The sequence below is a fragment of the Streptococcus mitis SK1080 genome (assembly GCF_000220085.1).
GTDB lineage: Bacteria > Bacillota > Bacilli > Lactobacillales > Streptococcaceae > Streptococcus > Streptococcus mitis_K.
This window is the reverse complement of sequence record NZ_AFQV01000006.1, coordinates 115343-230375: the sequence shown is the minus strand read 5'-3', so window position 1 is coordinate 230375 and position 115033 is coordinate 115343. Positions and strand designations below refer to the sequence as shown.

Sequence of the window (115033 nt, the reverse complement as noted above, 5' to 3'; positions counted from 1 at the left end):
TTAACTAAACAGTATCTAATTCCTTCAAATAATTTTCTATCTTCATCAACATTAAAGGATTGTTATAAATCTTACATAACTCTCTTGCTTCTATATAATAATTTTTGACTTGTTCTCTGTCTAGAAATTTGGCTCCAGCATTTCCTACAAGAATAAGTAGAGGAGCCAGTTGGTAGCTTGTCTGTCTTTGTTTACAGAGTTCAATCGTCTCAAGAGCTTCTTGGATAGCTTCGTTATATTTTTCCTTTGACACTAGGTAGTGAGCGTAGTTGTAACGAACTCTGATGTACCCAAATAAAAACTCTTGATGCTCAAAATTTTTTGTCTGATATAACTCCATCAAATGAGAGTAGTTTGCTTCATAATCTTCTTCACGACCAACAAGGGAATAGAAGTTAGACAGTGTGTTTAATACTTTTAAGTAAATCAGAGTAGTTGAGGAGACTTTTAATAATATATTTTCCAATGAAGAAATTGCCTCACACTTACTGTCATATTGATAGAAGTCAATAATAGCTTTAATCCATTCAAGGTAAGTTCGGTCTTCTAGTGTTAGAAAAGTACTTCGTTCAATCTCTATTCTATAAATATATTCCAAATCGTCATAATTTCTATCATCTAATAGGCGAGCAGATAATTGCTTGAAATTAGAGAGGTTAGATTTAATTTCAATTTGTTCATTAAAAAAATAATCTAATGGTACTTCAAGTCGTTGGGAGAGTTTGAACAAAAGGTCTGCGGAGGGAATGAAATGCCCTCTCTCAATTTTACTAATCTGGCTTTGTTCACAAATTCCTTCTGCAAGAGTTTGTTGGGAGAGTCTCAACTCTTTTCTTTTCAATCTGAATTTCTCTGCGAGTGTATTCATTAAAGATAATAATCCTTCCTATTTGCTTAATTTCATTATAAAATTTTTAGTTCAAAATAGCAAGTTAAAGAAATAAATAATTCCTCATGGTAATAATGAGAAAAAAAAGTTCAAAACATAATAAAAACAATTGACTAAATAAAATATATCTGTTAAAATAAAAACAAGGAAACAGAAAGGGGTTTCATTGCATGAGAAAAAAACGTGGAATTAAAAAAATAGTTATATTTGTATTACTAAGTGTTCTTGCATTTGGTAATACAATTCCCTATCAACAGTTTGTTCAGAAGAATAGACAATTGGAAGTTCGAGTACAATCACAAAAAAAATCGAATGGACTTGATGTTGGAAAGGCTGATTAAAGAATAATGGAATAGAATTAGTCTCTAGTATATTCGCTTTTATTATTCATTAAAAATGGTAGGGGTAAGTTTGAAAAAATAAAAGTTAGTTGATTGATTACTTCTCTAAATTTTGGGCACACTAAAAAGAGGTCTTGATACCCAACCTTTAAAATTCAAGCACCTTGAATCCGTGCTGTTGTGCAAAACGAACAGCATCTTGGACAGACATTGTCTGATCTGAATTTCTTATTTCTGTAAGACCTTGTAATCTTGGATTATAACTCTCCTGTTTTAGGAGTACATGGTAGATGGCAACCAATAATCTGCGACAAATAGCGATGATAGTTTTAACATACTTGGGGTGAGCCAAGCAAATGTTGCAGGATTTTTCAAGGATCAAGGATATTGAAGACAGGAATCCAATATTTACCGGTGGATTCCATACAGACATCAAAGCAAGAATAGTATTCTAGCCAATCTCGTAGCTGTACTAAACCATTTGTAAAAGTCGAGAAACGTTTACGATGGTAGGTTGTGATTCCTTGCTTGTCGGTGATGGCAATAACCGCTATAACAAAGGTTTTATGCACATCAATATCACAACAATTAGGATAAATAATTTTTAACACGAGAGTCTCCCTTCACCAAATTTGAGTCTGCCTATCCTTTCCTTTCACAAACGAGTTGTTTATTCAATTATAAGTTTACGTGCTCCTAGTCACAGTTCTTGTGCTTGATGGAAAGAATGGCACCTATAAAAATGCGAGATAGTGGCTATACCACTCACTTATTCACCTCCCCGTGATTTGTAGTAGTGATAGGCTTTCTGACTATTATTATAAAACAAAATAAAGAGCACAACACTTTTTCATTCTGTGTTGTGCCTTGAGTGAAATGAAAGGAATGAATTATAAAAATGAAGAAAACATTTTATCACAAATTCGGTATTTCAATTATTGCTAGTACTTTATTAGCAAGCCAGCTACCGGCAGTATCTGCTTTGACTGTTATTTCAAGTACAGGCGAGGAGTATGAGGTAAGTGAAACATTACAAGAGAGTCCAGGAAATAATAATTTTTCACTTCCGAATGTTTCACCAACTTATGGTCAATATTATACAAATCAGTCAGAAGCCATTATTGGTAACAATGATTTAATTAAGGTAAAAAATACTTTACAATATCCTTATTCTACATCAGCTTATGTAGAAGCAACATTTAAAAATATAGATTCAATAGTAATTAGTAGAGGAAGTGCTTCCTTTATCAAAGACAATGTTTTGATTACAGCAGCTCATGTCGTTTATGACCGTGAGTCTAAAACAGAAGCAACTGAAGTAAAGATTATGCCTGCAGCTACTCCAGATAGCAATCCATTTGGAGAAATAAAAGTCAAAGAAGTTCGTTATTTAAAAGAATTTAGAAATACTGATCCAGATGAGCTTACTACATATGACTTAGCAGTTTTAATTTTGGAAGAACCGATTGGTGCTCAATTAGGGACGTTAGGACTTCCAAATAATTTAGAAAATACTAAAAATCTAGATGTAACAATTACAGGATACCCTTCTTTTAATAAGCATATTAAGCAGATGTATACTGATACAAAAGCGGTACTTCAAGATACAAATGATTTTTTATTCTATCAAGTAGATACTTTACCTGGTGCTAGTGGTTCAGCAGTATATGATTCTAATAATAGGATTGTTGGAGTTCATACTAATGGGAGTAAGTCAGAACAGATGAATTATGCTGTTAAGTTAAATGAGAAGGCTCTATCTTTCATCTATTCTGTTATTCAAGGGCATTCAATTGATGGATGGAAGTTGATTAGTGATACTTGGTATTATTATAAGAACAGTAATAAACAAACAGGTTGGCAAAGTATAAATGGCAAATGGTATTATCTTGAAACCTCTGGTTCAATGTCCACAGGTTGGAAATATGTACGAGGAAGATGGTATTATTTCGATAAGACCAATGGTGATATGAAGACTGGATGGTATAAAGATGGTTCAACATGGTACTATCTAGATCCTACTAATGGAGATATGAAGACAGGTTGGATAAAAGTAGGAGAAAATTGGTATTATCTCAACTCCTCTGGAGCAATGGTTACAGGTAGCCAAACTATCGATGGTAAAGTTTATAATTTCGCCTCATCTGGTGAGTGGATTTAATATTAGAGGACATATAAATGAAACTTTTAAAAAAAACTATGCAAGTTGGACTAACAGCATTTTTCTTTGGTTTGCTAACTACAAATACTGTATTTGCGGATACCACAGGTGGTCAATTTGTTGATAAGGATAATAGAAAATATTATGTAAAAGATGATCATAAAGCAATCTATTGGCATAAAATAGACGGTAAAACTTACTATTTTGGTGATAAAGGAGAAATGGTAGTTGGATGGCAATACTTAGAAATTCCTGGAACAGGTTATCGTGATGATTTATTTGATAATCGTCCAGTCTTCGAAATTGGCCTTCAGGAGAAGTGGTACTATTTTGGACAAGATGGTGCTTTGCTAGAACAAACAGATAAACAAGTACTAGAGGCAAAAACGTCTGAAAATACAGGAAAAGTATACGGTGAACAATATCCTCTATCTGCTGAAAAGAGAACTTATTATTTTGATAATAATTATGCTGTAAAGACAGGCTGGATTTATGAAGACGGCAATTGGTATTATTTAAATAAGCTAGGAAATTTTGGCGATGATTCTTACAATCCACTACCAATTGGTGAAGTTGCTAAGGGTTGGACTCAAGATTTTCATGTTACTATTGACATTGATAGAAGCAAACCTGCTCCATGGTACTACTTGGATCCAAAAACTGGAATCATGCAAACTGGTTGGTATCAACTTGGCAATAAGTGGTACTACCTCCGTTCATCAGGCGCAATGGTAACTGGCTGGTATCAAGAAGGTACCACTTGGTATTATTTAGATCAGCCAAATGGCGATATGAAAACTGGTTGGCAAAACCTTGGTAACAAGTGGTACTATCTCCGTTCATCAGGAGCTATGGCAACTGGTTGGTATCAAGATGGTTCAACTTGGTACTACCTAAATGCAAGTAATGGAGATATGAAGACAGGCTGGTTCCAAGTCAATGGTAAATGGTACTATGCGTATGGTTCAGGTGCTCTAGCTGTTAATACCACAGTAGATGGTTACTACGTAAACTATAATGGTGAGTGGGTTAAGTAACGAATGCTAATCGTAACTGTAGTTGATACTTAACTTAGTAAAAGGGCTTTTTTCTACCATTTGTCAACTCTATCAATTTTTAAGAATTAAATGAGTCAAGACAGTAGCTATTCAGTATGTTTATCTACTGTAGTAAATTGAAGAAAAGCTAAGAACGAGAAAGGACGAAGTTAGTCCTTTCTTTTTTATGTGACTATACTTTCTATTCAAATGAGCTTTTAACCAATCTATTTAGTCAATCAACTCTTAAAACCAAAGAGCAATTTCTCGCTTAGCTGACTCTTCTGAATCTGAACCATGTACAACATTTTGAATAGCTTGGTTTTCACTAGCAGCTTTTGCAAAATCACCTCGAATCGTTCCTGGTAAAGCTTCTTCTGGACGAGTCGCACCCATCATAGTCCGCCAAGTTTCGATTACTTTGGGACCAGAAATGATACCTACAAGAACCGGTCCTGAAGTCATAAATTCACGAATCGGTGGGTAAAAACTTTGACCAACCAAGTCCTGATAGTGCTGATCAATCAACTCTTCTGAAACCTTTGTACGCAACTCCAATTTTTCAATTGTCAATCCACGTTGTTCGATGCGTTTCAACACCTCACCCACTAATCCTCTTTTTACACCGTCTGGTTTAATGATAAAAAATGTTTGTTCCATGCCCGTCTCCTTTGTCAGCTTCTTTCTTTTATTTTACCACATTTCATGGAAAAATGGAGAAAGTTTTCAGAAAAGAGAAAGAGAACCCGAAGGCTCTCTCATTCTCTCTTATTCTACTGTTTCTTCCACAGTTTCAACGGCAGTATCCACAACTACTTCTGTTGTTTCTTCATTTCCTTCTTCCTCTACTGGAGGATTAAGGTATTCTTCTTCGTTGATAGCATGTGGTTCAAGGTTACGGTAACGGGCCATACCAGTACCTGCTGGGATGATCTTACCAATGATAACATTTTCTTTAAGTCCAAGAAGATGGTCTTTCTTACCACGGATAGCTGCATCTGTAAGGACACGAGTTGTTTCCTGGAAGGAAGCCGCTGACAAGAAACTGTTGGTTTCAAGCGAGGCTTTGGTAATTCCCATAAGAACTGGGCGACCTGTCGCTGGAACTCCACCTGCGATAAGGACATCTTTGTTGGCATCTGTAAAGTCATTGATATCCATAAGGGTACCCATGAGAAGGTCTGTATCTCCTGGATCCATGACACGGACTTTACGGATCATTTGACGAACCATTACCTCGATGTGTTTGTCACCGATTTCTACCCCTTGGCTACGGTAAACTTTTTGTACTTCACCGAGAAGGTAAGTTTCAACTGACAAGACATCGCGGACTGCAAGGAGACGTTTTGGTTGGATAGAACCTTCTGTAAGAGCAGCACCACGCGCTACTTGGTCCCCAACTTCGACACGCATACGAGCGGTAAATGGAACAACATATTCCCCTTCGCCAGTTTCACCCTTAACAAAGACTTTCTTAGTACGGGTTGATGCATCTTCTTCGATAGCGGTAACTTGTCCTTTAACCTCTGTGATAACCGCTTCCCCTTTAGGATTACGGGCTTCAAAGATTTCTTGGACACGAGGAAGACCCTGAGTGATATCGGTATTTGAGGCAACCCCACCCGTGTGGAAGGTACGCATTGTAAGCTGTGTACCAGGTTCCCCGATAGATTGGGCAGCGATTGTACCAACTGCTTCACCAACTTCAACCGCATCACCAGTCGCCAAGTTGATACCGTAACAGTGACGGCAGACACCGTGACGAGTGTTACATGTAAATACAGAGCGGATAGTCACTTCTTCCACACCAGCATTGACAATTTCACGCGCTTTGTCTTCTGTAATCAACTCATTTGGACCGATAATCACTGCACCAGTTTCTGGATGTTTAACAGTTTTCTTAGTGTAACGACCATTGAGACGCTCTTCGAGTGACTCGATCATCTCTTTTCCTTCTGCGATAGAGCGGATCAAGAGGCCACGGTCTGTTCCACAGTCGTCTTCACGGATGATAACGTCTTGGGCAACGTCAACCAAACGACGAGTCAAGTAACCTGAGTCGGCTGTCTTAAGGGCCGTATCGGTCATACCTTTACGCGCACCGTGAGTTGAGAAGAACATTTCCAATACCGACAAACCTTCACGGAAGTTTGAAAGGATTGGCAATTCCATGATACGTCCGTTCGGAGCAGCCATCAGACCACGCATACCGGCAAGCTGTGAGAAGTTTGAGATATTACCACGGGCTCCAGAGTCCATCATCATAACGATTGGGTTCTTAGGATCTTGGTTGGCAATCAAACGTTTCTCTAGTTTTTCACGGGCAGCACGCCATTCTGCTGTAACAGCATTGTAACGCTCGTCGTCTGTGATCATACCACGACGGAATTGTTTGGTGATTTGTTCTACACGTTTGTGTGATTCTTCAATGATTTCAGCCTTGTCGTCAACGACTGGGATATCGGCAATACCCACTGTCAATCCTGCAAGAGTTGAGTGGTGGTAACCGAGGTTCTTCATGCGGTCAAGTAGGGCAGAAGTTTCTGTCGTACGGAAACGTTTGAAGATTTCAGCGATGATATTCCCAAGGTTTTTCTTCTTGAATGGAGGGTTAAGTTCAAGATTGCTGATAGCTTCCTTGATATCTCCACCAAGTGGCAAGAAGTATTTAGCTGGAACGCCTTCTGTCAAGTTGGCATTGTTTGGTTCTTGCAAGTATGGTAGACCCTCTGGCATGATGTCGTTGAAGAGAATTTTACCAACTGTTGTAAGCAAGACTTTATGTTTTTGCTCTTCTGTCCAAGGCTTGTTGAGGCTGTCTGTTGCGATACCAACACGTGAGTGGAGATGAACATAACCATTACGGTAAGCCATAACCGCTTCGTCACGGTCTTTGAAGACCATTCCTTCACCTTCACGACCAGCTTCTTCCATGGTCAAATAGTAGTTACCCAAAACCATGTCCTGAGATGGAGTAACAACTGGTTTACCGTCTTTCGGGTTCAAGATGTGCTCAGCAGCGAGCATGAGGATACGAGCTTCTGCTTGGGCTTCTTCTGAAAGCGGTACGTGGATGGCCATTTGGTCCCCGTCAAAGTCGGCATTGTAGGCTTCACAGACAAGTGGGTGCAAGCGAAGGGCCTTACCATCAATCAAGACTGGCTCGAAGGCTTGGATACCCAAACGGTGAAGGGTCGGTGCGCGGTTCAAAAGTACTGGGTGCTCTTTGATTACTTCTTCAAGAATATCCCAGATACGCTCATCTCCGCGTTCCACCAAGCGTTTAGCTGCTTTGACGTTTTGCACGATATCACGGGCAACGATTTCACGCATCACGAATGGCTTAAAGAGCTCTATCGCCATTTCACGTGGCACACCACATTGGTACATCTTAAGCGTTGGACCAACGGCAATAACGGAACGTCCTGAAAAGTCAACACGTTTACCGAGCAAGTTTTGACGGAAGCGTCCTTGTTTACCTTTAAGCATATGGCTCAATGATTTAAGAGGACGGCTACCTGGTCCTGTGATTGGACGACCACGACGACCATTGTCAATCAAAGCGTCAACCGCTTCTTGAAGCATACGCTTCTCATTTTGAACGATGATACCAGGCGCATTCAACTCAAGCAAACGAGCCAAACGGTTGTTACGGTTGATAACACGGCGGTAAAGGTCATTCAAGTCAGATGAGGCAAAACGGCCACCATCCAACTGCAACATTGGACGAAGATCTGGTGGGATAACCGGAAGGATGTTAAGAATCATCCATTCAGGTTTGTTTCCAGACTTGTAAAAGGCATCCAAAACATCCAAACGACGGATGGCTTTGACACGTTTTTGTCCAGTCGCTGTTTTCAACTCTTCTTTGAGTTCAGCAATTTCTTTTTCAAGATCTACTTGTTTTAAAAGGTCTTGGATAGCTTCGGCACCCATCTTGGCAACGAATGATCCATAACCATACTCACGCAAGCGCTCACGGTATTCGCGCTCTGTCATGATAGACTTGTGCTCAAGTGGTGTGTCCTTAGGATCAATCACCACATAAGCCGCAAAGTAGATAACTTCCTCGAGGGCACGAGGGCTCATATCAAGGGTCAAGCCCATACGGCTTGGAATCCCCTTGAAGTACCAGATGTGAGATACAGGAGCTTTCAATTCGATATGTCCCATACGCTCACGACGAACTTTTGTACGCGTTACTTCAACCCCACAGCGGTCACAAACAATTCCTCTGTAACGAATGCGTTTGTACTTACCACAAGCACATTCCCAGTCTTTTGTAGGTCCAAAGATAACTTCATCAAAGAGACCTTCACGTTCTGGTTTCAAGGTACGGTAATTGATTGTTTCAGGTTTTTTGACTTCTCCATAAGACCATGAACGGACTTTGCTTGGAGAAGCTAGGGTGATTTGCATACTTTTAAAACGATTTACATCAACCACTATTTCTTCCCTTTCTATTCTAAGTGAACTGCTTATTCTTGTTCAGCAGCTTCTTCTGTTGCTTCCGCTTTTGTTGCTTTCTCAGCTTCTTCAGCTTCAAAGGCTGCTTTAGCCTCTTGGGCTGCTTTTTCGCGGGCTTTTTCAAGGTCATCTACGTGGATGACATCTTCGTCCATTCCTTCATCCAAGTCGCGAAGTTCCACTTCTTGGTCATCTTCGTCTAGGACACGCATGTCAAGACCAAGAGATTGCAATTCTTTGACAAGAACTCGGAAGGATTCTGGAACACCTGGTTTTGGAATTGGTTTTCCTTTTGTAATAGCTTCATAAGCTTTCAAACGTCCGTTGATATCGTCAGACTTGTAAGTCAAGATTTCTTGAAGGACATTTGACGCACCGTAGGCTTCAAGAGCCCAAACCTCCATCTCACCGAAACGTTGTCCACCAAACTGAGCTTTACCTCCGAGTGGTTGTTGAGTAACGGTTGAGTATGGTCCGACTGAACGCGCGTGCAATTTATCATCAACCATGTGGTGGAGTTTGATCATGTACATGACACCAACTGACACACGGTTATCAAACGGTTCCCCAGTACGTCCATCGTAAAGGATTGTTTTGGCATCGCTATCCATACCAGCTTCTTTAACAGTTGACCAAAGATCTTCAGAACTTGCTCCGTCAAAGACTGGTGTTGCGATGTGAATACCAAGAGTACGAGCAGCCATACCAAGGTGGAGCTCCATAACCTGACCGATATTCATACGTGATGGCACCCCAAGTGGGTTCAACATGATGTCGACTGGAGTTCCGTCTGGAAGGTAAGGCATGTCTTCTACGGGAACGATACGAGAGACAACCCCTTTGTTTCCGTGACGTCCGGCCATCTTATCTCCGACCTTGATCTTACGTTTTTGAGCGATGTAGACGCGAACCAGCATATTAACACCTGATTGCAACTCATCTCCATTTGCACGTGTAAAGATCTTAACATCACGAACGACACCATCGGCACCGTGTGGTACACGAAGAGAAGTATCACGCACTTCACGAGATTTATCTCCGAAGATAGCGTGCAAGAGACGTTCTTCAGCTGAAAGGTCTTTCTCACCCTTAGGTGTTACTTTACCTACAAGGATATCACCTTCTTTAACCTCAGCACCGATACGGATAATACCCATTTCGTCAAGGTCTTTAAGGGCATCTTCACCAACGTTTGGAATTTCACGAGTAATTTCTTCAGGCCCAAGCTTTGTATCGCGTGTTTCTGATTCGTATTCTTCAAGGTGGACAGATGTGTAGACATCGTCTTTCACCAAGCGTTCGCTCATGATAACGGCATCCTCGAAGTTGTAACCTTCCCAAGTCATGTAGGCAACGATTGGGTTTTGTCCAAGCGCCATTTCTCCATTTTCCATAGAAGGGCCGTCAGCGATGAAATCGCCTTTTTCAACAACATCGCCAACTTTTACGAGAGTACGTTGGTTGTAGGCAGTACCTGAGTTTGAACGACGGAATTTTTGGATGTGGTAAACGTCCAATGAACCATCTTCACGACGAACTTCTACCTTGTCAGCATCTGCGTAAGTAACTTTACCATCATACTGAGCAATCACAGCCGCTCCAGAGTCGTGGGCTGCTTGGTATTCCATACCAGTACCAACGTAAGGTGCCTGAGGATTAATCAATGGCACAGCCTGACGTTGCATGTTGGCTCCCATAAGGGCACGGTTGGAGTCATCGTTTTCCAAGAAAGGAATACATGCTGTCGCAACGGCAACTACCTGTTTTGGTGATACGTCCATGTAGTCAACAACATTAGCTGGATACTCTTGGTTGACCCCTTGGTGACGTCCCATGACAACTTTTTCAGCAAATGTTCCATCTTCATTCAGACGAGAATTAGCCTGTGCTACAGTAAATTCATCTTCTTCATCGGCTGTCAACCAAACGATTTCGTTCGTGACAACACCTGTTTCACGGTCAACCTTACGGTATGGTGTTTGAACAAAACCATACTTGTTCAAGTGTCCATATGATGACAAGTTATTGATCAAACCGATGTTAGGTCCTTCAGGTGTCTCGATTGGACACATACGGCCGTAGTGAGTGTAGTGCACGTCACGTACTTCATATCCAGCACGGTCACGTGTCAAACCACCAGGTCCTAAGGCTGACAAACGGCGTTTGTGAGACAACTCAGAAAGTGGGTTGTGTTGGTCCATGAACTGTGACAACTGTGATGAACCAAAGAATTCTTTAACCGCAGCTGTTACAGGACGGATATTGATAATTTGTTGTGGTGTCAAGACTTCATTGTCCTGAACAGACATACGTTCACGGACATTACGTTCCATACGAGAAAGTCCAAGGCGTACTTGGTTGGCAAGCAATTCACCAACCGCACGGATACGACGGTTCCCAAGGTGATCGATATCATCAACACGGCCAAGCCCCTCAGCCAAGTTGAGGAAGTAGCTCATCTCAGCAAGGATATCTGCAGGAGTCACCGTACGAACCTTGTCATCTGGATTGGCATTACCGATGATTGTTACGACACGGTCTGGATCCGTTGGTGCAACAACCTTGAACTTTTGAAGAACAACTGGCTCAGTCACAACAGCTGCATCATTTGGAATGTAAACAATCTTGTTCAAATCACCATCCAAATGGCTTTCAATGCTTTCAATCACACTACGAGTCATGATTGTACCAGCTTCTACCAAGATTTCTCCAGTTTCAGGGTCTACCAATGGCTCCGCAATGGTTTGGTTGAGCAAACGTGTTTTAACATTGAGTTTTTTATTGATCTTGTAACGACCAACTGCTGCCAAGTCATAGCGACGTGGGTCAAAGAAACGAGCTACAAGCAAGCTACGTGAGCTTTCAGCAGTCTTAGGCTCACCTGGACGAAGACGTTCGTAAATTTCTTTCAAAGCTTCGTCGGTACGAGAGTCCATTGGATTCTTGTGGATATCTTTTTCAACAGTGTTGCGAACCAATTCGCTATCACCAAAAATATCAAAGATTTCATCATCACCTGAGAAACCAAGCGCACGAACCAAGGTTGTAAATGGAATCTTACGAGTACGGTCGATACGAGTGTAGGCGATGTCTTTTGAGTCGCTTTCAAGTTCCAACCAAGCTCCACGGTTAGGAATAACAGTTGAACCGTAGCCCACTTTACCGTTTTTGTCAACTTTGTCATTAAAGTAAACACCTGGTGAGCGGACCAACTGAGATACGATGATACGTTCACCACCATTGATGATGAAGGTACCCATTTCTGTCATGATTGGGAAATCACCAAAGAAAACTTCTTGGGTTTTGATTTCGCCTGTTTCTTTATTGATCAAGCGGAAGGTTACAAAAATTGGTGCTGAGTAGCTAGCATCGTGGATACGAGCTTCTTCTAGCGTGTATTTTGGTTCCTTGATTTCATATCCAACAAATTCCAACTCCATTGTGTCTGTGAAGTTTGAAATTGGCAATACATCTTCAAATACTTCCTTAAGACCGTGGTCTAGGAAATCTTTGAATGAGTCAGTTTGAATTTCAATCAAATTTGGTAAGTCAAGAACTTCTTTGATTCTTGAAAAACTACGACGGGTACGATGTTTCCCGTATTGAACGTCATGTCCTGCCAAGATGATTCTCCTTTGTAAATAAGTTCCAAGCCTTGTCAATTAGGCTTTTCTAATCGTCATATGGTTGTAAAACCCCTATCACCGTGTCCCCTTGACGAATTTTCAGAATCTTTAAGTCTTTGTTACAAGTACTCAAAATCCTGAAAAAAAGCACAAAAAGAGCAGCTAAATCTGACTTTTTCAGAAGATTTAACTGCTGTGAGCCTTGTCTGGACAATATTTCAGACAAAACCTACGACAAATGATTACTCATATTATACCCTATTTAGCTAGATTTTTCAAGGGATTCTGTAGATTTTTGCTAATTTTTTCCGTAGGGTAACTTCTCAAAGTAACTTCTACTTGACTTGCCGAAGTGGAAATTAGTCTAAAACGGATTTTTATGGTGGAATTAAGTATGAGACGTTTGAAAATGTTTTAATAGCAACAACGTACTATTCTAGTTTCAATACCCTATAGAAGTTACCCTTTTCATTCTCTCAAAAGCCAATCATAAAAGAGGAGAAATCGAAGTTTCTCCTCTTCACTGTTTACTATCGAATCAAGTAAATCAAATCGTTACTCATTCACAATTTTTTCATCAACTTTAGGGTTTAGAGTTGTTCCCCAATGTGTAATTGTACGCTGTTGTACTAGTGGTAAGTCTGTGCGGTTGTAAACTGTACGCCATGGTTCCCATACAAGACCCGTCTTTTCTTGAACCTTGATACGAAGATTACGGACATTTCCTCTAAATTGAATCTCTGTTTGGAAGCCTGAAGTTCTGTTTTTTCCGTTATCTTCCCATTGACGTGAACGGATTTCTGGATTTCCTTGTTCATCATATGTAATTTCATCCCAATAGATGTAGTAACGCGCAACATAAGCACCCTTATGATGAAGTTTCAAGAAGCCATTTTTGTAAGAAGTAACCTTCGTTTCGATATAGTCTGTACTATTTTGTAAAGTTGCTTGAGCATTATCTTTTAGGAAGGCAGTCTTATATGAGATTGGCACAGCTGGACTTTGAGCGCTAAAGTTAGCTCCTTCTCTGATGAGTTCCTTCAAGTTTTCGACTGTTCCTGTGACAACTTTGGCGGCACCGCTAGCATTACCTCCTACAATTACCGCTGTTACAGAAGTATTCTTCAATAGACGGCTCCATTCAGAATTTGGAGCAATTGTTGCGCCTTTGATAACCGCATTGATAGCTGCTTTTAATTCAGTAGACTTACTTGTTGACTCAAACTTAACATAGATTTGACGTCCGTAAGAAACGTTTGATACATATACAGGTGGAGTTTGTGAATCAACGCCTCTTTGTTTTAAATCTTCAGGTGTCACACTCTTGTCAAATACAGCTGCTGGATTAGTCGGTGCATCAAATGTCGCTGTATAGTAGATTTGTTTAAAGTTTACAACTTCAATTTGCTTTTCACCCTTTTGCACAGCCTCAAAGTCAATCTTGAGCGGTGCGCCTGCTTTTTCAAAGTCTGCACCAAATTTTGCTTTCAATTGATTCATGCTATAGGCTGTAGTTGATTCATACTGAACACGGGCAGGAACGGAATGGCTAGATGAGTAATTCTTTGTCCATCTTTCAACCAAGGTATTCATCGCAGACTGCATACCACTAGTTGTAGGATCTGCTTCAATTCGGCTGTCAGACTGAATCATACCAGGTAAATCGACGCTGACTGTCCCCTTTGCACGGGCAAGACTAATCAATTCTGGCTGATTTTCTAGCAGATTTTGGTTTGCCTTATACAAGCCACCTAGGAAGACATTTTGATTTCCATTGATGGAAACATCTGCTGTGCCTGTAGAGAGGGTTTTCTTGATTTTTTCTACAACGACAAACTCTCCATTTTGTTCCTTAGCACTTGTGTTGTAGCGATTTTCTAAGGTTTCTCCCTTGCGAGTTAAAATATCTAAAGGATTATAAGTTAAGCCAAAAAGGTAGTCTTTCAATGCTGATGTTTGATCTACTACTGGTGCAGTTCTATCCTGTCCAACTTGAGTTGTTGCTGAACGGAATACTTCCACTTCTGCCAAGCTCAATGGGGTATTTTTAGTTTTCAACTCCACTTTTACATAACGAGCGCCTTTGGCGGTGAAGAAAACTTCAAGTTCTGCCTTCCCATTCAAATTATCAAAGTGTTGACGAGCAACTTCTTGTTTTGCTTCATTTAACAAAACAACATCAAAATTAGAAAGACGATTAGCTACATTCCCATCTCCACGATTGTAAAGTTTAACTTTTCCAACATTCTCTGTTTTTCCAAGATCAACTTGCCACCAAGCATTGTCTTCAAAGTTTGTATGCGTTACAGAATGGTGCCCATAGTCACTATCAACATTACCATCCACTGCTCGTGTAGCAGCTCCTCCATAAGCAGTAGAACTTTGACTAGCTTGTTTTCCACGAGCAATGTTTTCTGTCTCAACTGGACGATTCCCTTGCTCTGTAGCCAAAGCTACTCCCTGAGCGTTCAATAAAAAGGCCGCAACAACAGCACTACACACACCGAGTCCACACTTTTTGACAAAGCGATGCAAACGTTTTTCTTGATTCATTCCTTATTCCTCCGTTTTTAAATGAATACGTTTTCCTATTTGTCTATAGTCTATCAAATTTCAAGTAAAAGTCAAGCACAAATCAGCAAAAAAGTCAAGAAAATAAGAAGAAAACGTTTGCTGAATTTTTCTGATATTTTCTTTAGATTTCCAGTAAATACTATAATTTGGAAACTAGATAAAACTTGAGAAGCGCTAGCTTTTTCTCTTCCTATTTATAGTTTCGCTAGATGAACTTTTTAAAGAAATATTAGAGATTAATTTCTGAATAAAAATAGCTGGGAACACATCATCTTCCTAATAATACGGCTTAGCTTATGTGACATTTTTATACTCTTCGAAAATCTCTTCAAACCACGTCAACGTCGCCTTGCCGTACTCAAGTACAGCCTGCGGCTAGTTTCCTAGTTTGCTCTTTGATTTTCATTGAGTATTATTTCCATTATTTATACTGATATATAAAATAATACGGAAAACTTCTCAAAAGTAAGAATTTCTTTGACAAACCAAAGAAAACGCTTGCATATTGTTTTACTACATGCTATACTGATATAGAAATTTATTGATTGGAGAATCATTATGAGAAAAACCCCAGCTCAAACTGAGAAAAAAATGGTCTACAGCATCCGTTCCCTCAAAAATGGAACTGGTTCTGTCCTTATCGGCGCAAGCCTTGTCTTGCTTGCCATGGCTACACCAACTATCTCAGCCAACGAAAGTACACCAACCACTAACGCAAGTAATAGTGAAACCACTACTGCCCTTGCCCAACCTCTTACTGATGCAACAAACATCGCTGGCAAGAACGAAAGCGATTTTTCTTCACCTAACAATGCAAACGCTTCCCTAGAGAAAAAAGAAGAAAAACCTGCAACAGAGCCATCAACTTCTGCTGCAACTCCCGCCGATTCAGCACCACAATCCGGACAAGATCGTTCAAATGAGCCAACTACTTCTACGAGTCCAGTAGCAACTGAAACTAAGGCAGAAGAGCCAATCGAAGACAACTACTTCCGTATCCATGTCAAAAAACTTCCTGAAGAAAACAAGGATGCTCAAGGACTTTGGACTTGGGATGATGTTGAAAAGCCTTCTGAAAACTGGCCTAACGGAGCCTTGTCCTTTAAGGATGCCAAAAAAGATGACTACGGCTATTACCTAGATGTCAAATTAAAGGGAGAACAAGCCAAGAAAATTAGCTTCCTCATCAACAATACAGCTGGAAAAAATCTAACCGGCGATAAATCTGTAGAAAAACTAGTTCCACAAATGAACGAGGCTTGGTTAGACCAAGATTACAAGGTTTTCTCTTACGAACCACAACCTGCAGGTACTGTTCGCGTCAACTATTACCGCACTGACGGCAACTATGACAAGAAATCTCTCTGGTACTGGGGAGATGTAAAAAATCCAAGTAGCGCTCAATGGCCTGACGGAACAGACTTTACAGCTACAGGCAAATATGGTCGCTATATCGACATTCCTCTTAAGGATGCCGCCAAAGAATTTGGATTTTTGCTATTAGATGAGAGCAAACAAGGAGACGACGTGAAAATCCGTAAAGAAGATTATAAATTTACAGATTTGAAAAATCATAGCCAAATTTTCCTAAAAGACGATGATGAATCGATTTACACAAATCCATACTATGTTCATGATATCCGTATGACAGGTGCTCAACACGTAGGAACTTCTAGCATTGAAAGTAGTTTTTCAACACTTGTCGGTGCTAAAAAAGAAGATATCCTCAAGCACTCCAACATCACTAATCACCTAGGAAACAAAGTAACTATTACCGATGTTGCAATCGATGAAGCTGGTAAGAAAGTGACCTACAGCGGAGATTTCTCTGACACAAAACATCCATATACTGTTAGCTACAATTCCGACCAATTCACTACCAAAACAAGCTGGCGCCTGAAAGATGAGACTTACAGTTATGATGGCAAACTTGGAGCTGACCTCAAAGAAGAAGGAAAACAGGTTGATTTGACCCTCTGGTCACCAAGTGCTGATAAGGTTTCTGTCGTTGTCTACGACAAGAATGACCCTGAAAAAGTGGTTGGAACTGTCGCTCTTGAAAAAGGGGAAAGAGGAACTTGGAAACAAACTCTAGATAGCACAAACAAACTCGGAATCACTGATTTCACTGGCTACTATTATCAATACCAAATCGAGCGTCAGGGTAAAACTGTTCTTGCACTCGATCCTTACGCTAAATCTCTCGCTGCTTGGAACAGCGATCTTGCAAAAACAGACGCTTCCCATAAAGTGGCTAAAGCTGCCTTTGTAAATCCAGCCAAACTAGGACCTCAAGACTTAACTTATGGTAAGATTCACAACTTCAAGACTCGTGAAGATGCCGTTATCTACGAAGCTCATGTGCGTGACTTCACTTCAGATCCCGCTATCGCAAAAGACTTGACCAAACCATTTGGTACCTTTGAAGCCTTTATCGAAAAACTAGACTACCTCAAAGACTTGGGTGTAACCCACATCCAGCTCCTTCCAGTCTTGTCTTACTACTTTGTCAATGAGTTGAAGAACCACGAACGCTTATCTGACTATGCTTCAAGCAACAGCAACTACAACTGGGGATATGACCCTCAAAACTACTTCTCCTTGACTGGTATGTACTCAAGCGATCCTAAGAATCCAGAAAAACGAATCGCAGAATTTAAAAACCTCATCAACGAAATCCACAAACGTGGCATGGGAGCTATCTTAGATGTCGTTTATAACCACACAGCCAAAGTCGATATCTTTGAAGATTTAGAGCCAAACTACTACCACTTTATGGATGCTGATGGCACACCTCGCACTAGCTTTGGTGGTGGACGTTTGGGGACAACTCACCATATGACCAAACGTCTCCTAGTTGACTCTATCAAATATCTAGTTGATACCTACAAAGTAGATGGATTCCGTTTCGATATGATGGGAGACCATGACGCCGCTTCTATCGAAGAAGCTTACAAGGCTGCACGCGCCCTCAATCCAAACCTCATCATGCTTGGTGAAGGTTGGAGAACCTATGCTGGTGATGAAAACATGCCTACTAGAGCTGCTGACCAAGATTGGATGAAACACACCGATACTGTAGCTGTCTTCTCAGATGACATCCGTAACAACCTCAAATCTGGTTATCCAAACGAAGGTCAACCTGCTTTTATCACAGGTGGCAAGCGTGATATCAACACTATCTTCAAAAATCTGATTGCTCAACCAACCAACTTTGAAGCAGACAGCCCTGGAGATGTCATCCAATACATCGCAGCCCATGACAACTTGACCCTCTTTGACATTATCGCTCAGTCTATTAAAAAAGACCCAAGCAAGGCTGAGAACTATGCTGAAATCCACCGTCGTTTGCGACTTGGAAATCTCATGGTCTTGACAGCTCAAGGAACTCCATTTATCCACTCTGGTCAAGAATACGGACGTACCAAACAATTCCGTGACCCAGCCTACAAGACTCCAGTAGCAGAGGACAAACAACCAAACAAATCTCACTTGTTGCGTGATAAGGATGGCAATCCATTTGACTATCCTTACTTCATCCATGATTCTTACGATTCTAGCGATGCAGTCAACAAGTTTGACTGGACTAAAGCTACAGATAGAAAAGCATATCCTGAAAATGTCAAGAGTCGTGACTATATGAAAGGGTTGATTGCCCTTCGTCAATCTACAGATGCCTTCCGACTTAAGAGTCTTCAAGATATCAAGGACCGTGTCCACCTCATCACTGTCCCAGGCCAAAATGGTGTGGAAAAAGAAGATGTAGTGATTGGCTACCAAATCACTGCTCCAAACGGAGATATCTACGCAGTCTTTGTCAATGCGGATGAAAAAGCTCGCGAATTTAATTTGGGAACTGCCTTTGCCCACCTCAGAAATGCTGAAGTTTTAGCCGATGAAAACCAAGCAGGACCAGTCGGAATTGCCAACCCGAAAGGACTTGAATGGACTGAAAAAGGCTTGAAATTAAACGCCCTTACTGCCACTGTTCTTCGAGTCTCTCAAAATGGAACTAGCCATGAGTCATCTGCAGAAGAGAAACCAGACTCAACCCCTTCCAAGCCTGAACATCAAAATGAAGCTTCTCACCCTGCACATCAAGATCCAGCTCCAAAAGCTAAACCTGATTCTACTAAACCATCTGCAACAGTAGCTGATGCAGAAAATAAACCTAGCCAAGCTACAACTGATTCACAAGCTGAACAACCACGTAAGGACAATAATACTCAATCACTTCCATCTACGCCTACTCAAACCATTGTCACTTCCTATACTCCAGCTTATACAAATAAGAAACCGGAAACTCCAAATCAGACAACTAAAGCTAGTTGGAAACAAGAAAATGGTATCTGGTATCTCCATAAAGCAGACGGTTCTCTAGCTACTGGTTGGGTGAAAGATGGAGATACTTGGTATTACCTAAAAGATGATGGCTCTATGGTTACTGGCTGGGTGAAAGATGGAGATACTTGGTACTTCCTAAATAGTAACGGTTCTATGTCAACCGGTTGGGTTAAGGATGGAGATACTTGGTACTATCTAGATCCATCAGGAGCTATGAAAGAAAATCAATGGTTTGAAGTTTCTGGCAAATGGTACTATGTTGATTCATCAGGTAAACTTGCAGTTAATACAAGAGTTGAAGGCTATTTGGTCAATGAAAACGGTGAATGGGTTAGCTAAAACTGCTACTGTATAACCTTTGCATAGCTAGATATAACTAAGCTCAACGATTACAAACTCCTGTTTGCAGGAATCAGCCTCCTTGTCCTTCTAGGTCTCGGATTCTTGCTAAAAAACAAAAAAGAGAACTAAACTAGCCCTCCTATAGAAAAATCCCCCGAGCCTCAATGATTGGGGGATTAATTTTTGTACAATATTTGTGGTTATAATACATTTGATTAGGATTTTTTATTTAGCCTCTTTCATGGCAAAATAAGCCCGTACTTTGGGTGCTACTTGCATTCCGAATAGTTCAATAGCTCTCAGAACTTGGTCATGAGGCATGGAACCAAGCGGTAGATGGAGCATGAAACGGTCCAAACCTAAATCCTCAATAATGCGAATCAATTTTTCGGCCACCTGATCTGGATTGCCCACAAACATGGCGCCATTTGGCCCAACTTGCTCCAAATATTGCTCATAACGCAATTCCTGCCAGTGCGGACGATCTTTAGAAATAGCATCCACCACTTGCTTGGTCGGATGGAAATAATCTTTCACCGCCTGCTCGCCATCTTCAGCAATCCAGCCCCAAGAATGGGCTCCAACCTTTAGTTCATGACTGGTATGACCCGCTTCGCTACCAATCTCACGATAAGCCTGAATCAATTTTTTAAAATAACGAGGATTGCCACCGATAATGGCATAGACAATCGGTATACCTGCCTGAGCAATCTTCACTGTTGATTCGACATGACCACCTGTCGCTATCCACAAGGGTAATTTGTCCTGAACTGGACGAGGATAAACTTCCTTGCCAGATATTGTTTGGCTCAAGCGACCTTGCCAGTTTAACTTGGTCTTTTCATTGACTAACTGGAGCAAGTCTAATTTCTCATCAAAAAGGGCTTCGTAGTCTGTCAAATCATAGCCAAACAGAGGAAATGATTCCGTGAAAGAACCCCTTCCAGCCATAATCTCCGCACGTCCATTTGATAAAGCATCGATAGTGGCATACTGTTGGAACAAACGAATAGGGTCCATGCTCGAGAGAATGCTGACTGCGCTGGTCAAACGGATTTTCTTGGTATTGACTGCACCTGCTGCCAGGACAATCTCTGGGGCTGATACCGCAAAATCCGCTCGATGGTGCTCGCCAATCCCATATACATCCAAACCAACCTTGTCAGCCAGTTCAATCTCTGCTACCAACTGACGAATGCGTTCGGCATGACTGTAAGTCTGTCCAGTCCCTTCAAGCTCCGTTGTTTCCCCAAATGTTGAAATTCCCAATTCTACCACAGTGATTCTCCTTGTCTATTTCGGTCCTTCATTTTGAAAAATTATTCTAACACGAATCTTGACTACAAGCAACCGATTTGCTCAAAAGAAAAAGCCTAGATAACTAGACTTTTTAGCTTATTCTACCGTTACTGACTTAGCAAGGTTACGTGGTTTATCCACATCAAGGCCACGGTGGAGTGTTGCAAAGTAAGCGACCAATTGCGTTGGCACAACCATTGAAATTGGTGAGAGGTAAGGGTGGACGGTCGTAAGAACGATGTCGTCTGTATCTTTGGCAACATTTTCTTCTGCGATAGTGAGAACCTTGGCACCACGGGCTGCGACCTCTTGGATATTTCCACGAGTATGGTTGGCAAGGACTGGATCTGACAAGAGCGCCAAGACAGGTGTTCCTTCTTCAATCAAGGCAATGGTTCCATGCTTGAGTTCTCCTGCAGCAAAGCCTTCACACTGGATGTAAGAAATCTCTTTGAGTTTGAGACTTGCTTCCATGGCTACATAGTAATCTTGACCACGTCCGATATAAAAGGCATTGCGAGTTGTTTCAAGAAGCTCACGAACCTTGGCTTCAATGGTTTCTTTCTCTGAAAGAGTTGATTCGATAGACTGGGCTACGATTGACAACTCATGAACCAAGTCAAAGGCTTGCGCTTTGGCATTTCCATTTGCTTCTCCGACTGCTTTTGCAAGGAAGGCAAGGGCTGCAATTTGCGCTGTATAAGCCTTGGTTGAGGCTACGGCAATTTCAGGTCCTGCATGAAGGAGCATAGTATGGTTGGCTTCACGAGAAAGAGTAGAGCCTGGTACGTTTGTCACTGTCAAGCTTGGGATTCCCATTTCATTAGCCTCAACCAAAACCTGACGGCTATCCGCTGTTTCACCAGACTGACTGATAAAGATGAAGAGTGGTTTCTTGCTGAGAAGTGGCATACCGTAACCCCACTCAGATGAAATTCCAAGTTCAACTGGTGTATCTGTCAATTCTTCCAACATTTTCTTAGAAGCAAATCCTGCGTGGTAAGATGTTCCAGCTGCAAGGATGTAGATACGGTCTGCGTCTTGAACAGCCTGGATGATAGCTGGGTCTACTACTACTTGACCAGCCTCATCTGTGTAGGCTTGGATTAGTTTACGCATAACAGTTGGTTGCTCGTCAATTTCCTTGAGCATGTAGTAAGGGTAAGTTCCTTTACCGATATCTGACAAGTCTAGCTCAGCAGTGTAGCTAGCACGCTCACGACTATTACCATCATAGTCTTGAACTTCCACGCTATCAGCCTTGACGATTACCAACTCTTGGTCATGAATTTCCATGTATTGGTTGGTTTCACGAATCATAGCCATAGCGTCTGAGCAGACCATGTTGTAGCCATCTCCAAGACCAATCAAGAGTGGTGATTTATTCTTAGCTACGTAGATAACTTCAGGATTTTCAGAGTCAATCAAGGCAAAGGCATAAGAACCACGGATGATGTGAAGAGCTTTTTTGAAGGCTTCAAGAACTGACAAGCCATCTTCTTCTGCAAATTTTCCAATCAAGTGAACGGCGATTTCCGTATCTGTTTGCCCTTTGAAGTGGTGACCTGCAAGGTATTCTTCCTTGATTTCAAGGTAGTTCTCAATGACCCCATTATGAACCAAGACAAAACGTTCTGTCTCAGAGCGGTGTGGGTGAGCATTGTCCTCAGTTGGTTTCCCGTGAGTTGCCCAACGAGTATGTCCGATCCCAGTTGTTCCCTCAACACCAGCTGTCTTGGCAGACAATTCTGCAATACGACCAACAGCCTTGACTAGATGGTTTTCAGCACCACCTAGGACAAAAATTCCCGCAGAATCATAGCCACGGTATTCGAGCTTTTCAAGCCCTTGAATCAAAATATCAGTTGCATTTATGTTTCCAACAACACCAACAATTCCACACATAGTATATACGACACAGACCAGCTGTGCTTTCTCCTTAAAATTGGTATAGTCTAATTCCTCTTTTATAGAATCAGCAAAAACAGTATATACTTGTTTCTTTCACTTGTCAAGAGTAAAAATTGGTATAGTTAAAATTAACTTTTTTGTAACCAAAAAACTCTGACCAATTAGGATAATCAGTCAGAGTCCTTTTTAAAATCCATTATTATCGCTTAATTCCTTGAACCAATGCCCTGATTTTTTCAGACGACGTTCTTGCGTTTCCAAGTCTAATTCGACCAAACCATAGCGATTTTTATAACTGTTGAGCCATGACCAGCAATCGATAAAGGTCCAAATCAAGTAGCCCTTACAGTTGGCTCCATCTTCAATGGCATGGTGCAGTTCACGAAGATGACCTTTTACAAAGTCAATACGGTAATCATCTTGAATCATTCCATCTTGACGGAATTTTTCTTCCCCTTCAACACCCATGCCATTCTCAGTCAGCATCCACTCGATATTGCCATAATTTTCCTTGATATTTTGGGCAATATCATAAATCCCTTGCTCATAAATCTCCCAGCCACGATGAGGATTGATTTTACGCCCAGGCATCACATAAGGCTCGTAAAAATGTTCGGGTAAGAGTGGACTCTCTGGATGCTTAGCAAATCGAGGTGCCATAACACGCAAAGGCTGATAGTAGTTGACACCAAGGAAATCCACTGTATTGTCACGAATGAGATCCAACTCCTCCTCTGTAGTATCAGGCAAGAGACCGTATTCATGCAAGATTTCTACCAACTCCTGTGGATAAGTCCCCAAAACGGACGGATCTAAGAAGGATTGGGCCTGAAAGAGATCCGCAATCCGAGCTGCTTTGACATCAGCAGGATGCTGGCTACGTGGATAAGCCGGTGTCAAGTTGAGGACAATCCCAATCTTGGAATCTGGCAAGAGTTCATGACAGGCCTTAACCGCCCGACTGCTAGCCAATTGTGTATGATAAGCTACTTTAATGGCTGCCTCTGCATCCACCTTATGTGGATAATGGGCATCGTAAAAATAGCCAAATTCTACAGGAACGATGGGCTCGTTAAAGGTAATCCATTGATCCACTAAATCTCCATAAGTCTCAAAACAAAAACGAGCATAGTCTTCATAGGCTGAGACAGTCGCCTTATTTTCCCAACCATCACCATCCTCTTGAAGGGCAAAAGGCAAATCAAAATGATAAAGATTGACTAAAAGACGAATCCCCTTAGCCTTAATAGCCTCAAAAACCTTACGATAGAAATCCACACCTTGAGGATTGACTTCCCCACGCCCTTGTGGAAAAATCCGTGACCACTGAATAGAAGTCCGAAAGGCCGTGTGACCAGTTTCTAATAGGAGGTCGATATCCTGTTCCCAGTTTTCATAAAAGGTTGATGTTTTATCTGGACCAATTCCATTATAGTAACGATTTGGCTCTACTTGGTACCAATAATCCCAGAGATTATCTCCCTTACCGTCACCAGCTACACGCCCTTCTGTCTGCGGCCCAGAAGTGGAGGATCCCCAGACAAAATCCTTTGGAAATCTTAGCATACATTTACCTCTTTATCTACTCATTTTTCCCATTATACAGAAAAAACAAGGTAAAAACTAGTTACATTTTTTCCTTGTTTTTCTTCTGATTATAGTTTTTATTTCTTGCTGAGGATTTCAAGCGTTTCAAGCACGTTATCGGCATGAACTTCGATGGTGTCACCAGTCGCTTTAATCTTAACTTCTACAATGCCATCGGCTGCTTTTTTACCAACAGTGATACGGATTGGCAACCCAATCAAGTCACTATCGCTGAATTTGACTCCGACACGTTCATTACGGTCGTCTGTCAAGACTTCGTAACCAGCTTCCATCAAGCTAGATTCAAGTTTTTCTGTCAAGGCTTGTGCTTCTTCGTCCTTGACATTGACAGTAATCAAGTGCACATCAAATGGTGCCAATTCTTTAGGGAAATTGATTCCCCATGCGTAACGGTATTCACCTTTTGGCGTTTTGTTAACAAAGAGGCGAGCGTGTTGCTCCATCACTGCTGAAAGGAGACGGCTGACACCGATACCGTAACATCCCATGATAATTGGCACAGCACGGCCATTTTCATCCAAAACATCTGCTCCCATGCTTGCCGAATAGCGAGTACCGAGTTTGAAGATGTGACCAATTTCGATACCACGCGCAAAGTTAAGGACACCTTGTCCGTCTGGAGAAATTTCACCCTCACGAACTTCACGGATATCCACATATTCCGCAGTAAAATCACGACCTGGATTCACACCAGTCAAGTGGTAGCCATCTTCGTTAGCACCGACAACTGCATTGCGAACATCTTGCACCTTACGATCTGCAATGATTTTAATATTCTCTGGCAAACCAACTGGGCCAAGTGAACCAAATCCTGCTTGAACAAGATTCGCCACTTCTTCTTCGCTAGCAACGTCAAAGAAATCTGCTCCCAAGTAGTTTTTCAACTTAACTTCGTTGAGTTGGTCATTTCCAACTAGAAGGGCCGCAACAAGCTCACCATCTGCCATGTAGAAGAGGGTTTTAATCGTTTGTTCTTCTGGAACATTGAGGAAGGCTGCAACTTCATCAATTGATTTAACATCTGGCGTTGCAACACGAGTCACTTCTTCTTCAGCGACAACACGGTTGCTTGGTTTGTACTCGTTTGTTGCCATTTCTAAGTTAGCTGCATAGCTAGACTCACTTGAGTAAGCAATGGTATCTTCACCAGAAACCATCCATTTGAGCAATTCTGCCTTGATTTCTTCTTGCACTTCTGCAGGAATTTCATCAAATGAGGCAACTGACTTGTCCAAGACAACCCAGCGGTCAAGGTCTGTACGAGCAGGTGTAATGGCCATAAATTCTTGGCTGTCCTTACCACCCATAGCTCCACCGTCACCAATAATAGCCTTGAAATCTAAGCCACTACGAGTGAAAATTCGCTCATAAGCAGCCTTATACTCATCGTAAACACTGTCCAAGCTATCATAGTTAGCGTGGAAACTGTAAGCATCCTTCATGATAAACTCACGTGTACGGAGAAGTCCATTACGTGGGCGTTTTTCATCACGATACTTAGGCTGGATTTGGTAAAGGTTAAGTGGCAATTGCTTGTAAGACTTAACAGAATCACGGACAATAGCTGTAAAGGTTTCTTCGTGAGTTGGGCCTAGGATAAAGTCTGATTTTTCACGGTTTTTTAGTTTGTAAAGGTCTTCACCATAGGTTTCGTAACGACCTGATTCGCGCCACAATTCTGCACTAAGAAGGGCTGGAGCCAACATCTCAACGGCACCAATCTTGTCGAATTCTTGACGCATGATATTTTTAGCTTTTTCAATCACACGGTTGGCAAGTGGTAGATAAGAATAAACACCTGCTGAGACTTGACGAACATAACCAGCTCGCAACATAAGAGCATGGCTGATAACTTGAGCATCGCTTGGCATTTCGCGAAGCGTTGGGATAGGCATTTTACTTTGTTTCATAATATTCCTCGATTATCTAAAAAAGAGTCGCATGATGTCATTCCAAGTCACAGCAATCATCAAGACAACCATGATGACCACTCCGGCCAAGGTGACATAGGTTTCAATTTCTTGTTTCAAAGGTTTGCGGCGGATGGCTTCTAGGATATTGAGCACAATCTTACCACCATCCAGAGCTGGAATCGGAATAAGATTAAAAATCCCGATATTGATGGAAATTATTGCCAAGAAGTACAAAACATTCTCAATTCCATTTTTAGCAGCATCACTACTTGCCTTAAAGATGGCAACAGGCCCACCTAGCTTGTTCAAATCTGGTTGGAAAATCAGATTTTTCAGAGCTGATAGAATTCGGAGGGCCGAGTCGGCTGCAGTTGTAAAACCACCTACAAACATGGATAGAAAATCTGACTTAATTCCCGGTTGAACACCTAGAAGGTAACGACCTTGACTTTCTTCCGGAGTAACAGTGACTTGTTTGTCACTACCCTTTTCAGAAATAGTCACATCCAAGGTCGGGGCCGTCTTATCTTTGGTTTCTGATTCCACAGCCTGAATCAAACTTTCCCAGTTGCTAATCTCATGTGAGCCGATCTTGGTAATCTGAGCCGTTTCTGGCACTCCTACCTTAGCCAAGGCCCCTTGAGGCATAACATGGAACTGGTTGGTATCAACATCTCTGACACCACCCTGCATAAAGATTAAAATCCAAAAAACAACAATACCTAAGATAAAGTTATTCATAGGTCCTGCAAAGTTGGTAATCAGTTTGCCCCAGATAGTTGCATTTTGATATTGAACATCTAAAGGTGCAATCCGAACCTCAGTACCATCTGCTTCCACAACCGTTGCATCGTGATCCACTGCAAATGTTTTTTCTTCTTCCAGAACCAAGCCCTTGATAAAGAGCTTATCTTCAAAGTCAAACTGGGTCACCTGCATAGGAAGAGCTGTTTGATCCAATTTTTTACCTGAGAGATTGATGCGTTTAACCTTACCATCATCAGTAAGCGTCAAACTGACAGGAGTTCCTGTCTTGATTTCAGTTGTATCATCACCCCAACCGGCCATGCGAACATAGCCACCCAGAGGCAAGATTCGGATGGTATAGGCCGTCCCATCCTTGCCAATATGAGCAAAGATTTTGGGCCCCATACCGATGGCAAATTCACGCACTAGAATCCCTGATTTCTTGGCAAAGTAGAAGTGCCCGAACTCGTGCACCACCACAATAATCCCGAAAACCAGAATAAAGGTTAAAATTCCGAGCATAGTCTTTCCTCCGTCTTTTGATTAAAAGAGTCCAAATAAGTGCATGATTGGAAATACAAGCAACATACTATCGAAACGATCCAAAACACCACCATGCCCAGGGATAAATTTCCCAGAATCTTTGACACCAAAGTGACGCTTAATCGAGCTTTCTAGTAAATCACCAAATTGTCCAGCGACACTAAAGAAAATAGCAAAGACTGACATCTTGTAAATTCCATACGGAAGAGCAACTGTACTGTCAACTATCATAAAGATGATGGTTACTAAAATAGCACCTAAAATACCACCCAAGGCACCCTCAAAGGTTTTATTTGGAGAAACGGTCGGAGCTAGTTTTCGTTTACCATAGTTCATCCCAACAAGATAGGCACCACTGTCAGTCGCCCAGACGATACATAAGGCTAATAGTGCCTTATCTAACCCTGCAATTCTAGCATCTAATAGAGCATTAAAACCAAAGCCTACATAGAAACTCATAGCAAGAGGGAAAACAGCGTCCTCAATCGTATAAGACTTGCTAAACACAGTCGTTCCTAACATGATTGAAATCAATACACTATAAGCAACCACATTCCCATCAACTGGCAAAAAAGTCAGGTAATTCTCCAAGGGAATGGTCAAGGCGAAGGTTGCAAAGAGGGTCAAGAGGCCCTCCATCGTCATGGTCTCTAGACCTCTCATCTTCAAAAGTTCATGCATGGCTAGCATGGCTATGATTCCAATTGCTATCTGAAGCAAGAGTCCCCCAATCATTAAAATCGGTAGGAAAATAGCCAGGGCAATCCCTGCAAACAAGGTTCTTTTCTGTAAATCCTGTGTCATATTTCCTCCTAAACTCCTCCAAATCGGCGATGACGACGATTGTAGGCAAGAATGGCTTCCTGCAAGGCCGCCTCGTCAAAATCAGGCCACAAGGTGTCCGTAAAATAGAGCTCACTATAGGCTCCCTGCCATGGAAGGAAATTGCTCAAACGCAATTCTCCACTAGTACGGATAATCAAGTCTGGGTCTCGTAAGTCCTTAGGCAAATGCTGGGTAAAAAGATAATTACCAATCAATTCCTCTGTGATGTCACCTGGGTTGATTTTGGCATCTAACACATCCTGAGAAATCAACTTAAGAGCCTGTGTAATCTCAGCACGTCCACCATAGTTGAGGGCAAAATTAAGAATCAAACCTGCGTTGTTCTTAGTCAATTCCTCAGCCTTGGTCAGAGCTTCAAAAGTCTGCTTAGGCAGGCGGTCTGTCTCCCCAATCATTTGAATCTTAACATTATTCGCATGCAGTTCCGGGACATAATTATCATAAAACTCTACTGGCAAGTTCATGATAAACTTAACTTCCTGATCTGGACGGGTCCAATTTTCCGTAGAAAAAGCATAAACTGTAATCACCTTGACACCCAGTTTGTTGGCTGCCTTGGTCACAGTTTGCAATGCTTCCATGCCCGCCTTGTGTCCGAAAACCCGCGGTTGCATACGTTTTTTAGCCCAACGGCCATTGCCATCCATGATGATGCCGATATGAGCAGGAACCTGTGTCGGAACCTCTACTTCCACAGCCTTATCTTTCTTAAAAAATCCAAACATGATCTTATTCCTATTCAAAAATCTATCGTTTCATTATACCATATTTCCCCATTTTCTTCTATCACTAAGCTATTTATACTCTTCGAAAATCTCTTCAAACCACGTCAGCTCTATCTGCAACCTCAAAACAGTGTTTTGAGCAACCTGCGGCTAGCTTCCTAGTTTGCTCTTTGATTTTCATTGAGTATTATTCTCAGGCACAAAGCCCATTGCCAAAAAAATAAGCCGCCTGATTTGGCGACTTTATTTTTTATAGGGAGATTATTATGAAAAAGTTTTAGGAGTTTAAGTTAAGGTCTTCTTAACTTATGGACTTAGTATACACTTCCTAGCTTAAAGTTTCCTTAAGTATTTTTAAAAATCAAATTTTTCCATTTCTCCTGCCAATTTTTCTTGGATAATCGTGTTTGATAGAGCTTCATTCGGTCTTCATTTTCTAAGAAATGAGGAGTTGGACGAACTTGAAAATTCAAAATATCCTCCAAACCGTATGGAGTAAAGAGTTCCAAAACGGATTCTTCATTCAAGCTCAGTCCAACTGCCGTACACCGTTCTGGATACTTACTCATAGCATCACAAGAGCTGCTATAGGGAGCAGTATGAGGGCTGTGCTGGTGCATATAGACCTGATTTTTCAATTCCCACTGGTACTGAGGAAAGCCCTCTCTCAGCTTTTTCTCTAGGGACAAGGTTTCCTCATAAGAAATATCTGGATCAAAGAAAATTACATCTACATCTGTTTCACAGTCAAAAGGTGATTTATCCGACAAGAAATTCCAGATGAAATTTCTGACAGAACCCGCTGCCAACCACGAGTCTTTTAAGCCAAGATCTCGGATGATAGTCAGAATAGCCATCATATCTGGATTTTTTCTAAAAGCCTCTAGAATTTCTTGCTTATTTTTCATTGTACTCATACCCCAAATGCTCATATGCCTTAGCAGTCGCCACCCGCCCAGACCGTGTCCGCATGATAAAACCTTTTTGAATCAAGTAGGGCTCATACATGTCTTCCACCGTCTCACGCTCCTCTGCTATGTTAACAGAAAGAGTTCCTAGACCAACAGGACCACCACCGTACATCTCAATCATGGTCCGAAGGATTTTTTGGTCCACATAATCCAAGCCTTCATGGTCAACATCCAGCATGGTCAAAGCCTTATCGGTAATAAGATCATCGATCACCCCATTCCCCATAATCTGGGCAAAATCGCGCACGCGCTTGAGGAGACGATTGGCAATACGAGGGGTCCCACGACTACGCAAGGCCAGCTCGGATGCTGCCTCATGAGTGATTTCCATCTCAAAAATATCTGCCGTCCGCTCGACAATTTCTGTCAAGTCAGCATGAGCATAATACTCCATATGACCTGTAATCCCAAAACGTGCCCGTAGTGGATTTGAGAGCATACCAGCCCGAGTCGTCGCACCAATCAAGGTAAAAGGTGGCAACTCCAAATGAACGCTGCGACTGCCTTCACCAGCACCAATCATGATATCAATGTAGAAGTCCTCCATGGCACTATAAAGCACCTCTTCCACTGACATGGGCAAGCGATGAATCTCATCAATAAAAAGGACATCCCCAGGCTCTAAGTCATTCAAAATCGCTACCAAATCACCAGCTTTTTCAATGACTGGACCCGAAGTCTGCTTGAGATTGACACCTAGTTCGTTGGCAATAACAAAAGCCATGGTCGTTTTTCCCAAGCCTGGAGGGCCAAATAAGAGCACATGATCCAGCGCTTCATCCCGCATCTTGGCAGCCTCGATAAAGATTTGGAGCTGGTCCTTGACCTTATCCTGCCCGATATATTCACGTAAATACTGAGGACGGAGCGTGCGTTCTACTAACTCCTCATCCCCCATTATCTCATTATCTAAAATTCTACTCATGGCTCTATTATATCAAAAAACAAAGCCACAAACAAAAAAGCCACCTGATTGGGTGACTCCTGAGTTTAGCACTTATGTGGTATAATATTATACGGCACTTCTACACCGCCTGCGAAAGGAGGTGAGATAGCCCATGATGGATACAATACTTAAAACTATCATCGGACCAATTGTGGTCGGTGTCGTCCTTCGATTAGTCGATAAATGGCTAAACAAGGACAAATAGTGTCAAAAAGACCCCAAGCTTATTTGGTCGTGAGCTTGGGGTCTTTTCTAGCCTATGATATAGACACAATACTTAATTCCTTTTTATTATCCCATAGTTCACAAAATTTGTCAAAGGTTTGTATCTTCATCAATTCAGTTTCTCCAACTTTAGAATCTGTCCAATAAAGTTTATAAGATTAAGTAAAAGTTATCGGAAAATGATGTTTAAAATAGTCCCCAAAAGCCTGAAATAGAGCCAAAAACTCCATCTTATTGGATGACTCCCGACTTTAGCACTTATGTGGTATAATATTATACGGCACTTCCACACCGCCTACGAAAGGAGGTGAGATAGCCCATGATGGAATTAGTACTCAAAACTATCATCGGACCAATTGTGGTCGGTGTCGTTCTTCGATTAGTCGATAAATGGCTAAACAAGGACAAATAGTGTCAAAAAAGACCTCAAGCTTATTTGGTCGTGAGCTTGGGGTCTTTTCTAGCCTATGATATAGAACTAGTACTCAATTCCTTTTTATTATCCCATAGTTCACACATTTTGTCAATGTTTTACATCATCTTTAACCGCCGTACAACAAGACTTTCAAGTTTAAGAGAAAGTTAGGGATTCTATCAATTTCATAGAAATTTTGATTTAGTAAACGAAGAGACAATCTTACATGTCACTTCTCATTTAATACGCCACTACTGGACAAGCAAAATCATTATTACAGTAGTTTCAGTCCTTCAATTAACAGTCACTTACAATCAAATTGAGTTTGAAGTAACTGAAGCGACAACAGACCTATTTCTTAGTCATATTCGCTAAAAAATCCCCGCCAAAATCTCAAAAAGTCCCCGCCAATTCCCCGACCAAAATCCGAAAAATACCGAAAAATATCGAAAAATGATTTTTAAAATAGTTCCCAAAAGCCTGAAATAGAGCCAAAAAACTCCACCTGATTGGGTGGAGTTAAGGGAGATTATTATGAAAAAGAAAAGTTTAGGATTTTATTAAATAAAGTTAGGAGGTCTTTATTTAATAACTATATGATACATGACGAAGCTTAAAACTAGCTTAACTTTTCGCAGATTCTACCACTTTTCAAAAAAATTTCTATTACCATCACCTCACCCCACAAAAAAGTCACCTGATTGGGTGACTTTATTAGGAGATTATGATGAAAAAAGTTTTAGGATTTCATTAAATAAAGTTAGGAGGTCTTTATTTAATGACTATATGATACTAGACCATCCTTAAACTTTGCTTAAGAAAAAACAAGTTTTGTTATTTTTCTCGATTCGTCCAAGTCATCCCTATACAATTATAGGTGGATAAGATTTCAAAGCCCATAAAACGATAAAATCCCAAGTTTTTTTCTGTCTCTTCTGTCACCAGCTGGACTTGATAGGTATCTTTGTAATCCTCTAAAGCCTCTTTCATTAGGGCACTACCAATTCCTTGGCGCTGATAGCTAGGTAAAACGATTAAATCCTGAACCAATACTGATGAGAATCCATCTCCAACCAAACGAATCAAGCCCACCACAGCATCGCCATCAAGCGCCAGATAAATTACTAATGAATGAGACAAGGCCTGCTCCAGCATCTGAGGTTGATTTGTATAATTTGTCCAACCGGCAGCCTGATAGAGATGCAAAACATCCTCTAGCTTGACAATTTCTTGCTTTTTAATAGTAATCATCTCAACACCTCTTAAAGCTCTCTCAAGCTCTTGTACTGCTGTCCATTTTTATCAAAGTTTTCAGGAGTCAGCCATGCTTCCAATCGAGCTTTGACTTGAAGCCAGTCCTTATCAATCATAGACAACCAATCTGTATCCCTCGTACGCCCCTTATAAACCACTGCCTGACGGAAGGTTCCTTCATAGGCAAATCCCAAACGCTCTGCAGCTCGTCTGGATGGCAGGTTAAGAGCATCGCATTTCCACTCATAGCGACGATAGTTAAGCTCCTCAAAGACATAGCAAGCCAAGAGATACTGGGCTTCTGTCCCTATCCGTGTCCCCCTGAGTTTTGGAGAAAAAGTGACAGCTCCCACTTCTATTACTCGGTTATTCTGGTCAATACGCATGAGAGAAAAAGTTCCTAAAGCCTTACTAGTTGCCTTGTCTATGATTGCATAGTAAAAACGGTCCTTACGAGCCAACATCTGATTTAAAAGGCTGACCAGTTCCTCCATGTCTGCTACTGGCTCCTGAAAGAGGTAGGTCCACATCTCCCGAGGCGTATCCGGACCATAAACAGCTAATAAATCCTCCGCGTGCTTTTCTACCGAGAGAGCCTCTATTCGAGCATAACGCCCTTCTAAGAAATCAATAGAAGGCAGTGCACCGGGCGTATAACCTTCCATTGACTCACCAATCATCTGACCATATTCGTTTACTGGCATTTTTCTTCTCCTTGTTTTACGCTGAAAATACTATATCACAAATTGTTCTCTTTGGAAACTGGCACTGTCTTCAAACTTCATCCTCAACACTATATTAGTGACCCGTTTTCTGTCTTTTATCCTCTAAGGCTTGATTAATTCGTTGGGTGAGTTTGTGAGTTTGCCAGATTTGATACAACCATATCAATCCATAAATTAACAAGAAAAAGAACCAAAGCAAGGGACTCCACAAGGCTGAACCCCAACCAAAAAATAGAGAGGTCAATACTAAAATAGTAGCTGTCACTAATAAATGAACTCCTACACGTATACTAAAAGCAAGAAACTCTAGCTTTTCAAGTATTAAAGTCAATACCCCCATAATTCCACCCATTAAAAACAGAGCTAGAATATTTTTTATCATTGGTTCAGGATAGGTAATACCTGGATAAAACTGAGTCAACACCATCATACTCAAATAAAAGAAGGAAGCCGTACGCATTCCCGATACAAAATAATCAATTAATCGTTTCATGATTTTCTCCTATAAACCTAGATAATTCATTAAGGACTTAACGTATTTCCGACTCACACTAGATTTGATGCCCCGAGTCATTTTAGCCATCATGTTCCCTGAAAAGCTATCCGATAATGACTCTAAATGGTCAATGTTTATAATTGAATGGCGTGATATCTGTATAAAGTTACGCCGATTAATCCGATTCTGAAAGTTTATCAATGTTTCCTTAGTTTTATAAATCCCATCTACCGTATAAATGGTTAACAAGTTCTTATCGATATCTGCTAGAATAAGATCCTCAATCTTCACCATGACCAGATGATCATCCGTTCGAATAGGAATGACCACCTGATTGGTCGTTGAAAATTGTTCTAAATACTCCATGACTTCCCTTGCTTGGTCGGTTAACTGAGCTGCCTGAATTACAATATGTGGGTCCTTTTCTGAAAACTCTGTCTTCATTTCAAAACGAATCTTCATTTTCTCTCCAATGTACTTTTATTTTCTCTTGCTAAATACTTTAACAAATAAAAGCCAAAGAAGAATAGCGACGAGACTGATAATAACCACTATAAAGTATGTCTCTTCCTTTGTCAATAGTTCTTGCCAGTTGATTTGGATTCCCATTTTTTCTTGAAATTCCTGTAACAATCTGCTATTTCCTGTAAATGTGATTTCTAATTGCTCTTTCATTAAAATTTGTCGGTAGAGAGAAGCAATATAAGTTGCAGGGGTACACTTCATGATAATCTGTGCAAAATCAGGTAAAACTCCAATAGGGACATAAGTTCCTACTAAAAATCCAGAAGCAGTTCCCACTATAGTTGCCAGTTTGCCAAGGCTATCTACAGATTGAAAACGATAAATCAAGAGAATATTTATCAAACTTGAAAGCAGACTACTTAACAACATAATCAAAGCAATTTCCGGTAAATGACTGATAACTGGACTTTCTTTAAAATAAAGCCCCATAACAGCAAACATAAACACCTGCATGACAAAAGAGATGGCAATACTACTGATTAGATAGGACACCTGTAAACCCCAGCTACCTAAATCTGTCAAGAAGAGATCTTGATCCACTTGATTTTCACGATCCTGTACCATTTGTGTAAGAGCCGTAAAACTGGTTGTAATCCCAGTCACAGCCAAGGTCCCACCCATCAGCCAGTTATTTAAAAGATTCGTATTATCAGGGAGTTGGGACCAAGCATCCGTCAAGTTCTTCTGCAAAAAAATGATATAAAGGAGGAAGGAAATCAATGCCCCCAATAATGAGAAAAATACTCCTGAACGATTACGAAAATATAAGATAAAATTCCGTTTCAATAAAGCTAACATTAGCGAACCTCTCTTCCTGTAAGTGCAATAAAGGCATCATCCATGGTACCTGGACGAAACTCAAAAGAATCAATTTCTTCTCGAACTTTTGCCAAATATTCAATGGCTTCTAGTGACGTTCTTGGATAAAAAAGATATTCCAACTCATTTTCTTCCTTTACTGTCATTCCAGTCTGTAGCAACTTTTCTAAATCCTTCATTTCTTTAAAACGAATTTTTAGAATATTAGATGCATACTGACTTTTAATAGCCGTCGCAGAACCTTGCGCAATCACTTTCCCATGATCAACAATATAAATCTGATCCGCATCATCCGCTTCATCCAGATAATGAGTCGTTAAGATAATAGTCAGCCCTTCATCTTTTTGTAGTCGAGACAGTAAATCCCAAATGGCTTTGCGAGTCTGAATATCTAGACCTGTCGTTGGTTCATCTAAGAAAAGAATATCTGGCTGTGAAAGAAGAGCACGCGCAATATCAACCCTACGTTTTTGCCCACCTGACAAAGTCCCATATAGTTGCTTCTGGAAAGCAGTCAAACCCAGTTGATGGATCAAATCATCCACACGACTTGCTGCAATCTCCTTATACTGTTGAGCACGAATCGTAATATTTTCCCTAACTGTCAACATCTCATCCAGTACACTAGCTTGAAAAACAACTCCTATTTTCGTATTTGGCGCATATCGAACCTGACCTTTTGTCGGCTTTTTCAACCCGATTAACATGGAAATGGTGGTTGATTTTCCTGCACCATTGGGACCCAAAATAGCATTAAAACTCCCTTTTTCAAACTCTAACTGAATATCGTCAACAGCCGTGTAATTGCCGTACCGTTTTGTTAAATGCTTAGCTTGTAAAATCATATTTAGTTCCTCCTATTTACCTCACTAGTTTAACAAAAAGAATGAAAGAAAAATCGACTTTTGAGATAAGTGGTTAAAATGAGATGTTAAGTGGTGAGATGATTAGGGTTAAGTTAAAGTAGAGAAGACTACAGCCATTTTTCTCCTACCGAATTGCTAAATGAAGCTTAAAAACACTTACAAGAACACATTATATTTTTAAATATGCGCTATAAAAGAGATGTTTTACCGCATCTGGCCGAAAAATTCAAGAATCGGTAGTATTATTCTCGCCAAATCAAACAATAAAAAATTAACTAGAAATCATGACACACAATCTCTTATAGCCAAATTTTTGACACCAAGTTGATTTATTAGGAAATAATAGATGAAAAGAATTTTCAATACAAGCAAAAAACAGCTCTTTTTATCCGAGAAGAGCTGTTCTATTTTATAAAAGAGAAAGTCACTAGTAACTCTTGTACTTCTCTCTACGTTTTTACTGTTTGAGTTCAAATTTCTCTTGTTTGAACAATTGCTTTTGTAGACTGGACTACCAACTAGAACTGTGTTTTTATCTTAGTTGAGACTATTATAGTACGGTTCAGCACTATCTACAAATTTTTCAGATGTGTATCAAAAAAATTTATCGTAGCAAACCAAGAGTCTACACTTTCTTTCATTAATAAGCGCCAATCTTTTCGATAACGATGATTCGGTTGATAAGCAACCGTCAACATATGCCCTGTTTCATGGTATTTTTTAAACAAAATAGATTCCCCTTTATAATGTGAAATAATACCATCTATCGCAGATGACGCATTCCATATTTCATCAACATCGCTTCCTAGTAATAATAAAGGAGAGGAAATTTTACTCACATCAATCTGGGCCCTACTATCTTCAGGAATATGTTTTCCAAAAAACTTGTTTAACAAATAATTTCCTAACTGAAATTTTTGATACGGAAGTTCTTTTTGCAAATATGTCCAAGAAGATGAATGAGAGTTGAGTTTTCCCTTTATTCCCTCAAATATTACATTTGAGGGAGAATTGAGTACCAAACATTGCACATCTTCCAAAATACTTTGTCCAGCCAGAACAAGCTCTGCTCCTTTAGAGCGACCATATATTCCTATTTTTGTATTATCAACTTGAGGATGATGATATAGAAAATCTTTCGCCTCCTCCAGACATTCTATTGGAATTCGTTCTAAATTTTGGGGTAATCCCTCTAAACCAAAATAAGCTATTGCAAGACAAATATAGCCTCTAGAAGATAAAAGTTGGGCAATATTCTGAGCTTTTTCAATTCTTCCCTCACTACCGCTAACAATAATCACGGCTGGCGCCCTTCTTAACTTTTCATCATAAAATAATCGACCTTGAAAATGCTTGTCATAGATATCTTGATATCTTACTCCCAGATTCATATAACGCCTTACGAAACTTTGCTCCGCGATCACATCTTTCCCCATCTTGATTTTAATTTCAACACCAAAACAATCTCGCAATGGAATTCTATCAAGAGAACTCGGTAATCTCCTTTTCCTATTCTTCAACGGTTTCGCATTAAAGAATAATCCCATTTCTGAAACCCCTTTATAAGATCCTGAAATAGATGTTGTCTGAGAGGTATCAATCATACCGTCCTGATCAGATAAAAAAATTGCGGTTGATTTCCATATAACATCATGATCTAAAAGCAAAGGAGCATTTATACAGTAATAATCAGACAGGTACATTTCTACACAATACATTGTCCTCGATTCTAAACCATTGATAGCAATATAAAAATATTCATCCGCTAAATTCGTTTGTGAAATCAGTTCTATGTTTACAGTCATACTTTCTCCTTTTTGTTAATTTACTTAACAATTATATTTAAAATTTACCGCGACTTTTACCACGGTAATTCTCCCCACACCTTTTCAATGTCATCCATCAATTTCACAACTGTTTGAAGTTCCCCCTCGCTATAGTTGTTTAAAACTGAAAAGATTGATTTTTCAATATATGCTTGTTGCTCCTTATGGATTTTAAAAACTTCGATGCCTTTTTCAGATAATCTCAAATATTTATTTTTCCCATTATTCGGATCAAAATCAAAAATAACTAAATTTTTTTGAATCAATCTTCTAACACTTTGAGTTATTGCACTTCTCGAAACTTCTAATAGTTCAGATAATTTTACTAGATTTAAGGGCTGATTTTTCCCAATCACAACAATCAAATGTACCTCATTCAACGTAATGGATTTGTCAACACCACTTTTATGTTGATTTTTTTTAACTTTTCAAACGCTAAAATAAACCTATTGAAACGATTATTAAATGCAATAAATTCTTTTTTATCCATAATCTCTCTTTCTTTTGTTAACCATGTTAACAAAATAGAAACTTCCTGTCAAATAAAAAATCCTCCAGATTCTACTCTGAAGGATTCCTATCTTATTTCACAACAATATTAACCAATTTAGTTGGCTTCAATAGTCCAGTGGACTATTGAAGGTGGCAGATAGAGCTAATAAACTCGTTATTTAACGACGATATTAACGAGTTTGTTAGGTACACTAATTACTTTCACGATGTCCTTACCGTCAATTTCTGCCTTGACTTTTTCATCAGCTAGAGCAATTTCTTGCAATTCTTCGCGTGATAGGTCTTTAGCGACCATGAGTTTGGCACGGACTTTACCTTTGATTTGGACGACGATTTCGATTTCGTCTTCAACCAATTTGCTTTCGTCCCATGTTGGCCAAGCCACGTAAGAGATTGACTCACCTGTTGCTGCAACTATTTGCCAGAGCTCTTCTGCCAAGTGAGGTGCAAATGGGGCAATCAATTGGATAAAGCCTTTGGCGTAGTCCACATAGAGCTTGTCTTCCTTGTTAGCAGCATTGACAAAGACCATAAGTTGAGCAATAGCTGTGTTGAATTTCAATGATTCGATTTGTTCTGTGACAGCTTTAACGGTTTCGTTATAAACCTTGTCGAGAGCACCATTGTTTTCCGCAACAATTTCCTTACTTGTAATCAAACGGTAAACACGGTCAAGGAACTTACGGCTTCCTTCCAGACCTTCTTCTGACCAAGCAATCGAAGCATCAAGTGGTCCCATAAACATTTCATAAACACGAAGGGTGTCGGCACCGTATTGTTCCACCACATCGTCTGGGTTAACAACGTTCTTAAGCGATTTAGACATCTTAGCTGGTGCTTGCTCCAACTCTTCTCCTGTTTCCACATGGAAGAAAGAACCGTCACGTTTTTCAACCTTGTCAGTCGCCACAAGAGCCCCACGGTGGTCACGGTAGCTTGTTCCCAAAATCATTCCTTGGTTAAAGAGTTTTTGGAATGGCTCTTTTGTTGGAACAACACCGAGGTCATAGAGGAATTTGTGCCAGAAACGAGCGTAAAGCAAGTGAAGAACGGCATGCTCTGCACCACCCACATAGATATCTACTGGCAACCATTGTTTGAGAAGATCCTCATCAGCCAATTTCTCAGTATTGTGTGGGTCAATATAGCGGAGGTAGTACCAGCTTGAACCTGCCCATTGTGGCATGGTGTTGGTTTCACGACGACCTTTGACACCATCTGCACGAGTCACTTCAAGCCAATCTGTCAAGTTAGCCAATGGACTTTCCCCTGTACCTGAAGGGCGGATATCCTTGGTTACAGGCAAAACAAGTGGCAATTCACTTTCAGGAACAGCTGTTGAAGTTCCATCTTCCCAATGAATGATTGGAATTGGCTCACCCCAGTAACGTTGACGGCTAAAGAGCCAGTCGCGGAGACGGTAGGTAACCTTCTCTTGTCCACAGCCTTTTTCTTCCAACCAAGCCACAATCTTGGCAATAGCGTCTTCTTTGTTGAGTCCATCTAGGAAGTCTGAATTGACATGAAGACCATCCTCTGTGTAGGCAGCTTCTGCTACATTTCCACCTTCAAGTACTTCTACGATTGGAAGGTCAAATTGTTTGGCAAATTCCCAGTCACGTTGGTCATGGGCAGGTACAGCCATAACGGCACCTGTTCCATAACTAGCAAGAACGTAATCCGCAATCCAGATTGGAATTTCCTTGCCATTGACAGGGTTGATGGCATAAGCACCAGTCCAAACACCAGTTTTTTCTTTGGCAAGGTCTGTACGAGCCAAGTCAGACTTAAGGCTAGCTTGGTGTTTGTAGTCTGCTACTGCCTCTGCTTGCTCTGTGCTTGTGATGGCATCTACTAGTTCATGCTCAGGAGCCAAAACAGTGAAAGTCGCACCGAAAAGGGTATCAGGACGAGTGGTAAAGACGGTGAATTCCTTGTCGGTTCCCTTAACTTTAAAAGTTACATTGGCACCAGTTGATTTCCCAATCCAGTTGCGTTGCATGTCCTTGATAGACTCTGGCCAATCAAGTTCATCTAAGTCATTGAGCAAGCGCTCTGCGTAGGCCGTAATTTTGAGCATCCATTGGCGCATTGGCTTGCGGACAACTGGATAGCCTCCACGCTCAGAAGTTCCGTCAGGAAGAACCTCTTCGTTGGCGATGGCTGTTCCCAATTCCTCAACCCAGTTTACTGGCACTTCCGCTTCATAGGCCAAGCCTTTTTCGTAAAGCTTGGTGAAGATCCACTGAGTCCATTTGTAGTAGTTTGGATCTGTTGTATTGACTTCACGATCCCAGTCATAAGAAAATCCAAGCGCATTGATTTGGCGTTTGAAGTTGGCAATGTTCTCAGCTGTAAATTCTGCTGGGTCATTACCAGTATCCATAGCGTATTGCTCTGCAGGCAAACCAAAAGCATCCCAACCCATTGGGTGAAGGACATTGTAGCCTTGCACACGTTTGTAACGGCTGAGGATATCCGTTGCTGTGTAACCTTCTGGGTGTCCTACGTGCAGACCTGCTCCAGATGGATAAGGGAACATATCAAGCGCATAAAACTTAGGTTTTGACGCATCTGTTCCAGTCTTAAATGTATGATGTTCTGCCCAGTAGCCCTGCCACTTAGGCTCAATTTCTTTATGATTGTAAAAACTCATGGTCTCTCTCCAATTTTGTGATGTTACTATTATACCATTTTTGAGGGAATTTGAAATGTGTTAAAAGAAAAAACTGTATACTGTATCTCATTAATTTTGATGACTATGGATTGCTCTATCACTCACTTTTTTATCTTATTGTTATGCGGGAAATCAAAGAGCACAACAAGAAGCTTATCTCTTATAACACAAAATACTAATTTTAGACCGAAGATACGACTGGAATGCTAATTAATGTATTTATAATAAATAGCCGACAACCTATGTCGCTTTTTGATTTATGAAGAACGTCGGATTCAATACGAGGATCAATAAAAGACTACCATTTGGAAAACAGTAGTCCTTATTGTTTATTTTGAATTTACATAGGCGTCTACAGCGATGATAGCTTGAGCAACATCTGAAGGCGAAATCTTAAACGGCATCTGATGGATTGTCTCACCCTCCATAGTTGCTTGTTTACCAACTTTTATTAAATCATCATATCCAACTTGATCTAAATGCATTTCTTTTAGAGTTGTTGGCATACCAATTTTTTTGTAAAACTCAATATACTTATCAAGTTCTTCTTTAGGTCTATTTTCTAATAAAAGTTGTACCAAAGTTCCATAAGCTACTTTTTCACCATGTGTTAAATGATGAATGTCACCTGTCAATGCAGTAAAACCATTATGAATCGCATGCGCCGCAGCTAATCCTCCACTTTCAAAACCTAGGCCACTCAATAAAGTATTAGCTTCAACAATATTTTCTAATGCTGGTGTCACCACTTTAGCTTCACAAGCTGCCATAGCCTGTAAACCATCTGCAAACAACGTTTCTTCACATTTCTTCGCAATTGCAACTCCAGCCAACGTTTGCTGTTGTCCCAACATAGTTTTTCCATTTGCCTGCATAACCGCACGCGCCTCAACCCAAGTTGCTAAACCATCTGCAATACCAGACGCTAATAAACGCTTAGGGGCTTGTGAAATAACTTTTGTATCAACCAAAACTAAATCTGGATTTTTAGAATAAAATAGATAATGATCAAATGCACCTTCATCTGTATAAATAACAGATAAAGCAGATGCAGGTGCGTCGGTCGATGCAATTGTTGGAGCAATAATAACAGGCTTTTCAATCAAATCTGCAATAGCTCTTGCGCTATCAATCGTCTTTCCCCCACCAAGACCGATAATACTATCACAATTTTCTTTCTCAGCCAAGGCAACAACTCGATTGATTTCATTGTCAGAAGCTTCACCATTAAATAGCGCCAGAACAATATGGAAACCATATCTATGTAGGTAATCTTCAAATCGTTTTCCAACAATATCATAAACCAACTGATCGCATAATAGAATCGGACGATTCCCCAAATCCAATATTGATTTGGCATTTTCGAACAAGGCATTTTCCCCTTGAATATATCTCGAAGGGCTAGCAAAAATTCTCATATGTATTTCCTCTCTATCTAAATGGAACGACCATTTTGAATAACAAACCAATCGTCAGAAAAATCATCAACCGCCTTTTGGATAGATGGCATGGCGAAAGCTGATTCAAAAACATCTGCTCCTGCTGTAACAGCATGCGCACCTGCAGCTAAAGCATTATTTACTTGTGCTACATTTTTAAAGGATGCAGCTAAAATCTTACTAGGAGAGTTCTGTCTATCAATAGCAAGAGCTAATTGACGAATGACAGAATTCGAATCAATGTTCAGATTTTCCATTCTATTATAATATGGAGCTAGGTAATCCGCTCCTGCTTCGATAGCTAATAATCCCTGAATAACTGTATAAATAGCTGTTGCAGTGATATGGTAGCCCTCTTTTTTTAGCACCTTTATTGCACGTAATCCAGCAGGAGTAACAGGTACTTTGATAAATATATCATCTCCTGCTTGTCTACGAATTTCATGAGCATCCTTTAAGATGCCTTCAAAATCTTGAGAAATCACCTGAACATGAATAGAGGGCGCAGAGCCAATCAATTCTCTCACATCTTTGATTCGTTCAAAAAAATTAATAGAACCCTCTCTTTTTGCAATAGTGGGATTTGAAGTTACCCCAGCTAGCGGTAAAATTTCAGACCATTTTTTAATCTCATCTAAATTTAATGTGTCAAGCATAAATTCCATAAAAAGAACCTCTTTATTTTACAATGTATGCTCAGTACGTCCTATAATATCATCTTGGGTTGCCTTAGAAAGAACATTGAAGAATGCAGAGTATCCTGCAACACGAACAATTAAATCTCTGTGTTTTTCAGGATGTTTCTGAGCGTCAATCAACGTCTCTCTGGAAACAACATTGTATTGAATATGGTACCCATGTAAACGATTAAAGAATGTTCGTAACAAAGCAATTAGTTTTAATTTATCTTCTTCTTTGGCTAACGTTTGAGGATTTACTTTCTGATTTAAGAGAACCCCACCTACGATTTCATCTGTTGGTAATTTTGAAACAGATTTTAAAACAGATGTAGGACCGTGTTGATCCATATTATGTGATGGTGAACAACCCTCTGCTAACGGTGTACCCGCGTTGCGTCCATCTGGAGTTGCTAATGTTCCACGTCCCTGTCCTACGTTGGCTGAGATAGAAGAGGTTCCTGAATAACGAATTCCTCCAATAGGGCCTCTTCCATAACGTGTATTAGGATATTTAGCAATTTCATCAACATAAATGTCATAAGCAGCAGTAACCAATTTGTCAGCATAATCATCATCATTACCGTACTTAGGTGCATCATGAATCAACATTTCTTGAATGACCTTACCTTCTTCTCCGGCATAATCTGTTTCCAGTGCATGCCAAAGCTGACTTGGGCTTATACGTTCTTCCTCAAATACCAATTTTTTAATTGCAGCTAATGAATCCGACAAATTTGCAATTCCAACTTGCAAACCTGATATATAATCATATACTGCTCCACCTTCTTTAAGGTGTTTTCCACGACCAATACAATCATCAGTCAATGCTGAACATAGAATATCAGGAACTTCTCGTTCCAATGATAAATCAATAGAATTTTCAACAATAACACTCATTCGTGTCAAATATCTTAGTGTTTTATCCCAAGCATTTTCTAATTCAGAAAAGTTCTTCATATCCTTAAAATGACCAAAGCTTGGTGCAAACCGTTTACCCGAAGCCGGATCAATTCCATCATTCATCGTGATAAGTAGAACCTTAGGGAAGTTCATATAACTCATACCTGTGCAACGATAGCCCCATTTCCCTGGAACTGCCGTTTCAACACATCCAATGGCACTGTAATCATAAGCATCATCTTCCAATACTCCTTTTGCAATAAAAGAAGGAATAATAATCTCATCATTATTAAATGCAGGCATACCAAAACCAAGTTTCATCACTTCAATACACTCATTCATGAAACGAGCATCTAAACCTGCATGGTAACGTACAGTTAGATTAGGTTGCGGTAGATGGGTTTGTGCAACTGATTTTAATACCAAATAAGATAATGGGTTAACAGCATCCTTCTTATCTCGAGTCTGTCCACCAATTGTAACATTTTGATATAAAGGACTTCCTGCTGAAGAAAATGTATGTGCTTGACTGCGAACCTTATTAATTGTAATTGTCTTAATCCAAAGATTTGTCAGACGTTCAACAATGCTATCTTCTGTTTCTTTACCACTTTCTAAATCAGCCTTCATATATGGATACATATATTGATCAAAACGACCATATGAAAGAGAGTGGCCATTAGATTCAATTTGTAAAATACATTGAATAAACCAAACTGATTGAATAGCTTCTGCAAAAGTAGTTGCCGGTTCATATGGGACTCGAGAGCAAATATCTGCAATCTCAAGTAATTCTTTCTTACGTTTAGGATTTGCATTTTCGGCTAAACTTTTAGCAAGATCAACAAAGCGATTTGCATATACTTTAATAGCATCGATTACGATAAATATAGAGTCGTAAAAATGATATTTATCAATACTTGCTGGATCTGTTAAATCTAGCGCTGCTTTCGCTTTACGAGCCCGCTCTTCAAAACCTCTTAAACCAAATTGCAACAGTTTCTGATAGTTAACTGCTAAGTGAGCATCTCCAGAATTCATCTTACCTTCCATACCGAAGAATCCTGTTTCCATATAAACAGACACTTCTTCAGGTAACAAGGCACCAGCTCTAGCACGTAAATTATTATTTTCCCAAAACGGAGCAATACTTCTAAGTTGTTCTTTTGTTTCTTCTGTAATATAGAAAACATCTCCATCACGCTTTTCAAAAAGATCCAACTCATTGAGAACAAATTCTAGCGTATATTCTGGAAAAATAGGAGCATCTTTATTGGAAGAAGCTTGATTTCCCGCAATCATAGATTCTTCTTCGATATAGATAGTCATATTTTCCAAAATTTCTTTGAGCATATAGGCGCGTTTTAGGACATTAGGTTGTTCCTTATATCGATCATAAGCGCGTGTTGCTAGAACTGCTCTCTCAGCATCAATATAAGGTTTTTTATTTAAAACATCTTCTCGATATTTGTTCATCCTTTCAGTAAGGCTTCCAAAATATTCTGTCTTGATTGTTGTTCTTGCTACTTCTGTATTTACCATCGTAAGCACCTTTCTTTCGAAAATATTTTTGTTTCTTTCGAAAATATAATACCTAATTTTTTAGAGAATTTCAAGCTTTTAACTAGAAAAACTTTAACTCCCTAATTTTTAGCACAAATGTGTGAGTTTAACAGTAACACACAAATGCCTCTAAGATTGTTTGATTTCATTTTGGTAAGCTAAACGATCTTGTATCTTAAAGAATGGAAAATAAACCACTGTAGACATCGCCAATACTAATAACTGAGTCACAACACCTTGCCATCCACCCACCAAAAATCCTGATAGAATAGCTGGTGTACTCCAAGGCAATGTTACCCCTGAGAATGGCTGCATGAAACCTGTTGCAATAGCTCCATATACTATCACAGCTGCAAGTACAGGAACAAGAATGAAAGGTACAAACATAACTGGATTCATGACAATCGGAAATCCAAATACAACTGGCTCATTTACGTTAAATATTGCTGGAAAAGCTGCAACTTTTCCTAACGCTTGGTATTGTTTTGATTTTGCTGCAAAAAGCATGGCAACTACAAGACCAAACGTAATCCCTGAACCTGATAGAATTAAAAATGAATCTAAAAATTGTTGAGTAACAATATGTGCACCATTTTCTAATGATAGATTACCAGAGGCTAACATAGCTTTATTAGCATCAAGATTAGATAAAAGCAGAGCTGTCACTACTCCATTTACTACCGATTGTCCATGGACACCAAACCACCATAAAAATGATATAAAGAATGCAATTCCAATCGCACCATACAAAGATCCAGTTAAACCTTGCAATGGAACTTGAATAACAGAATAAATCATTTCAATAAATGTTCCGCCATTAGTCAATGACTTCGCTAAAATATATACAATCATAGAAGATAAGAAAATTACAAATGCTGGAATCATTGCTTCAAACTGTTTGGCAATAGCTTGTGGAACTTGTTCTGGCATCTTAATAACAATTTTTCTCTTTATAAAGAAGGTATAAATACTTCCTACTACCAAACCTATAATGATAGCACCGATAATTCCTTGACCTCCAAACCAAACTTTACTAATAGCGTCCCCAATCGCCTCACCTTGTTTAGGGATATAAGATGATCTTAGCAAAATAAAGAAGGCAGATACAGAAAGAACCCCAGCTGGCAATGCCTCTACTCCGCTATTCTTAGCATAAGAATAGGCAATTGAAAAACAAGAAATTAGACCCATAATCGCAAAAGTTCCTGAATAGACTTGCATAAACGGCTCTGTCCAGTCTGCCCCAAATACACTAGCAATATTTTGATTCAATCCTTCAAAGGGTAATTGCCCCATAATTAAGAACAAACTCCCAACTACTGTTAATGGTAAAATAGCCAACATACCATCTTTTAGAGCTATAATACCACGCATATTCACAAATTTCATCATTGGTGCAATGATTTTCTGAACATCCATCTTTGCCATAATAAAACTCCTTTTCTTACCCACTAATCAAAGATAGGGCCAAATCTAATACTTTTTTCCCATCTAACATACCATAGTCCATCATCGGAATAACAGCTATCGGAACATCACACTTATCACAAATTTCTTTTGATTTATCTAATGTATAAGCAACTTGAGGCCCCAATAGTGCAACATCTAGATTTGGGGCATAATCCGCTAATTTAGACTGAGAAAACGCCTCTATTTCTGCATCAACTCCACTAGATTGCGCTGCAATTTTCATATTATTTACAAGCATACCAGTAGAAAAGCCTGCTGCACAAAACAAACCAATCTTCACCATTATATTTTCCTCCTCTATGTTAATACTCTAGTATTATTTTTTATGAAGTTCTTTTCTCAAACTAATAATTTCTTTGATTAAATTAATCTCCGTCATACTAGTCATGAGATGATCTTGTGAATGAACAAAGAGAGCTGTTATTTCTGTCTTTGTACCAGACGCTTCCTGTGCCAAGAATTTTGTTTGTAGATTATGGGCTTCTAATAAGGCTGCATCAGCTAACTGGATTTCTTCTTCACATCGTTCACATGTACCGTTTTTTATATAATCTAACGCTTTATAAATATGTTGTTTCGCATCGCCAGCATATAAAATTAAACCCATGATAATTTGATCTGGAACAATCATTTCCATAAATTCCTCCTCATTTCACTATGTAAAAAGCTTTTTTCATTTGAAATTTTAAAATTTTCTTTTGTAACTATAGAATACAACTACATAATAAACTTGTCAATCTAAAAACAACAAATAAACTATTTTTATTTATATAAGCACAAATGTGCAATCGACTAAAAAGAAAAACGATAAACTGAATCAGTCTATCATTTTCACTCACATAGAATCTCTCTAAAAGTCAGATCCCCATCTTCTTCCAAAACTTTTAAAATTGTATTTTTATCTGTAATCAAATGATTTACTAGATTAGCACGCAATACAGAAAGAATCGCAGATACTTTCGTATCACCGTAAGCAACAGCTAAACTTTGAGGAATATTTTTTAAATCTTCTAAAGAGATTGCTATCGTTCTTTCCTGTAAATTCTCATAAACTTCTTTACCTTTTGAATCAAAGAATCGACAACAAATTTCCCCTACAGTTTTAACTTTTGTCAATTCTTTAAAGTCATCCTCTGTAAGCATGTCTAACCATTGATGTTTTCCTTTATTACTAAAATCACCAATCCCAACCACAGCTATATCTAAATCTTTCCAACTATTTTTCAAATCTTCAAAATATCTTGATTGCAAAATGCCATCTGCTAACAATTTATTTTCTTGCACAATTGTTGCATTCATAAATGTACACTCTCCATGAAATTTTCGAGACATTTCATAAATCAGTGTATTCACATGGTATTTAGCGTGTATGTGACTAGGACCTCCTGCTAGAGGATGGAAGTGAACATTTCGGACACTTTTACTGTGGATTAAATCTACTAAATTACTTAAACTTTTCCCCCAAGAAAAGCCAATTTTCATATTATCATCAATTAAATTTCTAAGGACACCTGCTGCAACTTGAGAAATTCTTTCAGATAAAATTGTTGGATTATCATCAAATTCATTGGGAATAATCTCTAAACTTTCCAGACCATATTTTTCTTTTACATAATTTTCCAACTTAAACATATTGGTATCAAAATTCTCTATTTCAATTTTAACAATTCCTGCATTCCTTGCTTCTGTTAACATTCTACTAATAGAGGTTCTATAAATTCCTAATTTTGCTGCTATTTGTGACTGATTTAAGTTTTCAATATAATACAGATAAGCAATTTTAGAGAGCAGTTTATTCCTATCTTGATTCATACACTTAACCTCTTACGAAACTACCTTAACCATTATCCCAGCATTTTCTAATGTAGCTATATTTTGTTTAGAAAGTTTTTCATCTGTTATTACTTCATAGACTTGACTTAAAGCAAATCTTCTTACTGTACCCCTTTTATCAAATTTACTTGAGTCAGTTAGCACAATGACTTTATCCGACGCTGCTGAAATATATTGAACTACCTCACTGCGCATTAAATCTTTTCCTGTAAAGCCCATCTCTTTATCGTAGCCATCTGTCCCAACAAAAGCTTGACGCACATGAAAAGTCTGTATCATTTCTTTTAATAAAGGTCCTACGGTAACCTGTGAATCTTTCTGAAACTCTCCACCAAGAACAATAACACGACATGAATCATAACCTCTTACAAAATTTGCTATAAAAAATGAATTTGTTACAATAGTGACATTTCTTTTTTGCTTGCAAATTTCCTCAGCAAGTAAAGCACAGGTTGAACCAGATTCTATCATTATTGTTTCATTATCTGATACCAATTTTACTGCTTCTTGAACAATTTTTCTCTTAATTTCATAATTAATTGACAAGCGTACATTTAAGTCATCTCCACTATTTAACACAGCATATCCATGCTCTCTGTGTAATAAGCCTTTTGACTCTAATTTATCTAAATCTTTTCTAATCGTTACTTTCGATACATTTAATTTTTCCGATAATGTATTAACATCAATCTTTTCATATTCTGATACTAATTTAATAATTTGTTCCAATCTTTTCATTTTACACCTCCGTTTTATTCTACCAAAATAAAAAGCAAAAAACAACAAATTAAACTTTCGTTCGTAATTGTTTTTCTTTCGTTTTTGTGATAGGATAGAATTATAAAGAGGAGGAACTCTTATGGAAATATCTAAAGGAATTATTTTTAATATTCAACACTTTTCAATTCATGACGGTCCGGGTATTCGTACAACTGTTTTTTTAAAAGGATGTCCTCTGCGCTGTCCATGGTGTTCTAATCCTGAATCTCAAAGAATGAAACCTGAAAAAATGAAAGATGCTCAACGAGAAAAATTCACTTTAGTAGGTGAAGAAAAAACTGTAGAAGAAATTATTACAGAGGTATTAAAAGATAAAGAATTTTACGAAGAATCCGGTGGAGGTTTAACTTTATCAGGGGGTGAAATATTTGCTCAGTTTGAATTTGCTAAAGCCATCTTAAAGTCAGCTAAAGAACATCACATACACACTGCCATTGAAACTACTGCCTTTGTTGATCATGAAAAATTTATTGATTTAATCCAATATGTAGATTTTATCTACACCGACTTAAAACATTATAATTCTATAAAACATAAAAAAGTTACCGGGGTTTTTAATCAAATGATTATTAAAAACATTCATTATGCTTTTTCTCAAAAGAAAACTATCGTTTTAAGAATCCCAGTTATTCCTGATTTTAATAATAGTTTAGAGGATGCAGAAGAATTCGCTACTCTATTTAACTCATTAAATATCGACCAAGTTCAACTACTACCTTTTCATCAATTTGGTGAAAACAAATATCGTTTATTAAATCGGAAATATGAAATGGATGGAGTTGGCGCACTTCATCCTGAAGATCTCATTGATTATCAAAAGGTATTTCTGAACCATCATATTAATTGCTATTTCTAATCTAATACTCTTCGAAAATCAAATTCAAACCACGTCAGCTTCACCTTGCCGTACTCAAGTACAGCCTGCGGCTAGCTTCCTAGTTTGCTCTTTGATTTTCATTGAGTATAAGCATCTAAACATTCCTATTCTTCCTATAAAATCTATAATTTGTATGGGACGGTTTCAAAGCATTTTCGTTTTACATTAGAATAAACTAGAAAGCCGGACAAAAACTCAATTTCAGGAGAATATGAAGTAAATTTTCCCACAACAAAATGCATAATATCACGTATTGAAGAATCTTGATATTATGCGTTTTTTCTGATTATGTGACTATTAGTCCGTCTCGCTCCGTTAGGTGCAAGACAAAAAAAACACCCGCTATGCGGGTGCGCGTCGAAGGTTATACCAAAAAAACTCCGAACGCGATACAATAAAGGTGTTCAAGCCAATTGTAAAGCGAAAGGAGAAAAATATGGCACAAAAGGCTCATAGTTTATCGCACACAAAGTGGCACTGTTCTATCACATTGTGTTCACCCCTAAGTATAGACGAAAAGTAATCTATAATCAATATAGAAGTAGTTTAGGCGAAATATTTCATCGCTTGTGTAGTTATAAAGGAGTTGAAATTATCGAGGGTCACTTAATGCCAGACCATGTACACATGTTAGTAAGTATTCCACCAAGGATAAGTGTTTCGAGTTTCATGGGTTGTTTAAAAGGAAAAAGTGCACTCATGATGTTTGACAAACACGCCAATCTCAAGTACAAGTTTGGGAAACGGCATTTCTGGGCGGAAGGTTATTATGTCAGTACGGTGGGACTCAATGAAGCCACAATTAAGAAATATATTCAAGATTAAAGAAATTATCCAGTGGATGATTTCTTCACGAGTATGAAAATTTGAGAACGAATAAAGCATGATATAGCACTAGATAAATTGAGTGTAAAAGAATATGAGGATCCCTTTAGGGATAGTGGTAAGTAATACCAAAGCCTCTTTAGGAGGCAAGTGACGAGTCAAGAGCAATAAGGCTTGAACAAAGTGAAAGCCAGCGTCTTTAGGCGCTGGCTGGTAATTTGGGTTTATAGCCCTGGTACAAACCACCCGTTTGACGGGTGGTCATGATTTTAAAGACTTTTTCCCAACCTCTAGTTTGTTCTTTAACTTTCATTAAGTATAAAATCAACTTTTCTTATCAATTACTTGTCTTCTCCATCTTCTCCCGTCCTAACTCCCGGTCACTACGGTCACCGACAACTTCAACGCTAAACTGCCCGTCCTCATATTCAAGGATCGTCACGCTACCATTATCGAGACCATGCGGATGCATGCCATTAATCAGATAAACAATGGTTCCAATGGTCATTCCATGGCTCACGACAAGAGCATTGCCCCCACCTTGCTCTTCCATTTCTTTGGCAATCGCTTCAAAACCTTCCTTGATTCGACCACTGAGTTTTTCCCAGCCCTCAGCCCAACCAGCTGTATCAACCTCTACCAAACCCTCAGCCAGTTCAGCATAAGACAATTGGTGAACATGGTCCACATTAAAGATACGAGGAATAATGCCCATGAAAAGATCACCATCGTAGGCTCCGTCAAAGCTACCAAAACACCATTCTCTGATACGCTTGTCCATGCGATAAGGGATTTTCCCCTGCAAGCCAAGCTCGTCAAGGATAATTCCCATGGTCTGAATGGTGCGCCCTGAATCACTCGAATAAGCGCGCTCAAACTGCAGACCAGATTCTCGCAAACCGATTCCTAATTCTTGAATCCCTCGCTCACCTTCAGCTGTTAAGGGAGTGTCGCTCCAACCTTGCGCGCGACCAATCGTGTTAAACATAGTCTTGCCATGACGTACCAAATACAATCGTACTTTTACCATTTTCCGTCCTCCGTTTGCTTCTATTATATCATGGATGATAAAACAAAAGCCACCCATACAGGCGACTTTTGCAGGAGATTATTATGAAAAAGTTTAGGAGTTCTATTAAATAAAGATATTAGATGAAAATCAAATTCAAACTAAATCAGAGTTATCTGTTTCAAATAATATTAGGAGGTCTTTATTTAATGATTATAGTATACACATCTAACCTTAAATAGAACTTAAAATTTCTCCTATTTTCTTAATTTTTAAAACTATGAATTGGTGCTGGGATTTGTCCTCCACGAGAGATGAAATCAACAGACGAAGCCCCATTGACTTTCATAACTGGAGCTGTACCAAGAAGACCACCAAATTCAATCATATCGCCTTCTTTTCCTTTTGGAATGATACGAACAGCTGTTGTTTTCATGTTAATGACACCAATTGCAGCTTCATCTGCAATCATGGCCGCAATGGTTTCAGCAGGTGTATCCTCCGGAATGGCAATCATATCCAAACCAACGGAACAGATAGCCGTCATAGCTTCTAGTTTTTCCAAATTAAGAGAGCCATTTTGCACTGCAGCAATCATTCCTTCATCCTCGGAAACAGGGATAAAGGCACCAGACAAACCACCGACTTGGTTGCAAGCCATAACTCCGCCCTTCTTAACTTGGTCATTCAAGAGTGCCAAGGCAGCCGTCGTCCCGTGTGTCCCAACTGTTTCTAGCCCCATTTCTTCAAGGACACGTGCTACAGAATCTCCAACCGCAGGAGTTGGCGCCAAACTCAAGTCCACAATACCAAACTCCACACCCAGTCTCTCACTGACCATTTGACCAACCAATTGACCGATACGAGTGATTTTAAAGGCAGTTTTCTTAACTATTTCGGCTACTACATCAAAGCTCTGTCCACGAACTTTTTCCAAGGCACGTTTCACCACACCAGGACCGGAAACTCCGACATTGATGATAACATCTGCCTCCCCAACACCATGGAAGGCACCCGCCATAAATGGATTGTCCTCAACAGCATTAGCGAATACAACCAACTTAGCTGCCCCCATATCAGATAGAGTTGCCGTTTCCTTGATAACTCGTCCCATATCTGCCACAGCCGTCATATTGATACCAGACTTGGTTGAGCCGATATTGACTGACGAGCAGACCTTGTCCGTTTCAGCCAAAGCACGAGGAATAGAATTGATGAGAATCTCATCTCCCTTTTGATAACCTTTTTGTACTAAGGCAGAAAAACCACCAATAAAATCCACACCAATCTCTTTCGCAGCCTTATCAAGCGCTTTTGCCAGAATCACGTAGTCCGTCGCATCTGTCGCGGCCCCAATCAGAGAAATAGGAGTCACCGATACACGCTTATTAACGATAGGAATTCCCAACTCAGCTGCAATTTCATCGCCAACAGCCACTAAATTAGCTGCCTTGGTCGTAATCTTTTGATAAATTTTCTCCGCAGCACGATTGATATCTGGATCAATACAGTCTAATAGGGAAATCCCCATGGTAATAGTTCTGATATCGAAGTTCTGCTCCTCAATCATGGCGATGGTTTCAGTAACTTGTCTAATATCCATAATAACCTCCTAGATATTATACATAGCTTCGAAAATCGCTGCACTCTGAATATTGATTTTCACATTCAAAGTTTGCCCAAAGCTTTCAAATTCATTACGAAGATAAGTAAAATCTTGCTTTTTATCACTAGAGACAACAGCCATCATCGTGAAATATTCATCCAAGACAGTTTGAGAGATATCATCAATATTCAAACCCAATTCTGCAATTTTACCAGAAACACCTGCAACAATTCCAGATTTATCTTTACCAACAACAGTTATAATCGCTTTCATAAGCAAACTCCAATTCTTCTTAAAATAAGAAACCTGAACATTAAACAGGATTCTTTTCAAATAGTATAGCATAATTCTAATTAAAATACTCAAAAACGCCTGCTTACGAAGTTGTTCTTAAGAAAAAAACAATTTCGTAAACAAGCGTCTACTATCCCAACTTATGATGAGTGTTCCCGCTAGGACCGAAATCCTAGCGGTAGACCAGAGCTAGACTAAGAGCATAAGACTCCATCATCATAACACTCAACAAAATTGATGATTTTATACTAATTCGATAATCGCCATTGGCGCTGCATCACCACGACGTGGTTCAGTTTTAAGGATACGAGTGTATCCACCGTTACGTTCAGCATAACGAGGTGCGATTTCTGAGAACAATTTTTGAAGTGCTGTAGTAGAAGTGTACTTATCAGTTGCTTCATCATAGTTTTCAGATGCAATTTCATTACGTACGAAAGCAGCTGCTTGACGACGTGCATGCAAATCACCACGTTTACCTAGAGTAATCATTTTTTCAACAGTTTTACGGATTTCTTTAGCACGAGCTTCAGTTGTCACGATTGATTCGTTGATCAAAAGGTCAGTTGTCAAATCGCGAAGCATTGCTTTACGTTGTGAGCTAGTGCGTCCTAGTTTACGGTAAGCCATTTATTCCTCCTTTATTTATCTTTTAATCCAAGACCCAAATCAATGAGTTTGAGTTTCACTTCTTCCAAACTCTTGCGTCCAAGATTTCGTACTTTCATCATCTCTGCTTCAGATTTTTCTGTCAAATCATGCACAGTATTGATACCGGCACGTTTCAAACAGTTGTATGAACGCACAGACAAGTCCAGTTCCTCAATCGTACGATCCAAAATACGATCGTCAGATTCAGTATCAGCTTCTTTCATCACTTCAGTTGACTTAGCAATCTCAGTAAGATTTGTAAACAAATCAAGATGTTCTGTCAAAATACGTGCTGAAAGCCCTAAAGCATCTTCTGGAATAATTGTTCCATTTGTCAAGATTTCAAGGGTTAGTTTGTCAAATCCATCATTGCTACCTACACGAGCAGGTTCCACTTGATAGTTGACTTTTGTAACTGGTGTATAAATAGAATCTACAGCAAGTGTTCCAACTGGTGCATTATCCTTTTTATTTTCATCAGCAGGTACATATCCACGACCACTGTTAACAGTCATAGTCGCTTTTAGAGAAGAACCTTCACCGATTGTAAAGAGATAATGATCTGGATTTACAATTTCAATATCGCTATCTGTCAAAATGTCGCCAGCTGTTACTTCAGCAGGACCTTCAACATCTAGTTCGATGATTTTTTCGTCTTCAACGTACGATTTCACTGCAATTCCTTTAATGTTCAGAATGATTTGCATCACGTCTTCACGAACACCTGGAACTGTGTCAAACTCATGTAACACACCATCAATGTTGATAGATGTCACAGCTGCTCCTGGTAGAGAAGCTAGAAGTACACGACGAAGAGAGTTACCAAGAGTTGTACCGTAGCCACGTTCAAGTGGTTCGATTACAAACTTGCCATAATCTTTATTTTCATCAATTTTTGTTATATTTGGTTTTTCAAACTCGATCATTTAGTTACTCCCTCTTAAACGAAAAGCAGTGTAATGCGATGATTATACACGGCGACGTTTTGGAGGACGAGCACCATTGTGTGGCACTGGAGTCACATCACGAATTGCTGTTACTTCAAGACCAGCGGCAGCAAGCGCACGAATAGCTGACTCACGACCAGAACCTGGACCTTTTACAGTAACTTCAACTGATTTAAGACCGTGTTCTTGTGCAGATTTAGCAGCAGCTTCAGAAGCCATTTGAGCAGCGAATGGTGTAGATTTACGAGAACCTTTGAAACCAAGAGCACCAGCTGATGACCAAGCAATTGCATTACCATGCACATCAGTAATCATAACAATAGTGTTATTAAATGTAGCGTGAATATGAGCAATACCAGATTCGATATTCTTTTTCACACGACGTTTACGTGTTGGTTTAGCCAAGACTTTTACCTCCTATATTATTTTTTCTTACCAGCAATCGCAACAGCTTTACCTTTACGAGTGCGAGCGTTGTTTTTAGTGTTTTGTCCACGGACAGGAAGTCCACGACGGTGACGGATACCACGGTATGAACCGATTTCCATCAAACGTTTGATGTTCAAGTTTACTTCACGACGAAGGTCACCTTCAACTTTGATTGCATCCACTTCACGACGGATAGCATCTTCTTGATCTGATGTAAGATCACGTACACGAACATCTTCTGAGATTCCAGCAGCAGCTAAAATTTTCTTAGATGTTGCAAGTCCGATACCATAAACATAAGTCAATGAGATTACTACGCGTTTGTCATTTGGAATGTCAACTCCAGCAATACGAGCCATGTTTTCTCCTTTCTATCTTATCCTTGACGTTGTTTGTGTTTTGGATTTGCTGGGCAAATTACCATAACACGACCATTACGACGAATAACTTTACAGTATTCGCAAATTGGTTTGACCGATGGTCTTACTTTCATTTCTTATCCCTCCAAGTTTTTCGATTATTTAAAGCGGTAAGTGATACGTCCACGTGTCAAGTCATATGGACTCATTTCGACAGTAACACGATCTCCCGCTAAAATACGAATATAGTTTTTACGAATTTTACCAGAAACTGTTGCTAAAATCTGATGTCCATTTTCAAGTTCAACCGTAAACATTGCATTCGGCATTGTATCAACTACTTTGCCTTCAACTTCAATCACATCGTCTTTTGCCACGCAAAAGCACCTCCATAAATTTCGATTCGATGCCTCTAGACACAGAGACAACAATTATAAGTCAGACTATCTCAGTATAACATTTGTAGCGGATTTTTGCAAGTGTGAAAAACGCTTTATTTCAAATTTGTCAATACTTTTTCGATATCTGAGAAGACATCATTGATATCTTGATTACCTTCGATGTCATGAACCAAACCTTTGGCACGGTAATGAGCAATGATTGGTTCTCCTTGAGCAATATTCACATCCAAACGACGTTTTACTGTCTCAGGCTTATCATCTTCACGTTGGTAGTAATCTTCTTCTTTATAGTCAACTGGTGGGTTAAAGACCTTGTGGAAAGTTTCTCCAGTTACGCGGTGGATGATACGGCCACTCAAACGTTCCAAGAGGCTGTCAGGATTCACTTCAATATTGATAACACCTTCTAGTTCAATGCCAAGTTCAGCCAATGTTTTGTCCAAGGCATGGGCTTGTTCGATTGTACGTGGGTAACCATCCAACAAGAATCCTGTTTCTTTAATATCATCTTGTGAAAGACGTTCTTTTACGATTCCATTTGTAACTTCATCAGGAACCAATTCACCCTTGTCAATGTATGACTTAGCAAGAACACCCATTTCAGTTTGATTTGCCATAGCAGCGCGGAACATATCACCTGTTGAGATATGTGCAACATGGAATTGTTCTACGATTTTTGCTGCTTGAGTTCCCTTACCTGCACCAGGTAAGCCCATAATCAAAAGATTCATGATTTGATCTCCTTATTTTATTTTTAAATAGAAGCAAAAAGTCTTTTCACTCCTATTTAAAAACAAAATAGAAGAGGGGAGACCAAACTCTCACTAATGTTAGAGTTAAACCTCCACTCCCTCAGCATTTACTGACTCAGTAAATACTTTTATTCTGTTCTGTCCATGAAACCAACATACTTACGTTTCAATAGGTAACCTTCCAATTGTTTGATTCCTTCAATACCTGTAGAGATAATGATCAAAAGACTGGTTCCTCCAAAAGCAACTGCCTCTGAAAGTCCGAAAACATCTTTTGCTACGATCGGTAAAATAGAAATCACACCAAGGAAGAGGGAACCAACAGTTGCAAGACGACGAAGAAGTTTAGACATATATTCTTCTGTACCTTTACCAGGACGAACTCCGTGGATATAGGCACCGCTCTTTTGTAAGTTTTCTGCCGCTTTTTCAGGATTAATCTGTACAAACGTATAGAAGAATGTAAAGAGAATAATCAATAAAGCATACATGGCAATACCAGTTGGTGAAGTTGTTGCCAGCATTTCTTGTGCTACCCTTACCCAAGCCCAATCATGACCTGTAGCGCTCAAAAATTGAAGAATCGCCGCAGGCGCTGCAGTAATCGAACTTGCAAAGATAACAGGGATAACTCCAGCAGGGTTTACCTTCAATGGAAGGTAAGAGCTAGATGGAGCACCTTGTGCAACCTTAGTATATTGGATTGGAATTTTGTATTCTGCTTGTTGAACATAAGTTGTAAAGTAAATAATCAACAATACAGTAATAATCAAAATGATTACGAAAATGATAGATGAAGTGATACGGCTACTTGGGACGTTCACAAAGTAGTCTACATAGATGCCTTGAATCATCTCTGGAATTGAGGCAACAATCCCGGCAAAGATAATCATGGAAACACCATTTCCGTATCCCTTATCTGTAATTTGCTCACCCAACCAAGTGACAATCATACTACCAGCTGTTAAGATGATACCAATCGTCAGAAAAACTTGTGGAGTTAAAGCAGTTTTAATCAATTGAGCTCCAGCCAAGGTATTAAAACCAGCTGTAATCCCGATAGATTGCACAAAAGCGAGAACTAGAGCAATATAACGAGTAGCTTGATTCAATTTTCTTCGGCCTACTTCCCCTTGTTTTCCCCACTCTACAAACTTGGGTAAAATATCCATTTGCAAGAGTTGGACAACGATAGAAGCGGTGATATAGGGACTAACTCCTAGGGCAAAAATCGAAAAGTTTTTTAGGGCATTCCCCGACACCAAGCTCAACATGTTTAAGAAGGATAATCCACTTAAAGCATTCAAGCTATTGGCATTCACACCAGGAACTGTAATGCTAGTTCCGATACGAAAGACCAAAACGATAAAAATTGTAAATAAAATTTTTGATCGAACCTGCTTGACTTTAAGAGCTTCTCTTAATAATTTAAAAAACATAGGTCACCTCTCTTAGATGACTTCTACTGAACCACCTTTAGCAGTGATAGCTTCTTCAGCTGATTTAGAGAATTTAGCTGCTTTCACAGTCAATTTCTTAGTCAACTCACCGTTACCAAGAATTTTAATACCTGATTTTTCAGCTTTAACAATTCCTGCTTCGATAAGAACAACTGGAGTAACTTCAGCACCATCTTCAAAGACGTTCAATTGGTCAAGGTTCACAATTGCGTATTCTTTAGCGTTGATGTTAGTGAATCCACGTTTTGGAAGACGACGGAACAATGGAGTTTGTCCACCTTCAAAACCAAGGCGAACTCCGCCACCGCTACGAGCTTTTTGACCTTTTTGACCACGACCAGATGTTTTACCGTTACCTGATGAAGTACCACGACCAACGCGGTTACGTACTTTACGAGAACCTTCTGCAGGTTTCAATTCATGAAGTTTCATTTTTATTTTCTCCTCTTTTGTAAAATGCTAGCGCCGATAAGGGAGAAAAGGTTGTCTCCCCCATCAACTCGCCTATACGACGTCATCATAGATGACTATATCTAGTTTTAGGGGATGGTATACTGCACATCCCCTAAAAATTCATTAGTTTACTTCTTCAACTGTTACCAAGTGAGATACTGCTGTGATCATACCACGGATAGCAGCGTTATCTTCTTTAATAACAGAGCTGTTCAATTTGCCAAGTCCAAGTGCTACAACAGTTTTACGTTGTGATGGAATGCGTCCGATTGGAGACTTAGTCAAAGTAATTTTAATTTGAGCCATTTTATCCCCTTTCTTATGCCAAATCAGAAACTGAAATACCACGAAGGGCAGCAACTTCTTCAGCGCGTTTCAATTGTTTCAAACCTTCAACAGTTGCACGAACAATGTTGATTGGAGTGTTAGAACCAAGTGATTTAGATGTAATATCTGCCACACCTGCCAATTCCACAACGGCACGAACTGCACCACCAGCGGCAACTCCAGAACCTTCTACAGCAGGTTTCAACAATACTTTAGCTCCACCGAATTCTGAAAGAACTTCGTGTGGGATTGTTGTTCCAACCATAGGAACTTCGATCAAGTTTTTCTTAGCATCATCTACTGCTTTACGGATTGCTTCTGGAACTTCTTGAGCTTTACCAGTACCAAATCCTACGCGACCGTTGTGGTCACCAACAACAACAAGAGCTGCGAAACGAAGACGACGTCCACCTTTAACAACTTTTGTAACACGGTTGACAGCAACTACGCGTTCTTCTAATTCAACTGCATTGTCTTTAAATGCCATTTTCTAGTGTCCTCCTATTAGAATTTCAATCCGTTTTCACGAGCTGCATCAGCCAAAGCTTTCACACGTCCGTGATATAGATATCCACCGCGGTCGAACACCACTTCTGAAATACCTTTAGCGTTTGCACGTTCTGCAACGAGTTTACCGACAGCAACGGCTTGTTCAGTTTTAGTTCCTTTTGAAACTTCTTTGTCAAGAGTTGAAGCACTTGCGAGCGTTACACCCGCTACGTCATCAATCACTTGAGCGTAGATGCCTGTATTAGAACGGAATACGTTCAAACGTGGGCGATCAGCAGTTCCAGAGAGTTTTCCGCGAACGCGACGGTGGCGTTTTTGGCGGAGTTTGTTTTTATCTGGTTTTGAAATCACAGTTTTCACCTCTTTAGTTTTAAATCGTGTGCTATGCACAAAGTTGGAAAATAGGTTGGTGGTTGAGAATCAACCACTCAACATTATTTACCTGTTTTACCTTCTTTACGGCGAACGAATTCACCAACGTAACGGATACCTTTACCTTTATATGGTTCTGGTGAACGAAGGCTACGTACGTAAGCAGCTGTTTGACCAACTACTTCTTTTGAAATTCCGCTAACAACGATTGTTGTTGGGTTTGGAAGTTCAAAAGTAATTCCTTCTGGAGCTTCAACTTCGTCTGGATGAGATTTACCAACAGCCAAAACAAGTTTAGAGCCTTGAAGTTGTGCACGGTAACCAACCCCGCGCATTTCAAGTTCTTTCTTGAATCCTTCTGATACACCAACAACCATGTTGTTCAAAAGGGCACGAGTAGTTCCGTGGATAGTTTTCATTTCTTTTGAATCGTTTGGACGGTGAAGAGTTACTTCAGTACCTTCCACACGGATTTCAATATCTTTTGAGAACTCACGAGTAAGTTCTCCTTTAGGTCCTTTTACAGTTACAAGGTTGTCATTGTTAGTGAGTTCAACACCAGCAGGCAACACGATAACTTTATTACCAATACGTGACATGTTTATTTTCTCCTGTTAAATTGTCAGGCCATAACGACCAGTTTTCACGGGGTTCAGATACTTATTTAGCTCAAGAGCTGAACTGAACACGCTCTAACGAGCTTTGTATCTTGATTTGAGTTCGAGCTAAGAATTTGGTGAAAAAGATAAGTTTGTCTTGGAGCATCGCTCCTGCTACAAACTTCCTATTTTCACTGCATTCTTTTAACGCTCTCACATCATCAATTACCAAACGTAAGCGATAACCTCTCCACCAACATTCTTTTGGCGTGCTTCTTTATCAGTAAGCAAACCTTCAGAAGTTGAAAGGATAGCAATTCCAAGTCCGTTCAGAACTTTTGGAAGGTCTTCACGTTTTTTGTAGACACGAAGTCCTGGTTTAGAAACACGTTTCAAGTTAGTGATAACTTTTTCACCGTTTGGTCCGTATTTAAGGAATACACGGATGATGCCTTGTTTGTCATCTTCAATGATTTCAACGTTTTTTACAAAACCTTCGCGTTTAAGGATTTCAGCAATCCCTTTTTTGATGTTTGATGCAGGTACTTCAAGTACTTCGTGTTTTGCTTGGTTAGCGTTACGAATACGAGTTAGGAAGTCTGCGATTGGGTCAGTCATAACCATTTTGTTTTTCTCCTCTTACTAGTAGTTTGCAAGTTGCACTTGCTAGTTAATACATGATACAAAGAGCGTAACAGCAAGAGCAAAAATAGGCAATTTGATGCAGGAGCGATGCTCCAAAGAAAATTGGTCTTTTTTGCCAAAGCTGTAGCTCGTGTTCAAATTGGCAAGTCCAACTGAACCCGGGCTAAACTCTGTGTGAAAAAGATAAACTTTCCTAGAAACTTCAGTTTCTTCGACAAGTTTCCTATTTTCACTTGGAGTTTTGACGCCCTTGATATCTTAAATTACCAAGATGCTTTTGTTACACCAGGAATTTGTCCTTTGTAAGCTAATTCACGGAAGCAAACACGGCAAAGTTTAAATTTGCGGTAAACTGAATGTGGACGACCACATTTTTCACAACGAGTATAAGCTTGAGTAGAGAACTTCGCTGGACGTTTGTTCTTAGCAATCATTGATTTTTTAGCCATTAGATTTACCTCCTATATTATTTTGCAAAAGGCATTCCAAGGCCTGTAAGCAATGCACGTGACTCTTCGTCAGTGTTAGCAGTTGTTACGATAACGATGTCAAGACCACGAGTTTTGTCAACGTCATCGAAGTTGATTTCTGGGAAGATCAATTGTTCTTTCACACCAAGTGTGTAGTTTCCGCGTCCATCAAATGATTTTGTTGGAACACCGTGGAAGTCACGTACACGTGGAAGTGAAACTGAAACCAATTTATCCAAGAATTCGTACATACGTTCACCACGAAGGGTAACTTTTGCACCGATCGCAACACCTTCACGAAGACGGAAGCCGGCGATTGATTTTTTAGCTTTAGTGATAAGTGGTTTTTGACCTGAGATAAGTGCCAATTCTTCAGCAGCTTTTTCAAGGCTTTTAGCGTTTGATACAGCTTCACCAACACCCATGTTCAAAACGATCTTATCTACTTTAGGCACAGCCATCACTGATGAGTAGTTGAATTGTTCTGTCAAAGCAGGAACTACTTCATTAAGATATTTTTCTTTTAAACGATTTGCCATTATACTTCTCCTTTCCTTCGTGATTAATCAAGCACTTCGCCTGATTTTTTGTTGTAGCGAACTTTTTTACCGTCTACAAATTTGTAACCAACACGACCAGCTACACCATTTTTGTCCAAAACTTGAACGTTTGATACGTGAATAGCTGCTTCTTTCTCGATGATACCACCTTGAGGAAGCTCGTTAGTTGGACGTTGGTGTTTCTTAACGATGTTAACACCTTCAACGATAACTTTGTTTACTTTTGGAAGGGCAGTAAGGACAACAGCTTCTGTTCCCTTATCTTTACCAGCGATTACGCGAACTTTGTCGCCTTTTTTTACAAACATTAGGTTTCTCCTTGATTTTTCTTACGCCCATAAGGGCACCCTGGAGGTGAATCCAGGGGACTAGTTTGTTTCTAAAAATTAAAGTACTTCTGGAGCAAGTGACACGATCTTCATGAAGCCACCTTCACGCAATTCACGTGCAACTGGGCCAAAGATACGTGTTCCGCGAGGAGTTTTGTCTTCACGGATGATAACTGCTGCATTTTCGTCAAATTTGATGTATGAACCATCAGCACGACGAGCACCTGATTTAGTACGAACGATAACTGCTTTAACAACGTCACCTTTTTTAACCGCACCACCAGGAGTAGCTTGTTTTACAGATGCCACGATAACATCACCGATGTTTGCAAATTTACGTCCTGAACCACCAAGAACTTTGATAGTCAAGATTTCGCGCGCACCGCTGTTGTCTGCGACTTTCAAACGAGTTTCTGTTTGAATCATTTCAGTTTTCTCCTTTCAGGTTTGATTAGATGATGACCGCTTCTTCAACAACTTCTACAAGACGGAAACGTTTTGTAGCTGAAAGCGGACGAGTTTCCATGATACGTACGATATCGCCTTCTTTGGCAACATTGTTTTCATCATGAGCTTTGTATTTTTTAGAGTAGTTAATACGTTTACCATAGACTGGGTGGTTACGTTTTGTTTCAACTACAACTGTGATTGTCTTGTCCATTTTGTCAGATACAACACGTCCAACAAGAACTTTACGATTATTGCGTTCCATTGAAATTTCTCCTTCCCTAGTCTATTATTTCGCTTCAGATTGAACTGTTTTGATACGAGCGATTTGTTTTTTAACTTCTTTCAAGCGAGCTGTTTGTTCCAATTGACCAGTAGCAGCTTGGAAACGAAGTTCAAACAATTCTTTTTTCAATTCGTTTTCGCGCTTCGCGAGTTCTTCTTGAGAAAGACCACGAAGTTCTTTAACAAATTCTTTTACTTCATTAAGTTTCATGCCTTCTCCTTATTCTGCTTCACGTTTTACGAATTTACATTTAACTGGCAATTTGTGGCTAGCAAGACGAAGCGCTTCGCGAGCGATCTCTTCAGATACACCAGCGATTTCGAACATCACTTTACCACGTTTAACTGGTGCTACCCAACCTTCAGGTGCCCCTTTACCAGATCCCATACGCACACCGATAGCTTTAGCAGTGTATGATTTGTGTGGGAAGATTTTAATCCAAACTTTACCACCACGTTTCATGTAACGAGTCATGGCGATACGAGCAGCTTCGATTTGGCGGTTAGTGATCCAGTGGCTAGTTGTAGCTTGAAGACCGTATTCACCGAATGCTACTTCTTTTCCACCTTTTGCTTCACCGCGCATTTTTCCACGGAATTCACGACGGTGTTTAACACGTTTAGGTACTAACATTGGTTATTTACCTCCTTTAGTGTTTTTGCGAGCTGGAAGAACTTCACCACGGTAGATCCATACTTTAACACCAAGTTTACCGTATGTAGTATCTGCTTCTTCCCAAGCGTAATCGATATCTGCACGAAGTGTGTGAAGTGGAACAGTTCCTTCAGAGTATCCTTCAGCACGGGCGATATCTGCACCGTTCAAACGACCTGATACTTGAGTTTTGATTCCTTTAGCTCCAGCGCGCATTGCACGTTGGATTGCTTGTTTTTGTGCACGACGGAAAGCAACACGTTGCTCCAATTGACGAGCAATACCTTCACCTACAAGGTGAGCATCCAAATCAGGTTGTTTGATTTCGATGATGTTGATGTGTACTTGTTTTCCAGTCAATTTGTTAAGTTTTGCACGGAGTGCATCAACGTTTGCACCACCTTTACCGATAACCATACCTGGTTTAGCAGTGTGAAGTGAAACGTTAACTTTGTTTACTGCGCGTTCGATTTCGATAGTTGAAACTGCTGCGTCAGCAAGTTCTTTTTGAACGAATTTACGGATTGCAAGATCTTCATGAAGGTAATCCGCGTATTCTTTTTCAGCATACCATTTGGCATCCCAATCACGGATGATGCCGACACGCATACCAATTGGATGTACTTTTTGACCCACGATTTTACCTCCTTATTTTTCTGCAACAGCTACAGTGATGTGAGCTGTACGTTTATTGATTGGTGAAGCTGAACCTTTCGCACGTGGACGGAAACGTTTCATAGTTGGTCCTTCGTTTGCAAATGCTTCAGATACTACCAAGTTAGCTTTATCCAAACCAAAGTTGTTTTCAGCGTTAGCTACAGCTGAGTTCAAAACTTTCAAGATGATTTCAGCAGCTTTGTTTGGAGTGAATGTCAAGATTGCGATTGCATCGGCTACGCTTTTACCACGGATGTTATCAAGAACAAGACGTGATTTACGAGGTGAAACACGTACTGTACGAGCCATTGCTTTAGCTGAAGTAATTTCTGCCATTTATGTTCTCCTTATTTTCTACGTGTTTTCTTGTCGTCTGCAGCGTGACCTTTGTAAGTACGAGTTGGTGCAAATTCACCAAGTTTGTGACCTACCATGTCTTCTTGGATGTAAACAGGTACGTGTTTACGTCCGTCATAAACTGCAATAGTGTAACCAATGAAACTTGGGAAGATCGTTGAACGACGTGACCAAGTTTTAATAACTTTTTTCTTTTCGTCGTTAGCTTGAGCTTCAACTTTTTTCATCAAATGCTCATCGACGAAAGGTCCTTTTTTAAGACTGCGTCCCATTTTTATATTTTCTCCTTTAAATGTTGTACCACAGCGGCTTGCGCTCCTATGGAGCGCTACCGAGCTGGCGGATTTACTAGTTGCTTAAGCGACTAGTTTAATATTATTTCTCGTTGCGACGACGAACGATAAGTTTGTCAGATTTCGCTTTCTTGTTACGAGTTTTAAGACCAAGAGCAGGTTTGCCCCATGGAGTAGATGGTGCTTTACGACCAACTGGTGCTTTACCTTCACCACCACCGTGTGGGTGATCGTTAGGGTTCATTACAGAACCACGAACTGTTGGGCGGATACCTTTCCAACGGCTACGTCCTGCTTTACCAAGGTTTACAAGTCCATGTTGTTCGTTTCCGACAACACCAACTGTAGCACGGCAAGTTCCAAGAATCATACGAACTTCACCTGATTGAAGACGAACAAGAACGTATTTACCTTCTTGACCCAATACTTGAGCAGAAGCTCCAGCAGCACGTACCAATTCACCACCACGACCTGGTTTCAACTCAATGTTGTGGATCAAAGTACCAACTGGGATGTTAGCAAGTGGAAGAGCGTTTCCGACTTTGATATCTGCTTCTGGACCTGAAACGATACGTTGACCTACTTCAAGACCTTTTGGAGCGATGATGTATGCTTTCACACCGTCAGTGTAGTGTACAAGAGCGATGTTTGCAGAACGGTTTGGATCGTACTCGATTGTTTTAACAACTGCTTCAACGTTGTCTTTGTTACGTTTGAAGTCAACCAAACGGTAGAAACGTTTGTGTCCACCACCTTGGTGACGAACTGTGATACGACCGTTGTTGTTACGACCAGCCTTGCTCTTCAATGCAACAAGCAATGATTTTTCAGGAGTGCTTGTTGTGATTTCAGCGAAATCCAAAGAAGTCATATTACGGCGACCGTTTGTTGTTGGTTTATAAACACGAATTCCCACGATATTTCCTCCTTAGATTATTCAGCTTCAGCAGCAAACAACTCGATTGCTTTAGAATCAGCTGTAAGTGTGATGATAGCTTTTTTAGTTTTGTTAGTAAAACCAGTGTAACGTCCAACACGTTTAGCTTTTGGTTTTACGTTGATTGTGTTAACATTAGCAACTTTAACACCTTCGAAAGCAGCTTCAACAGCTTGCTTGATCAAAAGTTTGTGCGCACGAGTGTCAACTTCAAATACATATTTTCCTGCTTCAAGTTGAGCCATTGAGCTTTCAGTGATGACAGGTTTTTTGATAACATCATACAAATTCATTATGCAAGAACCTCCTCGATTTTAGAGATAGCTGCTTGTGTGACAAGAAGTTTGTCGCTATTTGCGATGTCAAGAACACTTGCAGTTGTAGCAGTTGCAACTTTCACGTTTGGAAGGTTACGAGCTGAAAGAGCTGCGAATTCATTTCCTTCTTCAAGGATAACAAGAACTTTAGAATCGATGCTCAATGCTGCAAGAACTTTTGCAAATTCAGCAGTTTTTGGAGCTGTAAATTCAAGAGAATCAACGGCTACAAATTTGTTTTCAGCAACTTTTTCAGAGTAAACTGATTTAAGAGCTAGGCGACGAACTTTTTGTGGAAGTTTGTAGCCGTATGAACGTGGAGTTGGTCCGAAGACAACACCACCACCACGCCATTGTGGTGAGCGGATAGAACCTTGACGAGCACGTCCAGTTCCTTTTTGACGCCATGGTTTGCGTCCACCACCTGATACTGCAGAGCGGTTTTTAACAGCGTGTGTTCCTTGACGAAGGCTTGCGCGTTGGCTGATGATTACATCAAACACAACTGATTCATTTGGTTCGATACCAAATACTGCATCGTTAAGAACAACTTCGCCCGCTTGTTTACCAGTTTGGTCGAATAATGTTACATTTGCCATTTTGACTGTATTCCCCTTTCCTTATTATTTACCAGCTTTAACTGCTGATTTGATAGTGATAAGAGATTTCTTAGCACCTGGTACGTTACCTTTGATAAGGATAACGTTCTTTTCTGGAACAACTTGTACAACTTCAAGGTTTTGAATTGTTACGCGGTCGCCACCCATACGTCCTGCAAGGTTTTTACCTTTGAATACGCGGTTAGGTGCAACAGGTCCCATAGAACCTGGACGACGGTGGTAACGAGAACCGTGAGCCATTGGTCCACGTGATTGTCCGTGGCGTTTGATAACACCTTGGAAACCTTTACCTTTAGAAGTACCAGTTACGTCAACAACGTCTCCAGCTGCGAATGTTTCAACTGTGATTTCAGCACCAACTTCCAAGCCTTCAACGTTTTTGAATTCACGAATGAAGCGCTTAGGAGCCGTGTTAGCTTTCGCTACATGTCCTTTAGCAGGTTTGTTGCTCAATACTTCGCGTTTGTCATCGAAACCAACTTGGATAGCGTTGTATCCGTCTGTTTCAACAGTTTTAACTTGAAGAACAACGTTTGGAGTTGCTTCAATAACTGTTACAGGGATCAATTCGCCAGCTTCAGTGAAGATTTGAGTCATTCCCACTTTTTTCCCTAAGATTCCTTTTGTCATGAGAAAATAGTTCCTTTTCTATATTTTTTATTCAAAAAGTTTTTAACGAGCGTTTTTTATGCTCAGGTCTAAGATACAAAGGGCGTCAAACTCAAAGTGAAAATAGGAAACTGACGCAGTGTCTAGCAGACACTAGGAAGTTTATCTTTTTCACACCGAGTTTAGCCCGTGTTCAATTATATTGAAACACCAGCCTCTGCTCTTTTATATTTTAGATTAAAGTTTGATTTCTACGTTTACACCACTTGGAAGATCCAATTTCATCAAAGCATCAACTGTTTTTTGAGTTGGGTTAACGATGTCGATCAAACGTTTGTGTGTACGCATTTCAAATTGTTCGCGAGAGTCTTTGTATTTGTGAGTCGCACGAATGATTGTGTAGAGGCTACGCTCAGTTGGAAGTGGGATTGGACCCGCAACTTGTGCACCTGTACGAGTAGCTGATTCTACGATTTTTGCAGCCGCTGTGTCAAGCGTACGGTGTTCGTAAGCTTTCAAACGGATACGGATTTTTTTGTTTGCCATCTTTTTCTCCTTTTCGTCTATTTAAGATAATAGGCTAGCTCCACAAGAAAACCGACGCGGTGTTGCGTGGCAATGCAACCGAGCGTGTCGCAACCTCTTGCATCAAAGCTAAGGCTGTAATTTACAGCACCATAATAGAATAACACAAAGCCCCTGCGATTGCAAGGGATTTGTTGCTGTTTTTTCGTTTTTTTACAATGAAACTGTTTTCTTTTTTATAGGTCATTTATTTAACTATTTTTTATAGAAGAAAGTTAGTCTCTCTTCACCTGTTCATAGCTTTCTTTTCCATCATTAAGCTTATCCCAAATCACTACTTGCCCACTTTTGAGGGATTTTTGCACATCGATAATTCGTTGATTGGAAGAACCTCGAAACTGGAGCATGAGATTTCTCTTAGTTCGGTCGTATCGTCCATCGACAAGAATGTCAATCAATGATAAGAGTTCCAGTTTATCTGGAGTTTCCAACATCATTTCTTCCCATGTATAGCCCGTCCAAGACCAGATGTCCTTGTCTGGCAATTCCTTCCGAATACGCTTAACGAGTGGCAAAAGAATGCCCGTATTGAGAAAAGGCTCCCCTCCCAGCAAGGTCAAGCCTTGAACATAGGGTTGGGCAAGGTCTGCCATAATCTGTTCTTCTAATTCTGCTGTGTAGGGAATTCCTGCATTGAAAGACCAAGTGGCAACATTATAACAACCCTCGCAGTGAAACATACAGCCTGATACATAGAGAGAGTTACGCACACCCTCTCCATCTACAAAGTTGAAGGCCTTGTAGTCAATGATACGACCTTGACTGAGTTCCTCGCTTTTCCATTCTTGTGGTTTTGGATTATTCATTCGCTACCTCTATCCAATAACGTTCGACTCCATTACGAACATCCTCAAGGAGCCCACCATTTGCTAAAATGACTGCTCTGCTAGCAGGATTATTCACGCTACAGGTCACAAGAGTTCTCTTGATGTTCTTTTCCTTAGCAACTTGCAAGCCCTGACGGAGAGTTTCCTTAGCATAACCTTTACCTCTTTCTGATGGACGAATGGAGTAGCCAATGTGGCCAGCATAATTCAGTAAACCCTCATTCAGTCTCAATCGCAGATTCAAAAATCCTAGAGCATGACCTACATCATCAAATGATACAAGTTGAATAGAAGGAACACGATTTTCAGGCAAGTTTATTCCCATCTCTTTTTGCATATTTGTTTCCAACCACTCTTCATACACAAAGTTCTCTGTATCCCAAAATCCACCATCATGGGCTGATTGGCTCTTTTCAAACTCTGCCATCATGTCTAAAACTGTTTCTTTATCTGATAATCTTGGTCTGCGTAATTCCATCCTTACCTCCCACTATGAGAAAAGCGAGAGCTGACTCTCACTTTTATTTTTTCTTATTCTTATTTAAAAATTGTTCTCTGAGGTTGAGCAAGCGTTCTTTTTTACCAGCTCCACCTTTAGAGTGTTTCTCGTGATAACGGGTCACTTGTGCGCGACCCTTATCGTCTAATTGATATTTCCCCATCTCATTTCTTTCTAATTTGTTACTTGATGGCCAGCTATTTTAATCGTTGAGCCATTCATATGTTTGACACGCGCAGCGATTTCCTTGTGACGTCCATTGACCATAGGTCTCGCTTGAGGATTGCCTAGATAGCCACAAGTCCGTTTAACAACGTCTACTGTTTTAGGGTCGCTATTGCCACAGTTAGGGCAAGCAAATCCTCTTTCAGTTGGTTCAAAATCCCCCTCAAAATCACACTTATAGCAACGGTCTATGGGAGTATTGGTCCCAAGATAGCCCACACGATCATAAGCATAATCCCAGACAGCTTCCAAGGCCTTTGGATTTTGCTGAAGGACTGGATACTCACAATAATGGATGAAACCACCTGACGCACCTGCTTCTGGATAGACTTTTTCAAAATCCAATTTTTCAAACGGTGTTGGATTTTTACGAACATCATAGTGGAAAGAGTTGGTGTAGTATTCCTTGTCTGTAATATCAGGAATAGAGCCAAACTTCTCTGTATCTAGTCGACAGAAACGGTCTGTCAAACTTTCAGACGGTGTTGAGTAAATAGAGAAATGATAACCGTATTGGTCTGACCACTCTTCTACACGGTGTTTCATATCGCGAATGATGTCTAGCGTGAATTCCTTAGCATCTGGATTACTTTCCCAGCTGTTACCAAAGAAAACAGTCGCTACTTCATACAAGCCGATATAGCCCAGCGAAACGGTCGCACGACGATTCTTAAAGAGCTGGTCAACACTTTCTTCTTTACCTAGACGATGGCCAAAAGCGCCGTACTGATAAAGGATAGGAGCATTGGCTGGCGTCGCCTCTTTCGTGCGTTCGACACGATAAACAAGAGCATCTTCTGCGATATTCATTCGCTCGTTGAAGATTTCCCAGAACTTATTCATATCACCTTCAGACTCGAGAGCAATACGAGGTAGGTTAACCGTCACAACACCCAGATTCATACGGCCTGAATTGACTTCTACACCATTTTCATCCTTCCATCCTTGAAGAAACGAACGGCAACCCATAGGAACTTTGAAAGAACCTGTCAACTCAACAATCTTATCATAGGACAAAACATCTGGGTACATCCGTTTGGTTGCACACTCTAGGGCCAATTGCTTGATGTCGTAGTTGGGTGTCCCTTCCTCTAAGTTAAGACCTCTTTTAAGCGTAAAGATGAGCTTAGGGAAGATGGCTGTGCGGTGTTCCGAACCAAGCCCATTGATACGAATGTTTAAAATTGCCTTTTGAATTTCTCGCTCAAATCGACTAGTTCCTAGACCAAAGCCTAGCGAAGTAAAAGGCGTTTGTCCATTTGAAGTGAAGAGAGTATTGATTTCATACTCGAGAGATTGCATGGCATCATAGATGTCTTTCTGCGTTTTCTTCCAAGCGTAATCTTCCCGTTTTTCAGGCAAGACCCATTCTTCTGCATCTTTGAGATGTTTTTGATAGTTCTTCTCTGCATAAGGCGCCAAAACTTCATCGATACGGTCAGCTGAACAGCCCCCGTACTGGCTAGAAGCAACGTTGGCGATGATTTGGGAAATCTGAGCTGTCGCAGTCTGGATAGACTTGGGACTTTCTACCTCTGCATTTCCAATCTTAAAACCATTTTCCAACATACCTTTAAAGTCAATCAAACAGCAGTTGGTCATAGGTGTATAGGGACTGTAGTCCAAATCGTGATAGTGGATATCCCCTTTTTGGTGGGCATTGGCTACGTGCTTAGGAAGCATTTGCAGTCCGATTGATTTCCCAACAATGCCTGCTGTCAAATCACGCTGGGTATTAAAGACATCACTGTCTTTATTAGCATTTTCATTGACAACTGCCTGGTCTTTGTTGAGAAGTTTATGGATACTAAAGTTAATATCTGTCGCTTTTGAGCGCTCAAAATCCCTTTGTGTCCGATAAGTAATATACTCCTCAGCCAGCGCATATTCTTTGGCTTCAAGCAGTTCATGTTCTACGATATTTTGAATTTCGTAAATCTTAACCCCCTTTGGAAAGCGACTATGAATTTCTGTGACAATTCGCTCGGTCAGAGCATTTAGGCGCTTTTCAACCAAGGGTGTCACATCCATAACCTTGTCAGCCGCCTTGTGGAGAGCCTTGTCAATCTTGTCCACATCAAATACAACACGTCTCCCATCTCGTTTCTCGACGAAGAGAGTTGGCAAAATTGTAATTTTTTCTTCTAGTGCAATCATATGCATGCTCTTTTCTAAAATGTTCTTTCTAAAAAGTATTATACCACTCTAAAAAGAAAAATCAATATCTTGTGTTAAAAATCCTAAAATTTTTAAAAATACACAAGATATTGATTTGGTTATTTGATTTTATAGACTTTAAACTCTGAGTAATCCGTCTTTACTTGTTGGTAATTTTCTTTCAAGATTGTTTCTACTTCAGACCAGACTGGCACTTTGTCATTTACCACAATCACCTTGGGTTGTTTTTCTTTCAAGTCATTAAGTAGCTTATTCCGGTTTTCCTCAGTTGCTGTATAGTGCATCGGGGACAAAATAGCCGATGGCGACAAACGCTCACTCTTACGATAAAGAGTTGCAGTATCATCCCATGCATAGATAGCATCTTCCGTACTTGTCTCCTCTTTCACCAAATCAGCAAGACGATCACGTTCTTGATAAGGTACCGGATAAAGGACAAACTTCATCAAAAAAGGAATAGACAAAAGATAGACAAGCCCTAAAACTGGCAGATATAGATTTCCTTTGAAGAAACGACTCCATAGACTAACTGGCGTTTCTCTTCGTCTTCGTCTAACACTACGCCCCCTCTGTTGACTCTTAATATTGGTTACCAATAAAAGTAGGAAAACAGGGAAGACGACCATCAAATAAGAAGCGTGCAGAGGCTCTTGTGAAAAGAAAAGCAAAATCAAACCTAAAATTGTCACAAGACTTGCAGGAACCGAAATGACGTATAGTTTAGAGGGCTTGGATTGAAAGAGACCTAAAAAGATACAAACCACAAATCCCAAACCAAGGGACAACAAGCTATAAAAAGCCATATTCTCTAAAATTTTAGAAGTGAAATCAAAGCGAATACTGTCAATAGGATAACGAATACCACTAATGGCATCCCCAAAACTTCCTGTTGCAACACTATAGTAGGCAGTTGGGTAAAAGACCAGTGAAAAACCTAAAGCCACTGCAAGAAACTGATAAAACCCATGCGCAAAGCGTCTATGCCCAAGGTTAAAGACCAACAAGCCTAAACTCACTACAGCAATAAACAGGAACGATGACAAGGGAGCAAAGAAAAATCCGCCTGCCAAAGCCAGCCCAATCCGTACAAATCCCTTGTCATGGCTTGGATTGCTTAGGTAAGCCGCAACTAAACTAAAGGCCGCGAATAAGAAGGGAAGCGCTAAAAGAGTCGCATAACCTCCACCAAACGCAAGACCTGTAACTAGCATATAAAAAATAGTCACCAGTTGTCCAGCTTGGTCTCCTTGCTCTGTCAAGGTGTCCGCTGATCTAAAAAGGAAAAATCCTCCTGCTACCAAGGCTAACCACTCAAAGATGGCAAAGAAAAATCCGCCCTGAGTCACGTAAGTCAGCAAATAATAAAGCAAGCCTTGACTTCCATAATAGTCGCTGTAAATCTTCCCTGTCTGATGAAGCGCCCAACCTGCATAAAAATCCTGCACTTCCTGTGCACTCATTAAATCGAGTAATAGCGGTACTCCTAGAGTTATCCCCGTTACAAGCGTACTCCATAGTAAAATTTTCACCAAAGGAAGACGACTTGATTCACGATGATGCGATTCTTGTTCGATTTGGTATTCTAGAGGTTCACGATTCTCCTGATGAACTTCTTCTACTCTACCATACACACTCATATCGTTTCTCCTATTCAATTTATCTGTCTTAGTATATCAAAAAGTCCTAGGATTGTCAGCTTGCGATGGCTGTTTGAGTGATTTTTTGTATAGTTTCACAAAGGTTTCAATTTCCCGAAAGCGGTGTAAATGTGTCTGTTTAAATGTTATGATATAATCCAATTCTTTCTGAGTCAGCATCGTCCCTCCCTATATCTTTCTATTCGTAAAAAGCAAGAAAAAGAGGACTCGGTCATTTCCTAAGTCCTAGATTTCTTATAAGATAGGGGCGAATAACTGGGCGATTTCTTTTACAAGCTTTTGATACCAGCTCGTTTTGATAGAATGAGGATAGACTTCCTGAGAATCTGCAAATATATTTTGAAAATCTCGGGCGATTTCCATTATAGAAGGAGTTTTATAGAGTAAAACTGCATTTTCATAATGGTGTACCAAGCTCCGGTAGTCGAGATTGATTGTCCCCACCACCGCAAAATCTTCGTCTACCAACATCTGCTTACTATGAATAAAACCTGGGCTATACTCATAAATTCGAACCCCAGCAGAAAGAAGGTCTGGATAAGCCCCTCTTGTGACTAACTGAATGAACTTCTTATCTGGTATGTAAGGGGTGATAATTCGAACATCGACCCCTCTCATAGCTGCATTTTTGATTGTCTCCGTTAAATCATAATCTATGATCAAATAAGGTGTCGTAATATAGACCGATTCCGTTGCTTGATTGATCAAACTCTGATAAACCTTTTTCCCTACCTGCGTTCGAAAAATTGGCTTGGGTCCACTTCCGTATGGAATGGTTAATCCGTCACTTGGAATAGAATGATTTTCTAAATGATATTGATCAAAATCACTAATCTCTCCTCGATTGATGTACCAAGTGGTCAAAAATAAGCGTGTCAGGGCTTTTACTGCTAGTCCGTCCAAGCGAATTCCACTATCCTTCCAATAACCAAATCTCTCGACGTGGTTAATGTACTCATCTGCCAGATTGACCCCACCAGTATAGGCTATCTGACCATCAACAATCAATATTTTTCTATGATCTCTGTTATTATAGGCCACTGTCAAACGAGGAATAACTTTATTGAATTTATGGGCCTCGATGCCCAGCTGACGAAGTCGATGTGCATAATCTCCTGTTAAAGTAGCCATACAGCCAATATCATCATAGAGCAGTTTAACTTCAATGCCTTGAGCGACCTTTTGCTCCAAGATTTCTAGAATACGATTCCACATCAAACCTTCTTCTATAATGTAATATTCCAAGAAGATAAATTTCTCAGCCTTTTTGAGATCTTCTACCATCTTTTTCCACATAGCTTCTCCGTTAGGAAAAAATGTAGAGGCAGTTTGATCATAGATATCGGCATTGGTATCCATACTCAATAAGGACTTGATGACGCCATATGCCGCCTTATCACTTTCTTTTAATTCCTCTTTTAGTAACTGGCTATTTGCTTCTTGGAAATGCATGGAGCCTAGCTTCTTCAGTTGTTTGATTTCTTTTTTGGACAATCGCCTTTCACCAAACATCAGATAGAGCAAGGGGCCAAATACTGGCACAAAGGCTACTAATAACCAGGTTACCTTATTCTCAGGAGTCGTATTACGGTTGACTATCGAAATGATTGTGATGATACTCAGTAGAATGAGGACAGTAATCCATAAAATGGGGGCCATGCGCCCTAAATAAAGAAAGAGACCAAAAACCAGACAAAGTTCAAGTAGCATAATCGAAAGACTAAAGCCATACTTGGACATCAATAATTGAAATTTTCTATATTTCATATCCCCTCCTTGATATTTTGAACACTAAAAACAGGTAATTGATACTAGTATAACTCAGGTATTCGGTAGAAGGCAAGTATTTATGATTATTTTCTAAGCAAAAGTAAAAAGGCTGAAAAATCCAGCCCTTCCTACTTGCATAGTCTTATTTAGTTAAAACGATTTGGTCCGATGGGTCTCTATCCATATCGTCTACGACGATTTGATTACCGTTTACAGTGTAAATTTTGACATCATCGCCAATAATCATGCGTTGATTTGCTGCATCAAATGTGACCTGTTTGACTTTCTGATCCCCGTCAGATTCGAGCTCAGTCCATGTACCAGTCGTTCCAGTGACCACTAAAGTGATACGGTCTCCGTCATCTTGGCCTGTATAAGTCCCATCAATATTAATTTGTTGAGCCTCGGGCGCATTTTGTGAAGAAATTATCGCTACCTGGTTTGAATTTTCTGCCGAAGATGAAGCAGCAGGTTGTGATTGCTGAGTTTGTTGAGTTTGTGCTTGAGCTGCTGGTTGTTGAACCTATTGAGCTCTTTGTGAACAAGCAACTAGCAAAGATACACTCGCTAAAGAAACAATAGAAAGTGCTGCTGTTTTGAATGTCATAATAAATGTCCTTTCTCTTGCCATGCTAGAGAAATAGATTTTTCCTTAGCCAGCAATTCATCTAGTATAACAAGTTCAAAAAATGTGGTCAATTTATCTGCTCACGGTCCAGCAGGTAGCCCCGTACTTCTGAGATAAAATAGAGAGACCCTGTAATGAATAACAAGTCTTGGGCATCTGCTCTTTCTTCGAAACTGCTGATAAATTCGCAATAAGAAGGAATTACATCGTAACCTGTTATATCTGTCTCATCTAAAGAACCCTGATAATCAAAGCCAGTTACCTTGAGTTCCACCTGAGGCAAATTCTCAGTCAGATAAGCCAACATCCCTTGATAATCCTTCCGCTTCAAGGCTCCAAAGAGGATTTGAGGACGATAACCTTCCTGCTCTTTTTCTTTGATAAACTCAACCAAGCGAGTCGAGGCAGGGAGGTTATGAGCACCGTCCAAATAAATCTGAGGGCGAATACGCTCTAAACGACCAGCCCAATGGGTCTTCTCCAAAGCCTGTCTTACAACCTGCTCATCAATAGATTCCTTTCCTTCCCTCATAAAGAGAAGAAAAGTTTGCAACGCCAAGGCCGCATTTTCCTGCTGATAAGCTCCTTCTAAACCTATTTTCAACTGTGAAAGGTTAGCCATAGAGCTCGAAAAATCGCCATTCAGCATTGAAAATTCCTGGCCTGCCTGATAAAGGTCAACAGCTAAAGATTCGGCTTTTTTCTGACAGACAAGTCTAGCTTCTGGAGGCAATTTCGCAATCACTGCCTTTTTACCAGCCTTGAAAATACCAGCTTTCTGCTCTGCGATTGCTTCTAGACTATCGCCCAAAGTTTCTTGATGATCGAACCCGATGGAGGTGATGACAGCAAGCTCTCCAGTTACCACATTGGTCGTGTCAAGTAAGCCACCAATTCCCACTTCTAGTAAAACCAAATCCACTTCTTGCTCCCTAAAATAGAGAAAAGCAAGCAAGGTCAGCAACTCAAAAAAAGACAACTGGTCATGAGTTTGCAGAAGCGTTTTCTCCATCTCCTTGACCTGATTAGCCAAACGGATGAAGTCTGCATCAGCTATTGGTTGCCCGTTAATGCAGATTCGATCATTGATAGAGACGATATGAGGGGAAGTAAAAGTCGCAACTTTTTTGCCATGTCCCATAAATAACTCCCTCATAAAAGCAATGGTAGATCCTTTCCCATTAGTCCCTGTTACGTGGATAATAGGGTAAGACTGCTCGGGATTTCCTAACAAATCCACCGCTTGCTGCATTCGGCCCAAACCTGATCGAAAATTCAAACCAATCCGACTATGGAGCCACTCTTCTACTTCAAACATATACATCTCCTTAATTACAGGTTCAATCAACTGCCTCAATAAAGTCTCATAACTAACAAAAAATGAGGTCAGGATTTTCGTCCCGACCTCTTACCTGGTTAGCTAATAACTAGCAACTATGAATATTAACGTGGGGTAAAAACGTCCCCCGGACGTTCCAACTCTTCCCGATTTCTGGGAGTTGGGCTGATACAGTCTCCCAGACTTACTTACGGTCTTTATTTTTAGCGTAAGGGTAAAAATGTTCACTGAACATTTTTACTCCTCCATAAAACTATTGAAGACTTCTTCAATCATGTTCCATTCGTCTTCTGAGTCTTCTGGGATTGGTTGCAATTCGCCTTCTGTTCCATCTTCGTTTTCGATGAATGAGTAAGCTTGAATTTCAACTTGTCCGTCTTCGTCTTCTTCTGCGTTAACTGGTACTAGAAGAACATAGTTTTTACCAAATTCTTCTTTTCCGTCAATGGTCAAAAGGATTTCAAACAAGGTTTCGTTTCCTTGCTCATCTACTAGTGTGATTAGTTCACGTTCTTCGTGTTCGTGGTTATGATCGTGTGACATAGCCTCTCCTTATATTAAAATTTTCTATCTAAATAATTTTGTAAAATCAGCTGAGCTGCTAACTTATCAATGACTTTCTTTCGCTTATTGCGACTGATATCTGCTTGTTCAATCAACATGCGCTCAGCAGCCACTGTTGTCAAGCGTTCATCTTGATAGTCTACTGGTAAACCAAAAAGCTCTTCTAGCTTTGCTCCGTATGCTTGACTAGCTTCCACGCGCGGTCCGCTTGTATTGTTCATGTTTTTAGGCAAGCCCACTACAAATCGTTCCACCTTATAAGTATCAACCAACTCCTTAACGCGATCAAAACCAAATTGGCCTTGCTCCTCATTGATTTGGATGATTTCAAGCCCTTGAGCTGTAAAACCGAGCGGATCGCTAATGGCTACCCCTACCGTTTTTGAACCGACGTCCAATCCCATAATTCTCATAGGTTATAGATCGACTCCTTGTCCTTTAAGGTAGTAGCGGACCAATTCCTCAACGATTTCATCACGCTCATACTTACGGATTTGATTTCGTGCATTATTATAACGAGGAACGTAGGCAGGGTCTCCACTCAATACGTAACCTACGATTTGGTTAATTGGGTTGTAGCCCTTATCGTTCAACGAAGCATAGACATCAGTCAAAGTTTCGCTAATTTCTTTTTTATTGGAATCGTCCAATTTAAAACGTACTGTTTCTTCAGTAAATCCCATTCTAACACCCTCTTTCCTTAGAATAGTACCATTATAGCATAATTCCTTACGTTCTACAATTCAGGCAGTCTATTTATTTGGATTTTCTATTGTTCTGTCGCGCCATTTGCCAATCTGTCTGAAATATATTTGCTTGGTTCATTCTTCAAAAGATTTTCTAAGCCAATATTCTTCAAATATTCTAACTGAGAAGCCTTCTTGACATCCAGAACTTGAAAATCAAAACTAGTCGTTGTTTGAAGTTCTGTTGCACTCAATAGTTTAGTTTCAAGCTTAAATCCTGCTAATTTACGAGCTGCTATGATGGCCTCATCCTTCTCCTCTGCCTCGAGAAGAGCTTTTTGGGTTTCTTCCACTCCATGTTGGTCGATATAAGTCTTCAACTCATCAGAAACTGGACGTTTTTGTTGAATCGTTAAACTCAAAAAAGTCTTGTCCTTGTATGTAATGGTTTGGGTTTGCTGGCCGCCATCATCTGACTTGGGCAAGACCAAAGTCTTGGTGACAACTGTATTCTTCTCAGCATTTTCAATAACTGGCAATGCCGACTGAAGCGTATCCTTTTCTGTTTTTGTAGCTGGTCCAGTTTCTTTTTTCTGTCCGCAACCAACCAGAACAAAAAGGAAAGCTAGGCTAACAAGAACTATTTTTTTCATTTCTTTCTTCTTTCTTTTTGAAATTAAAATAGAATAAGACTGGGAATTGCTCCCAGCCTTGATGTTTATAGAGCTGCACGCAAACGTGCTTCTGCATTTTCTACATTACGGACAGAGCGTGGTAGGAAGGCACGAATATCGTCTTCCTTGTAGCCAACTTGCAGGCGTTTTTCATCTACAAGGATTGGGCTCTTTAAAATTCTCGGTGTTTCCATAATCAGATTGAGGACTTCGTTGACACTCAAATCTTCAATATCCACTCCAAGGGCTTTGGCATAGCGATTTTTAGACGAAACGATGCTGGCTATTCCGTTATCTGTTTTGGTTAGAATGTCCAGTAATTCTTCTCTCGTAATTCCTTCTTTACCAAGGTTTTGTTCTTTATAACTTAACTGGTGGGCATTGAGCCAGGTTTTTGCTTTTTTACAGCTAGTACAACTTGAGACTGTATAAATTTTAATCATGTACCTACCCCTTTCGCTACATGTTACTATCAGTTTAGTCTATTATACCATAAAAAACATCCGACTTGCGACCTATTTTTAAATTTTTTTGACTTTTTTCGTCATTTTCGTACTTTTTTCTTGACAAATAACTAAATAACTATCAACTCTTTTGGAGCAAGGGTCAATAATTCACAACCTGTCTCTGTAATCAGAATGTCATCCTCGATACGAACGCCATATTTGCCTTCGATATAGATACCTGGCTCATCTGTCAATGCCATACCTGCCTTAATTGTCTCAGTAGATGTTTGGCTAAAGTATGGTTCCTCATGAATATCCAGCCCAATACCATGTCCGATACCGTGGGTAAAGTAGTCGCCATAGCCTGCCTCTATGATAATATCACGAGGAATTTTGTCAAAGTCACGGAAACCTAATCCTGCCTTAGCCTGATCAATCAAGGCTTGGTTAGCTTTTAGAACTGTATTGTAAATCTCTGCTTGCTCGTCGCTGACATGCCCTAGATAGATAGTCCGTGTCATATCACTGACATAGTGGTCGTAGAGGCATCCAAAGTCCATGGTGATAGCCTCTCCTAGTTGTACTGGTTTATGCATAGGATGGGCATGAGGTTTGGAAGAGTTGATACCGCTAGCTAGGATAGTGTCAAAAGACAAGCCAGATGCTCCCAACTCACGCATGCGGAAGTCAAGGAAGTTGGCAATCTCAATTTCAGTTTTTCCTGGCTTAATAAAGTCAAGCGCGTCGCGGAAAGCTTGGTCTGAAATAGAACAAGCCTTGCGAATAGCTGCAATCTCCGCTTCATCCTTAATCATTCGAAGACCTTCAACAAACTGAGTTTGTGGAAGCAAGTCCAAACCTGCAAAAGCTGCCTGCATACGGTGATAATAAGAGACTGAGATCTCATCTTCAAAACCGATACGAGACAAGCCCATGTCCTTGACAATTCCTGCAATGACAGCCAATTCATCACGATCTGCCACAATCTCAAAGCCACTGGTTTCTTGCTTAGCTGCAATGATATAGCGAGAGTCTGTCACCAAGACCTGACGGTCACGGCTGATAAAGACTGTTCCGTTTGAGCCCCAAAAACCAGTAAGGTAATAGACGTTTTTAAGGTTATTGATGATGATGCCATCTAGTTCTTTTTCTTGCATTTTAGCTAGAAATGCTTGTACACGTTTATTCATGATGTAACTTTCCTTTCAAATAATGTCCTGTGTAGCTGGCTTCATTGACCGCTACTTCTTCTGGAGTTCCTGTTGCGATGATGGTTCCACCACCGACACCGCCCTCAGGTCCCAAGTCAATAATATGGTCTGCCGTCTTAATGACATCCAGATTGTGCTCGATAACAAGGACTGTATTGCCATCGTCTACAAAGCGAGCCAAGACTTTAAGCAAGCGAGCGATATCCTCGGTATGAAGACCTGTCGTCGGCTCATCCAGAATGTAGAATGACTTACCTGTCGAGCGTTTGTGGAGTTCACTAGCCAGCTTCATACGCTGAGCTTCTCCTCCAGAAAGGGTAGTAGCTGGTTGTCCTAGTGTCACATAGCCTAGCCCCACATCCTTGATGGTCTGAAGTTTGCGTTGAATCTTTGGAATGTGTTGGAAGAACTCTACCGCGTCGTTGACGGTCATATCCAAGACCTGCGAGATATTTTTTTCCTTGTAGTGAACTTCTAGGGTTTCACTATTGTAGCGGGTCCCGTGGCAGACTTCACAAGCCACGTAAACATCTGGCAAGAAGTGCATCTCAATCTTGATAATCCCGTCACCTGAGCAGGCTTCACAGCGACCACCCTTGACATTGAAACTGAAACGCCCCTTCTTATAGCCTCGAATCTTGGCTTCATTAGTCTGAGCAAAGATGTCACGTATATCGTCAAAGACTCCCGTATAGGTAGCTGGGTTGGACCTCGGCGTCCGTCCAATTGGACTCTGGTCAATGTCAATCAAGCGGTCTACATGCTCAATCCCTGTGATGGTCTTGAATTTACCAGGCTTGTCTGAATTACGGTTGAGCTTCTGGGCAATAGCTTTTTTGAGAATGCTGTTGATGAGGGTCGATTTCCCTGAGCCAGATACCCCTGTAACGGCGATGAATTTTCCTAGTGGAAAGCGAGCTGTGACATTTTGCAGGTTGTTCTCACACGCTCCTGTCACCTCGATAAAACGACCATTTCCGACACGGCGCTCTTCTGGCACTGGAATGGCACGTTTGCCTGACAAGTACTGACCTGTGATAGACTTGCTGTTACGAGCCACTTGCTTGGGTGTTCCTGCAGCAACAATCTCCCCACCAAAAACACCGGCACCGGGACCAACGTCAATCAGATAATCCGCTTCGCGCATGGTATCTTCGTCATGTTCCACCACAATGAGTGTATTACCCAAGTCACGCATCTTTTTGAGACTGGCAATCAGACGGTCATTATCCCTCTGGTGAAGACCGATTGACGGCTCATCCAATATATAGAGGACTCCTGATAGGTTAGAACCAATCTGGGTTGCCAAACGAATACGCTGGCTCTCCCCACCTGAAAGGGTTCCTGCTGAACGAGACAGGGTCAGATAGTTAAGACCCACGTTATTAAGGAAGGTCAAACGGTCCTTGATTTCCTTGAGAATGGGACGAGCAATAATCGCTTCATTTTCAGATAAGATCAGCTGGCTCACCAAGTCCAAGTGGTCTGCGATAGACAGATCTGAAATTTCTCCGATATGTGGTCCTTGCTCGCCACCCACACGGACAGACAAGGCCTGGTCATTGAGACGGTAACCACGACAAGTTCCGCAGGTCAACTCATTCATGTAGAGGCGCATCTGGGTGCGAGTGTAGTCGCTGTTTGTCTCGTGATAACGACGCTTGATATTATTGACAACTCCTTCAAACGGAATGTCGATATCACGCACGCCACCAAATTCATTCTCATAGTGGAAATGGAATTCCTTGCCATCAGACCCATAGAGAATCAAGTTCTTATCTTCTTCTGACAAGTCCTCAAAAGGCTTATCCATATCCACTCCAAAGGCTGTCATGGCCTGCTCTAGCATGTTTGGATAGTAGTTAGACGAGATAGGATTCCAAGGTGCTAGCGATCCCTCACGTAAGGTTTTGCTGGCATCTGGCACTACCAAATCAGTATCCACCTCCAGCTTGATGCCCAAGCCGTCACACTCACTACAAGAACCAAAAGGAGCATTGAAAGAGAAGAGACGAGGCTCTAACTCTGGGACAGTAAAACCACAAACTGGACAGGCATAATGCTCAGAGAAGAGCAACTCAGAATCGTCCATAGTGTCGATAATGACATAACCTTCTGCAATACGAAGGGCAGCCTCAATGGAATCAAAGAGACGACTACGGATACCCTCCTTGATGACAATACGGTCAACCACGACATCAATATTGTGTTGCTTGCTCTTAGACAACTCTGGCACTTCGGTCACATCATAGACTTCCCCATCCACACGGACACGAACATAACCATCTTTCTGAACCTTCTCGATAACACTCTTATGTTGGCCTTTTTTCTTGCGGATGACAGGGGCTAAAATCTGCAAGCGCTGGCGTTCAGGTAACTCCAAAACCTTATCAACGATTTGCTCCACAGAAGAAGCCTTGATAGCCCCATGCCCGTTGATACAGTAAGGCGTCCCCACACGCGCATAGAGGAGACGCAGATAGTCATTGATTTCAGTCGTTGTTCCCACCGTCGAGCGAGGATTTTTACTAGTCGTTTTCTGGTCGATGGAAATAGCTGGGCTGAGACCATCAATGGCATCTACATCGGGCTTCTCCATATTTCCCAAGAATTGCCGAGCGTATGCTGACAAACTCTCCACATAGCGACGTTGTCCCTCCGCATAGAGGGTATCAAAGGCCAGACTGGATTTCCCTGAACCTGACAAGCCTGTCACAACAACCAGCTTGTCTCGCGGAATCTCCACATCAATATTTTTTAAATTATGGGCACGCGCCCCATGAATGACAATTTTATCTTGCATCTTTGTTCTTTCTAGTCCATTATTGCTTACCATTATACCAAAAAAAGTGAGATTCTATTACCCAAAAGGCTGAATTTGTAGTATAATAAAAAACTTCTTATTTTATGTTTCCTTAGGGCTTCCTAACCCTTATATCACGCGCTTTTGAACAAAAAATACTAACATTACTTTTTACTACTTGCTCCCCCAAAGTACGCAAAAAGGGGAGCAAAAAAGCCCCACAAAAGGGCTAAGATTTAACGAGTTCAGCAGGCAAGAAACTAGCACGTTCAAACGTGCTTTTTTATTGCTGGTTGCTGATAGGTATATTATACCATGAAGCGCGTGGTTTATATGATTATGACCTCACAAAAGCCCCCTGATTCGTTTCTGAGGGCTTCTAGTTTGTCCGTGGTGTTTTTTAGTTGTCCAGTACGAAACAAAGCAAAATAGGGGGCGAATATGAAGCCTCAGCCTACATTTGCCTACTTATATGCTTCTAGCTCTCCGTTCTGGTGGATTCTCGCAAAGTTTAAAACAGCTATCTGTTTATATCGGTGGTAGCTAGTGGATTTTGTCCCAGCAATTTCTAAACATTCGCTTACTGTTTTCTTCCTCATGTAGCAATAATGGATAATAAAGTATTTTCTGGCTCGCTTGTTCTCTATGCCATTGATGTCTTGGGCGAATATTTCCAACCCCTCACGGATTGCTTTTTCATGCTTGCTAGTCAAATTCCACTGATCAGGTAAGACAAGTTTCCAAGCCTCTTCATCTATTGTAACTTGGTTTTCACTCCCTGCCATCCTCTGGAATCTCAGAAAGTAAGTCATCCGCTCTCTGACGTTCATCATCGTTTTAAACTTATCCAGTTCCATTAGTTCGCTCCTTTATTGTGGTGGTATATCCCAAACAATACAATTTCCTACTGTGGTCTCTATGTAATTACAAGCCTCTTTCTCACTCTTAAAGGTCGTTACTACTTCTTTATTGCCTTTCCCATATTCTGGAACTCTTACTTCATATTCCCCATTCTCAAGAAAGGTCAGCCATACAATCGGCGTTATATCTTTAATAGTGTGTTCTTCCAATTTTTGCAGTCTTATCTTTAAACTTCTAACCATTCCCCTACCTCGTGTGTCATTCTGTCTAACTTATCTAAAAAAGGGGATTGCTCCCCCTCGTAAGATTTTATTGTGCTTCCATATTCTCATCTAGAAAATCTGAGTTTAAGAATAAAATCAATCCATCTACTCGTTGTTTTACAAATTTATCATCATCCATCAAGCGCTGGTAATTGATTTCATCAACCCCACGGCTAAACTTAGCCAACAAATCTTTAGTACGCTCACGGTTATCAATTGGAATATATTGGGCGATTTCAGCATTTTTAGGATTTCCATCTCCCCAGATATCCCCCACGGTACTTCTAATAAGTGACAAAGCTGTCCAATCATCCTTGTAGTGGTCTATCAACGCCTTAGCAGTTGAAACTTCTAGCGCTTCTTTTTCCAATAGCTTTAAAGTATTTTGTAGAGCCACTTGATAGCCGTAGTCAGTTAATTTTTTAACTTCATCCTCAGCACGTTTACGTTCTACTTTTTCTAATAAACCATCTGATAATGCTTTCAACTCATTGTAGTAAGCCCCGTACCAATTTTCCCACTTATATTTCAATTCTTCTAACTCATACGTCTTACCGTCTATGCTCAAATAATTGTTATTACGAATTTCGTCCATTTTCCCAGAAAGGTTATAAATAGCCCCTTTTAGTGATTCTGTTTTGGCCAATACTGTGCTTTTCTTCATCTATTCAGCTCCTTCTACTTACTTATATAGCACCATTACACCAGTGATTGCTTCTGTGTTGTTAGTAGCCTCTGAATATTTCACGTCTACCACTTGGACAGTTGCCATGAAGTCGTTGATTTCTTTTTCAAAGTCTTCTAGTGTAGTAGAGTTCCAGCGGTAATAATAAAATAATTTAATTTTCATAGTTCCATTCCTCGTTCTAATTTTTCTATCCGTGTTTGCAAGTCTTCTAATTCCATGCCACGGTATGCCATTTCTAATATTGTTTTAGCTGCCTGTACTCTTGCGTAGGGGCTTTTTTCTGGATCATCTGCCACCTCATACAAGACCTCAACAGCACGCCCACTGGCCTGTAATAATAGGCTTGTCGTTCGTCCTATCATGTCTTGTCTTAGCTTTTGATATTCGCTGAAAAAATTCCTATCTTTAAGATACCTATACGCCGTATTTTTGGCGATTCCAGATTTTTCAATAGCTTTTGTAATGCTTGGTTCACTAATCAAAGCCATCAAAAAGTATTCTTGTTTTGGTTTTAATTTTGCAATAGCTTTCTACCTCCTGTTAGTTTAAATGCTCACATCATCGATAAAGAAAATAGGATTGATATATTGCGCTTTATACTCTTCTGTAAGCCTAGCAATGTATTCATCGCATTCTGTTGAATCCTTAAAATCCCCACTATTGATAAACACAACCTTTTCACGATTTTTATTCTTTTGAATTCCTTCAAGACGTTTTACTTTACTTCCTAAACTCATATCCATTCTCCTTCCGCCAAAACAAAAAAGGACACCGAAAAGCCATTTAGCTTATTCAGTGCCCTCGGTTGTTCCGATAGACTCTATTTCTTTGTTTCAGTTCGCACCAAGTGGGAAAATCTACCATCTTGAAAATGCAAGGTCACACTCCCAAAAGTTGGGGGGGATTCTACTTCTATTCTACCACTTTTTTGGTATAAAATAAACCCTTTTTGTAGCAATCCATGAAAATCATCCATAGTTTTTACCCCTCTGTTTGCTTACAGCCTTTGAAGCTCTCACAAATACGTTTAAAGATATAGTTTAGTTTCTTATCCTCCACATACTCGGCGACAAGCGTGCCTTTGTTCTTATAAGTCAATGAGATTGCAGGTTGGTAATATGTTCCTGCCATATATCCCAGTAGTGCGTGACCTGCTACCATAGCAGTATCTAGGTCTTTAAATTCGTAAGTGAAAGTAAATGTTTTTACTTTATCTGAAAATGTTTTTAATGTCATGTTGTCTTTCTCCGTTTTTTATACTCTGATAGTCAATCCCCACAAGTTTTTTACGTTCATCGTGGATAATATATCCCTGTTGTATGGCTATAATTACAAAATGTTTTAGTAGTTGGTCTTCATGCTTCAAAGTCTGAATAAGCTCACTGTTTTTAAAAGTTTCCCAGTCAGAAATATAAGAAGCAGATTCTCCATCTTGTGGTGAAAGAAGATCCAACTTTCTTTCCTCCATCTTCTCGTATATCCTTTTTGTGCTATGCCTTAATCGTGGAGTTTTAGACAGTAATTCCCTAGATGGATTTCCAAAGTTCATACCTTGCCATGTACAGGTTAGCTTATCGAATACTAGATATTTTCTTGCTTTATCAAAAATATACCTCATCGGTTCGTTATCACCAGTCCACTTAATAACTTCTCCAATATTTTCCATGTAGGGCATTGTCTTGAATGCTAAAAAGTGCTTATCCTGGATAACTCGTTTTTTTAATCTCTTCTTTACCACCAGTTACCTACTCCATTTTTTTACAAGTTACACCCGCGCACCGTGGAAGTGTTGAAGGACAGGGTTACAGGGGGCGTAGCTCAATCGCCCCTGTTCCTGTACCTGTTCTTACTTCCACAATTCACGGACACTTGGACAAACTAGAATTGACGCTAGGCTATTCTAGTCATGTCCCTGATTTTGTCCCTGTTTACATTGTAAAATTTTACAACGCTTTACAAGTCTTTACATATTCCAATAAACCCCATAAAACCAATGCTTTAAAGGTATTATTTATTAGTTTACAAATGTAAAAAAACGCTATTTTACATCTTTTACACCGAGTTGTAAAGACTTGTAAATTTTACGTTTGTAAAGGTGTAAAATCTTGTAAAATTTTTACACTTTTTTTACAACTTTTTACAACTCTTTACATTGTAAAATTTACAAGTCTTTACACATTTTGAATTGCTAGTGAGCGGGGTTTTCTTGTATCAATCCATCTATAACCACTATGTTATTATCGGATTCATCAATCAATTTATCTAAGGTGGGTCTGCTGATTTTGGCAAAACGAGAAAGTTCTGACTTATTGGGTAATCTATTATTTACCTGTTCAAAGTCTGCTATCATAGATTTTAATTTATTCGTCGCTCTTTCTCTAATTTCTTCATTAGCCCACACCTTTTCTTTAATATCCTTTGGTAATGGTATTCCTGGTTCATGGTAAGCTAATATTTTCTCCTTATCGTTTATCAACTGTGGATAGTAGAAAAGAAAATTTTTCTCCCCGTCATAATCAACTTCCGAGGTGACCGCTTCAAGTCTCCAATAAGTTCGTGTTTTTAATGGCAAATCTATGTTATCAAAATTTTGTAGAATTTCTTGCGTTTGTTCAGTAGGTAAATGTTCCAGCGCTACCTCTATATGGTTTCGTAAATCCTCGCTTGTTGCTCTCTTGTTTTTGAAATTGATATAGTCATTTGTTACATTTAGCTGAAAATATCTTTTATTGTGCGTAGTCATTACATTCTTGGCCAAATCCCAGACAGCTTCTAATCTCTCTAGGCGTAACAATTCGGGATCTAATTCCATCTTGAAAAATTCTAACAAGCTATCGCAATGAGCTAGAGACTCTGACCACTGCGCAAAGTCTGAACTTTCCGTAGTCCCTTTCGGTCTATCTCTATGACTTTGTGTATAGATCAGGCCACCGCCTACGTGTTGGTTAATCTGTTGTAAATAATCCCCTAAGGAGCCCCCAAACTGTAGTAATTTTAAATTATCAATACTATCAATAATAACCACTTGAAAAACATTGTTTGGTACTTTATCTTTTACAACCTTGGCCAAATCTTCTAAGGCCGTTGACTTTGGAAGAGTTAAGATAGAAATATTGTCAAGATCTTTTTGCTCAACTTCTAAAAGTTGGGCAATCTGCATGAACTTACTAAAACAGTCGTTTTCTTTATGATTCGTATTGATATACAAGACGTTGAAAGCTCTTTTGCTCTTCCACTCTAACCAATTACTCCCCTGAGCTAAAGATAGGGCTAGAGAAATAACTACACTAGTCTTTAAGGATCTTCTTGGTGCCGTTATGCCCAATACTTGCCCGCGTCTCAACAATCCTGTCAAAATGCTAGCAGATGGCCCTATTGTCTCAGCAGGAACTTGTCCAAGTTTTTTTATTTCTGTCATTAGTTATCCTTTCTGGCTTTTCAATCGTTTCTTTTTCAGTTTCTTTAATTGTTGTAACTCTTTACGTTGCTCAAGAGTTAGTTGTCTATTTTTCCAAGTGTAGCCGTTGGTAGTCCGAACGGATCTTCTCTGTCCTGGGAATCTTTCAAAGCTAGCCATTCTCCACCCCCATAAACTTCATCAAGTCAGAAATTCTATAATAGATTTTCCTAGTATCTTCTAGTGGCGGCTGATACCGTCTTAGCCCTGCTTTTTCCCATTTTTGGAGTGTCATATATTTTATATCTAACTCGTCCATGACTTCCTGGGCTGATATTAAGCCTGTCAGTCGTGGTTTGACTGTATCACGCGCTTCCAGATATCTTTCCACTACCTCTAGAATGCCATGCGCTAGGTCTTGCTCGCTTTCTCGGCTTAGGCTAAACATATCCGCCCACCTCCTTCAAGGTTTCTTTGTAACTCTCTAAATCAGCATTTAAAAGGACAGTTAGGCGTTTCTGTTCTTCCTGTACTTGGTTATAGAATGCCTTTGCTCCGTCCAGTAGCTCCTCTTTGTTAGCAGGGATAAAATATCCTCTAAATGTTCCGTGTCGAACCCCAACAATAGGAACGCTATGGCGCGTGATTAGACGGCTGATAATATCTTGCACGGTTCTTTCTGTTAGCTTGGTTGTCAGGCTGATTTCCGCCCCTGTTATGGAGTTCTCAGCCCCTACCTTGATTAGTCTTAATACTCGTTTGTCATTCTCTGATAGACTCATTCAGTTCCTCCGTAAACTCTTACCCCTGCAAGCTGAATATAGCGCCCATAATCAGGTTTTAAATCCTCGCTAGGTGTTTCTATCGTCTGTTTACTTTCTCGCTCAAATTGGGCGCTTTTTTTGCGATCTCGGTGGTTTAAATAAAGCAGTAAGCCAATCAACACCACCATGAAGATAACTGCTTGTGTATCGGTCAAATCTAATTCATTCATGTCATACCCTCGCTTTGTAATTCTTGATATATTCCACTTGATCAGTTCGCTCCATCTTCAAAAACTCGTCCACCTCTTCGGTACTTACCTTTCTATCTACAAAATCAGCAATAAACTGGAAGAGGTTGGGGCGTTTCTCCTTGATTTCAGCCATTACTTCATCAAATTCTGCTTGTGTCATGTTGTCTAAATCTAGTGTCATTGCATTGCCTCCAGCTCTTTAGCGTCGTCATTGTTCAAAAGCAAAAAGGCTATTTCATTTAGACGATCGTATAGCTTTTCATTCTGGGCGTATGCTGTATCAGTGTATTTTTTAGCAAGCCATAAGAACGTGGTTGTATCATTCTGTAGTGCAAACTCAAGCCCTTCAAGAGCTAGGTTATTCATTTCTAAAACATTCATGATGTCGGTTAATTCGTTCCCTAATTCTGTTAGCTTCTTAGCCGATAATAGAACTTGCTGGCTTGATATTGCTTTTTTTGTTGTCATGTTTTTTACCTTTTTTCTATCTTTTTATACTTGCCACGATGGCTTTTAATGCTTTTTTTCTTGCCTACAGCCTCACGCTCAAAAGTTTGCCGACCGAGAGCGTGGGGCTTTTTTGAGTTGTTTCTTATACAGGATATCCTCACACTCAGACTCGCCAAATTGAAAGCGTGAGAAAGTACCAGTTTCAAGAGTTGGCGCTCTCCGTATGGTCAAATTGCCCTAAATATGCTATAATCTAGGTATAAATCTTTACTAAAACCTCTTTGATAATAGCTTGCCTGCTTTTTGTTAAATTCGTTTTAGTGTTAGTGTGAAAGGCTCTGCGGTGTGGTTATTGCTAAGCCTTTTTTATTGCTCTCACGCGCTTCTTTGGCGTGTTTTTTTATTTCTGAATGCCATAGCTTTGATTTCTTAATAGCTCCTTTCTATTCTGGCTGGAAATTTCTTCCGAGTAGTTCAATCCCCAGTGGTAAAGCTCCACTTAAGAAATCTGTAAATGTAGTGTAGTATTGCGATAAGTTTGCTCCTTTCTAGCTATAAAATAGTTCATCTATGGTTATATCTGATTTGATTTCTGCAACCATTGACTTAATCGCTAGGCGTTCTTTGTCATTGAATGGCGTTTTACCTAATTCTTTGTTGTTGTATGACTGCAAAGAAATTTTTAGATTGTCCGCCATTTGTTGCTGAGTTAGTCCTAACATAACCCGATAGCCTCGTAGTTTGCTCATAGGTTTCCCCCTTTCTAAAAAATCCCCCCTCCATGAATAGATTGAAAGTGTGAAAGGTTGGAGAGGGAAAAATTGATATAGTTTTCTATATCCTGATTTTTATTATATATAGTTTTTTATTACTTGTCAACAATATTTTTAAAAAATATATAGTTTTCTTTGATTTTTTAAAATCTCTTGTGTATAATCAACTATGAAAGGTAACGAAAATTATGAATAGATTGAAAGAATTGCGAAAAGAAAAAGGTCTGACTCAAGAAGAGTTATCCAATGAAATAGGTACTACTAAACTAACTATTTCAAATTGGGAAAACGAAAAGCACTCTATTGGATCCGAAAAGGCTAAACTGCTAGCCGACTTATTCAATGTATCCGTTGGATACTTGTTAGGGCACAGTGAGTATAGAGACAGCCAAGAAGCAAGTTATCAACTTTACCAAAAGGATCCCGATGATCCAAATAACCATGTAAAGGCTAGGGTTTATTCTATTCTTGGAGATGATTTAATGAAGGTGCTGGAAGAGCGATATATAACTGGTCATGATGAGCCTGATTATTCTAATCTTACTTCATTCTTATCTGCAGTAAATCAGCTTTCATATACAGATGAAGAAGAGTTATTACTAAATTATGGAATACTCCCTAAGGAAGATAAAAAGATAATAAAGAATCTGGTTTCTGATATGGCTGAAAAAGTAAAAATGGCTATTAAGATTAAGGAGGAACAAAAGAAAGAGAAAGAAAAAGAACCATGGAGGAAAGGATTCTAAACCCACGCGCCACAATGTTCAACAATCCTGAAGCGCGTGGAATTTACTTAGAAAATAAAAATTAGTTGATTTAACAACGTTTTTAGCCTACTTGGAATTTACTTGGAAAATAAAAATTATGGAAAATAGAGATTCAGAAAAATTATTAAAGTTATTAACTAAAAATGAAGATGAAATTATTGAATATAAAGTAAATAATAATGATCATGAACGTATAGGTAAATATATATCGGCTTTGGCCAATTCATCAGCAATTTTAAATCGACAATTTTCGTACCTAATTTGGGGCATTGATGATGATTCAAAAGAGATTGTTGGCACAAAGTTCTACCCAAAAACTGAAAAACATGGTGGAGAACCATTTATTACTTGGTTAGAAAGAATGCTAGACCCTCGTATTACAATTCGGTTTGAAGAATACGATATTGATCAAAATCATGTTGTCGTTCTAGTTATCCATATGAATGCTGGTAGACCTGTTGCTTTTGGAGGTAATCGATATATCAGAAGCGGATCATCTTTAAAAAATTTAAAGGATTATCCTGAAAAAGAAAGAGAGTTGTGGAAATCCTTTGAGGCACGATCATTTGAAAAAGAATATGCAAAAACTGCATGTACATTTGATGAAATCAAAGAATTACTTGATGTTAATTCTTATTTGAAAATGTTAGGCCACTTTGTCGGTTCAACTGACGAAGAAATTATTACTCATATGATAAACGACGGTATTGTAGAACCTTCTGGGAAAACCTTTAATTTGACCAATATGGGGGCATTTACTTTCGCAAAAAATCTTAAAAACTTTGAAAATCTATCATCACATGCTTTAAGAGTAATCAGATATAATGGTAATAATAAACTCAGTGCAGTAGCCGATAATACAGCGAGTAAAGGAGTTGCTGTTGGTTTTGATGGTTTGCTAAAATTTATCAATAGTCATTTGCCTAGAAAACCTGAGACATTAAAAGAAAACGGACAAATAACCTCTGATACGGATTATCCCCCTCTTGTTATACGTGAGATTGTTGCAAATCAAATAGTGCATCAGGATTTTTCTGTAAAAGGGAGCTCACCAATAATTGAAATCTTTGATAATAGAGTAGTATTTACAAATCCTGGTTCCCCTCTTAATCGTCCAGAAAGATTGCTTGACATGCCTCCATACTCTCGAAATGAAGATTTAGCTAATCTATTTCGAAAGATGCATCTGGTAGAATCGCGTGGTAGCGGTATAGACAAGATTATATTGACTCTTGAATTAAATCACTTACCTGCTCCCGATATCACTGCAAAAGATAATTATACTGTCGTTACTTTACATCAACGACGAACAATCCAAGAAATGGGTAACAGAGAAAAAATAAATGCTATTTATTATCATTCCGCCATACTCTACATTGAAGATGATTATATGACAAATAGCACACTTAGAGAAAGATTTGGATTGACAAATAAACAATCATCCGTTGCCTCTAAACTCATTTCTCTTGCATTAGAAAATAATAAAATAAAAATCTATGATGAAAATGCTGGTAAAAAGAATATGCAATATATCCCTTACTGGGGCATTGGTTACAATGAATAATCTTAGCCAATCTCCCGAAAACCAATTAAAATAGGGGCAAACTATAAAGCCCTAGCATGATATAAAACCTTTTTGATAATGGCTTGCCTGCTGATGTATTTTAGAAAGGTTTATCATCATGAAAATAACTGAAGTTATAAAAAAAGACGGTAGTAAAGTCTATCGTGCTAATGTATATCTAGGAGTTGACCAGGTAACAGGAAAGAAAGTTAAAACTAAGGTAACGGGGCGGACACAAAAGGAAGTTAAGCAGAAAGCTACTCAAGAAAAAATTGCTTTTCAGAAAGCAGGATCTACTAGACAAAAGGCTAGCACCATAAAAAACTATCAAGAATTAGCCAATCTCTGGTTAGAAAGTTATAAGAATACGGTTAAGCCAAACACTCAAGGCAATGTTAGAAAGTTAATTGATAATCATATATTGCCTATCTTTGGGGCTTACAAGCTCGATAAGCTCACTACTCCACTTATCCAGTCCATTATCAACGAACTTGCTGACAAGACTAATAGAGGGGAAAAAGGGGCTTTTCTACATTATGACAAGATACACGCTTTAAACAAACGTATCTTACAGTATGGCGTAACCATGCAAGCGATACCGTCCAATCCTGCGCGTGATGTTGTTTTACCTCGTAACACTCAGAAAGCAAAGCGCCAAAAGGTAAAACACTTCGAAAATCAAGAAATAAAAAAGTTTCTTGGTTATCTCGATAATTTAGATAGCGATAGATATCGTTACTACTATGAGACAACGCTCTATAAGTTCCTATTGGCTACTGGTTGCCGTATCAATGAAGCTTTAGCTCTTTCCTGGTCTGATATAGATTTAGATAATGCCGTGGTACATGTTACCAAAACACTAAATCGTGATTTAGAAATTAATAGCCCAAAATCTAAGGCTAGTTATCGGGATATAGATATAGATCAAGCGACTGTTAGCATGCTGAAGCAGTACAAACTACGCCAAACTAAAGAGGCTTGGAAGATAGGGCAACGTGAAAGTGTAGTATTTTCTGATTTCATTCATGAGTATCCTAGCAGTTCAAGACTTAAAAGAAGATTGCAAACACATTTTAAGCGTGCTGACGTTCCTAACATTGGCTTTCACGGATTCCGTCACACTCACGCTAGTCTCTTGCTTAACTCTGGAATACCATACAAGGAACTCCAGTACCGCCTAGGTCATTCCACTTTATCAATGACCATGGATATATATAGCCACCTCTCAAAAGAGAACGCAAAAAAAGCAGTATCATTCTACGAAACTGCACTAAAAGCACTATAGGGGGAGCAAAAAGGGGAGCAAATTTAAAAATCAACATTTCAAGACAAAGTAAAAATCCAATAGCAACAGGATTTTTGTTAGATTTATTTTGAAAAAGGCCGATTTTGTAGTATAATAGTACGGTGTGAAAAAATCTGAAAAATGAGAAAGGATAAGGGATATGAAACAAGTTTTTCTCTCTACAACAACTGAATTTAAAGAGATCGATACGCTTGAACCGGGTACTTGGATCAATCTCGTTAATCCGACTCAAAATGAATCACTCGAAATCGCTAACGCCTTCGATATTGATATTGCCGACCTTCGTGCACCACTCGATGCGGAAGAAATGTCTCGTATTACCATTGAAGACGAGTACACCCTAATTATCGTAGACGTGCCGGTCACAGAAGAAAGAAATAATCGCACCTACTACGTAACCATCCCGCTTGGTATTATCATCACAGAGGAAACCATTATCACTACGTGTTTGGAACCACTACCGGTTCTTGATGTCTTTATCAACCGTCGATTGCGTAATTTCTATACTTTCATGCGTTCGCGTTTTATCTTCCAGATTCTCTATCGCAATGCAGAGCTTTACCTAACAGCCCTTCGTTCGATTGACCGTAAGAGTGAACAAATTGAAAGTCAACTGCATCAATCAACTCGTAATGAAGAATTGATTGAGCTCATGGAATTGGAAAAAACCATTGTCTATTTCAAGGCTTCCCTCAAAACAAATGAGCGTGTGATTAAGAAATTGACCAGCTCAACCAGCAATATCAAGAAATACCTTGAGGACGAAGACCTGCTTGAAGATACCCTGATTGAAACCCAACAGGCCATCGAGATGGCAGACATTTATGGAAACGTCTTGCATTCTATGACAGAGACCTTCGCCTCTATCATTTCCAACAACCAGAACAACATCATGAAAACCTTGGCCCTTGTGACCATCGTCATGTCCATCCCAACCATGGTCTTTTCTGCCTACGGGATGAACTTTAAGGATAATGAAATCCCCCTAAACGGCGAGCCGAATGCCTTCTGGTTAATCGTCTTTATCGCCTTTGCTATGAGTGTCTCGCTCACTCTCTATCTCATCCATAAAAAATGGTTCTAAGAGGAGTTCCTATGTCTCAGATTGATCTACAAAAATTAACTAAGAAAAACCAAGAATTTGTCCACATCGCTACCCAACAATTCATCAAAGATGGAAAAACAGATGCTGAAATCAAGGCTATTTTTGAGGAAGTTATTCCCCAAATCCTTGAAGAGCAAGCCAAGGGTACGACTGCTCGTTCCCTCTATGGCGCACCAACTCATTGGGCTCATAGTTTCACTGTCAAGGAACAATATGAAAAAGAGCATCCAAAAGAAAATGATGATCCAAAACTCATGATTATGGACTCAGCTCTTTTCATCACTAGCCTCTTTGCCCTCGTCAGCGCCCTCACAACTTTCTTTGCGGCAGATCAAGCTTTCGGCTATGGATTGATTACCCTCCTCTTAGTTGGACTGGTTGGTGGATTTGCCTTCTACTTGATGTACTACTTTGTTTACCAATATTATGGACCAGATATGGACCGCAGTCAACGTCCACCTTTCTGGAAATCTGTACTAGTTATCCTAGCTTCTATGTTCCTTTGGCTACTTGTCTTCTTTGCAACAAGCTTCCTACCAGCTAGCTTTAACCCAGTACTTGCTCCATTGCCACTAGCTATTATCGGAGCAGTTCTCCTAGCCCTTCGCTTCTACCTCAAGAAACGCTTGAACATTCGCAGCGCAAGTGCAGGACCAACACGCTATTAAGAAGAATGATAAAAGCAACTGCAGATGCGGTTGCTTTTTCACGGCTCTTTCTTGATTTAAAAGCATTCTTCTGAAATCCCACATAGCTCTATCTAATCTTTTGTGATAAAATAGGCTCAATCTATTTCTAGGAGGATAAAATATGATTTCTACTATTGGTATTGTTAGTTTATCTAGTGGCATTATCGGAGAGGACTTTATCAAACACGAAGTGGACTTGGGTGCCCAACGTCTCAAGGACCTGGGACTCAATCCTATCTTTTTGCCCCATTCGTTAAAAGGCTTAGACTTTATCAAGGACCATCCCAAAGCACGTGCAGAAGATTTGATTCATGCCTTTTCTGACGATAGCATCGATATGATCCTATGTGCCATTGGTGGAGACGATACCTATCGCTTGCTACCTTATCTTTTTGAAAATGACCAACTCAAAAAGGTTATCAAACAAAAAATTTTTCTTGGCTTCTCGGATACAACCATGAACCATCTCATGTTGCATAAACTAGGAATCAAGACTTTTTATGGTCAATCCTTTTTAGCTGACATTTGTGAATTAGACAAGGAGATGTTGCCCTATAGCCTTCACTACTTCAAAGAATTGATTGAGACGGGAAGAATCTCAGAAATTCGCCCTAGCAATGTTTGGTATGAGGAAAGAACTGACTTCAGTCCCAAGGCTCTGGGAACATCTCGTGTCAGTTATGCCAATACCGGTTTTGAGTTGTTGCAAGGAAATACCCAATTCGAGGGGAAAATCCTCGGCGGTTGCCTCGAATCCCTCTACGATATCTTTGACAATTCTCGATACGCAGATAGCACAGAGCTCTGCCAAAAATACAAACTTTTCCCTGACTTGTCAGACTGGGAAGGAAAGATCCTCTTGCTAGAGACAAGCGAAGAAAAGCCTGAACCAGAAGACTTCAAAAAGATGTTGCGGACTTTAAAGGACACTGGCATATTCGCGGTCATCAATGGACTCTTGGTCGGAAAACCTATGGATGAAACTTTCTATGACGACTATAAAGAGGCACTATTGGATATTATTGACAGCAATATCCCGATTATCTATAATCTGAATGTCGGCCACGCAACTCCAAGAGCCATTGTTCCCTTCGGAGTCCACGCCTATGTAGATGCACAGGAGCGAGTCATTCGCTTTGACTATAACAAAAAATAAATAGTTTCTCTATTTTTGTGCTTTTGTATTCGTTTTCGTTACAATTTGTATCTGAATTTATTGCATTTCGCTAATTTCTATGTTATCCTTTTGAAGGAGGTGTATATGACAAAACAAAAAATTAATCGAATCGTAGGTTCTATTGGTGCCTTTATTGGAATTATAGTATTTATTGCCTACATACCTCAAATTATCGCTAATTTACAGGGAAATAAAGCTCAACCATTTCAACCTTTATCAGCTGCTATATCTTGCTTAATCTGGGTTATTTATGGATGGACAAAGGAACCTAAGAAGGATTGGATACTAATCATTCCAAATTCAGCTGGTGTTATTTTAGGTGGAATCACTTTTTTGACTTCACTCTAACAAATCTAATAGTATATATAAAAAGCTGGGAAAAATTTCTCAGCTTTTTTCTATATTCTCAAATATTCTAGTTACCTATACTCACTAATTGCTGCTTTTCCACTCACAATCGTTCTCATGGTCATCAACCAGGCCTGCTGCTTGTAAAAAAGACAAGACGGCGACTGGGCCTGTGAACTTGAAGCCTCGTTTTTTGAGATCTTTGGCTAATTTCTCAGACAAGGGTGTTTTAGCTGGGGCTTGGCGGTAATCGGGAACATCATTGACGATCGTTTTCCCCTCAACAAAGGACCAAAGATAGGCATCAAAAGAGCCATATTCTTCCTGTAGTCGTAAAAATGCTTGGGCGTTAGCGCGTGTAGCAAAAATCTTGGCTCTATTTCGGATGATGGCTGGATTATCCAGCAAGGCTTCCAATTCGGTGTCGGTCATCTCTGCGACCGCTTGAATTTGATAGCCATGAAAGGCTTCTCGGAAAGCTTGGCGTTTGTTTAGTACCGTTTCCCAAGACAGACCAGCCTGATAGGTTTCCATACACAACAACTCAAACAATGCTTGGTCATCATAGAGAGGCTGCCCCCACTCCTCATCATGATAGGCAATGTAGAGCTGATTGGTCATCTTGACCCACGAACAACGTTTTGTCATGTTCTGCTCCTATTTGACCAACATTTTAAGGGCCGACTTGATATAGTTCTCAGCTGTATCTGTCGTTCCTTCAAAGAATTTCTTGATTTTCTTGAGCTCGGTTGCCTTGTAGCCCAGAGCCAACATGGCTTCCATGGCTTCTTCTAATTCTTGGTTTTCAGCGCTAGCTTGCACTGCGACCTTGGCAGGAAGGTCATCTCCTGCAACTACTACCTTGCCTTCCAAGTCTAGCACCATCTGCTGGGCTGTTTTCTTACCAATTTTAGGGAACTTGGTCAAGTAGGTGATGTTCTTGGTTTCGATGGCTTGAACCAAGCCAGCATTGTCATCAGCAGCGATAATAGCAAGAGCTGATACAGGACCAATCCCAGATACCGAAATCAGACTGAGAAAGAGCTTTTTCTCATCTTCTGAGCGAAATCCATAAAGCAGATGGGCATCCTCACGCACAACCTGATGCACATAAATTTGAGCCTCTTGATTGATCTGTCCCGAGTAAGCATAGGGATTGGCCACATGCAGGATATAACCGATACCGTTGGTTTCAAGAACAATGTATTTAGCAGTAATTTTGGTAATGATTCCTTTTAAATATTCGTACATAGTTTTCCTTTTAGTTTAATATTTCCCCAACTCACGAAGACTGGTGTGATTTTCCTGAATGCGTCGGAACATCTTTTCCATATCCGACTTGGTGAAGTGCACCAAAACAGGACGTCCGTGGGGACAGTTATAGGGATTGTCACATTGAGAAAGCTGATAGAGGAGTTGCCTAGCTGAGTGGTCATCGATACGGTGATTGGCCTTAATAGACCGTTTGCAGGACATCATGATAGCCAGCTCTGCTCGGTATTTCTTGATAGAAACTTCCTTGGTCAAAAGGAGCATGTCGCACATTTCATAGATGCCTGATTCAATCTCTTCTTCTGCCATCCAAATAGGATGTTCACGTAAAATAAATTGATTTTCCCCGTACTCTGCTAGAAAGACACCCACTTCCTCTAAGAGAGGCATTCTTTCCTTGAGACGAAGGGCATCATCCGCTGGAAATTCAAAGATATAGGGCACTAGGAGTTGCTGTTGACTTTGGTCAACATTACCAATGCTTTCACGATACTCCTCGTACTTGACCCGTTCCTGAGCCGCATGTTGGTCTATGATGTACAGCCCATCTCGCCCTTGGGCAAAGAGATAGGTTCCATGCATTTGCCCGAAAAATTCCAACTCTGGAAAGCTTGAAGATTCTTCTCGCTCCAGCTTGTCATAAGCCTTATCCAGACTGGTTAAATCTAGCTCTGGGTGATCTAGCTGGTCGTAGTTAGCAGGCTTTCTCTCTGCAAAATGCAGTTTTGCTGGCTTGGTCAGCTGATCCAAGGTTTCCTTGGCAAAGAGGGTTAGAGCCTGTCCTTCATCAGTCAATTCTACCTGATAATCAGCCACCTCAGCTTGACTAGGTCTTGTCGGCTCAGTTTTCTCATAGTAGAGCGTATTTTCTTTGAGTGGGAGAATAGTTTGCTCCACCTTCTCACGATTGCGCACAGTCGATTTGGCAAGATTTTCTAAGGCATCTGGTATCAAGGTTTGTTCCTTGAGACTATTGGAAATAGCTTCTGAAACCAGGGTCATCAGTTCTTTTTCCTTGGAAATCCGCACCTCTTGCTTGGTTGGATGCACATTGACATCCGCTAGATAAGGGTCAATATGAATGTGAATGACAGCTAGTGGAAAACGGCCTACCATGAGCTTACTTCCGTAACCATCTAAAATAGCACGATTGAGTAAAAAGTTCTTGATATAACGGCCATTGATGAAGAGACTGATATAGTTGCGATTAGCCCGAGTCAACTCAGGCAAGGACACAAAACCTGAAATTTCGAAATCTAGGTCAGAATTTTCAATTTCAATCATCTTCTTAGCACTCGCCAAACCGTAAATCCCTGCGATAGCTTGGCGCAATTGACCTGTTCCCGCTGTTCGCGTCATTTCCTTGCCATCACTAATCAAGCTAAAGGAAATCTCAGGATGGGCCAAGCCCAAACGGTTGACAATATCAATGATATGAGACAGCTCTGCTTGCTGGCTCTTCATATACTTGAGGCGGGCAGGCGTGTTGAAAAAGAGGTCCTCCACACAAACCTTAGTCCCCACAGGACTAGTCGCTGGGATGACTTCTTCAACTTCACCCCCACGCGCAACGAGCTTAGTCCCATGACTCGCACCATCCACTGCTGTCAACAGAGTCAGTACACTGACAGACGCGATAGAAGGCAAGGCTTCACCACGAAAACCAAGCGTCCGAATCCGAAAAAGATCTGCCTGATTTTTTATCTTACTGGTCGCATGACGACGCAGGGCCAATTCCACCTCATCGTGGGCAATTCCATGACCATTATCTGTGATTTGAATCTTCTTGAGACCAGCTTCCTCAATCTCAATGATAATCTGACTAGAGCCCGCGTCAATGGCGTTTTCTACCAGCTCCTTAACAACGCTAGCTGGACGCTCGATAACCTCTCCAGCTGCAATCTGGTTTGCCAGCACCTCTGGCAATTCAATAATATGAGACATCTTTCAGCCCCTTTCTGTATCTGTTTTCCTAGAAATTGATTAGTGCTATTATACCATATTTCAGATAGGACAGAAAAGCAAGCACCACATAGGAGCCAAATCCCTCCACATAGACAAAGTCCCTTGCAAGGGGCTGAAAAATAGTGTTTAATAAAGGTGTACAAGAAGTGATCACAATTTTGTATGAAAAACAAGGAGAGAAATTTATGAAAGTAGAACTACAGATTAGTGAGACTTACGAAGAGGAAAAGTTGATTGTTCAAGCACCTCAGCCCACAGATAAAGTCCAGAAAGTCATCGAGTTTGCAGAAAATCTTGACCGAAAAGAAAAAATCAAAGGAAAAATCGATGATCAGGTCTATCTCGTTGAGATTGGTAAGATACAACGCTTCTATATCGAGAATCGGAAGGTTCTAGCAGAAACGGCGAGTCAGACCTACAACATTGATTTACGGCTCTATCAAGTCCTTGAACTCCTGCCAACCAATTTTATCCAAATTTCCCAATCAGAAATCATCAATATCGACTCCATCTCCCATCTCAAGCTTACGCCCAACGGCCTGGTAGAAATTTTCTTGAAAAACGAAAGCTTCACCTACTCTTCACGCCGTTATCTAAAAACCATCAAGGAGAAATTAGAACTATGAAAAAACAAATCTTCCACGACGCAGCTACTGGTGTCCTCATCGGCCTCATCCTCTCTATCATCTTTTCACTCATTTATGCACCGAGTACTTATGCCCCACTGAATCCCTACTCTCTCATCGGCCAAGTGATGGCTCAGCATCAGGTTCACGGTGCCCTGGTCTTGCTCTACTGTACACTTATTTGGGCAGCTATCGGTATGCTCTTCAACTTTGGCAACCGCTTATTCAGCCGTGACTGGAGCATGCTTCGTGCCACTCTGACTCATTTCTTCCTTATGCTGGCTGGCTTTGTCCCACTAGCAACTCTGGCAGGTTGGTTTCCTTTTCACTGGATCTTCTATCTCCAACTCATTATCGAGTTTGCGATTGTCTATCTCATTATCTGGGCTATTCTCTATAAAAGAGAGGCTAAAAAAGTAGATCACATCAATCAACTCTTAGAGCATAGAAAGTAAGAAACTCATAATAAGCGAATCCGAGAAAGAAACTTCTCGGTTTTGCTTTACCCTGCTGTACCTTGCTATCATAGCAGTTATTTTCAGATCTTCTTTGTAAATTTTCTGTAATTTTCTATCTTTTTTCAAAATATTCTTGCATTTTCCCAAAGTTTTTTGTAGAATATAGATTACATATCCAGATTATTCTGAAAATTCAAAAAGGAGCATCTATCATGTCGCAAGCTATTTCGTTAAATCAATCAACCTGGACAAGTAAACTAAAAGCAATGGGGCCTGGAATCCTAATGGCTTCTGCCGCTGTTGGCGGTTCTCACATTGTATCTTCTACTCAAGCTGGTGGTTCTTACGGGTGGTCTCTACTTCTCTTGGTCATCTTAGCCAATGTCTTTAAATATCCATTTTTCCGTTTTGGTGCTGAATACACCGCTGATACTGGAAAGACTTTGGTTGAAGGTTATGCCGAAAAAGGAAAACTCTATCTCTGGATTTTCTTTATCCTCAATATCTTTTCGGCTATGGTCAACACAGCTGGTGTCGCCATCCTGTGCTCAGCTATCATCGCCAGTGCCTTTCCAATGATTGGACTTAGCATCACTCAGTGGTCCCTCATTCTCGTTGCAATCATTTGGGCTATGCTACTCTTCGGAGGCTACAAACTCTTAGACGGCATGGCAAAATGGATCATGTCAGCTTTGACCATTGCAACTGTTCTTGCAGTTATCATCGCGGCGATCAAGCATCCAGAATACAGCTCTGATTTTGTCGAAAAAACACCTTGGCAAATGGCAGCTCTACCTTTCATCGTTTCCCTCTTAGGGTGGATGCCGGCTCCTATTGAAATTTCAGCTATCAATTCACTTTGGTCTGCTGAAAAGAAAAAGACCGTCAACTTTAACACAGAGGACGCTCTATTTGACTTTAACGTTGGTTACATTGGAACAGCTATCCTAGCTGTGTTCTTTGTAGCACTGGGAGCACTGATTCAGTATCCTACAGGGCAAGCAGTTGAAGCTGCTTCAGCCAAATACATCTCTCAATTCGTGGGCATGTATGCCTCTGTTCTTGGCGAATGGTCCCGTTACTTGATTACCTTTATTGCCTTCCTGTGTATCTTTGGAACAGTTATTACTGTTATCGATGGCTATTCTCGTGTCAATCAGGAATCTCTCCGACTGCTAATCAGTCAAAAAGAAGACAATCGTAAATCTTTGAACATCTGGATGACCATCACTGCTATCATCGGTATCGTCATTATCAAGTTCTTCGCTGGTCAGGTTTCAACCATGCTCCGCTTTGCTATGATTGGTTCTTTCCTGACAACACCATTCTTCGCTCTTTTAAACTACGCCTTGGTAACGCGTGAAAACAAAAATCTTCCTTCTTGGCTCAAACACCTTGCCATTGCAGGATTGATTTTCCTCTTTGGCTTCGCCATCTTCTTTATCTACGCACTCGCAATCGGAAAAGCAGGATAATCGACAAAGCGCGAGATGAAGATAAGGTTTCATTTCAAGAGAAAATTCAGCAAATATTTCTATGATAAAAAGCATAAGAACAAGGTTTTGAAGACCTGAACTTATGCTTTTTTACGTTCTCAAAGACTGCTTATACTCAAAAAGCAGTTAGCAAATCCCAACTGCCTCTTATAACTACCTTAATTCTCTCTTTCCAACTCATACAAATCTGCGATAATAGCTGCGACATGTTTGATATCTCCCAGCATACCTCGCATTTCAAAATCAGCCAAGACAGGGAAACCAAAACGTTGACTGTATTGCTTGGCTGTCAGGCAGTATTGGTTATTAAAGTTACGATTTCCTGAACCAACCACACCAAAACACTTACTAGCATTGTCACCATAGGCGATAAAATCCCCAACGGGTGTCGTCAAAATCTCAACATCTCCGTTATCAACGCCATTCCCACCTTCGAGATAGGTCGGCAAAAAAGCGACATAGGGATGGTCCATTTCATAGAAATCTTGGCCTTCCTTGACCAAATCCTTGATATGAATCTTTTGAACCTCAATTCCCTCGTACTGGGACAAGAGATAGTCTTTCAAGCGCGTCACAAAACTTTCAGTGTTGCCACTCAAACTAATATAAACTAAAGAAATTGTCTTCATATGTACCTCCATGATTTTATTTTTAATCGAAAAAGAACTACCAAGATTGTAACTTGATAGCTCTTTTTTGTCAATACTTAAGCAACTTCTTCTGTTTCCTCTTCTGCCAAGGCTTTCTGTTGTCGCCACATCTTATAGAAGACAAGGGCTAGGAAGAGAATATTGATGACGATATAGAAAATGCTGACAGCTTTTGAACCAATACTCATTGTCAAACGCATAGTCTCATCTTGAACCAACTGCACAGCGTCCTGTAAACCAACATAGCCATAAATCGAACCGATAATAGCTAACAAAACATAGCCAACATAAGTATAGTTTGCATATTGCAAATTCTTACGAATAAGGAAGACAATCGCTACTACAACTAAAATAGCAGATAGCACAATCAAAGCAACATTAAAAATAGAATGAGATATTTCTGCCACTCTATAGCTATAATTAATGCTATCTTCTACCTGCTGAGCACTGACCCCTGCAACCTGTTTCTGAGCGGCAGCGGAACGAAGGACTTCTTTGCTAGGTATGGGACCCAACATTCCAAACAGAGATGAAACTGAAATAAGAGCAGACAAGATTAGCAAGACCCATAGATAAATCGGTTTCTTTTTCATGATAGAACCTCCTGATGTTATTATTGATATTATAGCACCTTTTGTAAGGGAATACAAGTCTTATAGTATAGTTTCTACCTGTTTTCGGTAGGCTTTGGGAGACTTTCCGCACAATTTTCGAAACACTTTATAGAAATATCCAAGGTTACTGTAACCAACAGCATAACAAATATCTTCGATACTGTCACTGGTTGAAAGCAAGAGCTGCTGGGCGGCCTTAATACGTTGTTTGTTTAGTAACTCTGCGAAACTTGACTTGATACCTTCAAATTCCGAAATACCTGACTATTAACATCTTATAAACTACTAATTAACTTCGATGCTGTGTCCCATTTACAATCCCATCAAACCGTGGTACAATGAGAATTGTGAGAAAATTATCAGGAGACAATTCATGAAAAAATCTATCTTAACTACACTGCTCTTTGCAGTTCTTTACTTCCTCTGCATGGGGATTGGTGTCCTTTTGGGCAATATCTTTGACCAAACTGGAAACATGTTTTATGCGCCTGCCTTTACTGCCCTTGTCGGCGGTAGCGCCTATATGATTCTGGTCGCAAAAGTTCCGCGTTTTGGAGCCATTACCACTATCGGCCTTGTTATCGCTCTCTTTTTCTTGGGAACTAAACACGGTGCCGGTGCCTTTCTTCCTGGAATTATCTGTGGCCTGCTAGCAGATGGAGTAGCTAACCTCGGAAAATACAAGGACCAAACTAAGAATTTCCTTTCTTTCATACTCTTTGCCTTTAGCACATCAGGACCAATTCTACTCATGTGGATTACGCCCAAAGCCTATATGGCTACCCTTCTTGCAAGAGGAAAATCACAAGAATATATCGACCGTATCATGGTCGCACCAAACCCTGGAACCGTCCTTCTATTTATCACAAGCATTGTCATCGGAGCCCTAGTGGGTGCCTTGATTGGGCAAGCCTTGAGTAAAAAATTTGCACAGAAAATCTGATTACTAAAAAAGAGCCAGGCGGCTCTTTTTTATTTATGGCTCAAGACTTAGTCAAGAAGTCTCCCAAGAATTGATACTCTTCGAAAATCTCTTCAAACCACGTCAACGTCGCCTTGCCGTAGGTATATGTAACTGACTTCGTCAGTCTTATCTCCAACCTCGAAACAGTGTTTTGAGCAACCTGCGGCTAGTTTCCTACTTTGCTCTTTGATTTTCATTGAGTATGAATTTAAAGATAATCAAAATGATAATGATGGTTGCCAAGATAGTTTTATCGTGATTGTAGCGGTTAAATCCATAAGCGATGGCTACGTTACCAATACCGCCAGCTCCAACCGCTCCGGCCATAGCTGTTTCACCAACAAGGGAAATCAAGGTCACAGTCGTCACACGGATCAAATCTGGAAGACCTTCTAGTAAGCCTGATTTTCCTAGGTTAAAATTTTTGACCCGAAAAACTTCTTTTTTCTAGTGATAAAATCAACCCTATCACACTCACTACCAAAAACACACACCAACAAAGCCTGATATCTTGTAAAGCTAAGAAGGAAAATACAGACATCCCCAAGGGTAATGTTAGGGAAAAAATCATACTCAAGAGATTATTACTTCTAGCTAATACATCCGCGCTCAAATTAGACAATAACAGAGTATCTAATTTAGGCATTGATTTCGACATCAAATACATGACAAAGGCTAAGCAAACAACACCTACTAGAGGAGAAAAATCTAAAATATTAGCAGTAGCAAGCAAGACAAACAGACTTGCATTGAGCGATAGCAAACTTGAAAAAGACAATTTACCAAAATAATCATGGGGAGTTAAGCTACCAAGAATAGCTCCTCCCAAGCTAACACATTCGATTAAAAATAGGACCTGAGCATAGCTGAGATGATAGATAGTATGGTCCAATAAGTAAAAGTGATAAATACCTCCAACAGCTCCTCCTAAAGTATTCATTACCAAAATGACAAGAATCATTTTAAGCAATGATTGACTTTCTCTCTGTCTAAAAATATCATCCATGTCCGCATAGATTGCCTTAACTTGTTGAAGTAAACTAATCGACTTATCCTCTACACTTACAGACAAATGCGTCAATTCTCTTCTATTTTTGAACAAAATGAGAGAAGATAGTAAAAAGAAGCCAGCATTCACAATTGCAACAAAAGAAAAATTTTGGTGGCTTGTTGTGAGTAACCACACTCCTAAGGCTTGACCTCCTAGATTTGATAAATAGGAAACAAACTGAGTAAAGGAATAAGCTTCATAGAGCCTATCTTCCGAAATATTATGCTGGATAATCGGCATACGAAGGCCTGCTGTATAATCTGATAAAATATCCGAACAGATATTAACCATACAGATAACAGCAAACGTTACGAAGTTCTGGTCATGAATCACACTAGCAATCAAAAGAAATAGTAGACTTTGCACACAACCAACCCAGATAATTGTCCCTGCTTTATTCCGAGTATGATCAGCCTTAATCCCAACATAAAAAGTAAATAGGAAAGGTAAAATCGTAATCATATTCGCCATAAATACAGCTATATTTTTAAAGGGTAGACTCGCAGCATAAACGATAAATACCAGATTATAAATATAAGCTCCACTTGAACTCAAAAATCTTGATAAGGTCAGTATTCTAAATAAATGATGTCTTAAGAATAGTTTCATAACAGGCCTTTCTCACATTTCAAAGAGTATTCTATTGAATTCAGTCTAACAAAAAAAGCGGGGCTCCCCACTTTTTTGTAATATATTTTTTCTGAAAATAGAAACTCTAGCGCCTAGAAACTGCTAATTATCAATCCATCTACAAGGCTATTTATTTTTCATCAGTCGATGTAACGAGAATATATTACAAATCTTTATTTGAAAGCTGATTTGCAAAATAGTTTTCATAGTATCTTGCACCATCTACATACTCTAAATCTTGTAAGATTGTAATGCCTCTCTGGATTTTTTCAAGACCCTTATTTTCTACTTTAAAAATAGTATCATAATACCCTTTAGCAATCATATAAATGATTTTAAGATAAGCTTCAGATTCTGGTAAATCGCGGTTTTCAATCTGAAAGATAAAATAATCTGCTTTTAATTTATCCTTTTCCTCTATCGCTTTAAAGAGTCCATTAATCAAAATGGTGTCAATACCAACTTTGTTACTAGGTAAAGAGCCTAATAAATCCGTCTTTTGTAACATCTCCCTAGAATATTTAAAATAGAGGGGCAGAGGAAACAAAGTAGAAATCGTTGAAAATAGTTCCAATTCATAATTTCCCCAGATGTCAATAGTAAAAAAATAGTCATAGAGAAAAGTCAGTTCTTCATCCGTTGCCCTTATTTTTGAATCAAAAAACACAAGAAGGCTTTTGATACGAATCATTTGTAAAAGATAGCTTGTTTCACCACTTGATCTATACTTTTGAGTCGTCTCTTCATACAAGGAGTGTAGAGAATCAATCCCTTCTCTGTCATATAAATCCCAAAGATTTTCTTGAAAAGCCAAAACCTTTTTCTTAGAAAAACCACGTACCAAGTACATAAATTCATTCAAATCAGAGTGTATGTTATCTAAGGCAGTAATCAATTTCATAGAGGATAAATCTGCTTCTCCACGCTCAAATTTGCTCAGCATGGAATAAGTAAACTCTCCTCCCGTCGCCTCCTGTAGAGATACATTTCGACTCTTTCTCAATTCTTTAAAAACTTCTCCCAGATTTTGCATATTGACTCCCCACAATTCTTAACTCTCTTACTCATAAAAGTAACGGTTGATAGCAGTCAGTACAGAAAATTTTAAGTCTTGACTATAACGACAACTCCTATGAATGATGTACAGATTGCCTAGCTCTTTTTTATTTATGGCTCAATTTCTTAGTCAAGAAATCTCCCAAGAATTGGATTGCAAAGATAATCAAAATGATAATGATGGTTGCCAAGATAGTCACATCGTGATTGTAGCGGTTAAATCCATAAGCGATGGCTACGTTACCAATACCACCAGCTCCAACCGCACCGGCCATAGCTGTTTCCCCAACAAGGGAAATCAAGGTCACAGTCGTCACACGAATCAAATCTGGAAGACCTTCTGATAGGTAAACACCTACGATATCCCAGAAGGTCGCTCCGCTCGCTTGAGCCGCCTCAATGACACCGCCATCCAATTCAGCCAAGACAACCTGCACCTGACGGGCAAAGAAGGCAAAGACTGCAAAAGATAGGGGTACGATAGCTGCATTTGGACCAATGCTTGTTCCTACGATTAGATGAGAGAAGGGTGACAAGACTGCCAAGAGAATAATAAAGGGAACCGCACGGAAAATAGAGGTGATTTTATCCAAAATCCAGAAAACAACTTTATTTTCCAAAACACCACCCGGCGCTGTCAAGACAAGGAAAAGGCCTGCCACTAGCCCCAAGAAACCTCCGATGATAAAGGACAGAACTGTCATATAAAGAGTTAGGTAGATGGCTGTTCCCCAGCCTGCTTGACCAGCCCAGCCCATCTTATAGACATTTGGTAAATAGGTTTGAATCAATGATTCCATCTTACTGTCCTCCCTTCAATACTTTTAGTTGTACACCTGCTTGACGAATGGCTTCTTGGGCACCTGCTAGCGCTGCTTTTTCACCTGACAAGACTACAACCAATTCTCCAACAGGAGTGCCATCGAGGATTTCGATATTTCCATAGAGGATATTAGCTGTTACTTGGTAACGCTTGTACAATTCATTCAAAAGTGGCTCGTCTGTTGAAGCACCTGCGTACTTGAGCTGCACCAAAATGCTGTTTTCAGACAAGTGTTCCACGATTTCTTGCTTCTCGATTTTGACCATGGCTTCGTCAATACCAGTGGCTGTTGAGATAAAGTCTTGAGTCAAAGGTTGTTTAGGGTCTGAGAAGATTTCAAGGACGCTGCCCTCTTCAATCAAATGCCCATCCTGCATAACTGCCACACGATTGGCAATATCTTTGACAATCTGCATTTCATGCGTAATCAAGACAACAGTTAAGCCTAATTTTTGGTTCAAATCTTGCAACAAGGCCAAAATTTGCTTGGTTGTCTTAGGGTCAAGGGCAGAAGTTGACTCGTCTGAAATCAAGATTTTTGGATCATTTGCCAAGGCACGCGCAATGGCTACACGCTGTTTTTGCCCTCCAGATAGTTGTGAAGGGTAGTTTTCAGCACGATCCGCCAAGCCAACCAAGTCCAACAACTTAGCTACTTTAGCCTTCTTTTCTTCCTTGCTGAGTCCAGAGTGTTTGAGGGCAAAGGCTACATTCTCCTCTGCTGTCTTTTGGCTCATCAGATTGAAATGTTGGAAAATCATTCCGATATCCTGACGTTTACGACGTAACTGCTCGGCTGTCAAGGTCACCTTGCCATCGAAAATCACATCGTCGTCAATGGTAATTTTCCCTGCAGATGGTTTTTGCAAGAGGTTAATTACCCGTACAAGGGTTGATTTCCCTGCTCCAGAATATCCAACGATTCCGTAGATATCCCCTTCTTGGATATGAATGGTCACATCCTTGACCGCTGTGATGGTTCTCTTCTTTTGATGAAAAGTCACATCGATCTGATCTAACTTGATAATATCTCTACTCATAGCTTCTAATCAGCTCCTCTACTAATTCAATATGGGTATAATAATCGGCGATTCGCACGTTTTCATCTCCACCGTGGTCTCGGCTGTTGGCATTTCCTAGACCGAAGGCCACCATTGGCACCTCTAGGGCATCAAAGACCGTATGCATAGGCCCTGTCCCCGCTGTCGTCGGCAAGACTGAAACGCCCTGTGGATAGAATTTCTTGGCCAACTCGATTACATTGAGAATGGCTGGCGCGCTCATATCGCTTCGATAGCTCATCTCTCCCAAGGTATAGTATAATTCTACCCTATCAAAGCCATTTTTGTCTAGCTGTTTCCGAATTTTTTCCAGAACATCATGCGGTTCTAAGCCCGGAACCAGACGAACCTCTAGCTTGGCACTGGCTTCTGCAGGCAAAATAGTCTTAACACCCTGACCTTGATAACCTGACTGGATCCCTTCGATATTAAGGGCTGGCTCAAAAAAGAAACGTTTTAGAAAGGCTGCGCGGTCCTCTTGTAAAAGAGGCAATTCCAAACCATAAATCTGGCTGATTTCCCCTGGATTTCGTTGAGCGTAAGTGTCCACCAAGGCCAATTCTCGTTCATTTGGCTCCTGCACTTCTTCGTACAAGCCTTCAACCAAGATACGGCCATCTGCAGCGCGAAGAGACTGTAAGGCTTGGAGGAGATACCAAGGAGCTGATTCCACAACCCCACCATAACTCGAGTGGATATCCACATCAGCGCTTTTTACCTTGGCATCAAAGGTTACAATCCCCTTATTTCCACCAGAAATTTCCAGCTGTTCCAAGGCATTTTTGGTTCCTTGTTCCCAGACCAACAAATCTGCACCACGGAGTTTATCAGCGTGCTTTTCCAGATACTTGTCTAGGTCTGTCGAAGCCGATTCCTCCGCACCCTCCATGATAAAACTGATATTGACAGGCAGGTCATCATGGTGTTGCATGTATTTTCTCAAAGCACTCAAACGAGCTGTGATATGTCCCTTGTCGTCGTCAACCCCACGCCCATACATGAAACCATTGCGCACCGAAAGAGTAAAAGGATCCTCTGTCCACACCTGATCCCCATCAGCTGGCACAGTGTCATAGTGGTTATAGAAAATCAGGGTCTTGGCATCTGGACGCGAACTCTTGAAGTGCGCCATGACAAAGGGCGCTGTATAAGTCTCATCAATCTCCACTTCAGCCCCAACACGCTTGAAAATCTCACCCAGATAGTTTGCTACTTCCTTAAGTCCAACCTGCTGGGCAAAGACCGACTTCTTAGAAATCAAGGTACGCAAAACCTCAAAATAATGCTGGGCTACATGATCCTTTTCAAATTTTTCGATTTGTTCTTGTTCGCTAGGAAAAACCATATTCTCTCTACCTTTCTATGAACCTATAGTCTTCTTTACAATCCATGCTCTATACAAAAGCAAGAGGTGGAATTTTCTCTCCCACCTCCCTATTTCTTATTACCAAACTGGTTGATCCAAACCGTCTGATGTTTCTTCGATAACTTTTTTTACTTCATCTGTATGGTAAGCTGCAACAACTTTCTTGATAGCATCAGCTTTTGGTGATGTTTCCCAATCTTTTTTCGCAACGATGATGTTGTACCATTGTTTTGAATTTTCATCAGCTTGTTCTTTGAAAAGTGCTTTTTTGTAGTCCAATTTTGCTTCTGTAACGAAGGTATTGTTTACAACGGCAGCGTCAACTGATGACAATGAACGAGCTGTTTGGCTAGCGTCCAATTCAGTGATTTTCAAGTTCTTTGGATTCTCTTTGATGTTAGCAACTGTTGCAAGGGCAGTTCCAGAAACATCCAATTTAATCAAGCCAGCTGATTGAAGCAAGTAAAGCGCACGGCTTTCGTTTGTAGCGTCATTCGGTACAGCGATTTCTCCGTTTGCTGGGATGTCTTCTACTTTAGTGTACTTGTTGTCACTTCCATTCAAACCTGAGTAAAGGCGGATTGGAGAGATGTAAGTATCAGCAATCGCTACAAGGTCTTTTCCGTTTTCTTTGTTCCAGTTGTTCAAGAAGTTGTAGTGTTGGAAAGCGTTCAAGTCTACTTCGCCATCAGCAGTTGCCTTGTTTGGTTGTGAGTAGTCTGTGAACTCTGTAAATTCCAAAGTGATTCCGTCTTTTTTAACCAATTCTTGAACTTTATCCCAACGAGCTTCTTCAGAACCGCTACGGTTGACAGTTGCAATTTTGATAGTTGTTGCATTGTCTGCTTTCTTTTCTGAGTTTCCGCAAGCTGCAAGAGCCAAACCTGCGACTGTAGCAAGGGCTGCTACGCCTAACCATTTTTTGATTTTCATGATTCTTTCTCCTTAAAAATAATACCGTACTAGTATCTCATACTTTCTTCAATTGCACAAATTGTTATTAGATAATCAGATATATAGTTTAAAACTATATCCCTAAAAACTGAGAAATCACCCATCTTACTCAGAATGGATGACTTCAAGAAATTATTTAATATCAGCTTCTGCCGGTAGGTAAGTGTCTCCGAAGAATTGTTTAGACAATTTTTCAAGCGTTC

At 40.1% G+C, this 115033-nt stretch carries 122 protein-coding genes and 6 pseudogenes (1 of these 128 only partly in view); 20 read left to right on the top strand and 108 right to left on the bottom strand.

Annotated elements, in window-relative coordinates; translation table 11 throughout:
* Positions 1 to 4 precede the first annotated feature (4 nt).
* The gene (locus HMPREF9957_RS04495) at positions 5 to 868 is read right to left on the bottom strand and encodes a helix-turn-helix domain-containing protein (protein ID WP_001093622.1); all 864 of its coding nucleotides are present in this window, start codon (positions 866 to 868) and stop codon (positions 5 to 7) included.
* A 191-nt stretch (positions 869 to 1059) separates the two neighbouring features.
* Between HMPREF9957_RS04495 and HMPREF9957_RS04490 the strand changes: the two genes are divergently transcribed.
* Positions 1060 to 1230 (top strand): PhrA family quorum-sensing system peptide, encoded by a 171-nt coding sequence (locus HMPREF9957_RS04490; protein ID WP_001227860.1) that lies wholly within the window; start codon positions 1060 to 1062, stop codon positions 1228 to 1230.
* 322 nt (positions 1231 to 1552) lie between these two features.
* On the opposite strand, the pseudogene HMPREF9957_RS12460 reads toward HMPREF9957_RS04490, so the two are convergent.
* Positions 1553 to 1841: pseudogene (locus HMPREF9957_RS12460) on the bottom strand (IS110 family transposase); the annotation flags it as partial.
* Between the two features lie 287 nt (positions 1842 to 2128).
* On the opposite strand from HMPREF9957_RS12460, the gene HMPREF9957_RS04480 reads away from it, so the two are divergent.
* Both HMPREF9957_RS04480 and cbpC read left to right on the top strand, forming a co-directional pair.
* The gene (locus tag HMPREF9957_RS04480) at positions 2129 to 3391 is read left to right on the top strand and encodes a trypsin-like peptidase domain-containing protein (protein ID WP_000750715.1); all 1263 of its coding nucleotides are present in this window, start codon (positions 2129 to 2131) and stop codon (positions 3389 to 3391) included.
* 17 nt (positions 3392 to 3408) lie between these two features.
* Positions 3409 to 4428, top strand: coding sequence for a choline-binding protein CbpC (cbpC, locus tag HMPREF9957_RS04475; protein ID WP_000771151.1), 1020 nt, complete (start codon positions 3409 to 3411; stop codon positions 4426 to 4428).
* A 246-nt stretch (positions 4429 to 4674) separates the two neighbouring features.
* On the opposite strand, the gene ndk is transcribed toward cbpC, so the two are convergent.
* The 4 genes from ndk to HMPREF9957_RS04455 form a co-directional block, all read right to left on the bottom strand.
* The gene (gene ndk, locus HMPREF9957_RS04470; protein WP_000438302.1) at positions 4675 to 5088 is read right to left on the bottom strand and encodes a nucleoside-diphosphate kinase; all 414 of its coding nucleotides are present in this window, start codon (positions 5086 to 5088) and stop codon (positions 4675 to 4677) included.
* 108 nt (positions 5089 to 5196) lie between these two features.
* Positions 5197 to 8874, bottom strand: a complete 3678-nt coding sequence (rpoC, locus tag HMPREF9957_RS04465; protein ID WP_000228746.1) for a DNA-directed RNA polymerase subunit beta' — start codon at positions 8872 to 8874, stop codon at positions 5197 to 5199.
* A gap of 32 nt (positions 8875 to 8906) precedes the next feature.
* Positions 8907 to 12518, bottom strand: a complete 3612-nt coding sequence (rpoB, locus tag HMPREF9957_RS04460; protein ID WP_000907166.1) for a DNA-directed RNA polymerase subunit beta — start codon at positions 12516 to 12518, stop codon at positions 8907 to 8909.
* Positions 12519 to 13076: 558 nt separating this feature from the next.
* Positions 13077 to 15074, bottom strand: a complete 1998-nt coding sequence (locus HMPREF9957_RS04455; RefSeq protein WP_001071077.1) for a thiol-activated cytolysin family protein — start codon at positions 15072 to 15074, stop codon at positions 13077 to 13079.
* Between the two features lie 579 nt (positions 15075 to 15653).
* Between HMPREF9957_RS04455 and HMPREF9957_RS04450 the strand changes: the two genes are divergently transcribed.
* Positions 15654 to 19778: a pullulanase gene (locus tag HMPREF9957_RS04450; RefSeq protein ID WP_004242018.1), complete on the top strand. Its 4125-nt coding sequence runs from the start codon at positions 15654 to 15656 to the stop codon at positions 19776 to 19778.
* Positions 19779 to 19811: 33 nt separating this feature from the next.
* Positions 19812 to 19910, top strand: coding sequence for an LPXTG cell wall anchor domain-containing protein (locus HMPREF9957_RS13740; RefSeq protein WP_369665123.1), 99 nt, complete (start codon positions 19812 to 19814; stop codon positions 19908 to 19910).
* A 96-nt stretch (positions 19911 to 20006) separates the two neighbouring features.
* Here the strand turns inward: HMPREF9957_RS13740 and HMPREF9957_RS04445 are convergent, their stop codons facing one another.
* The 9 genes from HMPREF9957_RS04445 to ruvB all read right to left on the bottom strand — a co-directional run bounded on the left by HMPREF9957_RS04445 (position 20007) and on the right by ruvB (position 31269).
* Positions 20007 to 21059 carry an LLM class flavin-dependent oxidoreductase gene (locus HMPREF9957_RS04445; RefSeq protein ID WP_000229800.1) on the bottom strand — a complete coding sequence of 351 codons (1053 nt, stop codon included), beginning with the start codon at positions 21057 to 21059 and terminating at the stop codon, positions 20007 to 20009.
* A gap of 117 nt (positions 21060 to 21176) precedes the next feature.
* Entirely contained in the window at positions 21177 to 22985 is a 1809-nt protein-coding gene (gene glmS / locus HMPREF9957_RS04440; protein ID WP_000334241.1) for a glutamine--fructose-6-phosphate transaminase (isomerizing), read from the bottom strand.
* Between the two features lie 192 nt (positions 22986 to 23177).
* The gene (gene bglA / locus HMPREF9957_RS04435; RefSeq protein WP_000943532.1) at positions 23178 to 24557 is read right to left on the bottom strand and encodes a 6-phospho-beta-glucosidase; all 1380 of its coding nucleotides are present in this window, start codon (positions 24555 to 24557) and stop codon (positions 23178 to 23180) included.
* A gap of 98 nt (positions 24558 to 24655) precedes the next feature.
* Positions 24656 to 26509 (bottom strand): proline--tRNA ligase, encoded by a 1854-nt coding sequence (locus tag HMPREF9957_RS04430; protein ID WP_000814055.1) that lies wholly within the window; start codon positions 26507 to 26509, stop codon positions 24656 to 24658.
* Positions 26510 to 26521: 12 nt separating this feature from the next.
* Positions 26522 to 27781, bottom strand: coding sequence for an RIP metalloprotease RseP (rseP, locus tag HMPREF9957_RS04425; RefSeq protein ID WP_000900672.1), 1260 nt, complete (start codon positions 27779 to 27781; stop codon positions 26522 to 26524).
* A 21-nt stretch (positions 27782 to 27802) separates the two neighbouring features.
* Positions 27803 to 28606 (bottom strand): phosphatidate cytidylyltransferase, encoded by an 804-nt coding sequence (locus tag HMPREF9957_RS04420; RefSeq protein ID WP_000189851.1) that lies wholly within the window; start codon positions 28604 to 28606, stop codon positions 27803 to 27805.
* An 8-nt stretch (positions 28607 to 28614) separates the two neighbouring features.
* Positions 28615 to 29373, bottom strand: coding sequence for an isoprenyl transferase (locus HMPREF9957_RS04415; RefSeq protein WP_000466715.1), 759 nt, complete (start codon positions 29371 to 29373; stop codon positions 28615 to 28617).
* A 344-nt stretch (positions 29374 to 29717) separates the two neighbouring features.
* Positions 29718 to 30290: a nucleotidyltransferase family protein gene (locus HMPREF9957_RS04405; protein ID WP_025170686.1), complete on the bottom strand. Its 573-nt coding sequence runs from the start codon at positions 30288 to 30290 to the stop codon at positions 29718 to 29720.
* On the bottom strand, positions 30271 to 31269 hold the full coding sequence (gene ruvB, locus HMPREF9957_RS04400; RefSeq protein ID WP_004242086.1) for a Holliday junction branch migration DNA helicase RuvB: 999 nt from the start codon (positions 31267 to 31269) through the stop codon (positions 30271 to 30273). Before ruvB ends, HMPREF9957_RS04405 begins: the two co-directional genes overlap by 20 nt.
* 133 nt (positions 31270 to 31402) lie before the next feature.
* Between ruvB and HMPREF9957_RS0102165 the strand changes: the two genes are divergently transcribed.
* Both HMPREF9957_RS0102165 and HMPREF9957_RS0102160 read left to right on the top strand, forming a co-directional pair.
* Positions 31403 to 31495: a type I toxin-antitoxin system Fst family toxin gene (locus HMPREF9957_RS0102165; RefSeq protein WP_000969509.1), complete on the top strand. Its 93-nt coding sequence runs from the start codon at positions 31403 to 31405 to the stop codon at positions 31493 to 31495.
* A 339-nt stretch (positions 31496 to 31834) separates the two neighbouring features.
* A complete protein-coding gene (locus HMPREF9957_RS0102160) occupies positions 31835 to 31927 on the top strand; it encodes a type I toxin-antitoxin system Fst family toxin (protein WP_000970382.1) in 93 nt (30 codons plus the stop codon).
* A gap of 837 nt (positions 31928 to 32764) precedes the next feature.
* Here the strand turns inward: HMPREF9957_RS0102160 and HMPREF9957_RS04395 are convergent.
* From HMPREF9957_RS04395 to HMPREF9957_RS04315, 17 genes are all read right to left on the bottom strand, one after another.
* Positions 32765 to 33181 carry a GNAT family N-acetyltransferase gene (locus HMPREF9957_RS04395; RefSeq protein ID WP_000628383.1) on the bottom strand — a complete coding sequence of 139 codons (417 nt, stop codon included), beginning with the start codon at positions 33179 to 33181 and terminating at the stop codon, positions 32765 to 32767.
* A gap of 11 nt (positions 33182 to 33192) precedes the next feature.
* The gene (locus HMPREF9957_RS04390; protein ID WP_001144902.1) at positions 33193 to 33888 is read right to left on the bottom strand and encodes a GNAT family N-acetyltransferase; all 696 of its coding nucleotides are present in this window, start codon (positions 33886 to 33888) and stop codon (positions 33193 to 33195) included.
* A 94-nt stretch (positions 33889 to 33982) separates the two neighbouring features.
* On the bottom strand, positions 33983 to 34402 hold the full coding sequence (locus HMPREF9957_RS04385; RefSeq protein ID WP_000825504.1) for a DUF3021 domain-containing protein: 420 nt from the start codon (positions 34400 to 34402) through the stop codon (positions 33983 to 33985).
* A gap of 9 nt (positions 34403 to 34411) precedes the next feature.
* Positions 34412 to 34867: a LytTR family DNA-binding domain-containing protein gene (locus HMPREF9957_RS04380; protein ID WP_000701943.1), complete on the bottom strand. Its 456-nt coding sequence runs from the start codon at positions 34865 to 34867 to the stop codon at positions 34412 to 34414.
* Between the two features lie 18 nt (positions 34868 to 34885).
* Positions 34886 to 35728, bottom strand: coding sequence for an ABC transporter permease (locus HMPREF9957_RS04375; RefSeq protein WP_000880492.1), 843 nt, complete (start codon positions 35726 to 35728; stop codon positions 34886 to 34888).
* Positions 35728 to 36594, bottom strand: coding sequence for an ABC transporter ATP-binding protein (locus HMPREF9957_RS04370; protein ID WP_000602885.1), 867 nt, complete (start codon positions 36592 to 36594; stop codon positions 35728 to 35730). The genes HMPREF9957_RS04375 and HMPREF9957_RS04370 overlap by 1 nt, the downstream gene beginning before the upstream one ends.
* A 593-nt stretch (positions 36595 to 37187) precedes the next feature.
* A complete protein-coding gene (locus HMPREF9957_RS04365; RefSeq protein WP_000217707.1) occupies positions 37188 to 38420 on the bottom strand; it encodes an acyl-CoA thioesterase/bile acid-CoA:amino acid N-acyltransferase family protein in 1233 nt (410 codons plus the stop codon).
* A gap of 56 nt (positions 38421 to 38476) precedes the next feature.
* Positions 38477 to 38797, bottom strand: coding sequence for a MarR family winged helix-turn-helix transcriptional regulator (locus HMPREF9957_RS04360; protein WP_255263220.1), 321 nt, complete (start codon positions 38795 to 38797; stop codon positions 38477 to 38479).
* Positions 38798 to 39108: 311 nt separating this feature from the next.
* Complete coding sequence (gene leuS, locus HMPREF9957_RS04355) at positions 39109 to 41610, bottom strand: leucine--tRNA ligase (RefSeq protein ID WP_000011788.1); 2502 nt, start codon at positions 41608 to 41610, stop codon at positions 39109 to 39111.
* A 350-nt stretch (positions 41611 to 41960) separates the two neighbouring features.
* Positions 41961 to 43049 carry a glycerol dehydrogenase gene (locus HMPREF9957_RS04350; RefSeq protein WP_001217822.1) on the bottom strand — a complete coding sequence of 363 codons (1089 nt, stop codon included), beginning with the start codon at positions 43047 to 43049 and terminating at the stop codon, positions 41961 to 41963.
* A 17-nt stretch (positions 43050 to 43066) separates the two neighbouring features.
* Positions 43067 to 43735 carry a fructose-6-phosphate aldolase gene (locus HMPREF9957_RS04345; protein WP_000395422.1) on the bottom strand — a complete coding sequence of 223 codons (669 nt, stop codon included), beginning with the start codon at positions 43733 to 43735 and terminating at the stop codon, positions 43067 to 43069.
* Positions 43736 to 43753: 18 nt separating this feature from the next.
* Positions 43754 to 46192: a glycyl radical protein gene (locus tag HMPREF9957_RS04340; RefSeq protein WP_000248298.1), complete on the bottom strand. Its 2439-nt coding sequence runs from the start codon at positions 46190 to 46192 to the stop codon at positions 43754 to 43756.
* Between the two features lie 150 nt (positions 46193 to 46342).
* Positions 46343 to 47641 (bottom strand): PTS sugar transporter subunit IIC, encoded by a 1299-nt coding sequence (locus tag HMPREF9957_RS04335; RefSeq protein ID WP_001096825.1) that lies wholly within the window; start codon positions 47639 to 47641, stop codon positions 46343 to 46345.
* A 16-nt stretch (positions 47642 to 47657) separates the two neighbouring features.
* The gene (locus tag HMPREF9957_RS04330; protein ID WP_000238718.1) at positions 47658 to 47966 is read right to left on the bottom strand and encodes a PTS sugar transporter subunit IIB; all 309 of its coding nucleotides are present in this window, start codon (positions 47964 to 47966) and stop codon (positions 47658 to 47660) included.
* 33 nt (positions 47967 to 47999) lie between these two features.
* Positions 48000 to 48320 (bottom strand): PTS lactose/cellobiose transporter subunit IIA, encoded by a 321-nt coding sequence (locus HMPREF9957_RS04325; protein WP_000425250.1) that lies wholly within the window; start codon positions 48318 to 48320, stop codon positions 48000 to 48002.
* 194 nt (positions 48321 to 48514) lie between these two features.
* Positions 48515 to 49495 (bottom strand): sugar-binding transcriptional regulator, encoded by a 981-nt coding sequence (locus tag HMPREF9957_RS04320; protein WP_001070836.1) that lies wholly within the window; start codon positions 49493 to 49495, stop codon positions 48515 to 48517.
* Positions 49496 to 49507: 12 nt separating this feature from the next.
* Positions 49508 to 50254 carry a DeoR/GlpR family DNA-binding transcription regulator gene (locus HMPREF9957_RS04315; protein WP_000824973.1) on the bottom strand — a complete coding sequence of 249 codons (747 nt, stop codon included), beginning with the start codon at positions 50252 to 50254 and terminating at the stop codon, positions 49508 to 49510.
* 121 nt (positions 50255 to 50375) lie between these two features.
* On the opposite strand from HMPREF9957_RS04315, the gene HMPREF9957_RS04310 reads away from it, so the two are divergent.
* Together HMPREF9957_RS04310 and tnpA are read left to right on the top strand one after the other, a co-directional pair.
* A complete protein-coding gene (locus HMPREF9957_RS04310; protein ID WP_000406168.1) occupies positions 50376 to 51152 on the top strand; it encodes a glycyl-radical enzyme activating protein in 777 nt (258 codons plus the stop codon).
* Positions 51153 to 51609: 457 nt separating this feature from the next.
* Positions 51610 to 52124, top strand: a pseudogene (gene tnpA, locus HMPREF9957_RS04305) (IS200/IS605 family transposase).
* 211 nt (positions 52125 to 52335) lie between these two features.
* Here the strand turns inward: tnpA and HMPREF9957_RS04300 are convergent.
* The 62 genes and pseudogenes from HMPREF9957_RS04300 to HMPREF9957_RS04010 all read right to left on the bottom strand — a co-directional run bounded on the left by HMPREF9957_RS04300 (position 52336) and on the right by HMPREF9957_RS04010 (position 92864).
* Entirely contained in the window at positions 52336 to 53028 is a 693-nt protein-coding gene (locus tag HMPREF9957_RS04300) for a histidine phosphatase family protein (protein WP_000241547.1), read from the bottom strand.
* A 244-nt stretch (positions 53029 to 53272) separates the two neighbouring features.
* Complete coding sequence (locus tag HMPREF9957_RS04295) at positions 53273 to 54610, bottom strand: PFL family protein (RefSeq protein ID WP_000354892.1); 1338 nt, start codon at positions 54608 to 54610, stop codon at positions 53273 to 53275.
* Between the two features lie 9 nt (positions 54611 to 54619).
* The gene (locus HMPREF9957_RS04290) at positions 54620 to 54886 is read right to left on the bottom strand and encodes an ACT domain-containing protein (protein ID WP_000644132.1); all 267 of its coding nucleotides are present in this window, start codon (positions 54884 to 54886) and stop codon (positions 54620 to 54622) included.
* Between the two features lie 264 nt (positions 54887 to 55150).
* On the bottom strand, positions 55151 to 55537 hold the full coding sequence (gene rplQ / locus HMPREF9957_RS04285) for a 50S ribosomal protein L17 (protein ID WP_000331493.1): 387 nt from the start codon (positions 55535 to 55537) through the stop codon (positions 55151 to 55153).
* A gap of 11 nt (positions 55538 to 55548) precedes the next feature.
* Positions 55549 to 56484 carry a DNA-directed RNA polymerase subunit alpha gene (locus tag HMPREF9957_RS04280; protein WP_000568988.1) on the bottom strand — a complete coding sequence of 312 codons (936 nt, stop codon included), beginning with the start codon at positions 56482 to 56484 and terminating at the stop codon, positions 55549 to 55551.
* A gap of 42 nt (positions 56485 to 56526) precedes the next feature.
* Positions 56527 to 56910 (bottom strand): 30S ribosomal protein S11, encoded by a 384-nt coding sequence (gene rpsK, locus HMPREF9957_RS04275; protein WP_001118385.1) that lies wholly within the window; start codon positions 56908 to 56910, stop codon positions 56527 to 56529.
* Between the two features lie 17 nt (positions 56911 to 56927).
* Positions 56928 to 57293, bottom strand: coding sequence for a 30S ribosomal protein S13 (gene rpsM, locus HMPREF9957_RS04270; RefSeq protein ID WP_000090781.1), 366 nt, complete (start codon positions 57291 to 57293; stop codon positions 56928 to 56930).
* 17 nt (positions 57294 to 57310) lie between these two features.
* Positions 57311 to 57427, bottom strand: a complete 117-nt coding sequence (gene rpmJ, locus HMPREF9957_RS04265; RefSeq protein WP_001808836.1) for a 50S ribosomal protein L36 — start codon at positions 57425 to 57427, stop codon at positions 57311 to 57313.
* Positions 57428 to 57451: 24 nt separating this feature from the next.
* Entirely contained in the window at positions 57452 to 57670 is a 219-nt protein-coding gene (gene infA, locus HMPREF9957_RS04260) for a translation initiation factor IF-1 (RefSeq protein ID WP_001029883.1), read from the bottom strand.
* Between the two features lie 116 nt (positions 57671 to 57786).
* Positions 57787 to 58425: an adenylate kinase gene (locus HMPREF9957_RS04255; protein ID WP_001050436.1), complete on the bottom strand. Its 639-nt coding sequence runs from the start codon at positions 58423 to 58425 to the stop codon at positions 57787 to 57789.
* 149 nt (positions 58426 to 58574) lie between these two features.
* Positions 58575 to 59885, bottom strand: a complete 1311-nt coding sequence (gene secY, locus HMPREF9957_RS04250; RefSeq protein WP_000465394.1) for a preprotein translocase subunit SecY — start codon at positions 59883 to 59885, stop codon at positions 58575 to 58577.
* Positions 59886 to 59897: 12 nt separating this feature from the next.
* Positions 59898 to 60338, bottom strand: coding sequence for a 50S ribosomal protein L15 (gene rplO / locus HMPREF9957_RS04245; RefSeq protein ID WP_000766087.1), 441 nt, complete (start codon positions 60336 to 60338; stop codon positions 59898 to 59900).
* 144 nt (positions 60339 to 60482) lie between these two features.
* A complete protein-coding gene (gene rpmD, locus HMPREF9957_RS04240; RefSeq protein ID WP_000057241.1) occupies positions 60483 to 60665 on the bottom strand; it encodes a 50S ribosomal protein L30 in 183 nt (60 codons plus the stop codon).
* A gap of 13 nt (positions 60666 to 60678) precedes the next feature.
* Complete coding sequence (gene rpsE, locus HMPREF9957_RS04235; protein WP_000874202.1) at positions 60679 to 61173, bottom strand: 30S ribosomal protein S5; 495 nt, start codon at positions 61171 to 61173, stop codon at positions 60679 to 60681.
* Between the two features lie 17 nt (positions 61174 to 61190).
* Positions 61191 to 61547 carry a 50S ribosomal protein L18 gene (gene rplR, locus HMPREF9957_RS04230; protein ID WP_000624044.1) on the bottom strand — a complete coding sequence of 119 codons (357 nt, stop codon included), beginning with the start codon at positions 61545 to 61547 and terminating at the stop codon, positions 61191 to 61193.
* 83 nt (positions 61548 to 61630) lie between these two features.
* Positions 61631 to 62167 carry a 50S ribosomal protein L6 gene (rplF, locus tag HMPREF9957_RS04225; protein WP_000086635.1) on the bottom strand — a complete coding sequence of 179 codons (537 nt, stop codon included), beginning with the start codon at positions 62165 to 62167 and terminating at the stop codon, positions 61631 to 61633.
* Between the two features lie 225 nt (positions 62168 to 62392).
* A complete protein-coding gene (gene rpsH / locus HMPREF9957_RS04220; protein ID WP_000245504.1) occupies positions 62393 to 62791 on the bottom strand; it encodes a 30S ribosomal protein S8 in 399 nt (132 codons plus the stop codon).
* A 284-nt stretch (positions 62792 to 63075) separates the two neighbouring features.
* Positions 63076 to 63261, bottom strand: coding sequence for a type Z 30S ribosomal protein S14 (locus HMPREF9957_RS04215; protein ID WP_001085697.1), 186 nt, complete (start codon positions 63259 to 63261; stop codon positions 63076 to 63078).
* A 17-nt stretch (positions 63262 to 63278) separates the two neighbouring features.
* Complete coding sequence (rplE, locus tag HMPREF9957_RS04210) at positions 63279 to 63821, bottom strand: 50S ribosomal protein L5 (protein ID WP_000013542.1); 543 nt, start codon at positions 63819 to 63821, stop codon at positions 63279 to 63281.
* 23 nt (positions 63822 to 63844) lie between these two features.
* Positions 63845 to 64150, bottom strand: coding sequence for a 50S ribosomal protein L24 (gene rplX / locus HMPREF9957_RS04205; RefSeq protein ID WP_000497691.1), 306 nt, complete (start codon positions 64148 to 64150; stop codon positions 63845 to 63847).
* A 78-nt stretch (positions 64151 to 64228) separates the two neighbouring features.
* On the bottom strand, positions 64229 to 64597 hold the full coding sequence (rplN, locus tag HMPREF9957_RS04200) for a 50S ribosomal protein L14 (protein ID WP_000616545.1): 369 nt from the start codon (positions 64595 to 64597) through the stop codon (positions 64229 to 64231).
* A 25-nt stretch (positions 64598 to 64622) separates the two neighbouring features.
* On the bottom strand, positions 64623 to 64883 hold the full coding sequence (gene rpsQ, locus HMPREF9957_RS04195) for a 30S ribosomal protein S17 (protein WP_000440801.1): 261 nt from the start codon (positions 64881 to 64883) through the stop codon (positions 64623 to 64625).
* Positions 64884 to 64907: 24 nt separating this feature from the next.
* The gene (rpmC, locus tag HMPREF9957_RS04190; RefSeq protein ID WP_000772918.1) at positions 64908 to 65114 is read right to left on the bottom strand and encodes a 50S ribosomal protein L29; all 207 of its coding nucleotides are present in this window, start codon (positions 65112 to 65114) and stop codon (positions 64908 to 64910) included.
* A gap of 9 nt (positions 65115 to 65123) precedes the next feature.
* Positions 65124 to 65537 carry a 50S ribosomal protein L16 gene (gene rplP, locus HMPREF9957_RS04185; RefSeq protein WP_000960946.1) on the bottom strand — a complete coding sequence of 138 codons (414 nt, stop codon included), beginning with the start codon at positions 65535 to 65537 and terminating at the stop codon, positions 65124 to 65126.
* Positions 65538 to 65540: 3 nt separating this feature from the next.
* Positions 65541 to 66194 (bottom strand): 30S ribosomal protein S3, encoded by a 654-nt coding sequence (gene rpsC / locus HMPREF9957_RS04180; RefSeq protein ID WP_000529936.1) that lies wholly within the window; start codon positions 66192 to 66194, stop codon positions 65541 to 65543.
* A 12-nt stretch (positions 66195 to 66206) separates the two neighbouring features.
* Entirely contained in the window at positions 66207 to 66551 is a 345-nt protein-coding gene (gene rplV, locus HMPREF9957_RS04175) for a 50S ribosomal protein L22 (RefSeq protein WP_000818137.1), read from the bottom strand.
* Between the two features lie 11 nt (positions 66552 to 66562).
* Positions 66563 to 66844, bottom strand: a complete 282-nt coding sequence (gene rpsS, locus HMPREF9957_RS04170) for a 30S ribosomal protein S19 (RefSeq protein WP_000533766.1) — start codon at positions 66842 to 66844, stop codon at positions 66563 to 66565.
* 103 nt (positions 66845 to 66947) lie between these two features.
* Positions 66948 to 67781 carry a 50S ribosomal protein L2 gene (gene rplB / locus HMPREF9957_RS04165; RefSeq protein WP_000512910.1) on the bottom strand — a complete coding sequence of 278 codons (834 nt, stop codon included), beginning with the start codon at positions 67779 to 67781 and terminating at the stop codon, positions 66948 to 66950.
* 17 nt (positions 67782 to 67798) lie between these two features.
* A complete protein-coding gene (locus tag HMPREF9957_RS04160) occupies positions 67799 to 68095 on the bottom strand; it encodes a 50S ribosomal protein L23 (RefSeq protein ID WP_001055347.1) in 297 nt (98 codons plus the stop codon).
* Complete coding sequence (gene rplD / locus HMPREF9957_RS04155) at positions 68095 to 68718, bottom strand: 50S ribosomal protein L4 (RefSeq protein WP_000024553.1); 624 nt, start codon at positions 68716 to 68718, stop codon at positions 68095 to 68097. The genes HMPREF9957_RS04160 and rplD overlap by 1 nt, the downstream gene beginning before the upstream one ends.
* Before the next feature lie 24 nt (positions 68719 to 68742).
* Positions 68743 to 69369, bottom strand: a complete 627-nt coding sequence (gene rplC / locus HMPREF9957_RS04150) for a 50S ribosomal protein L3 (RefSeq protein ID WP_000160197.1) — start codon at positions 69367 to 69369, stop codon at positions 68743 to 68745.
* A 216-nt stretch (positions 69370 to 69585) separates the two neighbouring features.
* Positions 69586 to 69894, bottom strand: a complete 309-nt coding sequence (gene rpsJ / locus HMPREF9957_RS04145; protein WP_001284513.1) for a 30S ribosomal protein S10 — start codon at positions 69892 to 69894, stop codon at positions 69586 to 69588.
* 254 nt (positions 69895 to 70148) lie between these two features.
* Positions 70149 to 70739, bottom strand: coding sequence for an anaerobic ribonucleoside-triphosphate reductase activating protein (nrdG, locus tag HMPREF9957_RS04140; protein WP_001064216.1), 591 nt, complete (start codon positions 70737 to 70739; stop codon positions 70149 to 70151).
* On the bottom strand, positions 70732 to 71238 hold the full coding sequence (locus HMPREF9957_RS04135; protein WP_000423429.1) for a GNAT family N-acetyltransferase: 507 nt from the start codon (positions 71236 to 71238) through the stop codon (positions 70732 to 70734). The genes nrdG and HMPREF9957_RS04135 overlap by 8 nt, the downstream gene beginning before the upstream one ends.
* Before the next feature lie 43 nt (positions 71239 to 71281).
* Positions 71282 to 71422 (bottom strand): hypothetical protein, encoded by a 141-nt coding sequence (locus HMPREF9957_RS04130; protein ID WP_000521618.1) that lies wholly within the window; start codon positions 71420 to 71422, stop codon positions 71282 to 71284.
* 11 nt (positions 71423 to 71433) lie between these two features.
* The gene (gene nrdD / locus HMPREF9957_RS04125; protein WP_004242038.1) at positions 71434 to 73641 is read right to left on the bottom strand and encodes an anaerobic ribonucleoside-triphosphate reductase; all 2208 of its coding nucleotides are present in this window, start codon (positions 73639 to 73641) and stop codon (positions 71434 to 71436) included.
* Positions 73642 to 73760: 119 nt separating this feature from the next.
* A complete protein-coding gene (locus HMPREF9957_RS04120; RefSeq protein ID WP_000118110.1) occupies positions 73761 to 75299 on the bottom strand; it encodes a hypothetical protein in 1539 nt (512 codons plus the stop codon).
* Positions 75300 to 75554: 255 nt separating this feature from the next.
* Complete coding sequence (gene cls, locus HMPREF9957_RS04110) at positions 75555 to 77087, bottom strand: cardiolipin synthase (protein WP_000877326.1); 1533 nt, start codon at positions 77085 to 77087, stop codon at positions 75555 to 75557.
* Between the two features lie 145 nt (positions 77088 to 77232).
* Positions 77233 to 77697: pseudogene (locus HMPREF9957_RS04105) on the bottom strand (SP_0198 family lipoprotein).
* Positions 77698 to 77785: 88 nt separating this feature from the next.
* The gene (locus tag HMPREF9957_RS04100) at positions 77786 to 79036 is read right to left on the bottom strand and encodes a folylpolyglutamate synthase/dihydrofolate synthase family protein (RefSeq protein WP_000464330.1); all 1251 of its coding nucleotides are present in this window, start codon (positions 79034 to 79036) and stop codon (positions 77786 to 77788) included.
* Positions 79037 to 79294: 258 nt separating this feature from the next.
* Positions 79295 to 79600, bottom strand: a complete 306-nt coding sequence (locus HMPREF9957_RS04095; RefSeq protein ID WP_000017626.1) for a DUF1292 domain-containing protein — start codon at positions 79598 to 79600, stop codon at positions 79295 to 79297.
* 14 nt (positions 79601 to 79614) lie between these two features.
* Positions 79615 to 80034 (bottom strand): Holliday junction resolvase RuvX, encoded by a 420-nt coding sequence (gene ruvX / locus HMPREF9957_RS04090; RefSeq protein WP_004239076.1) that lies wholly within the window; start codon positions 80032 to 80034, stop codon positions 79615 to 79617.
* 3 nt (positions 80035 to 80037) lie between these two features.
* Positions 80038 to 80304 carry an IreB family regulatory phosphoprotein gene (locus HMPREF9957_RS04085; protein WP_000507059.1) on the bottom strand — a complete coding sequence of 89 codons (267 nt, stop codon included), beginning with the start codon at positions 80302 to 80304 and terminating at the stop codon, positions 80038 to 80040.
* Between the two features lie 86 nt (positions 80305 to 80390).
* On the bottom strand, positions 80391 to 80960 hold the full coding sequence (locus HMPREF9957_RS04080; protein ID WP_000725128.1) for an SP0191 family lipoprotein: 570 nt from the start codon (positions 80958 to 80960) through the stop codon (positions 80391 to 80393).
* A gap of 65 nt (positions 80961 to 81025) precedes the next feature.
* Positions 81026 to 81424: a transcriptional regulator Spx gene (gene spx, locus HMPREF9957_RS04075; RefSeq protein ID WP_000591165.1), complete on the bottom strand. Its 399-nt coding sequence runs from the start codon at positions 81422 to 81424 to the stop codon at positions 81026 to 81028.
* A gap of 131 nt (positions 81425 to 81555) precedes the next feature.
* Positions 81556 to 82617, bottom strand: coding sequence for a M24 family metallopeptidase (locus HMPREF9957_RS04070; protein WP_001042843.1), 1062 nt, complete (start codon positions 82615 to 82617; stop codon positions 81556 to 81558).
* The gene (gene uvrA / locus HMPREF9957_RS04065) at positions 82610 to 85441 is read right to left on the bottom strand and encodes an excinuclease ABC subunit UvrA (protein WP_001152872.1); all 2832 of its coding nucleotides are present in this window, start codon (positions 85439 to 85441) and stop codon (positions 82610 to 82612) included. The genes HMPREF9957_RS04070 and uvrA overlap by 8 nt, the downstream gene beginning before the upstream one ends.
* A gap of 464 nt (positions 85442 to 85905) precedes the next feature.
* Positions 85906 to 86298 carry a hypothetical protein gene (locus HMPREF9957_RS0102130; RefSeq protein WP_000417886.1) on the bottom strand — a complete coding sequence of 131 codons (393 nt, stop codon included), beginning with the start codon at positions 86296 to 86298 and terminating at the stop codon, positions 85906 to 85908.
* Positions 86299 to 86310: 12 nt separating this feature from the next.
* Complete coding sequence (locus HMPREF9957_RS0102125; RefSeq protein ID WP_000252458.1) at positions 86311 to 86544, bottom strand: hypothetical protein; 234 nt, start codon at positions 86542 to 86544, stop codon at positions 86311 to 86313.
* A 67-nt stretch (positions 86545 to 86611) separates the two neighbouring features.
* A complete protein-coding gene (locus HMPREF9957_RS04060; RefSeq protein ID WP_000750010.1) occupies positions 86612 to 87229 on the bottom strand; it encodes a hypothetical protein in 618 nt (205 codons plus the stop codon).
* 18 nt (positions 87230 to 87247) lie between these two features.
* Positions 87248 to 87415 carry a hypothetical protein gene (locus HMPREF9957_RS13295; protein WP_000694582.1) on the bottom strand — a complete coding sequence of 56 codons (168 nt, stop codon included), beginning with the start codon at positions 87413 to 87415 and terminating at the stop codon, positions 87248 to 87250.
* Positions 87412 to 87741: a hypothetical protein gene (locus HMPREF9957_RS04055; RefSeq protein ID WP_001174005.1), complete on the bottom strand. Its 330-nt coding sequence runs from the start codon at positions 87739 to 87741 to the stop codon at positions 87412 to 87414. Before HMPREF9957_RS04055 ends, HMPREF9957_RS13295 begins: the two co-directional genes overlap by 4 nt.
* A 57-nt stretch (positions 87742 to 87798) precedes the next feature.
* Positions 87799 to 87990 carry a hypothetical protein gene (locus HMPREF9957_RS04050; RefSeq protein ID WP_000052052.1) on the bottom strand — a complete coding sequence of 64 codons (192 nt, stop codon included), beginning with the start codon at positions 87988 to 87990 and terminating at the stop codon, positions 87799 to 87801.
* A 268-nt stretch (positions 87991 to 88258) separates the two neighbouring features.
* A pseudogene (locus HMPREF9957_RS04045) lies at positions 88259 to 88489 on the bottom strand (hypothetical protein); the annotation flags it as partial.
* Positions 88464 to 88991, bottom strand: coding sequence for a hypothetical protein (locus HMPREF9957_RS0102120; protein ID WP_000239543.1), 528 nt, complete (start codon positions 88989 to 88991; stop codon positions 88464 to 88466). The pseudogene HMPREF9957_RS04045 and the gene HMPREF9957_RS0102120, both read right to left, overlap by 26 nt.
* Before the next feature lie 450 nt (positions 88992 to 89441).
* Complete coding sequence (locus HMPREF9957_RS04040) at positions 89442 to 90671, bottom strand: AAA family ATPase (protein WP_000136049.1); 1230 nt, start codon at positions 90669 to 90671, stop codon at positions 89442 to 89444.
* A gap of 151 nt (positions 90672 to 90822) precedes the next feature.
* Positions 90823 to 91098, bottom strand: coding sequence for a hypothetical protein (locus HMPREF9957_RS04035; RefSeq protein WP_000492140.1), 276 nt, complete (start codon positions 91096 to 91098; stop codon positions 90823 to 90825).
* Positions 91091 to 91432, bottom strand: a complete 342-nt coding sequence (locus HMPREF9957_RS04030) for a hypothetical protein (RefSeq protein ID WP_000058837.1) — start codon at positions 91430 to 91432, stop codon at positions 91091 to 91093. The genes HMPREF9957_RS04035 and HMPREF9957_RS04030 overlap by 8 nt, the downstream gene beginning before the upstream one ends.
* Positions 91429 to 91644, bottom strand: coding sequence for a hypothetical protein (locus HMPREF9957_RS04025; RefSeq protein ID WP_001003764.1), 216 nt, complete (start codon positions 91642 to 91644; stop codon positions 91429 to 91431). The genes HMPREF9957_RS04030 and HMPREF9957_RS04025 overlap by 4 nt, the downstream gene beginning before the upstream one ends.
* Before the next feature lies 1 nt (position 91645).
* On the bottom strand, positions 91646 to 91846 hold the full coding sequence (locus tag HMPREF9957_RS04020) for a hypothetical protein (protein WP_000171239.1): 201 nt from the start codon (positions 91844 to 91846) through the stop codon (positions 91646 to 91648).
* Entirely contained in the window at positions 91843 to 92133 is a 291-nt protein-coding gene (locus HMPREF9957_RS04015; RefSeq protein WP_000208537.1) for a hypothetical protein, read from the bottom strand. The genes HMPREF9957_RS04020 and HMPREF9957_RS04015 overlap by 4 nt, the downstream gene beginning before the upstream one ends.
* A gap of 530 nt (positions 92134 to 92663) precedes the next feature.
* Positions 92664 to 92864 (bottom strand): helix-turn-helix transcriptional regulator, encoded by a 201-nt coding sequence (locus HMPREF9957_RS04010; protein ID WP_000040971.1) that lies wholly within the window; start codon positions 92862 to 92864, stop codon positions 92664 to 92666.
* Positions 92865 to 93076: 212 nt separating this feature from the next.
* Between HMPREF9957_RS04010 and HMPREF9957_RS04005 the strand changes: the two genes are divergently transcribed.
* The 7 genes from HMPREF9957_RS04005 to HMPREF9957_RS03975 all read left to right on the top strand — a co-directional run bounded on the left by HMPREF9957_RS04005 (position 93077) and on the right by HMPREF9957_RS03975 (position 99844).
* Complete coding sequence (locus tag HMPREF9957_RS04005; protein WP_001080837.1) at positions 93077 to 93634, top strand: helix-turn-helix transcriptional regulator; 558 nt, start codon at positions 93077 to 93079, stop codon at positions 93632 to 93634.
* A 118-nt stretch (positions 93635 to 93752) separates the two neighbouring features.
* Positions 93753 to 95219, top strand: a complete 1467-nt coding sequence (locus HMPREF9957_RS04000; RefSeq protein ID WP_000431497.1) for an ATP-binding protein — start codon at positions 93753 to 93755, stop codon at positions 95217 to 95219.
* 118 nt (positions 95220 to 95337) lie between these two features.
* Complete coding sequence (locus HMPREF9957_RS03995) at positions 95338 to 96504, top strand: tyrosine-type recombinase/integrase (protein WP_000704667.1); 1167 nt, start codon at positions 95338 to 95340, stop codon at positions 96502 to 96504.
* A gap of 160 nt (positions 96505 to 96664) precedes the next feature.
* On the top strand, positions 96665 to 97609 hold the full coding sequence (locus HMPREF9957_RS03990; RefSeq protein WP_000815623.1) for a magnesium transporter CorA family protein: 945 nt from the start codon (positions 96665 to 96667) through the stop codon (positions 97607 to 97609).
* A gap of 11 nt (positions 97610 to 97620) precedes the next feature.
* A complete protein-coding gene (locus tag HMPREF9957_RS03985; protein WP_000078012.1) occupies positions 97621 to 98298 on the top strand; it encodes a DUF1129 domain-containing protein in 678 nt (225 codons plus the stop codon).
* A 142-nt stretch (positions 98299 to 98440) separates the two neighbouring features.
* Positions 98441 to 99475, top strand: coding sequence for a S66 family peptidase (locus HMPREF9957_RS03980; RefSeq protein WP_000626027.1), 1035 nt, complete (start codon positions 98441 to 98443; stop codon positions 99473 to 99475).
* Between the two features lie 105 nt (positions 99476 to 99580).
* A complete protein-coding gene (locus HMPREF9957_RS03975; RefSeq protein ID WP_000166114.1) occupies positions 99581 to 99844 on the top strand; it encodes a SemiSWEET family transporter in 264 nt (87 codons plus the stop codon).
* Between the two features lie 84 nt (positions 99845 to 99928).
* On the opposite strand, the gene HMPREF9957_RS03970 is transcribed toward HMPREF9957_RS03975, so the two are convergent.
* From HMPREF9957_RS03970 to mutL, 3 genes are read right to left on the bottom strand one after another with little or no spacing between them, the layout of a single operon-like run.
* Complete coding sequence (locus tag HMPREF9957_RS03970; RefSeq protein WP_000166612.1) at positions 99929 to 100492, bottom strand: DNA-3-methyladenine glycosylase I; 564 nt, start codon at positions 100490 to 100492, stop codon at positions 99929 to 99931.
* Between the two features lie 9 nt (positions 100493 to 100501).
* Entirely contained in the window at positions 100502 to 101095 is a 594-nt protein-coding gene (gene ruvA, locus HMPREF9957_RS03965) for a Holliday junction branch migration protein RuvA (RefSeq protein ID WP_000273415.1), read from the bottom strand.
* A gap of 15 nt (positions 101096 to 101110) precedes the next feature.
* A complete protein-coding gene (mutL, locus tag HMPREF9957_RS03960) occupies positions 101111 to 103060 on the bottom strand; it encodes a DNA mismatch repair endonuclease MutL (RefSeq protein WP_000018195.1) in 1950 nt (649 codons plus the stop codon).
* A gap of 206 nt (positions 103061 to 103266) precedes the next feature.
* On the opposite strand from mutL, the gene HMPREF9957_RS03955 reads away from it, so the two are divergent.
* From HMPREF9957_RS03955 to HMPREF9957_RS03945, 3 genes are all read left to right on the top strand, one after another.
* Positions 103267 to 103707: a LytTR family DNA-binding domain-containing protein gene (locus tag HMPREF9957_RS03955; RefSeq protein WP_000861971.1), complete on the top strand. Its 441-nt coding sequence runs from the start codon at positions 103267 to 103269 to the stop codon at positions 103705 to 103707.
* A complete protein-coding gene (locus tag HMPREF9957_RS03950; protein WP_000743982.1) occupies positions 103704 to 104162 on the top strand; it encodes a DUF3021 domain-containing protein in 459 nt (152 codons plus the stop codon). Before HMPREF9957_RS03955 ends, HMPREF9957_RS03950 begins: the two co-directional genes overlap by 4 nt.
* A gap of 215 nt (positions 104163 to 104377) precedes the next feature.
* Positions 104378 to 105640: an NRAMP family divalent metal transporter gene (locus tag HMPREF9957_RS03945; protein WP_000075800.1), complete on the top strand. Its 1263-nt coding sequence runs from the start codon at positions 104378 to 104380 to the stop codon at positions 105638 to 105640.
* Positions 105641 to 105819: 179 nt separating this feature from the next.
* Here HMPREF9957_RS03945 and nrdI read toward each other — a convergent pair whose 3' ends face one another.
* The 3 genes and pseudogenes from nrdI to HMPREF9957_RS12420 all read right to left on the bottom strand — a co-directional run.
* Complete coding sequence (gene nrdI / locus HMPREF9957_RS03940; protein ID WP_000849611.1) at positions 105820 to 106290, bottom strand: class Ib ribonucleoside-diphosphate reductase assembly flavoprotein NrdI; 471 nt, start codon at positions 106288 to 106290, stop codon at positions 105820 to 105822.
* A 77-nt stretch (positions 106291 to 106367) separates the two neighbouring features.
* On the bottom strand, positions 106368 to 106904 hold the full coding sequence (locus HMPREF9957_RS03935; RefSeq protein WP_000729038.1) for an ABC transporter permease: 537 nt from the start codon (positions 106902 to 106904) through the stop codon (positions 106368 to 106370).
* Positions 106905 to 106964: 60 nt separating this feature from the next.
* A pseudogene (locus HMPREF9957_RS12420) lies at positions 106965 to 107159 on the bottom strand (helix-turn-helix domain-containing protein); the annotation flags it as partial.
* A 139-nt stretch (positions 107160 to 107298) separates the two neighbouring features.
* Here HMPREF9957_RS12420 and HMPREF9957_RS03930 point away from each other — a divergent pair.
* Positions 107299 to 107868 (top strand): MptD family putative ECF transporter S component, encoded by a 570-nt coding sequence (locus HMPREF9957_RS03930; RefSeq protein WP_000748374.1) that lies wholly within the window; start codon positions 107299 to 107301, stop codon positions 107866 to 107868.
* A 195-nt stretch (positions 107869 to 108063) separates the two neighbouring features.
* Here the strand turns inward: HMPREF9957_RS03930 and HMPREF9957_RS03925 are convergent.
* The 8 genes and pseudogenes from HMPREF9957_RS03925 to HMPREF9957_RS03890 form a co-directional block, all read right to left on the bottom strand.
* Positions 108064 to 108288, bottom strand: a pseudogene (locus HMPREF9957_RS03925) (hypothetical protein); the annotation flags it as partial.
* Between the two features lie 16 nt (positions 108289 to 108304).
* Positions 108305 to 109549, bottom strand: a complete 1245-nt coding sequence (locus HMPREF9957_RS03920) for an MFS transporter (protein WP_000765361.1) — start codon at positions 109547 to 109549, stop codon at positions 108305 to 108307.
* 184 nt (positions 109550 to 109733) lie between these two features.
* Positions 109734 to 110471, bottom strand: coding sequence for an Rgg family transcriptional regulator (locus HMPREF9957_RS03915; protein ID WP_255263209.1), 738 nt, complete (start codon positions 110469 to 110471; stop codon positions 109734 to 109736).
* Between the two features lie 262 nt (positions 110472 to 110733).
* Positions 110734 to 111426 carry a methionine ABC transporter permease gene (locus HMPREF9957_RS03910; protein WP_000444647.1) on the bottom strand — a complete coding sequence of 231 codons (693 nt, stop codon included), beginning with the start codon at positions 111424 to 111426 and terminating at the stop codon, positions 110734 to 110736.
* Between the two features lies 1 nt (position 111427).
* Complete coding sequence (locus HMPREF9957_RS03905; protein WP_000085663.1) at positions 111428 to 112489, bottom strand: methionine ABC transporter ATP-binding protein; 1062 nt, start codon at positions 112487 to 112489, stop codon at positions 111428 to 111430.
* Positions 112482 to 113855, bottom strand: a complete 1374-nt coding sequence (locus HMPREF9957_RS03900; protein ID WP_000231809.1) for a M20 family metallopeptidase — start codon at positions 113853 to 113855, stop codon at positions 112482 to 112484. The genes HMPREF9957_RS03905 and HMPREF9957_RS03900 overlap by 8 nt, the downstream gene beginning before the upstream one ends.
* Positions 113856 to 113954: 99 nt before the next feature.
* Positions 113955 to 114809 carry a MetQ/NlpA family ABC transporter substrate-binding protein gene (locus HMPREF9957_RS03895; RefSeq protein ID WP_000694521.1) on the bottom strand — a complete coding sequence of 285 codons (855 nt, stop codon included), beginning with the start codon at positions 114807 to 114809 and terminating at the stop codon, positions 113955 to 113957.
* Positions 114810 to 114962: 153 nt separating this feature from the next.
* Positions 114963 to 115033: the 3' end of an amino acid ABC transporter substrate-binding protein gene (locus tag HMPREF9957_RS03890; RefSeq protein WP_000724930.1), read on the bottom strand. The gene runs 760 nt beyond the window's last position; 71 of the gene's 831 nt are visible here — the last part of the coding sequence; its start codon lies beyond the right edge, outside the window; the stop codon is at positions 114963 to 114965.

Bases quoted from the DNA above. Each gene is read 5' to 3' on its own strand.
- HMPREF9957_RS04495 (WP_001093622.1), bottom strand. From the start codon at position 868: ATGAATACACTCGCAGAGAAATTCAGATTGAAAAGAAAAGAGTTGAGA.
- HMPREF9957_RS04490 (WP_001227860.1), top strand. From the start codon at position 1,060: ATGAGAAAAAAACGTGGAATTAAAAAAATAGTTATATTTGTATTACTA.
- HMPREF9957_RS04480 (WP_000750715.1), top strand. From the start codon at position 2,129: ATGAAGAAAACATTTTATCACAAATTCGGTATTTCAATTATTGCTAGT.
- cbpC (WP_000771151.1), top strand. From the start codon at position 3,409: ATGAAACTTTTAAAAAAAACTATGCAAGTTGGACTAACAGCATTTTTC.
- ndk (WP_000438302.1), bottom strand. From the start codon at position 5,088: ATGGAACAAACATTTTTTATCATTAAACCAGACGGTGTAAAAAGAGGA.
- HMPREF9957_RS04455 (WP_001071077.1), bottom strand. From the start codon at position 15,074: ATGAATCAAGAAAAACGTTTGCATCGCTTTGTCAAAAAGTGTGGACTC.
- HMPREF9957_RS04450 (WP_004242018.1), top strand. From the start codon at position 15,654: ATGAGAAAAACCCCAGCTCAAACTGAGAAAAAAATGGTCTACAGCATC.
- glmS (WP_000334241.1), bottom strand. From the start codon at position 22,985: ATGTGTGGAATTGTTGGTGTTGTTGGAAACATAAATGCAACTGATATT.
- bglA (WP_000943532.1), bottom strand. From the start codon at position 24,557: ATGCTAAGATTTCCAAAGGATTTTGTCTGGGGATCCTCCACTTCTGGG.
- HMPREF9957_RS04430 (WP_000814055.1), bottom strand. From the start codon at position 26,509: ATGAAACAAAGTAAAATGCCTATCCCAACGCTTCGCGAAATGCCAAGC.
- rseP (WP_000900672.1), bottom strand. From the start codon at position 27,781: ATGCTCGGAATTTTAACCTTTATTCTGGTTTTCGGGATTATTGTGGTG.
- HMPREF9957_RS04420 (WP_000189851.1), bottom strand. From the start codon at position 28,606: ATGACACAGGATTTACAGAAAAGAACCTTGTTTGCAGGGATTGCCCTG.
- HMPREF9957_RS04415 (WP_000466715.1), bottom strand. From the start codon at position 29,373: ATGTTTGGATTTTTTAAGAAAGATAAGGCTGTGGAAGTAGAGGTTCCG.
- HMPREF9957_RS04405 (WP_025170686.1), bottom strand. From the start codon at position 30,290: ATGAGTACAATGAAAAATAAGCAAGAAATTCTAGAGGCTTTTAGAAAA.
- ruvB (WP_004242086.1), bottom strand. From the start codon at position 31,269: ATGAGTAGAATTTTAGATAATGAGATAATGGGGGATGAGGAGTTAGTA.
- HMPREF9957_RS0102165 (WP_000969509.1), top strand. From the start codon at position 31,403: ATGATGGATACAATACTTAAAACTATCATCGGACCAATTGTGGTCGGT.
- HMPREF9957_RS0102160 (WP_000970382.1), top strand. From the start codon at position 31,835: ATGATGGAATTAGTACTCAAAACTATCATCGGACCAATTGTGGTCGGT.
- HMPREF9957_RS04395 (WP_000628383.1), bottom strand. From the start codon at position 33,181: ATGATTACTATTAAAAAGCAAGAAATTGTCAAGCTAGAGGATGTTTTG.
- HMPREF9957_RS04390 (WP_001144902.1), bottom strand. From the start codon at position 33,888: ATGCCAGTAAACGAATATGGTCAGATGATTGGTGAGTCAATGGAAGGT.
- HMPREF9957_RS04385 (WP_000825504.1), bottom strand. From the start codon at position 34,402: ATGAAACGATTAATTGATTATTTTGTATCGGGAATGCGTACGGCTTCC.
- HMPREF9957_RS04380 (WP_000701943.1), bottom strand. From the start codon at position 34,867: ATGAAGATTCGTTTTGAAATGAAGACAGAGTTTTCAGAAAAGGACCCA.
- HMPREF9957_RS04375 (WP_000880492.1), bottom strand. From the start codon at position 35,728: ATGTTAGCTTTATTGAAACGGAATTTTATCTTATATTTTCGTAATCGT.
- HMPREF9957_RS04370 (WP_000602885.1), bottom strand. From the start codon at position 36,594: ATGATTTTACAAGCTAAGCATTTAACAAAACGGTACGGCAATTACACG.
- HMPREF9957_RS04365 (WP_000217707.1), bottom strand. From the start codon at position 38,420: ATGACTGTAAACATAGAACTGATTTCACAAACGAATTTAGCGGATGAA.
- leuS (WP_000011788.1), bottom strand. From the start codon at position 41,610: ATGAGTTTTTACAATCATAAAGAAATTGAGCCTAAGTGGCAGGGCTAC.
- HMPREF9957_RS04350 (WP_001217822.1), bottom strand. From the start codon at position 43,049: ATGAGAATTTTTGCTAGCCCTTCGAGATATATTCAAGGGGAAAATGCC.
- HMPREF9957_RS04345 (WP_000395422.1), bottom strand. From the start codon at position 43,735: ATGGAATTTATGCTTGACACATTAAATTTAGATGAGATTAAAAAATGG.
- HMPREF9957_RS04340 (WP_000248298.1), bottom strand. From the start codon at position 46,192: ATGGTAAATACAGAAGTAGCAAGAACAACAATCAAGACAGAATATTTT.
- HMPREF9957_RS04335 (WP_001096825.1), bottom strand. From the start codon at position 47,641: ATGGCAAAGATGGATGTTCAGAAAATCATTGCACCAATGATGAAATTT.
- HMPREF9957_RS04330 (WP_000238718.1), bottom strand. From the start codon at position 47,966: ATGGTGAAGATTGGTTTGTTTTGTGCAGCAGGCTTTTCTACTGGTATG.
- HMPREF9957_RS04325 (WP_000425250.1), bottom strand. From the start codon at position 48,320: ATGGAAATGATTGTTCCAGATCAAATTATCATGGGTTTAATTTTATAT.
- HMPREF9957_RS04320 (WP_001070836.1), bottom strand. From the start codon at position 49,495: ATGAATCAAGATAGGAATAAACTGCTCTCTAAAATTGCTTATCTGTAT.
- HMPREF9957_RS04315 (WP_000824973.1), bottom strand. From the start codon at position 50,254: ATGAAAAGATTGGAACAAATTATTAAATTAGTATCAGAATATGAAAAG.
- HMPREF9957_RS04310 (WP_000406168.1), top strand. From the start codon at position 50,376: ATGGAAATATCTAAAGGAATTATTTTTAATATTCAACACTTTTCAATT.
- HMPREF9957_RS04300 (WP_000241547.1), bottom strand. From the start codon at position 53,028: ATGGTAAAAGTACGATTGTATTTGGTACGTCATGGCAAGACTATGTTT.
- HMPREF9957_RS04295 (WP_000354892.1), bottom strand. From the start codon at position 54,610: ATGGATATTAGACAAGTTACTGAAACCATCGCCATGATTGAGGAGCAG.
- HMPREF9957_RS04290 (WP_000644132.1), bottom strand. From the start codon at position 54,886: ATGAAAGCGATTATAACTGTTGTTGGTAAAGATAAATCTGGAATTGTT.
- rplQ (WP_000331493.1), bottom strand. From the start codon at position 55,537: ATGGCTTACCGTAAACTAGGACGCACTAGCTCACAACGTAAAGCAATG.
- HMPREF9957_RS04280 (WP_000568988.1), bottom strand. From the start codon at position 56,484: ATGATCGAGTTTGAAAAACCAAATATAACAAAAATTGATGAAAATAAA.
- rpsM (WP_000090781.1), bottom strand. From the start codon at position 57,293: ATGGCTCGTATTGCTGGAGTTGACATTCCAAATGACAAACGCGTAGTA.
- rpmJ (WP_001808836.1), bottom strand. From the start codon at position 57,427: ATGAAAGTAAGACCATCGGTCAAACCAATTTGCGAATACTGTAAAGTT.
- HMPREF9957_RS04255 (WP_001050436.1), bottom strand. From the start codon at position 58,425: ATGAATCTTTTGATTATGGGCTTACCTGGTGCAGGTAAGGGAACTCAA.
- secY (WP_000465394.1), bottom strand. From the start codon at position 59,885: ATGTTTTTTAAATTATTAAGAGAAGCTCTTAAAGTCAAGCAGGTTCGA.
- rplO (WP_000766087.1), bottom strand. From the start codon at position 60,338: ATGAAACTTCATGAATTGAAACCTGCAGAAGGTTCTCGTAAAGTACGT.
- rpmD (WP_000057241.1), bottom strand. From the start codon at position 60,665: ATGGCTCAAATTAAAATTACTTTGACTAAGTCTCCAATCGGACGCATT.
- rpsE (WP_000874202.1), bottom strand. From the start codon at position 61,173: ATGGCATTTAAAGACAATGCAGTTGAATTAGAAGAACGCGTAGTTGCT.
- rplF (WP_000086635.1), bottom strand. From the start codon at position 62,167: ATGTCACGTATTGGTAATAAAGTTATCGTGTTGCCTGCTGGTGTTGAA.
- rpsH (WP_000245504.1), bottom strand. From the start codon at position 62,791: ATGGTTATGACTGACCCAATCGCAGACTTCCTAACTCGTATTCGTAAC.
- HMPREF9957_RS04215 (WP_001085697.1), bottom strand. From the start codon at position 63,261: ATGGCTAAAAAATCAATGATTGCTAAGAACAAACGTCCAGCGAAGTTC.
- rplE (WP_000013542.1), bottom strand. From the start codon at position 63,821: ATGGCAAATCGTTTAAAAGAAAAATATCTTAATGAAGTAGTTCCTGCT.
- rplX (WP_000497691.1), bottom strand. From the start codon at position 64,150: ATGTTTGTAAAAAAAGGCGACAAAGTTCGCGTAATCGCTGGTAAAGAT.
- rplN (WP_000616545.1), bottom strand. From the start codon at position 64,597: ATGATTCAAACAGAAACTCGTTTGAAAGTCGCAGACAACAGCGGTGCG.
- rpsQ (WP_000440801.1), bottom strand. From the start codon at position 64,883: ATGGAACGCAATAATCGTAAAGTTCTTGTTGGACGTGTTGTATCTGAC.
- rpmC (WP_000772918.1), bottom strand. From the start codon at position 65,114: ATGAAACTTAATGAAGTAAAAGAATTTGTTAAAGAACTTCGTGGTCTT.
- rplP (WP_000960946.1), bottom strand. From the start codon at position 65,537: ATGTTAGTACCTAAACGTGTTAAACACCGTCGTGAATTCCGTGGAAAA.
- rplV (WP_000818137.1), bottom strand. From the start codon at position 66,551: ATGGCAGAAATTACTTCAGCTAAAGCAATGGCTCGTACAGTACGTGTT.
- rpsS (WP_000533766.1), bottom strand. From the start codon at position 66,844: ATGGGACGCAGTCTTAAAAAAGGACCTTTCGTCGATGAGCATTTGATG.
- HMPREF9957_RS04160 (WP_001055347.1), bottom strand. From the start codon at position 68,095: ATGAATTTGTATGATGTTATCAAAAAACCTGTCATCACTGAAAGCTCA.
- rplD (WP_000024553.1), bottom strand. From the start codon at position 68,718: ATGGCAAATGTAACATTATTCGACCAAACTGGTAAACAAGCGGGCGAA.
- rplC (WP_000160197.1), bottom strand. From the start codon at position 69,369: ATGACAAAAGGAATCTTAGGGAAAAAAGTGGGAATGACTCAAATCTTC.
- rpsJ (WP_001284513.1), bottom strand. From the start codon at position 69,894: ATGGCAAACAAAAAAATCCGTATCCGTTTGAAAGCTTACGAACACCGT.
- nrdG (WP_001064216.1), bottom strand. From the start codon at position 70,739: ATGAATAATCCAAAACCACAAGAATGGAAAAGCGAGGAACTCAGTCAA.
- HMPREF9957_RS04135 (WP_000423429.1), bottom strand. From the start codon at position 71,238: ATGGAATTACGCAGACCAAGATTATCAGATAAAGAAACAGTTTTAGAC.
- HMPREF9957_RS04130 (WP_000521618.1), bottom strand. From the start codon at position 71,422: ATGGGGAAATATCAATTAGACGATAAGGGTCGCGCACAAGTGACCCGT.
- nrdD (WP_004242038.1), bottom strand. From the start codon at position 73,641: ATGATTGCACTAGAAGAAAAAATTACAATTTTGCCAACTCTCTTCGTC.
- HMPREF9957_RS04120 (WP_000118110.1), bottom strand. From the start codon at position 75,299: ATGAGTGTGTATGGTAGAGTAGAAGAAGTTCATCAGGAGAATCGTGAA.
- cls (WP_000877326.1), bottom strand. From the start codon at position 77,087: ATGAAATATAGAAAATTTCAATTATTGATGTCCAAGTATGGCTTTAGT.
- HMPREF9957_RS04100 (WP_000464330.1), bottom strand. From the start codon at position 79,036: ATGTTTGAAGTAGAAGAGTGGCTCCATAGTCGGATTGGTTTGAATTTT.
- HMPREF9957_RS04095 (WP_000017626.1), bottom strand. From the start codon at position 79,600: ATGTCACACGATCATAACCACGAACACGAAGAACGTGAACTAATCACA.
- ruvX (WP_004239076.1), bottom strand. From the start codon at position 80,034: ATGAGAATTATGGGATTGGACGTCGGTTCAAAAACGGTAGGGGTAGCC.
- HMPREF9957_RS04085 (WP_000507059.1), bottom strand. From the start codon at position 80,304: ATGGGATTTACTGAAGAAACAGTACGTTTTAAATTGGACGATTCCAAT.
- HMPREF9957_RS04080 (WP_000725128.1), bottom strand. From the start codon at position 80,960: ATGAAAAAAATAGTTCTTGTTAGCCTAGCTTTCCTTTTTGTTCTGGTT.
- spx (WP_000591165.1), bottom strand. From the start codon at position 81,424: ATGATTAAAATTTATACAGTCTCAAGTTGTACTAGCTGTAAAAAAGCA.
- HMPREF9957_RS04070 (WP_001042843.1), bottom strand. From the start codon at position 82,617: ATGAATAAACGTGTACAAGCATTTCTAGCTAAAATGCAAGAAAAAGAA.
- uvrA (WP_001152872.1), bottom strand. From the start codon at position 85,441: ATGCAAGATAAAATTGTCATTCATGGGGCGCGTGCCCATAATTTAAAA.
- HMPREF9957_RS0102130 (WP_000417886.1), bottom strand. From the start codon at position 86,298: ATGGAACTGGATAAGTTTAAAACGATGATGAACGTCAGAGAGCGGATG.
- HMPREF9957_RS0102125 (WP_000252458.1), bottom strand. From the start codon at position 86,544: ATGGTTAGAAGTTTAAAGATAAGACTGCAAAAATTGGAAGAACACACT.
- HMPREF9957_RS04060 (WP_000750010.1), bottom strand. From the start codon at position 87,229: ATGAAGAAAAGCACAGTATTGGCCAAAACAGAATCACTAAAAGGGGCT.
- HMPREF9957_RS13295 (WP_000694582.1), bottom strand. From the start codon at position 87,415: ATGAAAATTAAATTATTTTATTATTACCGCTGGAACTCTACTACACTA.
- HMPREF9957_RS04055 (WP_001174005.1), bottom strand. From the start codon at position 87,741: ATGGCTTTGATTAGTGAACCAAGCATTACAAAAGCTATTGAAAAATCT.
- HMPREF9957_RS04050 (WP_000052052.1), bottom strand. From the start codon at position 87,990: ATGAGTTTAGGAAGTAAAGTAAAACGTCTTGAAGGAATTCAAAAGAAT.
- HMPREF9957_RS04040 (WP_000136049.1), bottom strand. From the start codon at position 90,671: ATGACAGAAATAAAAAAACTTGGACAAGTTCCTGCTGAGACAATAGGG.
- HMPREF9957_RS04035 (WP_000492140.1), bottom strand. From the start codon at position 91,098: ATGTTTAGCCTAAGCCGAGAAAGCGAGCAAGACCTAGCGCATGGCATT.
- HMPREF9957_RS04030 (WP_000058837.1), bottom strand. From the start codon at position 91,432: ATGAGTCTATCAGAGAATGACAAACGAGTATTAAGACTAATCAAGGTA.
- HMPREF9957_RS04025 (WP_001003764.1), bottom strand. From the start codon at position 91,644: ATGAATGAATTAGATTTGACCGATACACAAGCAGTTATCTTCATGGTG.
- HMPREF9957_RS04020 (WP_000171239.1), bottom strand. From the start codon at position 91,846: ATGACACTAGATTTAGACAACATGACACAAGCAGAATTTGATGAAGTA.
- HMPREF9957_RS04015 (WP_000208537.1), bottom strand. From the start codon at position 92,133: ATGACAACAAAAAAAGCAATATCAAGCCAGCAAGTTCTATTATCGGCT.
- HMPREF9957_RS04010 (WP_000040971.1), bottom strand. From the start codon at position 92,864: ATGAGCAAACTACGAGGCTATCGGGTTATGTTAGGACTAACTCAGCAA.
- HMPREF9957_RS04005 (WP_001080837.1), top strand. From the start codon at position 93,077: ATGAATAGATTGAAAGAATTGCGAAAAGAAAAAGGTCTGACTCAAGAA.
- HMPREF9957_RS04000 (WP_000431497.1), top strand. From the start codon at position 93,753: ATGGAAAATAGAGATTCAGAAAAATTATTAAAGTTATTAACTAAAAAT.
- HMPREF9957_RS03995 (WP_000704667.1), top strand. From the start codon at position 95,338: ATGAAAATAACTGAAGTTATAAAAAAAGACGGTAGTAAAGTCTATCGT.
- HMPREF9957_RS03990 (WP_000815623.1), top strand. From the start codon at position 96,665: ATGAAACAAGTTTTTCTCTCTACAACAACTGAATTTAAAGAGATCGAT.
- HMPREF9957_RS03985 (WP_000078012.1), top strand. From the start codon at position 97,621: ATGTCTCAGATTGATCTACAAAAATTAACTAAGAAAAACCAAGAATTT.
- HMPREF9957_RS03980 (WP_000626027.1), top strand. From the start codon at position 98,441: ATGATTTCTACTATTGGTATTGTTAGTTTATCTAGTGGCATTATCGGA.
- HMPREF9957_RS03975 (WP_000166114.1), top strand. From the start codon at position 99,581: ATGACAAAACAAAAAATTAATCGAATCGTAGGTTCTATTGGTGCCTTT.
- HMPREF9957_RS03970 (WP_000166612.1), bottom strand. From the start codon at position 100,492: ATGACAAAACGTTGTTCGTGGGTCAAGATGACCAATCAGCTCTACATT.
- ruvA (WP_000273415.1), bottom strand. From the start codon at position 101,095: ATGTACGAATATTTAAAAGGAATCATTACCAAAATTACTGCTAAATAC.
- mutL (WP_000018195.1), bottom strand. From the start codon at position 103,060: ATGTCTCATATTATTGAATTGCCAGAGGTGCTGGCAAACCAGATTGCA.
- HMPREF9957_RS03955 (WP_000861971.1), top strand. From the start codon at position 103,267: ATGAAAGTAGAACTACAGATTAGTGAGACTTACGAAGAGGAAAAGTTG.
- HMPREF9957_RS03950 (WP_000743982.1), top strand. From the start codon at position 103,704: ATGAAAAAACAAATCTTCCACGACGCAGCTACTGGTGTCCTCATCGGC.
- HMPREF9957_RS03945 (WP_000075800.1), top strand. From the start codon at position 104,378: ATGTCGCAAGCTATTTCGTTAAATCAATCAACCTGGACAAGTAAACTA.
- nrdI (WP_000849611.1), bottom strand. From the start codon at position 106,290: ATGAAGACAATTTCTTTAGTTTATATTAGTTTGAGTGGCAACACTGAA.
- HMPREF9957_RS03935 (WP_000729038.1), bottom strand. From the start codon at position 106,904: ATGAAAAAGAAACCGATTTATCTATGGGTCTTGCTAATCTTGTCTGCT.
- HMPREF9957_RS03930 (WP_000748374.1), top strand. From the start codon at position 107,299: ATGAAAAAATCTATCTTAACTACACTGCTCTTTGCAGTTCTTTACTTC.
- HMPREF9957_RS03920 (WP_000765361.1), bottom strand. From the start codon at position 109,549: ATGAAACTATTCTTAAGACATCATTTATTTAGAATACTGACCTTATCA.
- HMPREF9957_RS03915 (WP_255263209.1), bottom strand. From the start codon at position 110,471: ATGAAATTGATTACTGCCTTAGATAACATACACTCTGATTTGAATGAA.
- HMPREF9957_RS03910 (WP_000444647.1), bottom strand. From the start codon at position 111,426: ATGGAATCATTGATTCAAACCTATTTACCAAATGTCTATAAGATGGGC.
- HMPREF9957_RS03905 (WP_000085663.1), bottom strand. From the start codon at position 112,489: ATGAGTAGAGATATTATCAAGTTAGATCAGATCGATGTGACTTTTCAT.
- HMPREF9957_RS03900 (WP_000231809.1), bottom strand. From the start codon at position 113,855: ATGGTTTTTCCTAGCGAACAAGAACAAATCGAAAAATTTGAAAAGGAT.
- HMPREF9957_RS03895 (WP_000694521.1), bottom strand. From the start codon at position 114,809: ATGAAAATCAAAAAATGGTTAGGCGTAGCAGCCCTTGCTACAGTCGCA.